This window comes from Synechococcus sp. MIT S9504, assembly GCF_047497135.1.
In the GTDB taxonomy this organism is placed as follows: Bacteria; Cyanobacteriota; Cyanobacteriia; order PCC-6307; family Cyanobiaceae; genus Synechococcus_C.
The window spans coordinates 2277103-2388470 of the sequence record NZ_CP138942.1; the positions used below are offsets into that span (position 1 = coordinate 2277103).

114 protein-coding genes, 3 tRNA genes and 4 pseudogenes are annotated in these 111368 nt (G+C 58.7%); 66 read left to right on the forward strand and 55 right to left on the reverse strand.

All coding sequences use genetic code 11. The features are described from left to right. Positions 1 to 160: 160 nt before the first annotated feature. Both SIB58_RS12700 and SIB58_RS12705 read right to left on the reverse strand, forming a co-directional pair. On the reverse strand, positions 161 to 1234 hold the full coding sequence (locus SIB58_RS12700) for a site-specific integrase (RefSeq protein WP_231856943.1): 1074 nt from the start codon (positions 1232 to 1234) through the stop codon (positions 161 to 163). Positions 1235 to 1412: 178 nt separating this feature from the next. After that, positions 1413 to 1643, reverse strand: a pseudogene (locus tag SIB58_RS12705) (DNA-3-methyladenine glycosylase); the annotation flags it as partial. A 176-nt stretch (positions 1644 to 1819) separates the two neighbouring features. On the opposite strand from SIB58_RS12705, the gene SIB58_RS12710 reads away from it, so the two are divergent. The 3 genes from SIB58_RS12710 to SIB58_RS12720 all read left to right on the forward strand — a co-directional run bounded on the left by SIB58_RS12710 (position 1820) and on the right by SIB58_RS12720 (position 2994). Further along, on the forward strand, positions 1820 to 2101 hold the full coding sequence (locus SIB58_RS12710) for a Nif11-like leader peptide family natural product precursor (protein ID WP_066904666.1): 282 nt from the start codon (positions 1820 to 1822) through the stop codon (positions 2099 to 2101). 185 nt (positions 2102 to 2286) lie between these two features. After that, positions 2287 to 2544, forward strand: coding sequence for a Nif11-like leader peptide family natural product precursor (locus SIB58_RS12715; protein ID WP_066904668.1), 258 nt, complete (start codon positions 2287 to 2289; stop codon positions 2542 to 2544). Between the two features lie 198 nt (positions 2545 to 2742). Continuing rightward, the gene (locus tag SIB58_RS12720) at positions 2743 to 2994 is read left to right on the forward strand and encodes a Nif11-like leader peptide family natural product precursor (protein ID WP_067326372.1); all 252 of its coding nucleotides are present in this window, start codon (positions 2743 to 2745) and stop codon (positions 2992 to 2994) included. Positions 2995 to 3512: 518 nt separating this feature from the next. Here SIB58_RS12720 and SIB58_RS12725 read toward each other — a convergent pair. Beyond that, positions 3513 to 3749: pseudogene (locus SIB58_RS12725) on the reverse strand (DNA-3-methyladenine glycosylase); the annotation flags it as partial. A gap of 45 nt (positions 3750 to 3794) precedes the next feature. Between SIB58_RS12725 and SIB58_RS12730 the strand changes: the two are divergent. Next, the gene (locus SIB58_RS12730) at positions 3795 to 4415 is read left to right on the forward strand and encodes a glycosyltransferase (protein WP_197461136.1); all 621 of its coding nucleotides are present in this window, start codon (positions 3795 to 3797) and stop codon (positions 4413 to 4415) included. Positions 4416 to 4782: 367 nt separating this feature from the next. On the opposite strand, the gene SIB58_RS12735 is transcribed toward SIB58_RS12730, so the two are convergent. Continuing rightward, on the reverse strand, positions 4783 to 5973 hold the full coding sequence (locus SIB58_RS12735) for a hypothetical protein (RefSeq protein WP_156486652.1): 1191 nt from the start codon (positions 5971 to 5973) through the stop codon (positions 4783 to 4785). Between the two features lie 1018 nt (positions 5974 to 6991). Between SIB58_RS12735 and SIB58_RS12740 the strand changes: the two are divergent. The 5 genes and pseudogenes from SIB58_RS12740 to gatC form a co-directional block, all read left to right on the forward strand. Continuing rightward, a pseudogene (locus SIB58_RS12740) lies at positions 6992 to 7543 on the forward strand (sulfotransferase family protein); the annotation flags it as partial. An 82-nt stretch (positions 7544 to 7625) separates the two neighbouring features. Continuing rightward, positions 7626 to 8402: a queuosine precursor transporter gene (locus tag SIB58_RS12745; RefSeq protein ID WP_074159259.1), complete on the forward strand. Its 777-nt coding sequence runs from the start codon at positions 7626 to 7628 to the stop codon at positions 8400 to 8402. A gap of 4 nt (positions 8403 to 8406) precedes the next feature. Then, complete coding sequence (locus SIB58_RS12750) at positions 8407 to 8550, forward strand: hypothetical protein (RefSeq protein WP_197461137.1); 144 nt, start codon at positions 8407 to 8409, stop codon at positions 8548 to 8550. Between the two features lie 44 nt (positions 8551 to 8594). Next, complete coding sequence (locus tag SIB58_RS12755) at positions 8595 to 9383, forward strand: creatininase family protein (RefSeq protein ID WP_066904683.1); 789 nt, start codon at positions 8595 to 8597, stop codon at positions 9381 to 9383. Then, the gene (gene gatC / locus SIB58_RS12760; RefSeq protein WP_066904685.1) at positions 9380 to 9673 is read left to right on the forward strand and encodes an Asp-tRNA(Asn)/Glu-tRNA(Gln) amidotransferase subunit GatC; all 294 of its coding nucleotides are present in this window, start codon (positions 9380 to 9382) and stop codon (positions 9671 to 9673) included. Before SIB58_RS12755 ends, gatC begins: the two co-directional genes overlap by 4 nt. A 1-nt stretch (position 9674) precedes the next feature. Here the strand turns inward: gatC and crtR are convergent, their stop codons facing one another. After that, positions 9675 to 10703: a beta-carotene hydroxylase gene (gene crtR, locus SIB58_RS12765; RefSeq protein ID WP_066904687.1), complete on the reverse strand. Its 1029-nt coding sequence runs from the start codon at positions 10701 to 10703 to the stop codon at positions 9675 to 9677. 54 nt (positions 10704 to 10757) lie between these two features. After that, a tRNA-Leu gene (locus tag SIB58_RS12770) sits at positions 10758 to 10839 on the reverse strand. A 54-nt stretch (positions 10840 to 10893) separates the two neighbouring features. Between SIB58_RS12770 and SIB58_RS12775 the strand changes: the two genes are divergently transcribed. Further along, the gene (locus SIB58_RS12775; protein WP_066904689.1) at positions 10894 to 11430 is read left to right on the forward strand and encodes a Ycf66 family protein; all 537 of its coding nucleotides are present in this window, start codon (positions 10894 to 10896) and stop codon (positions 11428 to 11430) included. A gap of 22 nt (positions 11431 to 11452) precedes the next feature. After that, on the forward strand, positions 11453 to 14377 hold the full coding sequence (gene ileS, locus SIB58_RS12780) for an isoleucine--tRNA ligase (RefSeq protein ID WP_066904691.1): 2925 nt from the start codon (positions 11453 to 11455) through the stop codon (positions 14375 to 14377). Here ileS and SIB58_RS12785 read toward each other — a convergent pair. Both SIB58_RS12785 and SIB58_RS12790 read right to left on the reverse strand, forming a co-directional pair. Beyond that, positions 14362 to 14655, reverse strand: coding sequence for a hypothetical protein (locus SIB58_RS12785; RefSeq protein WP_066904693.1), 294 nt, complete (start codon positions 14653 to 14655; stop codon positions 14362 to 14364). The two genes, ileS and SIB58_RS12785, sit on opposite strands and share 16 nt — an antisense overlap. Before the next feature lie 2 nt (positions 14656 to 14657). After that, positions 14658 to 15269: a DUF3177 family protein gene (locus SIB58_RS12790; RefSeq protein WP_066904695.1), complete on the reverse strand. Its 612-nt coding sequence runs from the start codon at positions 15267 to 15269 to the stop codon at positions 14658 to 14660. Positions 15270 to 15339: 70 nt separating this feature from the next. On the opposite strand from SIB58_RS12790, the gene SIB58_RS12795 reads away from it, so the two are divergent. The 4 genes from SIB58_RS12795 to SIB58_RS12810 are packed head-to-tail and all read left to right on the forward strand — an operon-like array spanning position 15340 to position 19635. Then, entirely contained in the window at positions 15340 to 16650 is a 1311-nt protein-coding gene (locus SIB58_RS12795; protein WP_066904697.1) for an FIST N-terminal domain-containing protein, read from the forward strand. After that, positions 16650 to 17357, forward strand: coding sequence for a tRNA (guanosine(46)-N7)-methyltransferase TrmB (gene trmB / locus SIB58_RS12800; RefSeq protein ID WP_066904699.1), 708 nt, complete (start codon positions 16650 to 16652; stop codon positions 17355 to 17357). Before SIB58_RS12795 ends, trmB begins: the two co-directional genes overlap by 1 nt. Then, entirely contained in the window at positions 17357 to 18655 is a 1299-nt protein-coding gene (locus SIB58_RS12805; protein ID WP_066904701.1) for an IctB family putative bicarbonate transporter, read from the forward strand. Before trmB ends, SIB58_RS12805 begins: the two co-directional genes overlap by 1 nt. After that, positions 18652 to 19635: a BadF/BadG/BcrA/BcrD ATPase family protein gene (locus SIB58_RS12810; RefSeq protein WP_231884167.1), complete on the forward strand. Its 984-nt coding sequence runs from the start codon at positions 18652 to 18654 to the stop codon at positions 19633 to 19635. Before SIB58_RS12805 ends, SIB58_RS12810 begins: the two co-directional genes overlap by 4 nt. Here the strand turns inward: SIB58_RS12810 and glmM are convergent. Continuing rightward, on the reverse strand, positions 19622 to 21010 hold the full coding sequence (gene glmM / locus SIB58_RS12815; protein ID WP_067326378.1) for a phosphoglucosamine mutase: 1389 nt from the start codon (positions 21008 to 21010) through the stop codon (positions 19622 to 19624). The two genes, SIB58_RS12810 and glmM, sit on opposite strands and share 14 nt — an antisense overlap. 86 nt (positions 21011 to 21096) lie before the next feature. Further along, positions 21097 to 21300 carry a hypothetical protein gene (locus SIB58_RS12820; protein WP_066904706.1) on the reverse strand — a complete coding sequence of 68 codons (204 nt, stop codon included), beginning with the start codon at positions 21298 to 21300 and terminating at the stop codon, positions 21097 to 21099. A 25-nt stretch (positions 21301 to 21325) separates the two neighbouring features. Here SIB58_RS12820 and SIB58_RS12825 point away from each other — a divergent pair, with 25 nt between their 5' ends. Continuing rightward, positions 21326 to 23407: a lytic transglycosylase domain-containing protein gene (locus SIB58_RS12825; protein WP_067326379.1), complete on the forward strand. Its 2082-nt coding sequence runs from the start codon at positions 21326 to 21328 to the stop codon at positions 23405 to 23407. Here the strand turns inward: SIB58_RS12825 and SIB58_RS12830 are convergent. Further along, a complete protein-coding gene (locus tag SIB58_RS12830) occupies positions 23369 to 23878 on the reverse strand; it encodes a hypothetical protein (protein ID WP_066904710.1) in 510 nt (169 codons plus the stop codon). The two genes, SIB58_RS12825 and SIB58_RS12830, sit on opposite strands and share 39 nt — an antisense overlap. Positions 23879 to 23998: 120 nt before the next feature. On the opposite strand from SIB58_RS12830, the gene SIB58_RS12835 reads away from it, so the two are divergent. Both SIB58_RS12835 and thyX read left to right on the forward strand, forming a co-directional pair. Further along, positions 23999 to 24544, forward strand: a complete 546-nt coding sequence (locus tag SIB58_RS12835) for a thioredoxin domain-containing protein (protein ID WP_066904712.1) — start codon at positions 23999 to 24001, stop codon at positions 24542 to 24544. A gap of 66 nt (positions 24545 to 24610) precedes the next feature. Further along, positions 24611 to 25336, forward strand: a complete 726-nt coding sequence (gene thyX, locus SIB58_RS12840; protein WP_066904714.1) for an FAD-dependent thymidylate synthase — start codon at positions 24611 to 24613, stop codon at positions 25334 to 25336. 30 nt (positions 25337 to 25366) lie between these two features. Here the strand turns inward: thyX and dcd are convergent, their stop codons facing one another. Continuing rightward, the gene (gene dcd / locus SIB58_RS12845) at positions 25367 to 25960 is read right to left on the reverse strand and encodes a dCTP deaminase (RefSeq protein WP_066904716.1); all 594 of its coding nucleotides are present in this window, start codon (positions 25958 to 25960) and stop codon (positions 25367 to 25369) included. After that, positions 25960 to 26568: a cob(I)yrinic acid a,c-diamide adenosyltransferase gene (locus SIB58_RS12850; RefSeq protein ID WP_066904719.1), complete on the reverse strand. Its 609-nt coding sequence runs from the start codon at positions 26566 to 26568 to the stop codon at positions 25960 to 25962. The genes dcd and SIB58_RS12850 overlap by 1 nt, the downstream gene beginning before the upstream one ends. 143 nt (positions 26569 to 26711) lie before the next feature. Here SIB58_RS12850 and rph point away from each other — a divergent pair, with 143 nt between their 5' ends. The 4 genes from rph (at position 26712) to SIB58_RS12870 (ending at position 29963) form a co-directional block, all read left to right on the forward strand. Next, entirely contained in the window at positions 26712 to 27449 is a 738-nt protein-coding gene (gene rph / locus SIB58_RS12855) for a ribonuclease PH (RefSeq protein ID WP_066904722.1), read from the forward strand. 75 nt (positions 27450 to 27524) lie between these two features. After that, the gene (ntcA, locus tag SIB58_RS12860; protein WP_066904724.1) at positions 27525 to 28259 is read left to right on the forward strand and encodes a global nitrogen regulator NtcA; all 735 of its coding nucleotides are present in this window, start codon (positions 27525 to 27527) and stop codon (positions 28257 to 28259) included. Between the two features lie 58 nt (positions 28260 to 28317). After that, positions 28318 to 29529: a DUF3084 domain-containing protein gene (locus SIB58_RS12865; protein WP_067326382.1), complete on the forward strand. Its 1212-nt coding sequence runs from the start codon at positions 28318 to 28320 to the stop codon at positions 29527 to 29529. After that, positions 29526 to 29963 (forward strand): resolvase, encoded by a 438-nt coding sequence (locus tag SIB58_RS12870; RefSeq protein WP_066904728.1) that lies wholly within the window; start codon positions 29526 to 29528, stop codon positions 29961 to 29963. Before SIB58_RS12865 ends, SIB58_RS12870 begins: the two co-directional genes overlap by 4 nt. On the opposite strand, the gene SIB58_RS12875 is transcribed toward SIB58_RS12870, so the two are convergent. From SIB58_RS12875 to psbH, 4 genes are read right to left on the reverse strand one after another with little or no spacing between them, the layout of a single operon-like run. After that, on the reverse strand, positions 29941 to 30198 hold the full coding sequence (locus SIB58_RS12875; RefSeq protein WP_066904730.1) for a DUF3146 family protein: 258 nt from the start codon (positions 30196 to 30198) through the stop codon (positions 29941 to 29943). The genes SIB58_RS12870 and SIB58_RS12875 overlap by 23 nt on opposite strands. Next, positions 30198 to 30827, reverse strand: a complete 630-nt coding sequence (gene pth, locus SIB58_RS12880; protein WP_066905025.1) for an aminoacyl-tRNA hydrolase — start codon at positions 30825 to 30827, stop codon at positions 30198 to 30200. The genes SIB58_RS12875 and pth overlap by 1 nt, the downstream gene beginning before the upstream one ends. 6 nt (positions 30828 to 30833) lie before the next feature. Further along, a complete protein-coding gene (locus tag SIB58_RS12885; RefSeq protein WP_066904732.1) occupies positions 30834 to 31073 on the reverse strand; it encodes a TatA/E family twin arginine-targeting protein translocase in 240 nt (79 codons plus the stop codon). Between the two features lie 22 nt (positions 31074 to 31095). Continuing rightward, entirely contained in the window at positions 31096 to 31296 is a 201-nt protein-coding gene (gene psbH / locus SIB58_RS12890; protein WP_066904734.1) for a photosystem II reaction center phosphoprotein PsbH, read from the reverse strand. A gap of 86 nt (positions 31297 to 31382) precedes the next feature. Between psbH and psbN the strand changes: the two genes are divergently transcribed. Further along, a complete protein-coding gene (gene psbN / locus SIB58_RS12895; RefSeq protein ID WP_066904736.1) occupies positions 31383 to 31523 on the forward strand; it encodes a photosystem II reaction center protein PsbN in 141 nt (46 codons plus the stop codon). On the opposite strand, the gene SIB58_RS12900 is transcribed toward psbN, so the two are convergent. Beyond that, positions 31511 to 34486 (reverse strand): alpha-mannosidase, encoded by a 2976-nt coding sequence (locus SIB58_RS12900; protein ID WP_082823359.1) that lies wholly within the window; start codon positions 34484 to 34486, stop codon positions 31511 to 31513. The genes psbN and SIB58_RS12900 overlap by 13 nt on opposite strands. 61 nt (positions 34487 to 34547) lie before the next feature. On the opposite strand from SIB58_RS12900, the gene SIB58_RS12905 reads away from it, so the two are divergent. Both SIB58_RS12905 and SIB58_RS12910 read left to right on the forward strand, forming a co-directional pair. Then, positions 34548 to 34667, forward strand: coding sequence for a photosystem II reaction center protein I (locus SIB58_RS12905; protein WP_006172424.1), 120 nt, complete (start codon positions 34548 to 34550; stop codon positions 34665 to 34667). Positions 34668 to 34779: 112 nt separating this feature from the next. Next, positions 34780 to 38055: a DUF3769 domain-containing protein gene (locus tag SIB58_RS12910; RefSeq protein WP_067326386.1), complete on the forward strand. Its 3276-nt coding sequence runs from the start codon at positions 34780 to 34782 to the stop codon at positions 38053 to 38055. Between the two features lie 12 nt (positions 38056 to 38067). Here SIB58_RS12910 and SIB58_RS12915 read toward each other — a convergent pair whose 3' ends face one another. The 7 genes from SIB58_RS12915 to SIB58_RS12945 form a co-directional block, all read right to left on the reverse strand. Then, a complete protein-coding gene (locus SIB58_RS12915) occupies positions 38068 to 38538 on the reverse strand; it encodes a pentapeptide repeat-containing protein (RefSeq protein ID WP_067326388.1) in 471 nt (156 codons plus the stop codon). A 79-nt stretch (positions 38539 to 38617) separates the two neighbouring features. After that, a complete protein-coding gene (locus tag SIB58_RS12920) occupies positions 38618 to 39232 on the reverse strand; it encodes a 3-isopropylmalate dehydratase small subunit (RefSeq protein ID WP_067326390.1) in 615 nt (204 codons plus the stop codon). 63 nt (positions 39233 to 39295) lie between these two features. After that, positions 39296 to 40699 carry a 3-isopropylmalate dehydratase large subunit gene (leuC, locus tag SIB58_RS12925; RefSeq protein ID WP_066904744.1) on the reverse strand — a complete coding sequence of 468 codons (1404 nt, stop codon included), beginning with the start codon at positions 40697 to 40699 and terminating at the stop codon, positions 39296 to 39298. A 43-nt stretch (positions 40700 to 40742) separates the two neighbouring features. Beyond that, on the reverse strand, positions 40743 to 42014 hold the full coding sequence (locus SIB58_RS12930; RefSeq protein ID WP_066904746.1) for a competence/damage-inducible protein A: 1272 nt from the start codon (positions 42012 to 42014) through the stop codon (positions 40743 to 40745). After that, positions 42007 to 43152, reverse strand: coding sequence for an MraY family glycosyltransferase (locus SIB58_RS12935; RefSeq protein WP_066904748.1), 1146 nt, complete (start codon positions 43150 to 43152; stop codon positions 42007 to 42009). The genes SIB58_RS12930 and SIB58_RS12935 overlap by 8 nt, the downstream gene beginning before the upstream one ends. Positions 43153 to 43242: 90 nt before the next feature. Then, on the reverse strand, positions 43243 to 44532 hold the full coding sequence (gene glyA, locus SIB58_RS12940) for a serine hydroxymethyltransferase (protein ID WP_067326472.1): 1290 nt from the start codon (positions 44530 to 44532) through the stop codon (positions 43243 to 43245). Between the two features lie 99 nt (positions 44533 to 44631). Then, positions 44632 to 44705 (reverse strand) — tRNA-Arg (locus SIB58_RS12945). Between the two features lie 92 nt (positions 44706 to 44797). Here SIB58_RS12945 and SIB58_RS12950 point away from each other — a divergent pair. Genes SIB58_RS12950 through SIB58_RS12960 form a run of 3 tightly spaced genes read left to right on the forward strand, consistent with a single transcriptional unit; the run spans position 44798 to position 45662 of the window. Beyond that, complete coding sequence (locus tag SIB58_RS12950; protein ID WP_066904750.1) at positions 44798 to 45052, forward strand: 2TM domain-containing protein; 255 nt, start codon at positions 44798 to 44800, stop codon at positions 45050 to 45052. A gap of 30 nt (positions 45053 to 45082) precedes the next feature. Then, entirely contained in the window at positions 45083 to 45373 is a 291-nt protein-coding gene (locus tag SIB58_RS12955; protein ID WP_066904752.1) for a DUF3181 family protein, read from the forward strand. A gap of 25 nt (positions 45374 to 45398) precedes the next feature. Further along, positions 45399 to 45662, forward strand: coding sequence for a cytochrome-c oxidase (locus tag SIB58_RS12960; RefSeq protein ID WP_066905031.1), 264 nt, complete (start codon positions 45399 to 45401; stop codon positions 45660 to 45662). Here the strand turns inward: SIB58_RS12960 and murJ are convergent. Continuing rightward, positions 45649 to 47256, reverse strand: a complete 1608-nt coding sequence (gene murJ / locus SIB58_RS12965) for a murein biosynthesis integral membrane protein MurJ (protein ID WP_067326475.1) — start codon at positions 47254 to 47256, stop codon at positions 45649 to 45651. The two genes, SIB58_RS12960 and murJ, sit on opposite strands and share 14 nt — an antisense overlap. Before the next feature lie 81 nt (positions 47257 to 47337). On the opposite strand from murJ, the gene sfsA reads away from it, so the two are divergent. The 8 genes from sfsA (at position 47338) to fldA (ending at position 54215) form a co-directional block, all read left to right on the forward strand. Continuing rightward, a complete protein-coding gene (sfsA, locus tag SIB58_RS12970; protein ID WP_067326392.1) occupies positions 47338 to 48102 on the forward strand; it encodes a DNA/RNA nuclease SfsA in 765 nt (254 codons plus the stop codon). A 95-nt stretch (positions 48103 to 48197) separates the two neighbouring features. Continuing rightward, positions 48198 to 49670: an ammonium transporter gene (locus SIB58_RS12975; RefSeq protein WP_067326395.1), complete on the forward strand. Its 1473-nt coding sequence runs from the start codon at positions 48198 to 48200 to the stop codon at positions 49668 to 49670. Between the two features lie 130 nt (positions 49671 to 49800). Then, on the forward strand, positions 49801 to 51000 hold the full coding sequence (locus SIB58_RS12980; protein WP_067326397.1) for a 4-hydroxy-3-methylbut-2-enyl diphosphate reductase: 1200 nt from the start codon (positions 49801 to 49803) through the stop codon (positions 50998 to 51000). 66 nt (positions 51001 to 51066) lie between these two features. Beyond that, complete coding sequence (locus SIB58_RS12985) at positions 51067 to 51690, forward strand: DUF1997 domain-containing protein (RefSeq protein ID WP_231884168.1); 624 nt, start codon at positions 51067 to 51069, stop codon at positions 51688 to 51690. A 306-nt stretch (positions 51691 to 51996) separates the two neighbouring features. Further along, positions 51997 to 52482: a hypothetical protein gene (locus SIB58_RS12990; RefSeq protein WP_067326400.1), complete on the forward strand. Its 486-nt coding sequence runs from the start codon at positions 51997 to 51999 to the stop codon at positions 52480 to 52482. 211 nt (positions 52483 to 52693) lie between these two features. Beyond that, a complete protein-coding gene (locus SIB58_RS12995; RefSeq protein WP_067326403.1) occupies positions 52694 to 53017 on the forward strand; it encodes a hypothetical protein in 324 nt (107 codons plus the stop codon). A 155-nt stretch (positions 53018 to 53172) separates the two neighbouring features. Continuing rightward, entirely contained in the window at positions 53173 to 53589 is a 417-nt protein-coding gene (locus tag SIB58_RS13000; RefSeq protein ID WP_066904760.1) for a hypothetical protein, read from the forward strand. Between the two features lie 62 nt (positions 53590 to 53651). Then, complete coding sequence (fldA, locus tag SIB58_RS13005; RefSeq protein WP_369818645.1) at positions 53652 to 54215, forward strand: flavodoxin FldA; 564 nt, start codon at positions 53652 to 53654, stop codon at positions 54213 to 54215. Positions 54216 to 55352: 1137 nt separating this feature from the next. Here fldA and SIB58_RS13010 read toward each other — a convergent pair. Further along, entirely contained in the window at positions 55353 to 55811 is a 459-nt protein-coding gene (locus tag SIB58_RS13010) for a DUF4079 domain-containing protein (protein WP_067326412.1), read from the reverse strand. Positions 55812 to 55893: 82 nt separating this feature from the next. After that, positions 55894 to 57477 (reverse strand): bifunctional phosphoribosylaminoimidazolecarboxamide formyltransferase/IMP cyclohydrolase, encoded by a 1584-nt coding sequence (purH, locus tag SIB58_RS13015; RefSeq protein ID WP_067326414.1) that lies wholly within the window; start codon positions 57475 to 57477, stop codon positions 55894 to 55896. 59 nt (positions 57478 to 57536) lie between these two features. Here purH and SIB58_RS13020 point away from each other — a divergent pair, with 59 nt between their 5' ends. After that, a complete protein-coding gene (locus tag SIB58_RS13020) occupies positions 57537 to 58142 on the forward strand; it encodes an alpha/beta hydrolase (protein WP_067326479.1) in 606 nt (201 codons plus the stop codon). Between the two features lie 28 nt (positions 58143 to 58170). On the opposite strand, the gene SIB58_RS13025 is transcribed toward SIB58_RS13020, so the two are convergent. Next, complete coding sequence (locus SIB58_RS13025) at positions 58171 to 58539, reverse strand: DUF3155 domain-containing protein (protein ID WP_066905043.1); 369 nt, start codon at positions 58537 to 58539, stop codon at positions 58171 to 58173. Between the two features lie 392 nt (positions 58540 to 58931). Between SIB58_RS13025 and SIB58_RS13030 the strand changes: the two genes are divergently transcribed. Further along, the gene (locus tag SIB58_RS13030; RefSeq protein WP_067326415.1) at positions 58932 to 60077 is read left to right on the forward strand and encodes a sensor histidine kinase; all 1146 of its coding nucleotides are present in this window, start codon (positions 58932 to 58934) and stop codon (positions 60075 to 60077) included. Here the strand turns inward: SIB58_RS13030 and SIB58_RS13035 are convergent. After that, positions 60025 to 60828: an adenosylcobinamide-GDP ribazoletransferase gene (locus tag SIB58_RS13035; protein ID WP_067326481.1), complete on the reverse strand. Its 804-nt coding sequence runs from the start codon at positions 60826 to 60828 to the stop codon at positions 60025 to 60027. The two genes, SIB58_RS13030 and SIB58_RS13035, sit on opposite strands and share 53 nt — an antisense overlap. Before the next feature lie 46 nt (positions 60829 to 60874). Between SIB58_RS13035 and tgt the strand changes: the two genes are divergently transcribed. Together tgt and SIB58_RS13045 are read left to right on the forward strand one after the other, a co-directional pair. Continuing rightward, positions 60875 to 61993 carry a tRNA guanosine(34) transglycosylase Tgt gene (gene tgt / locus SIB58_RS13040; protein ID WP_067326483.1) on the forward strand — a complete coding sequence of 373 codons (1119 nt, stop codon included), beginning with the start codon at positions 60875 to 60877 and terminating at the stop codon, positions 61991 to 61993. Positions 61994 to 62022: 29 nt separating this feature from the next. Continuing rightward, on the forward strand, positions 62023 to 62166 hold the full coding sequence (locus SIB58_RS13045) for a photosystem II reaction center protein K (RefSeq protein WP_066904771.1): 144 nt from the start codon (positions 62023 to 62025) through the stop codon (positions 62164 to 62166). 5 nt (positions 62167 to 62171) lie between these two features. Here the strand turns inward: SIB58_RS13045 and SIB58_RS13050 are convergent, their stop codons facing one another. Then, the gene (locus tag SIB58_RS13050; protein ID WP_067326416.1) at positions 62172 to 62918 is read right to left on the reverse strand and encodes a WecB/TagA/CpsF family glycosyltransferase; all 747 of its coding nucleotides are present in this window, start codon (positions 62916 to 62918) and stop codon (positions 62172 to 62174) included. Positions 62919 to 62967: 49 nt separating this feature from the next. On the opposite strand from SIB58_RS13050, the gene SIB58_RS13055 reads away from it, so the two are divergent. Then, the gene (locus tag SIB58_RS13055; protein ID WP_067326486.1) at positions 62968 to 66156 is read left to right on the forward strand and encodes a glycoside hydrolase family 15 protein; all 3189 of its coding nucleotides are present in this window, start codon (positions 62968 to 62970) and stop codon (positions 66154 to 66156) included. Positions 66157 to 66177: 21 nt separating this feature from the next. On the opposite strand, the gene SIB58_RS13060 is transcribed toward SIB58_RS13055, so the two are convergent. From SIB58_RS13060 to SIB58_RS13075, 4 genes are all read right to left on the reverse strand, one after another. Then, complete coding sequence (locus SIB58_RS13060; protein ID WP_066904775.1) at positions 66178 to 67182, reverse strand: Gfo/Idh/MocA family protein; 1005 nt, start codon at positions 67180 to 67182, stop codon at positions 66178 to 66180. Positions 67183 to 67237: 55 nt separating this feature from the next. Then, a complete protein-coding gene (locus SIB58_RS13065; protein ID WP_067326417.1) occupies positions 67238 to 68551 on the reverse strand; it encodes a hemolysin family protein in 1314 nt (437 codons plus the stop codon). Between the two features lie 13 nt (positions 68552 to 68564). After that, positions 68565 to 68637 (reverse strand) — tRNA-Ile (locus SIB58_RS13070). A gap of 14 nt (positions 68638 to 68651) precedes the next feature. Continuing rightward, positions 68652 to 69188 (reverse strand): occludin/ELL family protein, encoded by a 537-nt coding sequence (locus SIB58_RS13075; RefSeq protein ID WP_414494659.1) that lies wholly within the window; start codon positions 69186 to 69188, stop codon positions 68652 to 68654. Between the two features lie 45 nt (positions 69189 to 69233). Here SIB58_RS13075 and pyrE point away from each other — a divergent pair, with 45 nt between their 5' ends. Both pyrE and SIB58_RS13085 read left to right on the forward strand, forming a co-directional pair. Further along, positions 69234 to 69833 carry an orotate phosphoribosyltransferase gene (pyrE, locus tag SIB58_RS13080; protein ID WP_067326421.1) on the forward strand — a complete coding sequence of 200 codons (600 nt, stop codon included), beginning with the start codon at positions 69234 to 69236 and terminating at the stop codon, positions 69831 to 69833. Beyond that, a complete protein-coding gene (locus SIB58_RS13085; RefSeq protein ID WP_067326423.1) occupies positions 69833 to 70687 on the forward strand; it encodes a YgfZ/GcvT domain-containing protein in 855 nt (284 codons plus the stop codon). The genes pyrE and SIB58_RS13085 overlap by 1 nt, the downstream gene beginning before the upstream one ends. On the opposite strand, the gene SIB58_RS13090 is transcribed toward SIB58_RS13085, so the two are convergent. Beyond that, positions 70588 to 72153 (reverse strand): TM0106 family RecB-like putative nuclease, encoded by a 1566-nt coding sequence (locus SIB58_RS13090; protein ID WP_082823356.1) that lies wholly within the window; start codon positions 72151 to 72153, stop codon positions 70588 to 70590. The two genes, SIB58_RS13085 and SIB58_RS13090, sit on opposite strands and share 100 nt — an antisense overlap. Before the next feature lie 53 nt (positions 72154 to 72206). Between SIB58_RS13090 and SIB58_RS13095 the strand changes: the two genes are divergently transcribed. The 6 genes from SIB58_RS13095 to SIB58_RS13120 all read left to right on the forward strand — a co-directional run bounded on the left by SIB58_RS13095 (position 72207) and on the right by SIB58_RS13120 (position 79214). Continuing rightward, positions 72207 to 73670, forward strand: a complete 1464-nt coding sequence (locus SIB58_RS13095) for a phosphoglucomutase/phosphomannomutase family protein (RefSeq protein ID WP_067326489.1) — start codon at positions 72207 to 72209, stop codon at positions 73668 to 73670. 2 nt (positions 73671 to 73672) lie between these two features. Next, positions 73673 to 74260, forward strand: a complete 588-nt coding sequence (rdgB, locus tag SIB58_RS13100) for an RdgB/HAM1 family non-canonical purine NTP pyrophosphatase (RefSeq protein WP_066904786.1) — start codon at positions 73673 to 73675, stop codon at positions 74258 to 74260. Positions 74261 to 74337: 77 nt separating this feature from the next. Continuing rightward, the gene (locus tag SIB58_RS13105; protein ID WP_067326425.1) at positions 74338 to 75375 is read left to right on the forward strand and encodes an SAM-dependent methyltransferase; all 1038 of its coding nucleotides are present in this window, start codon (positions 74338 to 74340) and stop codon (positions 75373 to 75375) included. Further along, a complete protein-coding gene (locus tag SIB58_RS13110) occupies positions 75375 to 76430 on the forward strand; it encodes a Glu/Leu/Phe/Val dehydrogenase dimerization domain-containing protein (protein ID WP_067326427.1) in 1056 nt (351 codons plus the stop codon). Before SIB58_RS13105 ends, SIB58_RS13110 begins: the two co-directional genes overlap by 1 nt. Next, entirely contained in the window at positions 76427 to 77614 is a 1188-nt protein-coding gene (locus tag SIB58_RS13115; protein ID WP_067326430.1) for an FAD-dependent oxidoreductase, read from the forward strand. The genes SIB58_RS13110 and SIB58_RS13115 overlap by 4 nt, the downstream gene beginning before the upstream one ends. A gap of 25 nt (positions 77615 to 77639) precedes the next feature. Beyond that, entirely contained in the window at positions 77640 to 79214 is a 1575-nt protein-coding gene (locus SIB58_RS13120) for a BCCT family transporter (RefSeq protein WP_067326432.1), read from the forward strand. Here the strand turns inward: SIB58_RS13120 and SIB58_RS13125 are convergent. From SIB58_RS13125 to hisB, 4 genes are all read right to left on the reverse strand, one after another. After that, entirely contained in the window at positions 79129 to 80382 is a 1254-nt protein-coding gene (locus SIB58_RS13125; protein ID WP_067326435.1) for an MFS transporter, read from the reverse strand. The two genes, SIB58_RS13120 and SIB58_RS13125, sit on opposite strands and share 86 nt — an antisense overlap. A gap of 42 nt (positions 80383 to 80424) precedes the next feature. After that, the gene (locus tag SIB58_RS13130) at positions 80425 to 81135 is read right to left on the reverse strand and encodes an SIMPL domain-containing protein (protein WP_066904796.1); all 711 of its coding nucleotides are present in this window, start codon (positions 81133 to 81135) and stop codon (positions 80425 to 80427) included. Positions 81136 to 81246: 111 nt separating this feature from the next. Beyond that, complete coding sequence (locus SIB58_RS13135) at positions 81247 to 82734, reverse strand: carotenoid oxygenase family protein (protein WP_066905057.1); 1488 nt, start codon at positions 82732 to 82734, stop codon at positions 81247 to 81249. A 59-nt stretch (positions 82735 to 82793) separates the two neighbouring features. Next, positions 82794 to 83402: an imidazoleglycerol-phosphate dehydratase HisB gene (gene hisB, locus SIB58_RS13140; RefSeq protein ID WP_066905059.1), complete on the reverse strand. Its 609-nt coding sequence runs from the start codon at positions 83400 to 83402 to the stop codon at positions 82794 to 82796. A 58-nt stretch (positions 83403 to 83460) separates the two neighbouring features. Here hisB and SIB58_RS13145 point away from each other — a divergent pair, with 58 nt between their 5' ends. Beyond that, entirely contained in the window at positions 83461 to 84666 is a 1206-nt protein-coding gene (locus SIB58_RS13145) for an NAD(P)/FAD-dependent oxidoreductase (RefSeq protein ID WP_066904798.1), read from the forward strand. 33 nt (positions 84667 to 84699) lie between these two features. Here SIB58_RS13145 and fabI read toward each other — a convergent pair whose 3' ends face one another. Further along, positions 84700 to 85482 carry an enoyl-ACP reductase FabI gene (gene fabI, locus SIB58_RS13150; protein ID WP_066904800.1) on the reverse strand — a complete coding sequence of 261 codons (783 nt, stop codon included), beginning with the start codon at positions 85480 to 85482 and terminating at the stop codon, positions 84700 to 84702. A gap of 118 nt (positions 85483 to 85600) precedes the next feature. Between fabI and SIB58_RS13155 the strand changes: the two genes are divergently transcribed. Together SIB58_RS13155 and SIB58_RS13160 are read left to right on the forward strand one after the other, a co-directional pair. Next, entirely contained in the window at positions 85601 to 86542 is a 942-nt protein-coding gene (locus tag SIB58_RS13155; RefSeq protein WP_156486656.1) for an FAD-binding domain-containing protein, read from the forward strand. Positions 86543 to 86545: 3 nt separating this feature from the next. Continuing rightward, entirely contained in the window at positions 86546 to 86974 is a 429-nt protein-coding gene (locus tag SIB58_RS13160) for a hypothetical protein (protein WP_066904802.1), read from the forward strand. Here SIB58_RS13160 and SIB58_RS13165 read toward each other — a convergent pair. Further along, complete coding sequence (locus SIB58_RS13165) at positions 86932 to 87489, reverse strand: hypothetical protein (RefSeq protein WP_231856948.1); 558 nt, start codon at positions 87487 to 87489, stop codon at positions 86932 to 86934. The genes SIB58_RS13160 and SIB58_RS13165 overlap by 43 nt on opposite strands. A gap of 72 nt (positions 87490 to 87561) precedes the next feature. Between SIB58_RS13165 and SIB58_RS13170 the strand changes: the two genes are divergently transcribed. Together SIB58_RS13170 and SIB58_RS13175 are read left to right on the forward strand one after the other, a co-directional pair. Next, a complete protein-coding gene (locus tag SIB58_RS13170) occupies positions 87562 to 88179 on the forward strand; it encodes a thioredoxin family protein (RefSeq protein ID WP_066904804.1) in 618 nt (205 codons plus the stop codon). A 10-nt stretch (positions 88180 to 88189) separates the two neighbouring features. Next, positions 88190 to 89401 (forward strand): DegT/DnrJ/EryC1/StrS family aminotransferase, encoded by a 1212-nt coding sequence (locus tag SIB58_RS13175; protein ID WP_066904806.1) that lies wholly within the window; start codon positions 88190 to 88192, stop codon positions 89399 to 89401. 2 nt (positions 89402 to 89403) lie between these two features. Here SIB58_RS13175 and SIB58_RS13180 read toward each other — a convergent pair whose 3' ends face one another. Both SIB58_RS13180 and SIB58_RS13185 read right to left on the reverse strand, forming a co-directional pair. Continuing rightward, complete coding sequence (locus tag SIB58_RS13180; RefSeq protein WP_066904808.1) at positions 89404 to 90882, reverse strand: FAD-binding domain-containing protein; 1479 nt, start codon at positions 90880 to 90882, stop codon at positions 89404 to 89406. Positions 90883 to 90896: 14 nt separating this feature from the next. After that, positions 90897 to 91457, reverse strand: coding sequence for an NUDIX hydrolase (locus tag SIB58_RS13185; RefSeq protein WP_066904810.1), 561 nt, complete (start codon positions 91455 to 91457; stop codon positions 90897 to 90899). A 26-nt stretch (positions 91458 to 91483) separates the two neighbouring features. Between SIB58_RS13185 and SIB58_RS13190 the strand changes: the two genes are divergently transcribed. Continuing rightward, positions 91484 to 93259, forward strand: a complete 1776-nt coding sequence (locus tag SIB58_RS13190; protein ID WP_082823357.1) for an ABC transporter ATP-binding protein — start codon at positions 91484 to 91486, stop codon at positions 93257 to 93259. A gap of 1 nt (position 93260) precedes the next feature. Here SIB58_RS13190 and folK read toward each other — a convergent pair whose 3' ends face one another. Then, positions 93261 to 93770 (reverse strand): 2-amino-4-hydroxy-6-hydroxymethyldihydropteridine diphosphokinase, encoded by a 510-nt coding sequence (gene folK, locus SIB58_RS13195; protein ID WP_066904812.1) that lies wholly within the window; start codon positions 93768 to 93770, stop codon positions 93261 to 93263. Between the two features lie 21 nt (positions 93771 to 93791). Here folK and SIB58_RS13200 point away from each other — a divergent pair, with 21 nt between their 5' ends. Then, on the forward strand, positions 93792 to 95966 hold the full coding sequence (locus SIB58_RS13200; RefSeq protein WP_066905067.1) for a putative cobaltochelatase: 2175 nt from the start codon (positions 93792 to 93794) through the stop codon (positions 95964 to 95966). 10 nt (positions 95967 to 95976) lie between these two features. Here SIB58_RS13200 and SIB58_RS13205 read toward each other — a convergent pair whose 3' ends face one another. Next, on the reverse strand, positions 95977 to 96906 hold the full coding sequence (locus SIB58_RS13205; RefSeq protein WP_067326438.1) for an MlaD family protein: 930 nt from the start codon (positions 96904 to 96906) through the stop codon (positions 95977 to 95979). A 3-nt stretch (positions 96907 to 96909) separates the two neighbouring features. Beyond that, positions 96910 to 97653: an ABC transporter ATP-binding protein gene (locus tag SIB58_RS13210; RefSeq protein WP_067326495.1), complete on the reverse strand. Its 744-nt coding sequence runs from the start codon at positions 97651 to 97653 to the stop codon at positions 96910 to 96912. Between the two features lie 237 nt (positions 97654 to 97890). Here SIB58_RS13210 and SIB58_RS13215 point away from each other — a divergent pair, with 237 nt between their 5' ends. Continuing rightward, positions 97891 to 99252 carry a gluconeogenesis factor YvcK family protein gene (locus SIB58_RS13215; RefSeq protein WP_066905071.1) on the forward strand — a complete coding sequence of 454 codons (1362 nt, stop codon included), beginning with the start codon at positions 97891 to 97893 and terminating at the stop codon, positions 99250 to 99252. Between the two features lie 51 nt (positions 99253 to 99303). On the opposite strand, the gene SIB58_RS13220 is transcribed toward SIB58_RS13215, so the two are convergent. Genes SIB58_RS13220 through SIB58_RS13230 form a run of 3 tightly spaced genes read right to left on the reverse strand, consistent with a single transcriptional unit; the run spans position 99304 to position 101064 of the window. After that, positions 99304 to 99906 carry an NAD(P)H-quinone oxidoreductase subunit J gene (locus tag SIB58_RS13220; protein ID WP_074159253.1) on the reverse strand — a complete coding sequence of 201 codons (603 nt, stop codon included), beginning with the start codon at positions 99904 to 99906 and terminating at the stop codon, positions 99304 to 99306. Next, a complete protein-coding gene (gene nuoB / locus SIB58_RS13225) occupies positions 99903 to 100697 on the reverse strand; it encodes an NADH-quinone oxidoreductase subunit NuoB (RefSeq protein ID WP_197461138.1) in 795 nt (264 codons plus the stop codon). The genes SIB58_RS13220 and nuoB overlap by 4 nt, the downstream gene beginning before the upstream one ends. A 4-nt stretch (positions 100698 to 100701) precedes the next feature. Further along, positions 100702 to 101064: an NAD(P)H-quinone oxidoreductase subunit 3 gene (locus SIB58_RS13230; protein WP_067326441.1), complete on the reverse strand. Its 363-nt coding sequence runs from the start codon at positions 101062 to 101064 to the stop codon at positions 100702 to 100704. A gap of 101 nt (positions 101065 to 101165) precedes the next feature. Between SIB58_RS13230 and SIB58_RS13235 the strand changes: the two genes are divergently transcribed. The 9 genes from SIB58_RS13235 to SIB58_RS13275 all read left to right on the forward strand — a co-directional run bounded on the left by SIB58_RS13235 (position 101166) and on the right by SIB58_RS13275 (position 104891). Next, entirely contained in the window at positions 101166 to 101633 is a 468-nt protein-coding gene (locus SIB58_RS13235) for a rubredoxin (protein ID WP_231884171.1), read from the forward strand. A 78-nt stretch (positions 101634 to 101711) separates the two neighbouring features. Further along, entirely contained in the window at positions 101712 to 102722 is a 1011-nt protein-coding gene (locus tag SIB58_RS13240) for a photosynthesis system II assembly factor Ycf48 (RefSeq protein ID WP_066904820.1), read from the forward strand. Positions 102723 to 102827: 105 nt separating this feature from the next. After that, a complete protein-coding gene (gene psbE, locus SIB58_RS13245) occupies positions 102828 to 103079 on the forward strand; it encodes a cytochrome b559 subunit alpha (RefSeq protein WP_066904822.1) in 252 nt (83 codons plus the stop codon). Positions 103080 to 103088: 9 nt separating this feature from the next. Further along, complete coding sequence (psbF, locus tag SIB58_RS13250) at positions 103089 to 103226, forward strand: cytochrome b559 subunit beta (RefSeq protein ID WP_067326446.1); 138 nt, start codon at positions 103089 to 103091, stop codon at positions 103224 to 103226. A 20-nt stretch (positions 103227 to 103246) separates the two neighbouring features. After that, complete coding sequence (locus tag SIB58_RS13255; RefSeq protein ID WP_066904825.1) at positions 103247 to 103366, forward strand: photosystem II reaction center protein L; 120 nt, start codon at positions 103247 to 103249, stop codon at positions 103364 to 103366. A gap of 11 nt (positions 103367 to 103377) precedes the next feature. Then, positions 103378 to 103581, forward strand: a complete 204-nt coding sequence (locus SIB58_RS13260) for a photosystem II reaction center protein J (protein ID WP_066904826.1) — start codon at positions 103378 to 103380, stop codon at positions 103579 to 103581. A 187-nt stretch (positions 103582 to 103768) separates the two neighbouring features. Next, a complete protein-coding gene (locus SIB58_RS13265) occupies positions 103769 to 104239 on the forward strand; it encodes a hypothetical protein (protein WP_067326448.1) in 471 nt (156 codons plus the stop codon). Between the two features lie 83 nt (positions 104240 to 104322). After that, a complete protein-coding gene (locus SIB58_RS13270; protein WP_067326451.1) occupies positions 104323 to 104550 on the forward strand; it encodes a ribbon-helix-helix protein, CopG family in 228 nt (75 codons plus the stop codon). Continuing rightward, on the forward strand, positions 104547 to 104891 hold the full coding sequence (locus SIB58_RS13275; protein WP_231884172.1) for a type II toxin-antitoxin system PemK/MazF family toxin: 345 nt from the start codon (positions 104547 to 104549) through the stop codon (positions 104889 to 104891). The genes SIB58_RS13270 and SIB58_RS13275 overlap by 4 nt, the downstream gene beginning before the upstream one ends. Before the next feature lie 19 nt (positions 104892 to 104910). Here the strand turns inward: SIB58_RS13275 and SIB58_RS13280 are convergent, their stop codons facing one another. From SIB58_RS13280 to SIB58_RS13300, 5 genes and pseudogenes are all read right to left on the reverse strand, one after another. Continuing rightward, entirely contained in the window at positions 104911 to 105678 is a 768-nt protein-coding gene (locus tag SIB58_RS13280; RefSeq protein ID WP_067326454.1) for a YdcF family protein, read from the reverse strand. A gap of 30 nt (positions 105679 to 105708) precedes the next feature. Further along, positions 105709 to 106728 (reverse strand): annotated as a pseudogene (locus SIB58_RS13285) (NAD-dependent epimerase/dehydratase family protein). Then, complete coding sequence (locus SIB58_RS13290; protein ID WP_067326457.1) at positions 106725 to 108167, reverse strand: nucleotide sugar dehydrogenase; 1443 nt, start codon at positions 108165 to 108167, stop codon at positions 106725 to 106727. Before SIB58_RS13290 ends, SIB58_RS13285 begins: the two are co-directional and overlap by 4 nt. A 128-nt stretch (positions 108168 to 108295) precedes the next feature. Next, entirely contained in the window at positions 108296 to 110200 is a 1905-nt protein-coding gene (locus SIB58_RS13295; protein ID WP_067326460.1) for a polysaccharide biosynthesis protein, read from the reverse strand. Continuing rightward, on the reverse strand, positions 110197 to 111363 hold the full coding sequence (locus SIB58_RS13300) for a DegT/DnrJ/EryC1/StrS family aminotransferase (RefSeq protein ID WP_082823358.1): 1167 nt from the start codon (positions 111361 to 111363) through the stop codon (positions 110197 to 110199). Before SIB58_RS13300 ends, SIB58_RS13295 begins: the two co-directional genes overlap by 4 nt. Positions 111364 to 111368: the final 5 nt, after the last annotated feature.

Here is a 111368-nt window from a genome sequence, read left to right on the forward strand (position 1 = left end):
TCTCTCGCCGACGATTGACCAACACTCCAATCTCCGCAGGCAAAGACAACGAAAGCAATACATCACGCAGGCTTATTTTTATTACTATTTCCCCAGCACTTCAAGCACTGACGCACCCACTTTTATAGCTTTGAAATAAGCATCCTTTTTAGTTTTCTTTTCAAGCTATCTGCCAGCTCGGCATCTTCAATCTGCCTGTTGGTTTGGAATAAGTATCCAGCAGCATCTTGGTGGAATGACCTGCTGCCGCTGCCAAATCAGCAGGGGAGTTTCCCATCGCTAAAGCGTGAGACAGGAAGCTATGACGCTGGGCGTAAAGGCGGCGGGGCTTCAAGCCACAACGCTCAAGCGACCGCTTCCACACACGACCCACCAGGTGGTCGTAGATGTTCGTGTGGCTGGTAGGGGTTACAAACACCAGCCCATACGGGTCATCAATCCCCAGCAGCTCCATCTCAGCCTTGTGCTGCCTCAACACCTCCAGCACCTGGGGCATCAGCGGGACCACACGCTCCTTACCTGTCTTCGTCGTTGCCCAGCTGTGATGACCTGATGAATAGCCATCACGCCGCAAGCTCTTACAAACCAGCACCTCACCTTCTTCCCAGCGAATGCAATCCCAGGTCAATCCCCTGATTTCTGCATTGCGCATCCCTGTGCTGAGCCACAGCAGAAACAGCGGGTAATACCAGCTCTCATTGCTCTCCAAATCAGCAAGCACTGACTGGATTTCATCCACGCTCAACACATCGCTCTGGACTGAGCGCCGCTGCCACTTGAGCTTGTGAGAAAAGAGATGGCGATTGCCTCCACTGCACTGGCGGTAATGGGTCATCAACCCAGCAATCGTGCAGTCGCTCAATCCACGCTTCTCTCTCAACCAGCGCAGAAACTCCTCTGCTTCACTGCGATTGCGGATGGGTTTTCCATATCGCTCCAGCAGCTTATGGGCGTGGATTGCAGCAGCCTGGCGTTTGCTCTCTGCCCTCACCTTCAGCGCCTCCAGCAGTGCCACCTGCTTGCCACCTATCAGCGGTTGATATGCCATCAGGCTGCGGTCAAAGCTGCCCTGCTGGTAATCACTCCAAATCTGGGCGCTGATGGCGTGGGCTTTAGCAACTGCCACTGGGTCGCTCCAGCGTCCCAGGCGATTGATAAACGCATCCTTGCCATCAATCCGCACCCTCACCTGGAGCGTGCCGTTGTTGTTGCGGAGCGATGGCGGCTTGAGCAAGGTGCTGGATTGCTGCTGACACCAGGGCTACGGCTGCACCACTGATTTATCCATCAACCCCACCAGAGCTTGTAGCCCTACTTAGCCGTTGAGCATCTGCAATCAAGAACAATCACTCAAATCAGCTGCAGTGGCTTGAACCTTGGCTGACTGACCTAGAGCAAACTTTCAAAAATCAAGCCCAGCCTGAGCTGCTTGAGCTCACGGCTCGATTCACGCAGTGGTGGATGCCATAGCTCAGATACACATAAAACCGCCCTGGCTCGCCAAACAGGGTTTCGTTCTGCGGTGAGCGGCGCCGGTAGCCGTGACAGGCAGGTTCATCCTGTGAATACGACTCGGTTTCCACAATCACGCCCCAGAGCAAACCGCCATTGCTCTGGCGTTTCACCAACCTGCAGCCCACCATCTCAGGTCCAACAACTTCTGCAGGGCGGCAGAAGAAGGATTTGGGTAGAGCTGGGAAATCCTTGGCGATGCGCTGGGTGGCTATGGGCGTGGCTGGAGCGACAAACCTTCTTCACCCAAGTCTGACAACGCTGCTTGAAGAAGAGACAATGAAATCAACAAAGCCCTTTCTCTCAGATGTCAGAAGAGCAACTCAAAGCCTTCTTGGAAAAAGTCAAAGCTGACACCAGCCTGCAGGAAAAACTCAAAGCCGCAGCTGATGTTGATGCTGTTCTTGCGATTGCGAAAGAGGCTGGTTTTATGATTTCTGCTGAAGACTTGAAGAACGCTCAAGTCACAGAGCTTTCAGATGAGGAATTGGAGGGCGCAGCTGGAGGGGATTCTGGAGGGGATTACCTGTCTTATGCAGGCTGCGACACTGGGAGATGTGGCGCCTGTAGCTGGGGCTGCCCAGGGTAATAGGTGGGGGCATCTGCGGATAGCCTACACACCCGCGAAAGCCCCAAGGGGGTTTTTTATTGCTTCAATCACTCCAAAAAGACCATCAATCAGCCTCCAATACCTGGCACGATTGAGTGCGTTAAGTATTAGCTAAAGGCACTGCAGCGGACCATTGCTATAACCGTTAAAGACTCCTGAAACCTATGTCAGAAGAGCAACTCAAAGCCTTCTTAGAAAAGGTTAAATCCGATACCAGCCTTCAGGAGAAACTCAAAGCCGCAGCTGATTCAGGCGCAGTTCTTGCGATTGCGAAAGAAGCAGGTTTTAGTATTTCTGCTGAAGACCTAACTAAGGCTCAATCAGAGATGTCTGAAGAGGAGTTAGAGAACAACGCAGCTGGTGGGTTGGATGCTTTAAAACAATGTAATTTCACCGGAACTTGTTGGGATACGCTCTTATGACAATAAGACTATAAATAAACTTTTATACGATAATCTATCCATCAAAGCTCCTGCAGCGACAAGTGCTTTTTATTGCTTGTAAAGCCTGACTAACACCATCAATCAGCCTTCAATACCTGGCACAATTGAGCGCTGTTAATATTAGCCAAAGACACTGCAGCAGACCATTGCTATGACTGCTGAAAAGACCTCATACCCATGTCAGAAGAACAGCTCAAAGCATTTATTGAGAAGGTCCAGGGAGACGAAAGTTTGCAAGAGAAGCTAAAAGCAGCAGCTAATCCTGATGCTGTGGTTTCTATTGCGAAAGAGGCGGGATTTATGATTTCTGCTGACGACTTGAAGGAGGTATCTGAGATTTCTGAGGAGGAGTTAGAAGGCGCGGCTGGAGGTAGTGACACAAATTGGATAACGGAGGTAAGTAAGTGCCCTTGGTGGAGGAGGAGTTAGAAAGCGCGGCTGGAGGACGGAGAGAACACTGACAGACCCGAGTTGTTAAAAGCCTACTCATTGCAAAGCCCTAAGGGGTTTTTTATTGCTTCAATCAACCCAAACAGCCCACAAATCAGCCTTCAATACCTGGCACCGTTACCCACAAAATAGCCAAAGCGTTCACCCGCCCAGTCGCCTAATCCTTGCACACAAAAACGCAAGGCAGAGCAAATAACGCCTCCACATTCTTTAGCCCTACATTTACTCATATCTGCTCAACATAACTGCCAAACCCTTCGTTCCCTATCACCATCTTGGATGCAATTCGCTTTGCGAAGCCTCACCGCAAGCTGATGCAACTCCTATGGGATTTGATTGAGCCAAACATCAAATGCAAATGGGAGTTACTGCTGTCCTGGTGAGACCCGTCACTTCTTGCTTCTGCGACCACCTCTTGCCTCAACCAATCACTTCAGCATCCTTGAGCACCAATGGCACTTAGCTACTCGCTTGGCGTGATGGCGATACTTATGGCAAAAGCGCCCTGACTCGCCAAACAGCGACTCGGTTTGCGCTGAGCGGCGCCGGTAGCCGTGACAGACTGGTTCATGCTGTGAATACGCCTCGGTTTCCACAATCACGTCCCAAAGCAGGCTTCCATCGCTCTGGCGTTTCACCAACCTGCAGCCCTCCAAGTCAGGTCCCACCAGCTCGGCAGGGCGACAAAAGAACAGCAGAGGGACAGCGAGTAGACCCTTAGTGACTATGAGAATATCTACAAATTTATACTAAAATAATGAAAATTTCCTATGCGAGACGTGAGCAAGCTCATACATATAATCGCTGTAGCCTACAAAAGACTACCGGAACTACGAGTTTTCATACAATCTTGGATCAATCAAACAAATGACGACTGGCAACTAACCATCATTCATGACGGAGAAAGCCAAGAGTTCACAAACCTAATGAATGAAGCCAACTACATCCACCCCAACATAGAATTCTTCAGCACAGGCCAAAGACACAACGACTATGGTCACACCCTTAGAGACTTGGGACTGAAAAGATCAGAAGGCAAATATACGATTCTAACAAATGCAGACAATTACTTTATACCAAGAACTACAGAATACATTTCAACATTGGTCCAGAATTCGATTAACACCTCTGACGTGCCTGATATTATTTTATTTGACATGATCCACTCTCACACTAACCCTGGTACAAGGAAGCAGCCTGCTTACAATCTTTTTAAGACTGAATTCAAGCTGTACTGTATCGACGTGAGCTCTGCAGCTGTCAGAACAGAGCTCGCTAAAGCAGCAGGCTTCAGAGACAAAACTCACGATGGAGACCAGACTTATTTCAAAGATATCGCATCAAGAGCAACAAGCCTGAAAATTGCGAAGATCAATCGTGTTTTACTGATTCACAATTAACTCACAAAAACACGAACATTAAAGCATTAAGAAATCACCAATAAATTCCTATATCTCATTGGATTGTTTGTTTATATTGATAATCAATGCTTGCTAAAAACCCATTAAATCGTTGACCCTCTTTTTAGCCTTTACCAGCAGGCCTGACAAGCTCAGCCAACTCAATGAAGATATGCTAGATGATATAGATTATGATACATTTTCATAATGCTCGTCGATAAAGCCATGAGGCGCCAAGCCAATAATTTGAATATTAATTATACCAGTACTTAATTCCTGTGAAAGTAGGTGTTTCAGTACTCTTCAATCCCCCCATGACTCCACCAATTGCCCATCCATCACGACAACATAAGCAAAAAATTGGCAATCAATCAGAGAGGCACTGCTTGACATAAGCATATGATTTAATGGTGATATCTTTACCCAGCTCAAGACAAATCTTGTAATGACTAAGCACCGCTGCTTGCTGATATTTATGCTTACTAACCATCTTTTGCGAAAAATCAAATCGCCCCTGCATCATGTCAACTAACCTTGCATCTAACTTTTGACCAATAGGCAGATGTTGATGCACGGAACGAACATGCTTAGTAGCCGACATCGTTAGACCGAAAATATCAGCAAGCTGATCCAAGACCAACCAGTTTCTAGTTTCAGACATTACCTGAGACGGAAAAATTTCAAAGCAAAAACGGGGAGCAATTGCAGCTCGTTGCAAATTCATATCGAGACACAATCTAAAGGTTATATCGCTCACTTTAAGCAGACTCACAGCAGCAGAATTGACTTGATCCAAAAACTCTGCTGACACCTTGACGCAACATTCCACGCTCAGAGCCTTACGAATATCAATGGGGCTTTTTAAGCAACCAAATATAAGCTTAAGATCTTGCGAACGACCAACCATCACACCCAGATTAATGGGCTCTCCTAACACTTGAACGAGACTACTGATTAGACTTTTTAGGCCATAATGATGCTTAATCGACGATTCACTTTTGGCCCGCTGGATCTCACAGATAACATCAAAGGCTGAAGAAAATACAGGCTTAGCATGCTCCTGAATCTCATGACTCAATGAAATAAAAATACCTGCCACAGAGATTTGACCATTGCGCGCCTCACACTCAATAATATGATCACCTAGCAGTTGCAAAGTAGAAGTAGCATGATTGGCCAGCCGGCCAGAGATTGAATCGTTACCAGAAAAAACACTGCCACCAAAATCACCACTGCGACCAGATGGTTCTAAACAAATTTTTTCAATCTCAGACCACCATTCAGGCATGATGTTTTTCTGAATTTTTTCGCTCCATTCATGGCCAAAGAAAGATATATCAACAAATTCTGATTTGTCGTGATGGAACTCAAGCCCTATAATAATTTCATCTACTTTTGAATATTGATCGACGAATAACAGACAATTGCTGATGGGCAAGCATTGCGCTTGGATCAGCTGAAACATCTCCGGATAAGCAAAACTTGTCACTGCGCGCAGAACATATGAAATCTGTGCTTTAGAGGGGACAGCGTCTGGATTATCAGAGAGAACTTCCACGACTTAAACTGCTAAAGCTTTCTTTGATTCTATTGCCACTGCTTCTAAAGACTCGCTGTGGGAGATGTCCAAGCGAGATGATACAGCAACTAAATGCTTGCAACCTACAATGAATCTATAATCTGCTTCGATGTTTTTGAAGCTGAATAAAGCTGACCATCATCAATTCGAGCTCCAGGCGTACATTATGACCACCGCTCAAACCCAGAAGCCATTTCAACCTCGACAAGAATATATCGAAAATCGAAACAAAAGCATGAGAACATGCTTCGTTTGTGTGACAAGTCAAGGAGCTCCTATAGCTCGACAAGGAGTCAAAATCACATCATTTTATCAGTACAATTTGACCTTTCTAAATCGAAAACTCTTTGCCTGACCGCTATGCCATCTCAACATGTCTCAGCAGCGGGTGTCGAACAGTCATCACCGCAGCAGGCTGCAAGAGCGTGGTCCAGCAACCATTTCACTTCACACCGCAGATCGCTCTTGGGTCTTGCACCAGGAATTCCCTTCAGCAACCGCGTTCAACACGGAAGCATCTAACAGCCAACTCTTTCAGCAGCAATCAGCTTTGCTGCAACTCCCACCAATGCTCGACGCCTAGAAGGCGAACGCTTTTCAGGCCAATGGTGACATCACTCATCTGGTGCTGGCAGAGCTGTTCCTAGGGACGCTTACGATCCTCAACGTTCCTGCACTGAAAGGCTTTCTTGCACTAAAAACTGCGACTCCTGATCGATTGTTATGGCAACAGGGTTAATCTAGGAATACGCCCCTGTCTTCAAATTCACGCCCAAGAGCTCATGAGCGTTTAACGAGCCGACAGCCCAGCAGATCAGGTCCCAGCACCTCTGCAGGGTGGCATAAGAAAGTCCTTGGGAGAGCGTGAGAATCCGTAGGAATAGGCTTGGTGGCTATCCGATGTGACTCGACGCCACTCGAGTCAGTCTTAGCAACAAATCCCAACATCAAAGATCTTGGAGAGTCCTAAGCATTTGCCCAAGACCTTGCTAATGAACAAGCGGAGAACAACTTGCCAACCGAACGATCTAAACTAGCCAATGCTTACACAAAAGCAGCAAATGAACCACTGAAAAATTTCACTCATAGCGTCGACAAAAATCTCTACAATTTCAGATTTGCGGAAGCAATCAATCGTTCAATGCCCGCCGCAAAAATCATCTACTGTCGCAGAAAACCCCTCTACAATGTACTTTCCGTGCTTAGAAGCAACCTGAGCGCCGGGAATAATTACACCGCAGAGCCGGCAGATGCGGCCAATTCCATAATACATCAACAAAAATCACTCTCCCCGTTAAAGGAAAATGCCGGCAATCAAATTTTCACTTTTGACTACGACAACTTCACAAACAGCCCGGAGAACCAAGCTAGAGAGTTAATTAATTGGATTGGCCTGCAATGGAATGATCATTATCTACATCCAGAGCAAAGCGGTAGGAGTATCAATACCGCGAGCGTCATTCAGGCTCGTCGACCCATCAGCAATAGGTCTGTTGGCGGCTGGAACAATTACAAAGAGCTTTTGAAGCCGGCAGAAGCCGTTTTATGAGAAAGCGGGCTTTTCAACATCTAAAAAAAACAGTGAGAGAGATGAATAACCGCCAGCCTGAAACCATCGAGAAGCGTCAATGATGAATCCCGAGCTGCAGCAACGGCGAGAGTTCTGCTTTCTAATCCTTGCAGGCCTCTTCCTGGGAACGCTGGGCATGCTCAACATCCTGGGCCTGACCCGTTTTCTCGAGCTGGGTCACATCGGCTCATGGCCAGTCGTGGTGGCCGTTGGCGCCCTGCCCTACCCGATCACTTTTCTCTGTACAGACCTGATCAGCGAGCTCTGGGGGGAAAAGAGAGCAGCTCAGGTTGTTTGGGTTGGACTGCTGCTCAACGGCTGGGTCGTGCTGATCCTCTGGCTGGGCGGAGTGTTACCAGGCGTGGACGGAGCACCCGATGCCACCTTCTTCGAAATCCAACGCCTGGCCTTTGGCTCAGTGATCGCCTCCATGGCCGCCTACCTCACGGCCCAGTTCGTGGATGTGCGGATGTTCCATTTCTGGAAAAGGGTGAGCAATGGCAAGGCTCTCTGGCTGCGCAACAACGGCTCCACGCTGGTGAGCCAGCTGGTGGACACGAGCGCTGTCGTGCTGATCAGCCATTACGCCTCTGGCGTGTTGCCTGTGCGGCCCGGTGAACCCGTGGCTCCGCAACTGATCTCGTTCATCGCCAGCGGCTATCTGTTCAAATCCTTCGCTGCACTGGCGGACACGCTTCCTTTCATCTGGATCACCGGTTGGCTGAGACACTGGCTGGAGATCCCCAGCAGCGGCAGTGAGATCGGCGGCGATGACGATCCCTGCATGCAAGTGATGACAAGCATCGATCCCCTGTCAGGCTTGGAGAAACGGATCTAAAGCCATGGATGCTGCACTCTCCGGCTTCAACCTGGGCACCGTGCTGTTGTTCAGCAGCGGTCTGTTTGTGGCCGCCACCCTGTTCTTCGGAACTCAGGGCGGGTACTACAACACTGATCAGTACGACGGCAACGGCACAGCTCACTAAGGACACCTAGCAAGATCGATCATCAAGCCCACGCCACGCTCGGCATGCCTTCCATCCTCCCCGGCCCGGCCGCCAGCAAAGACGCCATTCGCCTGGCTCTACAGAGCTGGCCCGACGTTGATCAGTACCTGCAGAGTTGCAAGGGAATCATCGTGCCCCTTGGATCCACGGAGCAACACGGCCCGACAGGCGCTATCGGCACCGATGCCCTGACCGCCGAAGCAGTGGCACTCGAGCTGGGACAGCTGAGCGGTGTATTGGTCACACCCGTGCAGGCTTTCGGCATGGCCGAACACCATCTTGGATTTGCGGGCACCATGAGCCTGCAGCCCGCGACCTTGATGGCCGTGATGCACGACCTCGTGATGTCACTGGCCACCCACGGCTTCGAGCGAATCCTGGTGGTAAATGGTCACGGCGGCAACATCGCCACGACCAAAGCTGCCTTTGCCCAGGCCTATGGCACCGCCGCAAGCCGCGGCCTGGAGGTTGCCCCACGTTTGCGCTGCAGGCTGGCGAACTGGTTCATGGCGGGTCCTGTGATGAGGCGCGCCCATGAGCTCTATGGCAATCGTGAGGGCCAGCACGCCACCCCCAGCGAGATTGCCGTCACCCTGCATCTCCATGACAGCCTGATCAACAAGCAGAGATCGCTTCCGGAACCGGCGCCCTGCGGATCGATTCATGGACCAGCGGACTTCCGGCGCCGCTACCCGGACGGACGCATGGGTTCAGACCCCTTTCTGGCAAGGCCCGAACATGGCCATGAGCTTTTGAACACAGCCGCGATGGCGTTGCGCGAGGATCTTGAAACTTTTCTCGCCGCTGCATGAGCAAGATCACTGCCGACGACGTACGCAAGGTGGCCCATCTGGCCCGCCTCGATCTGCCCGAGGAGAAAATTACGACCTACACAGGTCAGCTCGAGCGCATTCTCGATTATGTGGATCAGCTCCAGGGCGTGAACACGGAAGGTGTTCCTCCTACAACCCGTGCAGTGGAGGTGGTGAATGCCACCAGAGAAGACAAAGTGGAACCCACCAAGGTGCGCGAGGAACTCCTGGAACAGGCGCCTCTCAGAGAAGGAGATTTTTTCCGAGTACCCAAAATACTGGCTGAATGATTCAGCGAGAGGAATGACGCTTTTGCTCGGTTTTGATCGCAATTTGATTGACAAATCCAAGCCATGAACGCCTCAATCGACGCAACGGCATGAACCTAGCCACGCGACGCATTTTTCCCCTGCGGCGTTTATGGCTGCGAACACCGACAAGAATGTCATAGAGGAAGTTATACCCATCACGGCGAGTTTCAAAAATTCCCAGACGTTGTGGTGACCCTTTGGAATCCAGCAAAGGCTTTGTGGCTTCATAAGCAGGCTTGTAATCAAACCAGGGAATTGATGGCCAGAGATGATGAATAAGGTGGTAGTTCTGACCCATGATCAACCAGTTCATCAACCTGCCTGGATAGATCCTGGAGTTTTTCCAGCGATTACGGGACGTAAAAGGTCGGTGGGGAAGGTAATCAAAAAAGAGCCCCAAAGTCACGCCCACCATCAGAGCTGGAGCAAACCAGCAATTGAAGATGAAAGGGAGGAATTGAAACTTGGCAGCAGCGAGAACAATCACCAGAAACACACTGCGCTCAAGCCCCCACTGCATCAATTCCCAGCGCTTCCACAACCTGCGCTGAAAGAAAAACCACTCGTGATAGAAGAATCTCGGAGCGATCAGCCAAAGAGGTCCAAAGGTGCTCACGATGTGATCCGGATCATTACTTGGATCGTTCACATGGGCGTGATGCTCCAGATGAACCCTCGTGAACACAGGAAAACTGAACCCGAGCAAGAGTGCTGATCCATGACCCATGGCCTGATTGATCCAGGGAACCGGATGGGCAGATTTGTGGCAGGCGTCATGGATGACGGTGCCTTCCAGGTGCAAAGCCAGAAAACCTGTGCTCAAGAGCACTGGCAGGGGCCATCCAGCTGAAAACCAGCCCCAGATGGTCAGTGCGGCCAGCACATAACCACCGATGAACAACCCCAGAGTGAGGTTCAAAGCTGCAGGTGGTGCCAGGAATTCCCTCGGAACAGAGCGCAGGCGCTTCTCGGTGCCTTGCGTTGCAGGTTTTGTGAGAGCCTGTGTCATCAGCGAGTGGAGATTGGCTGACCGCAGAGAGTTGAACCAAATTAGGGAAACGGATGCCCACCGGGGGACTTGAACCCCCACGACCGAAGCCACTGGTACCTAAAACCAGCGCGTCTACCAATTCCGCCAGATGGGCAGGTTGCAACTCTAGGCAGAGAACCAGAATGCACTCAGACACGCGGACGCCTTGATGCTGGCCACAATCGCCGGAGACCTCTGCCTGTTGCTGGGCCTGGCGGTACTGCTGCTGCCATTGCTCGCCACTGAGCTGAGCCGGCCCAGGGATGGGGTTTGGGGGGGCGTTGTGCTGTTACTCGGCTTGGTTCTGGTCACCAGCAGTGACCGTCTGCGCGGCGCACCGATGCTCGCCGTCATCTGCAGCGCATTGCTCATCAGTCGGCTGGGAGCAGAAGTGGCCCAATCACGCTGGCAACATCTCAGCCAGGAGGAGCAGAAGCGCCTCCGCTCAAAAGAACGTTGGGCAACAAGCGTGCAACAACTCGGAACTTCGTTCACCACCCTGCTAAGCAATATCGGTTCAGCTTTCGGCAGCCTGAAACCCGAACCACCCGCTGCCAATCGTGAAGAGGGCAGCAACCGCAGCGGCAAACGCTGGGTTCGTCCAGAGGACTCCAACCAGCAAGACACCCCGGAGCAAACTCTTTCAGCAGCCATGGAGAAGCCCAAGAATGTAAGCACACCCAAGTCGGTCAGCGAGGACGGATAATTTCGTCTGCAGCTGCCCTACCGTGAGCAAGGAGACGCGCGACGCGAATGCCGAAGGACGTCCCTCCTACAAGGACACGCTCAACCTGCTGCAGACCAGCTTCGGCATGCGTGCCAATGCGGTGAAGCGGGAACCGGAGCTGCAGGCGTTCTGGGCAGAACAAGGCATCGACCTGAAGCTCGGCCTCCACAACCCTGGGGCGGTCTTCACGCTGCACGACGGACCGCCCTACGCCAACGGCCCCCTGCATATGGGCCATGCCTTGAACAAGGTTCTCAAGGATGTGATCAACAAATATCAGATCCTGCGAGGACGCAAGGTTCGGTACATCCCTGGATGGGACTGCCATGGCCTGCCGATCGAGCTGAAGGTGCTGCAGTCGATGGATTCCGACCAGCGCCAAGCACTCACCCCGCTCAAGCTGCGCAAAAAGGCTGCCGCCTACGCCCGCAAGCAGGTTGAAAGTCAGATGAAAGGGTTTCAACGCTGGGGCATCTGGGCCGACTGGCAACAGCCCTACCTCACTCTTCAGAAGGACTACGAAGCCGCACAGATCAGAGTCTTTGGGGACATGGTCCTCAAAGGGCACATCTACCGGGGCCTCAAGCCGGTGCACTGGAGCCCCAGTTCACGGACAGCTCTGGCTGAGGCCGAGCTTGAGTATCCCGATGGCCACACCAGCCCCAGCGTTTACGTGGCCTTCCCAGCGGTTGAACTGCCCTCGGCCCTGCGCGACGCCCTGAAAGCAGAGGGGATCGCCTTGCCAGGCGATGCCGATGCCCTCGGCCAGGCTCTTCAGGTGGCGATCTGGACCACAACCCCTTGGACTCTGCCGGCCAACCTTGCGGTCTCGGTGAACGAACGGCTGGACTACGCCCTGGCCGACGATGGCAACGGGCGACTGCTTTTGGTTGCCGTCGACCTGATCGACTCCCTCGCCAAAACGCTCGAGCTACCACTCGTCCGCAAAGCAACGGTCAAAGGAGCGCTGCTCGCTGGACTGACCTATCGCCATCCTTTGCTGGACCGCACCAGTCCCATTGTGATTGGCGGCGAATACATCACCACGGAATCAGGCACCGGCCTGGTGCACACCGCTCCCGGACATGGTGTCGACGACTTTCACACGGGCCAGAAAAACGGATTGCCGGTGCTCTGCCCTGTCGACGAGGCAGGAAACCTCACCGAGGAGGCGGGACCCTTCGCCGGCCTCAACGTCCTGAAGGACGCCAACCCGGCAATCATCGATGCGCTTGAGACGGCCAGTGCACTGCTCAAGCAGGAGGCTTACGGGCACCGCTACCCCTATGACTGGCGCACGAAAAAGCCCACGATCTTCCGTGCCACTGAACAATGGTTCGCCTCCGTCGACGGCTTCCGCCAGCAGGCCCTCAGTGCCATTGATCAAGTCGAGTGGACTCCCGCTTCAGGGCGCAACCGCATCGAAGCGATGGTGAAGGAACGCGGCGACTGGTGCATCTCACGTCAGCGCACCTGGGGTGTGCCGATCCCAGTCTTCTACAACCGCCGTGGAGGCGAAGTGCTGCTCAACGCCGAAACACTGGCTCACATCGAAGCTCTGATCGGCGAACACGGTGCAGACGTGTGGTGGGAAAAGGACGAAGCCGATCTGCTGCCACCCACCTATGCCGATCAGGCTGACCAGTGGCGCAAGGGCACCGACACCATGGACGTGTGGTTCGACTCCGGCTCCAGCTGGGCTGCCGTCTCCAGCCAGAAAGAGACCCTCAGCTACCCCGCCGACCTCTACCTGGAGGGCTCAGACCAACATCGCGGCTGGTTCCAGAGCTCACTGCTCACATCGGTGGCAGTCAATGGCCATGCCCCTTACCAACGGGTGCTCACTCACGGTTTCGCCCTGGATGAGAAGGGTCGCAAGATGAGCAAATCGCTGGGCAACGTTGTCGACCCGATGGTGATCATCGAGGGCGGCAAGAATCAGAAGCAGGAGCCTGCCTACGGCGCTGATGTGCTGCGCTTGTGGGTGAGCTCGGTTGACTACTCCGCTGATGTGCCGATTGGTGCCGGCATCCTGCGTCAGCTCGCTGATGTCTATCGGAAGGTTCGCAACACCAGCCGCTACCTGCTTGGCAACCTCCACGACTTCAACCCAGCCAGTGACACCGTTGCCGTGGCAGAGCTGCCACTGCTGGACCGCTGGATGCTGCAGCGCACTGCGGAGGTGATGGATGAAATCACGGAAGCCTTCGAGAGCTATGAGTTCTTCCGCTTCTTTCAGTTGCTGCAGAACTTCTGCGTCACCGATCTGTCGAACTTCTATCTCGACATCGCCAAAGACAGGCTCTATGTGAGTGCGCCCTCCGACCGGCGACGGCGAAGCTGCCAGACCGTGATGTCTCTGATCATCGAACGCCTGGCCGGTCTGATTGCTCCTGTGCTTTGTCACATGGCCGAGGACATCTGGCAGAACCTGCCCTACCAGGTGGAGGAGACATCGATTTTCAACCGCGGCTGGCCGACCGTTCCGCCCGAGTGGCGCGATCCCAGCCTCAGTGAACCCATTCAGCGATTGCGCGAGCTGCGAGCTGCGGTGAACAGAGTTCTTGAAGACTGCCGTAGCCGACAGGAACTAGGGGCATCGCTGGAGGCAGCCGTCAGGATCGAAACCCGAAAGCCCGAGCTGGAATCAGCCCTCAACTGGTTGAACGAGAGCGGCGACGCGGAGGCTGATGGCCTGCGCGACTGGCTGCTGGTCTCACAACTGCAATTAGGAGGAGAGCCCTGGGCCGAACTCCTGGCCAACCAGACCGATGACACCGCGATCATTGAGGTGAGCAGAGCTCGTGGGATCAAATGCGAACGCTGCTGGCACTACGAAGGCGATGTCGGACAGAACAGCCAGCATCCGGCACTCTGCGGGCGCTGTTGCAGTGTTCTGAATCGACGTGATCACCAGCTGGCCTGAGCCAGCAGGTCGTCCGGTTTCAGAGGGCCGACAAGACGTGTTTCGCCGGCGGGATCCAGAGGGCCCTGAAGCAGTTCCGCCCAGTCCAGGCGGGTTCCCTCGGGGATCACCGAGGCGTCTGGATCGAAGGCTGTTGGATGGGTCGTGCTGCTGCTGAAGCCACGAAAGATCAACAGTTCAAACGGCTCATCCAGCACAAATCCGTGCAACCTCACCACCCGATCAGGGCTCAGACGCGTGCGCTCTTCCAGCCCCTGAACCAGAGCGATGGAGTCCATGGTCAGAAATCCCCTGCAACCCTTCCCTGCTTGGGAAGGCGCACCAGAGCCCACTGCAGCAGACCCACGACGTAAGCCACCAGCGCCACGTATCCGATGAACGCGGCAACGGCCATCGTCCACTCACCGCCGAAAACGAAGTCAAACACCCGCTCTGCGACCCGATGCAGCCCCTGGGGCGCTTCCAGCCACACCCGACAGGCTGCACCCGCCAGCTGACGGGTGCAGCCCAGTGCCGAACCGGACATCACGGCTGCAAACACAGCGAAGACCGTGAGGGACCATCGCCAGACCCGCACCGTGAACGGCAGCGCACGACCCGGAGGGCTGTCGGCCAGCTCCTCATTGAGGTCAACCCAGAACCACAGAGATGCAGCCATCAGAAGAGGAGCGAGGAATGCCGTGAGATAGCCGATCGGCCGTTGATCAGTGAGCAACAGCACGCTGATGGCCAGCAGGCTCGCCACTTTCCAGTAAATCCCGAGCAGCCTCACAAGGGCAGGGTCACGTCGCAGCCCCGACCAGATCAGAAGCACCAGCGGAATACCGAGAGCAATCGTTGCCCCCAGGCGATAGGTCAGCCACACCAGGGAGCGTGTTGTGAAGTCGGACACCGGCCAGGGACATCAGAGGGCCATTATCACGGTCATCCAGCAGGACGAAAGGATTGGTAAGGTCCAAACCATGGTTCCGTTCAATCCTCTCGACTGGTTCCGGAGCCGCGGGCTGCAGGCCCGATGCCGACATGCCCTCTCCGGCAAGCCTTCTCTTGAGGACGCTGCTCGGGAAGTGACCAGTGCTCTGGGCTCGAATGAGGCCGATCTGGCGTTGGTCTTTATCTCGAGTCACTTCGCGAGCGACTTGACCCGCCTGCTCCCCCTGCTGCAACAACGCCTCAACGCCAAACACTGGCTGGGTTGTCTGGGAGGTGGTGTGGTTGGCACCACCACCTCAGGGGAAGCCCATGAGCTGGAACGCACTCCAGCACTCAGCATCAGTCTCCTCAACCTTCCAGGGGCTGAACTGAGCAGCTTCAGTCTCGACAGCAGCCAGCTTCCAGATCTTGATGGAGCCGCCAAGAACTGGCAGGACTGGGTGGGGGTGAACCCTGCTCAGAGCCGTTCGATGTTGCTGCTGCTGGATCCGGGATGCGATGCCATCAACGATCTTGTGAGCGGACTGGATTACGCCTACCCCGGCATCGCCAAGGTCGGAGGCATCGCCGTTCCTCACAACGCTGATCATGGCTCCCTGCTCTACGGAAATCAGGTCGTCGGGGGAGCAGTGGGGCTCAGCATTGGCGGAACCTGGAGCCTGGATCCAGTGGTCGCCCAGGGATGTCGACCGATCGGACCGGTCTTCGCCATCGAACAGGCTCAACGCAACGTTCTGCTCGAACTGAGTGACGGTGACCGCCGCGCCAGTCCTGTGGCCTGCCTGCAGCGTGTGCTCGCTGATCTCAGCGCCGAGGACAGAGAACTGGTACAGCACTCACTGTTTCTTGGTGTGGAGCGAGAGGAATTGATTGCCGATGCCATGCTGGCTGGGCTGAATCAGGGTGGCGTATCTGCCGACCGCCCCGAAAGAGCCTTCCTGGTGCGCAATCTGATCGGCGTTGATCCCCGCAACGGCGCTGTAGCGGTTGCCGATCGCGTCCGTGCTGGACAAAACGTGCAGTTCCAGCTGCGGGAAGCGCAGGCCTCAAGAGTGGAAGCCCGCCAGCTGTTGCAGACCCGGCGTGATCAAAGCAGCGACGCAGCACCGCTGATGGGAGTCCTGTTCGCCTGTCTGGGCCGGGGCAATGGCCTGTTCGGAAGCCCCGATGGCGATGTAACCATCGCTCGCGAGGTCTTTCCGCAACTTCCGATTACCGGCAGCTTCTGCAACGGCGAGATCGGACCGCTCGGGGGTGCCACCCATCTGCATGGCTACACCGCCTGCTGGGGTCTTTTGCGCTGCGATCCTCCCGAAACTGAGGCTGCGAAGCGGTCCTGATGCGGCAGCACGTCAATCCCCTCAGCCGCTTCTTTCAGCTGCCTCTGGAGCTGCCCGGTCCCGATCAACTTTTCGACTCAGCACATCGCCCCATCCATCTGGATATCGGCTGCGCCCGAGGCATCTGTCTTCTGGAGCTGTCAGCACTGAAACCCGACTGGAATCATCTCGGTGTGGAAATCAGGCGTCCGCTTGTGCTGGCAGCCCAGCGTGACCGCGACAGACTCAAGCGCCACAATCTTCATTACCTCTTCTGCAACGCCAACATCAGCCTGGAGGGCTGGCTTGCGGAGCTCTCCACGGATCAGCTGCAGCTGGTGAGCATCCAGTTTCCGGATCCCTGGTTCAAGCGTCGCCACCGCAAACGCCGGGTGATGCAGCCCTCGCTTCTGCTGGCAATCGCGGCGGCGCTCAGCCCCAGTCGCGAACTGTTTCTGCAAAGCGATGTCCTGGAGGTGGTGGAGCCGATGGTGACCCTTGTGGAACTGAGCGGTTGCTTCGAGCGTCCCAGCGAAGACAGCCGTCCCTGGCGAGCTGACAATCCCCTGCCGGTGCCGACGGAACGCGAGCGCTACGTGGATGAGCAGGGCCTGCCCGCCTACAGGGTGCTGTACCGCCGCAACAAACAGCCCTTACCGGAGCGGGAAGAACTGGAGATCGCCTGGCAACGGGTCGATAATCCGGCTGATGTTCCTCTCAATCACTGATGGCTGAGGCTTCGGCGCCAACCCCATGGTTGCTGCGCTGGCAAGGGCTCCTGCCCGGTTCCGCGGCACAGCAGAAGCGACTTGGCGACCTGGCGGGGATTGTCCTGATCCTGCTGATGGCTGGACTGCCGGTGCTCACGCGAACAGGCCTGGGCCTGATCGTGCTGGCCTGCGGAGCCCTTTGGCTGCTCTGGTCACTCACGCGCACTCCCGCTCGCATTGGCGCGATCAGTGGCTGGCTGCTGCTGTTCCTGGCCGTGGCAGTGCTGGCCAGCGGTGTTTCACCCGTACCGAACGCCGCCGCCAAAGGACTCCTGAAACTCGTCAGCTATCTCGGGGTGTATGCACTGATGCGCCAGTTGCTGAGTGTCAGGCCTGAATGGTGGGACCGTTTGGTCGCGGCCTTGCTGGGCGGATCTCTGCTAAGCAGCTTGCTGGCATTACGTCAGCTTTACGCTCCAACAGAAGAGCTCGCTCGTTGGGCCGATCCCAACTCGGTGGCGGAGGGCACCATCCGCATTTACGGGCCACTGGGCAACCCCAACCTGCTGGCGGGGTATCTCGTTCCCATCCTGCCCATTGCCATCGTGGCGATGATCCGATGGCGTGGCTGGGGATCCAGGCTCTACGCCGCAACCGCACTGATTCTTGGCTGTGCTTCAACGCTGTTCAGCTACAGCCGCGGAGGCTGGCTGGGCATGGTGGCCTCGGTCGGTGCACTGCTGCTACTGCTGCTGCTTCGCTATATCCGCCACTGGCCAGCGTTCTGGCGGAGGCTGCTGCCCCTGGCGCTGCTTGTGGTGACAGGGCTGGTGCTCGCCATTGCTGCCACTCAGCTGGAACCAATCCGCACCAGAGTCGCCAGCCTGCTGGCAGGTCGAGGCGACAGTTCCAACAATTTCCGCATCAACGTCTGGCTGGCAGCCATCGACATGATTCAGGACCGTCCCTGGCTGGGCATCGGCCCAGGGAATGCAGCGTTCAACAGCGTTTATCCCCTCTACCAACAACCGAAGTTCAACGCCCTCAGCGCCTATTCAGTACCGCTTGAAATCCTTGTTGAAACAGGCATTCCTGGCCTGCTCGCCTGCCTTGGGCTCGGGGTTGCCAGCATCCGCAATGGCTTGCGTGCACTGACCGCAGACTCAGAACTTGCTCTTCCCTGCCTGGGCTGCCTGGCGGCCATTGCCGGATTGCTGATGCAGGGTGCAGCCGACACGATCTTCTTCCGCCCGGAAGTGCAGATCAGCGGCTGGTTCTGTCTCGCCACCCTGAGCCAGATGGGCCGAAACTCTTGAACAAGCCCCTGCCCATCCTGGCTGGATTTGATGCCGGTCAAACCAAGTGCCGCTGCCGGCTCAGTGTCTGGGAAAACGGCAAGCTGAAGAGAGTCGCTGACGGCTCAGGGCCTGGAGTCAGTCATCTGGATGCCGATGACGGCGAACAGCGCTTTCGCTCTGCCATCCGCTCCAGCCTCAACAGTGCCCGACTCAACTGGACACAGCGATTGGGACTGCATCCCGACGAGGCAGAACCAATCACTGCTGCGGCTATCGGAGCAAGCGGCGTCGAGGTTGGGACGCCTCTGCAGGCGAGGGGCGGAGCGCTTCTTGCTTCAGAGCTGCAGCTGCCCGAAGCTCGCTGTCTGGCCACCGGCGACGAACGCACCGCCTTGCGGGGCGCATTCCCCGATCAGGCGGGCATCGTTCTGATCAGCGGCACCGGAATGATTGTGGTTGGTCGGGATGCCAATGGCCGCGAGCATCGCTGCGGGGGCTGGGGCTGGCGTCTGGATGGCGCGGGATCTGCCTTCGACATTGGCCACCATGCACTTCAACTAAGCGTGAAGATGGCCGACGGCCGTGCTGCTGATGGGCCCCTGCGCCAACGGCTCTGGAATGCGCTCAGCTGTCACAGCTGCGCCGACCTCAAATCTCTCGTGGTGAGCCCTCTCCATAAGGTCGCCGACCAGGCGAAGCTGGCACCGCTGGTCGACGAGGCAGCCGCACAAGGAGATGCAGCCGCTCGGACAATCCTGCAGCAGTCGGCCTCTGCTCTCGCTCAGGCAGTCGCGGTCACTGCTCAGGCACTCGATCTGAAGAGGCCATCACTGGGCGCCCGCGGGGGAGCACTGGAGCATCTGGCGGAGTTCCGTCTACTCGTCAACCAAGCAATCTTCGAGCTGCTGCCGGAGAGCAACTGGCAGTCAGCATCGGGGGATGCCTGTGATGGTGCGCTGGCCTGCGCGCTGGAACGTTCCGCCCTTAAGCCACATTGAGATGGCGGTCGGCAGCCTCAGCCAAGCGACCGGTCCAGAGTTCCACCACATCCGCTTCTGCCGCCTCCACCATCACCCGCAACAGAGGTTCGGTGCCGCTTGCGCGCACCAGCACCCTGCCGTCGTCGGCCATGGAACGTTCTGCTTCGTCGACCAGCTCTCGCAGAGGGGCGCACTCGGCCCAACCCTTGCGCCGCGCCAGGTCTGTCACCCGTACATTGACCAGCTTCTGGGGGTAGGCCTGGAAGCTGCGGTCAAGCCAGTCCTCCAGAGTCATCTGCTGGCCATGGCAGAGAGTGGCGAGCTGAAGCGCCGTGAGAACCCCATCACCGGCGAGTCCATGGGCGGAGGAAAGGATGTGTCCGGACTGTTCACCTCCGAGAGCTGCACCACTGCTCACCATGGCCGCGTGCACATGCTGGTCTCCTACAGGAGTCCGCTCCAGCTGACCACCTCTTGCCTGCCAGGCACGCTCAAATCCAAGGTTGGACATGACCGTGGCGACAAGGCGCTGATCAGGCAGAGCACCGCTGTCCTGAAGCACAGACCCCCAGAGATAGAGCACGTGGTCACCATCAACCACGCGGCCACGACCATCGACCGCAAGCATCCGGTCGGCATCACCATCGAAGGCGAAGCCCATGGCCGCGCCACGATCGATCACGGCCTCACGCAGAGGGCCGAGATGGGTGGATCCACAACCCACGTTGATGCGTTCGCCGTCGGCGACTCCGTGCAGCACGGTGAGGTCGGCCCCAAGTGAGCGGAAGACCTCTGCACCGCAGGCGGTTGCTGAACCCCAGCACAGATCGAGCACGATCGGCACGCCATCCAGACGCTGATGCTGAACGCTGCTCAGCAGACTGTCTCGATAGTGCTCCAGCAATTCAGCACGGTGGCTTGCCGCACCACAGGCGCTCATCGACCCAGCAGCATCAGTTTCTCCACGCAGACCTGATTCGATGCGGCGTTGCAACGCAGAACCCAGCTTGCTGCCGTCAGGCCCGAACACCTTGATGCCGTTGTCTTCAGGCGGGTTGTGACTTGCGGAAACCATCAGTCCACCCGCTGCCTGCAAGCGACGGATGAGGCCTGGAACCGCCGGAGTGGGGCAAAGGCCAAGCGTCCAGACCTCGCGACCTGCCGCCGTGAGGCCTGCAGTGAGAGCTGACACCACCATCGAACCGCTGCAGCGGGAATCCATCCCGATCAGGACAGGACCATCCGGTGGCAAAACGCGTCCACACCAGAAACCCACCTGCAATGCCAAAGCAGGAGTGATCGCCGATCCGACGCGCCCCCGCAAACCATCCGTCCCGAAACTGACCTCGGGGGACTGGAGTGAACCAAGCGGATGGGCAGCGGAAGAGGCCATGAGGTCTCATTTGTGGACTGAACCTTAAGAGCCTTGAGACAACCGATCTCTGAACCAGTGACAGGGCCTCAGCCGCACGATGCCAATCAGTTCCATCGCTGAGGCACAAGCAGCAGTGCTGCCAGCTCCAGCAGAGCCCACAAACCCACCAGCAGCACGACCCAGCCAGGCAGCCACTGCAACGGCCAAAGCCAGCGCAGGCCCCACACCACAAAAGCCAGCCCTAAGGCCACAACCAGGCGCAAGCGTTGGCGCTGGCCAGGCCGGGGTTGCCGACGCTGAGCAACCATCCAGTTCGATCCTGCTGGGCACAGAATGCCAGCAGTTTCCAGCCATGGCTTGAACGCTCGAGAGACCCGCGGACCGCTGCTTCTCGGCTGCACCACGCTTCTGACTGTTCTGGCGATCCTGGGGGGTCGCGCCATGTTGCGCAGTCAGCACAGTCCGATCACGCCGGAGTGGAGCGATGCACAACTCTGGAGGCACTACCGCTGGTCCGCGAACCCTGAGCAGCGACGAGAAGCGGCCTTGATGCTGGGCAGCCGCAGCAGTGATTCTCCGCAAAGGCGCAGGCACCTGCTGACCGGACAAGGCTGGGGGCCAGCCCCATTGGCCGCCGTCGCCCTCAAACAACAAGCTCTGGCAGCAAAGTCGCTGGGCCGCAACCAAGAGGAGCGTCAGCACTGGCGCGATCTGCTCCGACGTTTTCCCACTTCGCTGGCCAGTGCCGATGCCCGCTATCACCTTGCTGATCGCCAGCCACAACTGAAGGCGGAGCTGCTCAGACTTCAACCCGCCCATCCCGCTGCTCTGGCGGCCGCCGCCGAACTGCCGGACGACGCCGACCAGGCTTTGGTCCAGGCCAATGCCCTTCATCTGGCGCGCTGGGGAGCCAGCTGGCCAGGAGCGAGGCGACTGCTTCGCCAGGCCTGTGGCGACATCACAGGCCAGGGACTTGAGCAGCAGCAGCGTCTGCAACTCGCCGCGGCCCTGGCTGAACTTGGTGATGGCCGATCCGCTGAACTTTGTCTGCAGGGAACGCCTCTGGCACCGTCGCAGGCGCTGACGATCGGGCGCACACTGTTGCGAGCCGACAAGGAACAGCAACAGCGCGGCGAAGCGATGTTGTTGCAGCTGGCCAAGGATCATCCGGACAGCCAGGAAGCACTGGAGTCAGCAGCGTTGCTGAGCGAGCCCTTGCGTCCGAAACAGGCCTTGATCGACGCCTTGCCTGAATCCCTCCAGAAACGGTCAGCTGATGTGGCCGCCGCACGGGTCCGTCTGGCAGGGGGCGAGGGAGGGCTGGTCGTGCTCAAACGTTGGCCAGGCCATCCAGCCAGCTGGCAACTGCAGTGGGACCTGGCTCGTGACGCACTCCTGACCGGTCAATGGGAACTGGCACGGTCATGGTTGGCTGCGATCCCAGCTGAACAGCTGCCTGACCCCCTGCGTGCTCGCCAGCAGTTCTGGCTGGGGATGAGCATGGACAAACTCGGAGACAACAACGCTGCCAGACAGATCTGGCAGACCCTGACGCGTCAGCAGCCGCCCGGTTACTACACCTGGCGAGCTCAGGCCAGGCTTGGTTCCGGAAACCTGCCGGCTCTCTCAGGCGACAAGGTGATCAGTGCCACAGAGACTGTCCGCCTGAACTCTGACCAGACCTGGAGCCCTCTCAACAGCGGCAGCCCGTTGATTGATCAGCTCTGGCGCCTTGGCATGAATCAGGAGGCCTGGGAGACCTGGCGCAGCGATGCAGGCAACGCCGATCCATCGCCGCAACAGCTCCTGCTGGAAGGGCGACTTCGACTGGGGGTGAATGACCACTGGACCGGTCTGAGCCGGCTGTGGCGGGCCAGCCTGCGACTGGTGTCCCCGGACTGCAACACACGTCAGCTGCTGCACAACAGCCTTCATCCCCGACCGTTGCTACCCCTGTTCCTGGCAGCTTCAAAGCAGGAGAAGGTGCGATTGGAACTGCTGCTGGCCATCGCCCGCCAGGAATCACGATTCTCCCCCGGCGTGGCTTCACCCGTTGGCGCCGTGGGGCTCCTGCAGCTGATGCCAGCCACTGCCGCGGAACTGGCAGGAGAAGAGCTCAGCAGCGACGATCTACGCGAACCAGAGCGCAATGCGATTCTCGGAGCCCGCTATCTGGCCGATCTGCTGGACCTTTGGCAGGGCAACCCATGGCTGACAGTGGCCAGCTACAACGCAGGACCGGGGGCAGCAGAATCATGGGTGAGCGCTGAACTGGACAAAGACCCTGAGCTGTGGGTCGAACGCATCCCATACCCTGAAACCCGTCTCTACACCAAGAAAGTGCTCGGCAATCTCTGGGCCTATCTGAACAACAGCTCAGGCAACGATCGCGGCACTGATCGCTGCACCGAATGAAGCCGGGGGGTTGGGCAGATCTTGCCCGATCCAGATGCCGGCGATCACGATCACCGCAAGCCAGAACGCCATCAGCTGCGGAGGGGGAACCACCTTGATACGGCTCAGGTCAAGGCGCGCCAGCAGGGTGGCGGACCCCAGAATCAGCACATCGGACAACAGGCTCAGGCTGAGAACGTAGAGGCCAACGGTGATCAACAGCGTGAGAGTGACCACCAAGCTGAGGACGCGACTCGATGCCATCAGCATGGAAAGCTGACGAAGCAGCAGATCGGGCATCGTGCAAATCACCACCACCACCACGGCCTGGATCATCTCGAGAGCCCAGAACGTGCTCACCGAAATCGAATGGGCCTCAGCCAGCCAGGCCTCCTGGATCGCCCAGTGATGGCCGAGGAACAGCGACACCACGAACAGAACGATCAGCAGCGGGGCCCGAAGCGGCAGCAAGAGGAAACGCAAGACGGGCATCGGCTTGGGGCAGATTCGCGGCGGACAAGCGTCGATCAACGACGCGATCATCTGCGGTCAGACGCTAGCAACAGCAAGCGGTTTGTCCTGTCAGAGTGGTTTCATTGATGTCAGTCCGGGATGAGCGACAGCGCTCCAAACTCCAGTCTCACCACACTTCAGAAAGTTCTGCTGCTGGTTTCAGCCCTGGTCTTGGCTGTCGGCCTTTTCTTGGTACGCAACGGCGGTTCGATCGAATCGCCGCTTGATCAGCTCGCCAGACGTTCACTCTCTCCGGAAGTGGCTCTCAGCAACGGTCGGCCCACGATCCTTGAGTTCTATGCCGACTGGTGCGAGGTCTGCCGGGAGATGGCTCCAGCGATGCTTGAGGTTGAGCAACGCCACAATGCCGATCTGGATGTGGTTCTCGTCAACATCGACAATCCGCGCTGGCTTGACCTGACCGATCGCTACGACGTCACCGGAATTCCTCAGCTGAACCTGTTCTCTCCGGACGGCACAATGCGAGGTCGCTCGCTCGGAGGCCGCAGTGAAACCGAGCTGGATTCGATCGCCAATGCCTTGATTGAGGGCAGCCCACTTCCAGCACTGGCCGGGGTGGGCAGCACCAGTCCTCTTCCGGAGGCCGCCTCGGCGGATTCCACCGGTCCACGAAGTCACTCATAACCCCGGTCAATGCTGACCGGGGAGGCGATGATCGACCGACACCCGTACCCGAAACCTCAAAACCTCATGGATTCCCGCTTCCGGGTCGAACTGATCGCCGCCACGCCCAATCCCCAGCAGAGCGTGTATGCCGGCATGCACCAGGACTACAGCGAGGGATTCGTGGTGATGGAACGCGACCAGTGGCCGAACGAAACGCGAGCTGGGGAAATCTGCATCAAACGACTGCTGGGTGGCATGAAAGGCCATTACGGCCCACTGGAACATGCCCAGATCGTGCTGAACGTGGGCTGGTTTCCTCACTCGGTGATGCAGCAGGCGCGAACGCACCGGGTGGGAGTGAGCTTCGATGTTCAATCGATGCGTTACACAGGCGAGCGCATCTGCCGTGCGGCTGATGGGGAACTGGATCTTGAGGAGGTGTTCTATCTGCGGCCGGTGGGTGAGTATCGAGACCGGCTGGGCAAGAAATACACCTACGTCCAGGAACAGAGACTGATCGATCTGAAACTTTGCCAACAGGCAGCGGAGCGCTATCGCGATCTGTTACGCGAAGGCTTTTCCGAAGAGCATGCCCGAGGCATCCTGCCGTTTGACTACAGACAGCATTTTGTTGTCAGTTTCAGTCTGCGAGCCTTCCTTCACTTCCTTGATCTGCGTTCCAAACTTGACGCGCAACAGGAAATCAGAGAGCTCTGTGACTTGATGTGGCCCCATCTCCAGAGCTGGGCACCTGAGTTCGCTGACTGGTACGAGAAAAACCGCCTGCACAAGGCGCGATTGGCGCCCTGACCGAGAGGCGAGATCCATGTCTTGTCGGCCTTAAACCTTGGCCAGTGTCACCTTTTCAGGTTGATGCTGGTATTTGCCCTGGCGATCGCTGTAGGTGGTGTCACAGGGATCGCCTTCGAAAAACAGCAGTTGGCAGATGCCTTCATTGGCATAGATGCGGCAGTCAGCTCCTGAACTGTTGCTGAATTCAAGCGTGAGATGCCCCTCCCAGCTGGCTTCAGCCGGTGTGGTGTTCACGATGATTCCCAGACGCGCATAAGTGCTTTTGCCCAGGCAGATCACGGTGATGTTCGGCGGGACCTTCATCTTTTCCAGAGCCACACCCAAGCCATAAGAATGGGCTGGAAGAATGAAGTAGTCACCATCGTCATCATGGTGAAGCTCTGTGGGTTCAAGATTTCCAGGATTGAACCGTTTGGGGTTCATCACTGTTCCAGGAACATGCTTGAAAATCAGAAATTCCCGAGGCGATAAACGCAGGTCGTAGCCGTAGGAGGAACATCCAAAGCTGAGAACAGGTGCAAGCTTCTGTTCAGGGTCCAGATGGCGAATCAAGCCTCTCTGAAACGGTTCGAGCATGCCTGCGGCAGCTTGTTCCGTGATCCAACGGTCGTTCTTGAGCATCAGAAACCCCTACGCAGTTCCGTCACTTGATCGGCCAGGCCCATGAGAGATTCCGGGATCGACGGTCCTGTGATGATCACATCCATAGAACCAGGGCGTGCATCCAGGCTGTCACGCACCTCAGATTCGTTCAGATAGCCCAGTGCAATAGCCAAACCGAGTTCATCCAGCACCAATTGATCGAGATCACCACTGGCGAGGTGGCGGCGACAGATCTGCCAGACCGCCTGCACAGCATCCACAGTCGTGGGTTCAGTTGAGCTGGCCGGATCTGAAAGACATCCCATCACTGCAGGCCTCATCCAGACCATGCGATCGCAGAGCGTGATCGCCGCATCAGGCCCCTGTGCGACTCCACCCTTGAGGAACTGCATCACTGCGACACGGCTGCCAAGCCCAGCGGATCGCAGTGCCTGACTGAGCACTGTGCCGAAACTGCCTCGATACGGGGCGGTATGCACCTGCAACTGCCCCTCAGGAGCCACCAGATGCAGTGGCTGATGAGGCTGAAGCGAGGGCAGGGGATGCAGGCCGGCACGGTTCAGAGCCCGTTGATCGGCACCGCTCTGCTCGCGGGAGCGATGGCTTGGGCTCAGGCTGGCTGTCATCTCGGTCGCTTCCGTCGTAACTGGAATCGAATCGACCCAGCGGAACTCGAATCTAGCGGCGAAAATGCAAATCACAATCCCTTTGACACCATCCCTGGTGTCTCTAGGCCAACTGGCAGGCTCAAGATCCCGAACCTTTCCCCATGAGCGAACCCCAGCGCAACGTTGGTCGCCAAGATGGCCGCCAACCCGCCGACCTCAGGGCCTTCTCTGTCGACTGGGATCCCATGGGTTTCGCTCTGAGCTCCGTCATCGTTCGCACCGGACGTACCACCGTGCTCTGCAGCGTCTGCCAGGAAGACGGTGTCCCTCGCTGGCGACGTGATCAGGGCCTGGGGTGGCTCAGCGCTGAATACCGACTGCTGCCGGGATCCACTCCTGATCGTCAGCGCAGGGAACTGATGAAACTGTCAGGACGAACCCAGGAGATCCAACGCCTGATCGGCCGCAGCCTTCGCGCCGCAATCGACATGGGGGCTTTGGGTGAGAACACACTGCTGATCGACTGCGATGTGATTCAGGCGGATGCGGGAACCCGGACAGCGGCCATCACCGGCGCATGGCTCGCCCTGCAGAAGGCCTGCGAACGGCTGCTTGCACAAGGCCGCATCAGCACCAATCCGGTCATCAACCAAGTGGCAGCGGTCTCTGTGGGCCTGATCGAGGGGCATCCTCTGCTTGATCTGGACTACAGCGAAGACAGCCGGGCCGATGTGGATCTCAATGTGGTGATGAACAACGCCGGCGATCTGCTGGAGCTGCAAGGCACTGCCGAGGGTGCACCATTCAGTCGCCGGCAGCTCAACAGCCTTCTGGACCTTGCCGAACCAGGGCTCCAGCAACTCATGGCCGCACAGCTGAATGCACTCCATGGGGACTGAGCCAGAAGAACCGTGTGCGTTGCTACAGGGTGACGGCGCATCGCTCCTTAACTTCCCCGCATTGATGCGTTGGTCATGGCCGAAGTGATGCGCGGCTTCAGTCGGACTGCTCCCCAACCTGGGCGATCCACAGAGACAAGCCTGACCAATGCGCCCAACCCCGCCAGCCGAACCCTGCTGGAAGTGATCCGTGATCTGGATGGTGCCAGCACCGAAATGGTGGAGCGGAACAAGACAATCTTTTTCCCTGGCGACCCCGCCGAACGCGTCTATCTGATCCGACGAGGGGCTGTACGTCTGTCGAGGGTGTACGAGTCGGGGGAAGAGATCACCGTTGCCCTGCTGAGGGAAAACAGCCTGTTCGGAGTGCTCTCACTGCTCACCGGGCATCGCTCCGATCGGTTTTATCACTCCGTGGCATTCACCAGAGTGGAGATGGTGACAGCACCAGCGAGCTCCGTGCGCCAGGCGATCGAAGCGGACACCAGCGTGGGATTGCTGTTACTGCAGGGTCTCTCCAGCAGAATTCTGCAGACCGAGACCATGATCGAAACACTCACACACCGGGATATGTCCTCCCGTCTGGTGAGTTTTCTGCTTGTTCTCTGCAGGGACTTCGGCATGCCTGGGTCCCAGGGCATCACCATTGATCTGCGTCTTTCTCACCAGGCCATCGCTGAAGCGATCGGATCCACCCGTGTCACGATCACGCGACTGCTTGGCGATCTACGCAATTCAGGCCTGGTCGAAATTGACCGCAAGAAAATCACCGTTCTCGATCCGATTGCACTGGCCAAACGTTTCAGTTAACCCCTCGACAGGTGAAGATGGGCAGCACCTCAGCGGCATGCCGCATGTTTGACCGTCCGTGACCGGCTGGCTTCTGCTGCTGTCCCTGTTGATCCTCGGGGGGGTGCTCTCCACCCTTGGTGATCGACTGGGTTCAAGGGTCGGCAAGGCCCGGCTGAGCCTTTTTGGTCTTCGCCCACGTCAAACCGCGGTGGTGATCACAGTGCTGACGGGGAGCCTGATCAGCGCCCTGTCGCTGGGGTTGATGCTGCTGGTGAGCCGTCAGCTGCGGGTTGGACTGTTTGAACTCAACGACCTGGAAGCACGCCTGCGCAGCAGTCGCTCAGATCTGAAAGGAAGCCGCAAGGCTCAACGCAAGGCCCGTCAACAACTCGAGGAGGCTCGCGCCGATGAAATCAAAGCCAGGAAGATCCTGGCTGATGCAGAGGCCCGGGCCGGTGAGCTGCGCAGCACACTTCAACCGCTGCAGGAACAGACGCGCCGACTTGAAGCTGAACGACAGAGACTCAGCCAGGACGTGCGCAACCGCGATGCGGAAATCCAGCGCACGGATGATGAACTTCAGGCGGTGCGCGAACGCATCAGCTCCGGTGAAGCGGAGCTCCAGCAACTGGAGGAGAACCTGCTGGCACTGCGGCGTGGAGATGTGGCCATCAGCAGTGGTCAGCCACTGGCCACCGTCACACTCAAGCTGGATCGTCCTGATCAAGCCCGGCAAGTGATTGACCAGGTGCTGCGGGAAGCCAATCTGCAGGCCTTTCAGAAAGTTCTGCCAGGACAGGCACCTGATCGCCAGATCATCCTCGTGCCCCGCCAGGACATTGAAAGACTGGAAAAAGCCATCCGAAAACCTGGCACCTGGGTGGTGCTGCTGCGCTCAGCGGCCAATGTGCTGCGTGGTGAGCGAGTGGTTTACGCCTTCCCAGATGTACGTCCCAATGTGGCCATCACCATTGAGGGAGAAGTTCTGGCCAAAACCACTCTTGCCAGCCAGGACACCAACCCGGAAGCGGTGCGAAACCGCATCAACCTGCTGTTGGCATCCACCCTGGCAGAGGTACGCCGACGGGGGTCGCTCAGCCAGGGACTTCAATTTGATGCCAACGGCGTCAACACGCTTGCCCGGGAGCTGACCGAACGCAGTGGTGGACTGGTTGAACTCGAAGCGGTGGCCGTGCGGCGCAGTGAAACCGCCGATCCCATTGCCATCGAGCTGCGTCCGAGCCGCCAGCTGCGCCCAAGATCGACGCTCCAGGACGACACTCCATGAGCTGGATCGTCTCGGTTGACCCTGGACGCAACAAGTGCGGCCTTGTCCTGGTCGATTGCGGCAATAACTGCGTCATCGAAGGGCGAGTGGTTGCAACTGAGGATGTACTGGACACTCTTCAGTGCTGGAAGCAGATCGCACCCATTGAAGGCATGGTGCTGGGAAATGGCACAGCCAGCGACAGCTTGAGAGAGCAGCTGCCTGAAGATCTTCCCGTCAAGCTGGTGGATGAGCGCGGCACCACCCTTCAGGCACGCAAGCGGTACTGGCAGCTGTGGCCCCCCAAGGGATGGCGGCGATTGATCCCCCGAGGCCTGCTACTACCACCCACCGAACTGGATGCCCTTGCAGCCCTGGTGATTCTTGAATCCGAGCTCGGTCGCGAGATCCTCTGGCCTGGACCAGCCCCACTCAGAAACGGGCTCGCACCGTAAAGCTGTAGTCACCGCCGGCTTCAAGCCTGTAGTCGGATTTCACAAGGAACCGAAGCAACGCGTCCTGAATCAGCGCTCTGCCCAGGGAGGGCTCCACGCTCAGCTCACCCCGGTCAAACAACCAGTGAAAGGTCCAGGTGAAGCCACCCGCCTGAACCTCTCCCTGCAGACATTTGTCTCTGAAGCTGTGCTGGTGCACCCGGAGATGAGCTGTGGTGACAGGCAGGGGCGCCATCAGGCCGGTTCGCCATCAGCAGCAGGAGCCAGATTCACTGCATTAATGGCATTCCCAGCCCGATCCAGGCCTTGTCGCTGAATGTGATCGAGGCCTGACAACACTTCGCGCAGCACGTCCTGGAGCAGAGGTTCCTCAGCACGGTTGAACTGACCGAGAACATGGGAGACCGTGCGGGCACGACGTTCCTCGGGATTGCGGCCAGGAGCGCCGATGCCAATGCGAAGGCGGGCGAACTCCTGTGTGCCGAGGTGCTGAATGGTGCTCTTCAGACCGTTATGTCCACCAGCACCTCCCTGCGCGCGCAGGCGCAGCCGTCCGAGCGGCAGATCCATGTCATCGACGAGCACGATCAACTGGTGAATCCCTAGATCAAACCAATCCAGTGCTGCACGGATCGAACGCCCGCTGTCGTTCATATACGTCTGTGGCATCAGCAGCCTGAGTCGATCACAACCTGAACCGACATCAGCGAGATCACCCTGAAGCTTGGACATCGGCTTAAAACGCCCACCTTCACGGTTTGTGAGCAGTTCAAGAGCCATGAACCCGACGTTGTGGCGGGTCGATGCATATTTTTCACCGGGATTGCCAAGTCCGACCACCAGACGGAGGTCTCCACGCTGGATCACCGGTCAGTCCTCAGAACCCTTGGATGATGATGCTGAATCCGTTGGTGAGGAGGATGGAAGTTCCTCTGGATCTGCCATCGCCTTGCTGATTTCCCGTTCGAACTCCTTCGAAGCCGTCTGAAATCCTTTCAGGGTCTTGCCAAGCGTCCGGCCAAATTCAGGCAGACGCTTTGGGCCGAACACCAGAAGCGCGACAGCTCCGATGACGGCCATCTCAGGGAGTCCGATGCCGAAGATGTTCATGGAAGGGGATGAGCGGGCCGAATCAGGCGCCGCCGTTCCAGTTCACGTTGATTCCCTCGAGGATCAGAGACTGGTTGTAGAGCTGAAGAATCACCAGCAGGAAAACCAGAAACAGCACCATGAAGATGCCCATGACAGGAGTCGTTCCCCAGCCGGGGACAACCTTGCCGTACTCGGAATTGAGTGGACGGAGCAGATCGCCCAAACGAGTGCGTTGTGCCATAGCGGCCCTGAGGTCTCGGGTGAAGTTCAGTTCCGATACTGTAAGGGTCCCGACCCGTAACAGGGTCGATCCTGTCGCGAGATTTGATGGAAAGCTCCTCCCCGGCGCTGTCGGTGTCGATTGCCGTGCTTACGGCTTTGTTTGGGCTCACCGGTTTTGGCGTTTACACAGCCTTCGGGCCACCGTCGAAGCGCCTGGATGATCCCTTTGATGATCATGACGACTGAGGGGCCAAGCGAAGCTCTTGCAGTGCCCCTGGAGAGATCACTGTTGAGTGCTGTTGATCCTGAACCCACCAGCCCTCGTCACCGGGCGACCAGTTCACCCTTGCGCTGCCTGGGTTGAGCAGCTGGAGCAGAACAGCGCCTTTGATAGCCCCAGCAGACTGATCCACTCGTATGGAGACCGGCACCAATGTCTCGGGCAGTGCCGGAAAACCCTTCCAACGACGACACAGTTCGATCGGACCCAACCACCCGGGTTCACGGAATTGAATGGCTGCCTGTGTGAGGCCATCCCGATACCAGCCCCGAGACACTGGCATCAGGGCGAGGCGATGACGATGCAATCGCTGATCAGCAGATGGATCAGGCCAGGTCGGCCCGCGCAACAGGGACACTCCCAGATGATTCGGTCCGGCATCAACACCCTGAGGACCGTCGAGCAGGACGCCAAGCCCACCACCCGAGGCTGCTTCCTCACTCGCCAACCAGGAGATCACAGGCAGCTCCCAACGGGCGTGTTCCCAGGGCGTCAAGGCAACAGCGGGTCGTTCGATCACACCGCCGCTGGTGTCCGCCGCCCAGCGAACAGCTGGTCTGACCAGGGGACAGACCATGCGAAGCAGTTCATGGGTCTGCCGCCAGTCGATGGTCAATTGCAGTTCAACGGCGGGGCTATCAGCTCGCAGCAGCACATCCAGACGCATCGCACTGCTCTCGATTGAGCTGCGCAGCACGATCCTGGCCACCAGAGGACCCTGCTCCACCAGCTCCACCTGCCATTCCGCAGCCATCGGCAGTTGGTGCTGCGGGTAATCCGCGGCCAGATCCCAGGCATCCCAGAACTCACCGTGGTCGCGGTAGCGCCTGAACTGCAGTGGCGCCGAGAGCTGATCAACACCCTGCTGATCCTGCAGTCGGGTCAATCCCCTGTGATCCAGCTCAATCATCAGTAGACCGTTGCAAAGGCGCCAGCTCTGCTCAGCAATGAGCTGGACCCTCACCGGATTCCGCACAGCAGCAGCTGTGGCAACCGCTTGGGGGTCTGAATAACACTCCAGAGGCAAGGCCGTAATCCCCTTTGCCTGCGGCAACTGCACCCACAGATCCCCGCCCGGAGCCGCCTGTGATGGCAGGTTCTTGCCCTCACAACACCAGCCGCCGCGCGGCAGACGAACCAGGGGAGACCAGCGCTGCAGAGGCTGAAGGCCGCACCAGGCCCAGCGTTGACAGCTTTGTTCAGGCCTTGAGTCATCCGAGGATGCACGACTGAACAACTGATGGAGACCGGCAGTCCGGGCCATTGCTGCACGACGGCGCGCACCTCGCCATTGATGCTCCGCCTGATCAAACACCTCGGGAATGGATGTTCCAGGGAGGATGTCGTGAAACTGCTGGAACAGCAGTATCTGCCAGTCTCGGCGCTGCCTGGGTTCAGCCCCCAGAGCCTCCACCACATCCGCCTCCCGCAACAACCTCTCCAGGGTGCGGTTGTGTCGTTTCTGATCCGGGCGTGATGTGGCACAGCCCCGATGCAGCTCCAAGTACAGCTCATCCCTCCACACGGGTAACGATGGCCTGAGCGGCTCAAGCTGCTTCAGGTACTCGCGAACCGTGCCTGCTCTGTGTGGGGCGGTCTGAGGATGGTCTTGCCAGAGCTTCATCTCTTCCAGCATTTCCCTGGTCGGGCCACCGCCGTGATCACCAACCCCTGGCAACCACAGCGCCTGATCCACCCCTGTCTTGACCAGGAAACGCTGCTGTTCCTGCTGCATGGCCAGAGGATCGGCATCCGTGCCGATGCCTGGCAACATCAAGGCCAGCAACTCAGCGCCACCGCGGCCTTGCCAGCGAAAAAGACGGTGCGGGAAAACGTTGGTGGCATTCCAGGCCAGTTTGTGCGTGCAGAACCAGCGAACGCCGGTGGCGTGTGCAACGGCCGGCAGCCCGGACGCAAATCCAAAACTGTCCGGCAACCAGGCCAGGTCATGTCGCCACTCAGGGAACTGCCTCTGACTGGTCTCCTGACCCAGTGCAAATTGCCGCCAGAGAGAGGCCGTGCTGACAAGAACACAGTCGGTCTCAACCCAGGGACCGTTGATGGGCTCCCAACGTCCCAGACGACTGGCCTTCTGGATGCGTGCAAACAGCGCAGGGCGGTGACGCTCCACCCACTCGTACAGGGCCGGGGTGGAATGGGCGAAATGCAGCTCCGGGAAGAGCTCCATCAGATGCAAAGCGGACCGAAAAGTGCGTTCCGCCGCCTGCCAGGTGTCAGCAACAGGCCACAACCAGGCCAGGTCCAGATGGGCATGACCCACCCAGTGCAGTCCACCGCTGGCACGAGCCTGCCCTGCGAGGTATTGATCAACCAGGGCCAGCGCCTTGTTGGAGAGGGGATCGCAATCAAGCCACATCTCGGGCAGCGACTCTGTCTTGATGCCCGTGAGTTCAAGGGCCTGGGGAAGCAGACACCCCTGGGGATCAAGAGCGGGCAGCGCGGGCTCCCGGACCAGATCGCTTCTGATCAGTGCGCCATCGTCATGACAAGGACTGCGCAGCTCCAGAAGCAACTTCAGCTCTGTCCCATGCCTCCAGTGAGCCGGCAGCTTCCAGCGGCAACGGGTGTCAAACAAGTCCCCTTCATGCACGAGAACCCCATCCACCCAGAGCCGCACCTGGTCTGCCCACCAGCTGAGCACAAGCCGTTCAAGGCTGTCTTCACAGTGTTGCCAGTGCTCCGGCCAGGTCATGGTCTGCTCGATTCGCAACCAGACGCCCCCTCTTGGCCAGATCAACAGTCCGCGCTGCGCCCAGTCAGGTCGATGCTGTGCCCCCCAGGGCTCTTCAAGGACGGAATGTCTGTGGAAATCGCCGCACCGATGCCAAAAAGGGAGCCGATCAAGGCGGCTGCGACTTCGAAACGTTTCAATCCACGCCAATCGCCGGGGCTGTAGAGGGGGCTGCATCGTGATCTCACAACCTTGACCCATAAGATGATGGCGCTATCCCAGACGCCGGTCGGTCTCCATGCTCGCCCTCAAGATTTCCGTTTACTCGGTCGTCTTCTTTTTTATCGGGATCTTCGTCTTTGGATTTTTGGCGAGTGACCCGAGCCGCACCCCGAGTCGCAAGGACCTGGAAGATTGAGTGCAGACGTGATCTGAACGGAAACCGTTCAGGGGTCACGACAAGCACTGGTCATTCCAGGACAGATGCGGAGGATGCTCGTGTGAGGATCACCGGCCACTCCTGAGCGGATTTGCCGGCTTCCCGATCTCCCATCACGATCACGGGACTTCTGGCTCTTGCTGCAGTCCTTGGCGGTCCAGCACGATCCGAAGGCATTGAAGACCTGATCGACTTCGGAGTGATTCCCCCCGAAGGTGTGGAACAGTTCGCTGACGATGATGGCGTTATTGAGGCGTTGCCGACCGAGGCTGAGCGAGCCAAGGCAGAGCAAACCGATGCAGAGCAAACCGATGCAGAGCAAAGCGAGGTTGCAGAGCCTGATTCAGTTGTTCAGCCTCCCCCTGAATTACGCCTCAGGGCCGACCGCCAGACCTACGACGCCAGGCGTCAGCTGTTCGTAGCTGAAGGCAATGTCAGTGCTGAGATTAATGGCGGAGTGCTGCAGGCGGATCGCCTCGAGTTCGACACGAACTTCAACAGCCTGTTCGCTCGCGGCAGTGTGCTTTATCGCAAAGGTGCTCAGTATTTTCAGGCCAGCAGCCTGCGATACAGCCTGATCCAGGGCAGCGGTTCGATGGAGGACGTTTATGGCGTTCTCGATCTGGATACCGCTGCTGTGGAGTTCAACCCACTGGCAAGCAGCCCAACAGCACCGCCTCCCAACACACCGTCATCGATTGAGGTCCCTGCTGAGGATCCAAGCCAAACCAGGCTGCTGCCTGTCATTGAAAGCACTGGCCTGGGATTCCCGTCAGCCATCGACATCGACCTGGAGTCATTCACGGCCAATCGCATCAGCCCTCAGGGAGATGATGAGAGCTTCTGGACCTTTGAGCAGCCGCTTCCCAGCGAAGAATGGCTGGTTCCGAACACCAGCAAGCCAGAAGCAGAGGCCGACATGGGCATGGCTTGCCCACCGGCCATCCCACCCATCCCCGACTGGCATCCGCACCCCTGGGCGATCACCGCCTGGGGCGGACAGATGATCGATTCCAACTTCGGAGACACCTTCCTGTTCAACGGAAGGATGCGTCCTGAGTATCTGCTGGGAGTCAGCATGCAGAAACGCATCTGGCGAGCAGGACCACTGCAACTGGAGCTCGAAGCTGATCTGTTTGCCCACCAGGCCTATGAACAGCAAGGGGGCCCGTTCAATCAGACCATTCCCAACGCCAATACCCCGGCCCAGACCTTCGGCGAAGGCATCCTCGGCATTGGTGCGCGCCTGTGGGTGCAACCCTGGCTCAGCCTCGGCTTCGTCGAAGGCATCAGCTACAACTCTGCGGTCAGCAATTACGAGCGCACCTACCGCGAAAATTACGCGAATCTGCTCAACTATCTCGCTTTCGAACTGGAAGCAGCGGTGTCTCCGGAGCTTTCCATGGTGGGCCGCATTCACCATCGATCTGGAGCCTTCGGGGCCTACAGCGGCGTGAAGGAGGGCAGCAACGCTTATCTGATTGGACTGCGCTACCGATGGGGGCAGGCTCAACCTGAGCCACTGGCTCCCGAAGCACCCCCACCGCTGGGTTGTCCTGATTCCGACCGCGCAGCAAGGAGCCAGTCACAGAGCCTGAGCGCACAGCTCGAAGACATCACCCTGGGGAATCCTTTGCATGAGGCAGAGGTCAACTCCGCCGCTGCAGATGTCGCACAGCCTTCAGCCCAGACCGAAAACTCGAATCTCTCGCCAGCGGAACAGGAGAAACGTCGCAGCGCGGCCATCGCAGCCATCGATCAACGGATCAGCAGTATTCAGCTGCAACAGCGGCTGGTGATCGAACAAAGCCAGGGTGGCGGTGACAACTTGCGCAACAGCGAAGTGCTGGCCGCCAATCGCTACGGCGGGGTGAAGCCCTCCCAACTCAAAAAACTGGGGAAAAGTGAGCTGATCACAGGCGAAATCAGCCGTTGGCGCATCCAGGCGGCCCAAGTGGAGTTCACCCCCGAGGGATGGACGGCCAACCGCATGAGCTTCACCAATGATCCCTACACACCGGCGCAGACGCGCATTGATGCGGAGGATGTGGTGGCCACGGAACAAGAGAACGGAGACATCCTGATCAAGAGTCAACGCAACCGCCTGATCGTTGAAGAGCGGTTGCCCATTCCTGTCTCCAGAACGCAGAGAATTCAGAAACAGGAAGAGGTTGTGAACCGCTGGGTGTTGGGCATCGACAACGACGATCGCAGTGGTTTCTTTGTTGGCCGCGAGCTTGAATCCATCGAACTGGCGGACAACATCAGCCTCGATCTACAACCTCAGTTCCTGCTGCAGCGAGCTATTGACGGCGGCAACAAAAGCTACGTGGCGCCGGGCACATCCATCGACAGCTCAAAGGTCAGACAGGGCAATGCCTTCGGGGACCTGTTTGGCCTCGAGGCCGAACTCAGTGGGGAGCTGCTGGGCCTGAACGTCAAGGCTGAAGCCGACATCAGCACGTTCAGTCCAAGCAATTTCATGAATGGCAGCCGTTTCTGGGGCAATGTGAATCGCTTCATCAAGCTGCCCTTGCTTGGCGAAGTGGAAACCCGTTTCTTCGGTGCCTATCGCTACCGCACCTGGAACGGCTCACTCGGCGAGACCGACGTGTACAGCGCTTACGGCGCCTTTGCTGAGCAGAGAGGCGACTGGCGATGGGGCAAGCTCTCAAACAACTACATCTGGCGCTTTGGCCTCGGCAATTACCAGGCGGAGAGCTTCACGAGCACCAACCTCATCGACACCACACGCGCCAATTTCTACGGTTCGCTGAACAGCAGCTATCCACTCTGGCGCGGCAAACCTGCTGCACTCACACCCGAAGCGGCCTATCGCTACTCGCCGGTAGCCATCGTGCCCGGCCTCACACTGCGCACCAATATCAACACTTCTCTTGCTGCTTTCGGTAATGGGAAGAATCAGAGCACCCTCAGCCTCACCGGGGGACCAACCCTCACGCTGGGCACATTCAGCAAGCCTTTTCTTGACTACACCCAACTGTCCATCGCCGGTGGCGGCACCCTCAAAGACGGAGACAGTCCGTTTGAATTTGACCAAGCGGTGGACCTCGCAACTCTCGGCATCGGCATCACTCAGCAGCTTGCTGGGCCCTTGCTTCTGAATGCAGGCATTGGCGTGAACATTGATCCCAACTCCGAGTTCTACGGCAATGTGATCAATTCCAACATCGAGCTGCGCTGGCAGCGCCGCAGCTATGACCTTGGTTTCTACTTCAACCCCTATGAAGGCATCGGCGGTTTCCGCTTCCGCCTGAATGACTTCAATTTCACAGGGACTGGACAGCCCTTCATCCCCTACACACCACGCAATCTGCCCAACGAACTTGAACGTCGACCATTCTGAACAGAACCCGCCCTAGTCCGGTCCACCCCCATAAATCAGATGGCTGCCGGTCAGGTCTGCACCTGCAAAACGCATTCCATCGGTGCGAACATCCGGCGCATAGGCATTGATCACAACAGCTCCACGGAGATCAGCACGGCGCAGATCGGTTCCCGAGAGATCCGCGTTACTCAGTTGCGCTCCCTGCAGATCCGCGCCATCGAGACGGGCTCCACTAAGGTCTGCTCCTTCAAGGTTGGCTTCACGCAGATCGGCATTTCGGAGGTCGGCATCACGAAGGTCGGCGCCGATCAGGTGGGCACCCTGCAATCGAGCCGAGCGCAGATCACAGCCGGAACAGACACCACTGTTCAGCAATCGCTCCCTGGCAGATCCATGGGGCTGTACAAGCAATGACTGCAAAGGTTCAGCATTGGCAGCTACGGGGGTCAGTGCGCTGACCAGAAGGAGAGCAGCTAGCGGAACAGGTCTGAACTGATTCATGGCAGCAGTGCCTCTGTCTCAGTGTTAGACAATCTGGTCGCTATTTGCCGTGGTTCATTCATAGGCATGGACCACCAGCTCAGAAACCATGCAAATAAGGGAGTGCTGCCATCGTGCGGGTCAGCTCCGCATCTCTGGCCACGAGCTGCCCTGTGGCATCCCACTGGCCGGTACGAAGCATGTCCAAAGCACCTGAAGCCAGAGCAATGGTCTGTGAGGTTGATCCATCACTGAAGGTGAGCGCCTGGAGATCAAGCGTCCATTCAGCGGTGGGATCCGCCGCTACCGCATCCTGAAGAGCATGGATCTGATCAGCTGTGGCCGTGGCACAGGGAATTCCCAGGGCGAGGCAATTGCCATGAAAGATCTCGGCGTAACTGACCCCCAGAACGGCACGGATCCCCCAGCGCATCAGTGCCTGCGGCGCATGTTCACGACTTGAACCACAGCCGAAATTGTCATTTACAACCAGGATCGACGCTCCCTGATGCTCCGCCTGGTCAAAGGGGTGTGCACCGGCAAGTTCCTTGCGGTCATCGGCAAAGGCCTGTTCCCCCAGAGCTTCAAAGCTCACACATTTAAGAAAGCGGGCTGGGATGATCCGGTCGGTATCGATGTCATCACCCCGCAGCACAAGTCCACGACCCGACACACGACCGATCGGGCCCTGAGGGAAGGCAATGGTCTCAGTCATCACAGAACAATCAGCGTGGGGAGAAAGAATCAACAGCGGGATGGAACTGAATGCAGTGCGGTCTTAGCTCAGCTGACGCACATCGCTCACCCGTCCGGCGATGGCAGCTGCAGCAACCATGGCCGGACTCATCAACAAAGTCCGGCCACTGGCGGAACCCTGACGACCCTTGAAATTTCGGTTGCTTGAACTGGCACTGATCTGGCTGCCTTCAAGACGGTCCGGGTTCATCGCCAGACACATCGAACAGCCAGGCTCACGCCACTCAAAACCAGCGTCGCGAAACACCTGATCAAGGCCTTCCTTGATCGCGGCACGAGCCACCTGTTCCGAACCGGGAACCACAAAAGCCTTGATGCCTTCGGCGACATGCCGACCGCGAGCCACAGCCGCCGCGGCCTGAAGATCACTGAGACGACCATTGGTGCAACTGCCGATGAAACAGACATCAACAGGCACTCCTTCAATGGGCTGACCAGGAGCCAGATCCATGTAGCGATAGGCCTCTTCTGCGATCGGACGATCAGCCGGGTCGAGCTGCTCTGAGATCGGCACACGTTCATCAACACCAATGCCCTGTCCAGGCGTGATGCCCCAGGTCACCGTGGGAGCAATAGCAGCAGCATCGAAGCGAATTTCATCATCGAAACTCGCATCGGGATCGGAGGCGAGGGAACTCCACCAGGCGACGGCACGGTCCCAGATCTCCGCTGATGGAGCCTCGGCGCGACCCTGCAGATAGTCGAAGGTGATCTGATCCGGATTGACGTAACCGCAGCGCGCACCTCCCTCAATCGCCATGTTGCAGAGAGTCATGCGCTCTTCCATCGACAGAACCTCAATCGCAGGTCCTGCGAATTCATAGGCGTAACCCACCCCGCCCTTCACACCCAGGGTGCGAATCACATGCAGGATCAGATCCTTGGCGAAAACGCCATCAGCGAGTCGGTTCTCAACCCAGATACGACGCACCTTGAGCTTGCTCATGGCCAGGCTCTGGCTGGCGAGCACATCACGCACCTGACTTGTGCCGATGCCGAAGGCGATGGCGCCAAAAGCTCCATGCGTGGAGGTGTGGGAATCGCCGCATGCAACTGTCATCCCCGGCTGGGTCAAGCCAAGTTCCGGCGCGATCACATGCACGATTCCCTGGCGACCGCTACCCAGGCCGTTGAGGGTGATGCCATGTCGGGCGCAATTGCGCTCGAGCGTGCTCAGCATCTCCTCAGCCAACGGATCGGAGAAGGGGCGTTCCTGACTGATGGTCGGAACAATGTGATCCACCGTGGCGACGGTTCGTTCAGGACAGCGCACCGGCAGTCCCTTGTCATCCAGGGCTGCAAACGCCTGAGGACTGGTGACCTCGTGAATCAGATGCAGACCGATGAACAGCTGCGTGGCACCTCCGGGAAGATCCGCGACGCAATGCAGATCCCAAACCTTGTCGTAGAGGGTTCCGCTGCTCATCCGATGTCAGCCGTCAACAGCCAACACTAATCGCCGACATCCATTACCCAGCCTCCATCAGACGCAACCGCAATCGATTGAGAGCCTCTCCGACGCTCACGGTCCGGACCCAGTTCCTTCCGCGCGTTTCACCCAGACGGATGGGCTGACTGAAACAACCATCGGGACCAGCGACGGCGATGTGCACCAACCCAACAGGCTTCTCATCTGTGCCACCCCCTGGGCCGGCAATACCGGTGATCGCCATCGACCAGTCGCTCCCCGTGACGCGACGCGCCCCCTCCGCCATGGCTTGAGCCACAGGATCACTGACCGCCCCGAACTGCTCAAGAAGCTCCGCTGAAACACCTAGCAAATGCTGTTTGACGGCATTGGAGTAGGCGATCACTCCGCCCAGCAGAACATCGGAGGATCCTGGGATCGCCGTGAGTTCAGCCCCCAGCCCACCGCCGGTGCAGGATTCAGCGACCGCAAGCGTTTGTTTCCGCATGCGCAGCTGTTCGAGAACCACACAAGCCAGCGACTGCTCATCACAGCCAAAACAGAGCTTGCCGGTGCGCTGACGCAGCTCAGCTTCTGTGGAATCCAGCAGCCTCAGAGCCTCAACTTCGGCTGCGGCATGGGCCGTGATACGCAGTTTGACCTCACCACGACCGGCATAGGGAGCCACCGTGGGATTGGTCTGGTCCAGCAGATCATGGAGCTGCTCAGCAAGGCTGGACTCACCGATGCCCCAAAAACGCATCAATCGACTGCTGAACACTCCTTTGGACAGCCCGGATTGTTCAAACCACGGCACTGCAGTGGCTTGCCACATCGCCCTCATCTCGCTGGGCACCCCTGGGAAGGTGAGCACAGTGAATCCCTCCACCGGGGACCAGATCATTCCTGGAGCCGTTCCAGTGGCGTTGGGGAGAAGGGTTGCACCAAGCGGCAATAAAGCCTGCCGGCGTGTCTCGGGTCCAGCCTGCCGGCCGCGACTGCGGGCTTTGGCAGTGATGTCGTCCCAGACCTCAGGGCGCTCCTCCAACGCTGTGGAGAACGCAGCGGCAATCGCTTCGGTGGTGAGGTCGTCGGGCGTCGGCCCCAGGCCTCCGGTGGTGATCAGTACCCGTGAACGGCGGGAGATGGCCTGCACCTCAGCGATCAAACGTTCACGGTTGTCCCCCACAACGGTTTGTCGGTAATGAGGCAATCCAAGCGTTGCCAGTTGCTCTGCAAGCCAGCGTGCATTGCCGTTAACAATGTTGCCGAGCAGCAGCTCGGTTCCGATGCAGAGAATCTCCACCCCAGAGGGAGGGGATGCTTCAGCCACGGGAATCCGAACAGCACGACTGGGCGCACTTTTCCTGAGGTTCCTGCTCAGACGCCTCAAGTGCAATGTCACTGTGGCGATGACGCTGCATCACCATCACGGTTCCCACGAGAATCGCTGTGGCCAATGCCAGCCAGAGGAAACGCATTTCCACATTGGCCACCACCATGGCGATCGACGCCAACCACTGGGTGAAGACGTAAATCAGCAGGACGGTTCTGCGATGACTGAATCCTGCACGCAGCAAACGATGGTGCAGATGGCGACGGTCTGGATAAAAAGGTGAACGGCCGGAGCGCAAGCGCCCCATGATCACCGCTGACATGTCTGCCAGAGGAAGGGAAAGAATCAGCAGCGGCAATAGCAGGCTGACCGTTGTGAGTCCCTTGGCAGGCCCAACGATGCTGATCGCCGCGAGACTGAATCCCAGGAAATAGGAGCCTCCATCGCCCATGAAAATACGGGCCGGATTGAAGTTGTGTCTGAGGAATCCAAGACAGCATCCAGCCAGAGATGCTGCCAGGAAAGCTGCTGCCACCTGATGCAGGGAGAAGCTGACTGACACCAGGCCGATCGCAGCGATACCGGCGACGCCGGCAGCCAAACCGTCGAGTCCATCCAGCCAGTTGATCGCATTGGTGATGCCGACAAGCCAGATCACAGTGGCAAGAAGACTGATCACATCAGGCAGGATGACGGCTTCGGCGCTGCTGGAGAGCCAGGGCAGGTCAATCGCACCGATTTGAACACCCTGTGACCAGACCACCACAGCCACAGCGACCTGCCCAGCCAGACGAGGCCATGGAGACAAGGAAAAGAGATCGTCGGCAAGGCCGATCACGAAAAAGCACAGTGATCCAGCCAGGGTTGTCCAGATGAGCTGATCACGGGCCGGGGTCAGCATGCCAAACCCCCCGAATAACCAGGTCAAACCAAGCGCAAGGCAGAATCCGAGCACCATGGCGATGCCGCCGAGACGAACCATCGGAACGCTGTGCTGCTTGCGTTCGTCGGGGGTATCAGTAAAGCCGTGCCTGAGTCCGAGCCGCCTCACCATTGGCGCAATCGCTGTAGTGATCAACGTCGACGAGACGAAGATCCCGACAGCAACTGCGAGGGGAGTACTCGCGAGAGTCAAACAGAACTCCGGAGGTGGCGACCCTGAAGGGGACGAAACAACAGGATCCTAGGCAGACCTCTGTGCAGGATCCAGTGGACCTTGGTCCAGTCAGGCAAGCGCCGGCTCCGCAGCCGTGGCGTAGAGGGGAAAACGGCTGCAAAGGCTGGCAACTCTCTCCAGGCAACGGGCCTGGACGGCGTCGTCCTCAGGGTTAAGCAAGCGGTCAGCAATCACATCCGCCACTTCACGGAAGGCTGCGGCATCAAAGCCCCGTGTGGTGAGAGCTGCAGTACCGAGACGCAAGCCGCTGGTGACGAAGGGCGATTCGGGGTCAAAGGGAACGGTGTTCTTGTTGGCGGTGATGTGCACATCACTCACGAGCAGATCCGCCACCTTTCCGGTCATGCCGATCCCCCTCAGATCGAGGAGAACCACATGGTTCTCGGTGCCACCGCTCACCACATCGATGCCCCGCTCGATCAGGCGCTCCGCCAGGGCGGAAGCATTGGTCACCACCTGCTGGCTGTAGGTCTTGAACGAGGGCAGTAGCGCTTCTCCAAAGGCGACCGCCTTGGCAGCGATGACATGCTCCAAAGGACCGCCCTGACTACCGGGAAACACGGCTTTGTCGAATTTTTTGGCAAACTCCGCATCGCGGCAGAGGATCAGGCCGCCACGGGGACCGCGCAATGTTTTATGTGTGGTGGTGGTCACGACATCGCAGTGAGGGACAGGGCTTGGATGAACACCAGCAGCCACAAGTCCAGCGATGTGAGCCATATCTGCAAGCAGGTAGGCACCCACCTCATCAGCGATCGCGCGGAAAGCTGCGAAATCGATGATGCGGGGATAAGCGGAGTACCCACACACAATCAGCTTCGGCTTCTGCTCGAGCGCCAATGCCCGGATCGCCTCCATATCAAGGCGCTGGGTTTGCTCGTCAACGCCGTACTGAACCACGTTGAACCACTTGCCGCTGACGTTGACGGGAGAGCCGTGGGTGAGATGGCCTCCATGGGATAGGTCAAGACCCATAATCGTGTCGCCGGGCTGAAGCAGCGCCAGGAACACGGCAAAGTTCGCCTGAGCACCGCTGTGAGGCTGAACATTGGCCCAGGCTGCACCGAACAGCTGCTTGGCACGTTCGATCGCGAGCTCTTCAATCGCATCGACATGCTCACAACCGCCGTAATAGCGCTTGCTCGGCAACCCTTCGGCGTACTTGTTGGTCAGCACAGAACCCTGAGCTTCCATCACCGCCCTGGACGCGAAATTCTCGGAGGCAATCAGCTCCAGATGAGTCTCCTGGCGCTTCTGCTCCTGATCAATCAGACCGGCAATGGCCGGGTCGGAGGATGCCAGAGAGGCATTGATCGGGGCCGAAGCGAAATCCGCCATGCGTCGAAATATTGCTTTGCCCGAATCGTAAGCAACGAGCCCTGCCGTGACGCGGAAGGACGCGAGCAAAAAAAAACTGCCCTGAGGCAGTTTCGCAAGCGCGCCTGGAGAGATTCGAACTCCCGACCCTCTGATCCGTAGTCAGATGCTCTAATCCGCTGAGCTACAAGCGCTGGCGTCACACCATCTGACCCCAAGAAGGTGCCGTTCGTCAACTGGCGCACATCCGCGCGCCAGAATCGTTGCACTGCAACGACACTTCCCAATGCCCATCCGCTGGTATGGCACCGGTGACAACACGGATCCCAGGTACCGGCACTTCAGCCGGATTGTGAATTTCACACTGCATGCTGGGGCTTTCGCTGCAGTGAACAGCGGTCTTTGGTTTATCCAGTCGATAAGACACCCATGGAATCACCTGGATTTCTTCACTGAAATCTGGTTTGCCGCCCTGTTGATCCACCTCACAGTTGTGTTGAAGCAACGCCCGATTGAGGACGCGGACAGCCGTGAATCCTGACGGCACGATGGTTCAAGACACCCTCTCGCCATGACTCTTGATGCGGCTGACCTGAAAGACCTCACTGCAGCACTGAGTGACAGGCTGTATCTCCAGGTTGCTGGCTGGCATCTTTACCTCGGTGATGCCGGTCTGGCGGAGACTCTCGCCATTGAATGCAGTGCTCTGCTGGACCAGGGGCCAGCCGTCTGCGCTCGACGCGCACTGGAAGCCGTGCAGGTCCCCATCGGCGCTGGGAGCAGTCGACTGCCGCTTTCACGCTTGTTGCCGTCCTCTCAACTTTCCGAGTTGGAGCAGATTCTCGAGGACCACTGCCGATAAGGTTGCTGACCTTCAGGGAGTGCGCGTGCTCATCATCGAGGTCACCAATGCTCGCGACGTGGTGCGTCAACGCCTCGGGCGCCTGGGTGAGCGGCTGATCGGCAAGGTGGTCGATCCCGAAGCACAGGTGGAAAAAGCCCTGATTCAGGAAATCGACACGGCTTTCCGCGAATTTGGAATCGAAGCCAGAATCCTCTCCGTGCAAGGACCTCAGCTGGTGGGGCGCCAGCACCTTGAGCTGCCGATCCAGGTCCGTGAAGAGCGCGAGGTTCGGCTCAACGACGCCTGAAACGCCTGGCGATACCTGCAGTGATCTCACTGACCTCTGGGACGGCGAAGGCCTGAGCGCAAAGCACAAACACCAATAATCCCAACGCACCAGAAAGCCCCACCTGGAAGAGTCGCCCAACGAAGTCCTCACTCCAGGCGACGCCAACACTGAGCGCCCAGGCCGCCAGTCCTGCTGCAGCCGCAGCAAGGGTGAGCTTCAGGGCATCGAGTCCCCAGTCACGCAGTGGCAGTCCCCCCAGTCGCTTCTGCAGAGCCAGCAGCAGAGCAAGGCAGGTGAGCAGATTGATCAGAACTGTCGCCAGAACCAGTCCGGGGGCCCCAAGGTTGATTGGGAACTGTGGTCCCCAAGGGGAAGGACCGCCCACCAGTGCCCAGTCAAAGATCACATTGAGGCCGATCCCCGCCATCGAGAGGCGGAAAGGGGTTGTGCCATCACCAAGGGCATAAAAAACACGCACAAGAACATCCCGGCCCAGATAAGCGGGCATACCGATCCCATAGGCCATCAAAAGACCCGTCACGAGCTGCACAGCTTGTTGATCAAACGCTCCGCGCTGATAAACAAGGGCGACGATCGGTGTCGACAACGCCAGAAACAAGGCTCCCAGCGGCAGCATCGAAGCGGTCGACAGCATCAGACCCTGCCGGATCCTGGCGATCAGCGGCAGCCGGTCCGCAGGAGCAGTGAGCCGGGAGAACGTTGGCAGCAAAGGCACCAGCAGAGCATTGGAGATCAATCCCAATGGCGTCTGCACCAACAGATTCGAATAGCTCAGGCCGGCCGCAGCACCGAGGATGCCTGAAGCAAAGAACATGTCGGTGAACACATTGATCTGGAGCATTCCCGACGACAGAGTCGCGGGGCCCATGACCCGCCAGACCTCACGGACTCCGGGATGACTCCAGTCCAAGGACAAACGAAACCGCGCCATCCCCTGGCGGGCCAGGGCAGGAAGCTGCAGCAGCCACTGCAACAGAGCCCCAACAAGCGTGGAGAGCGCCAGGACCACACCCCCCCAGAGGGCATTGATGGGCAGAGCGATCTCAGCACCGAGCTGCCACCACAACAAGCCCACCCCGAGCACGAGCGCCACGCTCGACATCAGCGGTGAGATTGCAGGTATCCAGAACTCATCTGCGGCATTCAGCGATCCGAAGCCAAGCCCGATCAGACCTGCCAACAGCGCCATGGGAGCCATCACCTGCAACTGCGCCACCGCAATGCGGTGCAGCTCTGGAGTCAGACCAGGACCCACCAAGGTGATCAACGGATCAGCGGCAAGCACTAAAGCCACTGTCACGACAAGCAGCAAGGCACTCACGGTGGTGTTGAGCGTGACCAGGATGTGAGCTCCTTCCTCACGGGGGCGGCGGCTGAGCACGCTGACCATGGCGCTGTGAAACGGACCGTTGATTCCTCCCAGCAGAATCAGCAGGAAGCCCGGAAGGATGTAGGCGTAGTTGTAAGCGTCGTAGGCCGCGCCCACCCCGAATGCCGCAGCGATCACCAGCTGACGGATCAGGCCTCCGGCTTTGCTGAGCAAGGTGCCATAGGTGACCACCAGAGCAATGCGCTTGAGAGATCTCCCCATCGATGCCCGCTCAACCGTGCCATCACTGGAAGAGATCTTCGGTCCATCGCCAGGCACCATGGCGCCAGCAAGCCCGCCTCCATGACCGGCACCCCTCTACTTGAGTTCACCCCTCTGACAGAAGGCGTGCTGATCAAGCGCTACAAACGCTTTCTCGCTGATGTGGAACTCAAGGACGGTTCGGTGGTGACGGCTCACTGTGCCAACACAGGACCGATGACCGGTGTGCTCCACCCCGGAGGTCGGGTGAGGATGCGCTACGCCCCTTCCCCCAAACGCAAACTGGCCTGGACCTGGGAACAGGCGGAAGTGCCGAGTGCTGATGGAACCTCCTGTTGGGTCGGTATCAATACAGCTCTCCCCAATCGGCTGATCAGAGCAGCCATTGAGGCCGGTTATCTCAATGACGCGCTGGGACCCATCGCTGGGATCCGTGCTGAGGTGCCCTACGGCGAGAACCGCCGCAGCCGCATTGATCTACTGCTCACTCCGGGAGAGAGAGCCCCTGACCAACGCCCGATCTACCTGGAAGTGAAAAACACCACCTGGTGCGACGGGCCGATGGCTCTATTCCCAGACACAGTGACCGAACGAGGACAGAAACACCTGCAGGAGCTGATGGGCGTGCTGCCTGATTCACGTAGCGTTCTGGTGCCCTGCCTCAGCCGCCCAGATGTGTCGTGCTTCGCCCCTGGAGACAGCGCGGATCCGCGCTACGGCGAGCTGTTCCGCGATGCCTTAAAAGCAGGCGTTGAAGTGGTGCCCTGTGCCTTCAGCTTCCAGATCGACCGAATCCTCTGGGAGGGCCAACGGCCAGTCAAGCCAAGCCAATCAGCAATTCGGTAGCAACGGCGACTCGGAAAGTGTTCATTATTGAGCAATTTGTTGCCGAGTGATGGTCTGTTACGAGATCGTCCAACTTGCAGTTTCGCTTTCTTTCCATGACAACTGCTCTGCATCCGCCATCGCGGCGGCGCAAAGCGCGCCTCCAAGAGGCAAGCCTGATCGAAGGCCCAATGCTTCTCCTTCAGAGCATTCGGGGCTTCAAATCCAACCGAGCGATGCTGTGGTTGGCCTGTGCACCCTTAGCCCTCTTTGGCTTAGGTGTTTTCAACCTTTCTGCCCATGCGCAGGAGCTGCCTGAACTCAATGCAGCTTTCCTTGCGAACAATCTCTGGCTTCTGGTCGCGACCATCCTGGTGATCTTCATGAATGCCGGCTTCGCCATGGTCGAAGCAGGGATGTGTCGTCAGAAAAATGCCGTCAATATCCTTGCAAAAAACCTGTTTGTCTTCGCTCTGGCAGTGACGGCTTATTGGTTCATTGGTTATTCGCTGATGTATGGCGGATCCGTCATTGATGGCTGGTTTTACTTCAAAGGTCTGTTCTTTGACCCTGCAGTCACCGCTGAGACCATCAGCGAAGGAGGCCTTGTCCCCACCGTCGACTTCCTCTTCCAGGCAGCCTTTGCTGGTACAGCTGCAACCATCGTTTCCGGACTGGTCGCCGAGCGAGTCAAGTTTGGTGAGTTCGTCGTTTTCTCCCTGATTCTGACTGCGTTCATCTATCCGATTTCTGGAAGCTGGGAATGGAATGGTGGTTGGCTGAACAACGTTGGAAACAAAGAATTCATTGATTTCGCAGGCTCCTCCATTGTTCACTCCGTTGGTGCCTGGGCCGGCCTGGTTGGAGCCATGCTGCTCGGACCCAGAATCGGCAAATACGTGAACGGTCGCACTCAGGCTGTTCCTGGCCACAACTTGGCCATTGCCACCCTCGGAGCTCTAATCCTCTGGATCGGCTGGTACGGCTTCAACCCTGGCTCCCAGCTGGCGATGGACCAATGGGTTCCCTATGTGGCCGTAACGACAACGCTCGCAGCAGCTGGTGGAGCCATTGGAGCAACGGTCATCTCCACGATGACGTCCGGCAAACCAGATCTGACGATGATCATTAACGGCATTCTTGCCGGTCTTGTCAGCATCACCGCTGGCTGCGGCAATCTCACCCTGGTGGGTTCCTGGGTTGCTGGCCTGATCGGAGGAGTGATTGTTGTCTTCTCCGTTGCAGCACTTGACGCAGCGGGAATCGACGATCCTGTCGGCGCCTTCTCAGTCCACGGCGTTTGCGGGGTCTGGGGAACACTGGTGATCGGTCTCTGGGGTTTTGACATCCAGGGCGACGGATCTCCTCTGGGCCTGTTTGTTGGAGGTGGCATCGAACAACTCGGCATTCAGGCCCTTGGATGCGCGGCTTACGCCATCTGGGCTCTGGTGACCTGCTGGATCGCCTGGAGCGTGATTGGTGCCCTGTTCGGCGGCATCCGCGTCACCGAAGAAGAGGAAATCAATGGCCTCGACATCGGTGAACACGGCATGGAGGCTTATCCCGATTTCGCCTCTGCCGGCAACTGAAGTTCCTCAAGGGACATGGAACCCCGGTCCACTGGGACTGGGGTTTTTTCTTGGTTTGGTCAGCACAGTTGATCGGCAAGAGACAGCTTCCTCCCACAGCCCATAGAGTCATCCCACTGTTGCAGCGGCCATGGATACCCACGCCTTCAAGCGCTCTCTTCACAATTCCGACCGCTACAACCGTCGTGGCTTCGGACGTGCTGATGAGGTGGCTGGAAGTCTGGAGCAGGCCTACCAGAGCAGCCTGATTGGATCCATCCGTGAAAACGGGTATCAACTCAGCCATGGACGCCTGAACGTTCGACTCGCTGAGGCCTTCGGTTTCTGCTGGGGAGTGGAGCGGGCCGTTGCGATGGCTTATGAGACTCGCAAGCACTATCCAAGTGAGCGGTTATGGATTACCAATGAGATCATCCATAACCCTTCTGTGAATGATCATCTGCGCAAGATGAATGTCCATTTCATCCCTGTGGATAAGGGGGTGAAGGATTTCTCAGGTGTGGAATATGGTGATGTGGTGATTCTTCCTGCCTTCGGTGCCACCGTGCAGGAAATGCAATTACTCAATGATCGTGGCTGCCACATTGTTGACACCACATGTCCCTGGGTGTCCAAAGTTTGGAACACAGTGGAAAAGCACAAAAAGCATGTTTTTACATCGATTATTCACGGCAAGGTGAAACATGAAGAAACCCTTGCCACCAGTTCCTTTGCAGGAACGTATCTTGTACTGCTTGATCTAGAGGAAGCTCAGTTCGTCGCTGATTACATCCTCGGCAACGGTGACAGGGAGAGCTTTATGGCCCGTTTTGCCAATGCCTGCTCCCCAGGCTTCGACCCGGACCGCGATCTGGAGCGTGTCGGTGTCGCTAATCAGACCACCATGCTTAAAAGCGAAACAGAAGAGATCGGCCGGCTGTTTGAACGCACGATGCTGAGCAAGTTCGGACCCATGCAATTGAACGAACATTTTTTAGCCTTTAACACCATCTGCGACGCAACCCAGGAGAGACAGGACGCGATGTTCTCCCTCGTTGACGAACCGCTTGATCTCATGGTCGTGATCGGTGGGTACAACTCCTCCAACACCACCCACCTGCAGGAAATTGCCATTAGTCGTGGCATTCGTTCTTTCCATATCGACACGCCAGAGCGGATCAGTGAGGACAACAGCATCGAGCACAAACCCCTTGGCGAGGATTTAACGCGTGATACAAAATTTTTGCCGAGTGGACCGATCACGGTTGGCATCACATCCGGAGCTTCAACCCCAGATCGCGTGGTGGAGCACGTGATCCAACGCATGATTGCCATCAGCGACGCAGATTGATCGCCGCGAAGCTTTACATTGATTCATCACAGCTATTCCCCTGATCGGGGCTCGTCCGTCCTGATCTTGTCGAGACCATCCGACGAAGCTCTGCGTCATCACGAAGACGTGGACCCACAGGTGCGTTGCTATCGCAGCCACTTCAGTGACCGCATGGAAATGCGGGCGGATCCCGACACAATTGCAACGTATCTCGATCAACACCAGGGTTGGTTCCGCAGGTGTGCGTCGCCCATGGAGGTTGAAGCTCTCGATCCCCAGGCTTACGCGCTGACCCTCGGACGCTTTGGGAATTTCGGCTTCGAAGTGGAGCCGACCATCGGCCTGCGACTGCTGCCTCGCCAAGCAAAGACCTACGCGATCGAAACAGTTACCCTTCCAGATCACGATTCCGCACTGTCCAAGCTGTATGACGTTGATTTCCAGGCCAATCTGAGCCTGGTGGACTTCCCTGAGAACACCATGGAGCATGATCAGACCTGGGTCAGCTGGACGCTTGATCTAACGGTCTGGATTGCACTTCCCCGAGTGATCACCATGCTCCCCAATGGCCTCGTTCAATCCAGTGGCGACCACCTGCTGCGCCAGATCGTGCGCCAGATTTCGCGCAGACTGACCTGGAAAGTTCAGGAGGATTTCCACGCAACGCATGCACTGGCTTGCCCTCCCAGACGGAGGGCCGCTTTCTGACATTGGCGCGAAAATCTGAATCAGGCTCAGGCAAAGCCGCTCAGCCAATGTTTACCGGCTACTTGAAACGTGAGACAAAAGCCTGTCACAGCAAAACAAAGACTTAACGCTATTAATCCCAAAAACCTGGTCAATCTGCGTCGTAAAGGAACAGAACTGAACACAGACTGAGCCGATAAGGCCCTCAAACAGCGATCTCAACAACGGCTCGATCGACATTGCAAAGCATTAGCGCAGTCCATCAGATTTGTTGCAAACTGTGGCAATGGTCATATGTTATCTTTTTTACTTCTCGGCCGATCAGCAATGGCATTGTCAGGGTTTGAGATTGCCGTAGGAGGCATCGCTTCGATTCCAGTGCTGGGCGGCTTGGTTTTTCTCGGATACAAGGCTTTCGGCGAGAAAAATCTTGACACATCCAAGCTGAAACCCAAAAAACCAGCAGCCGCTGACAAAAAAGCCGCTCCTGCTGCTGACAAGAAAGCTACTCCTGCCGCCGCCAAGAAAGCCCCTCCAGCCGCTGACAAAAAAGCCGCTCCTGCTGCTGACAAGAAAGCTGCTCCTGCCGCCACCAAGAAAGCCCCTCCAGCCGCTGACAAAAAGGCCGCTCCTGCTGCTGACAAGAAAGCTGCTCCTGCCGCCACCAAGAAAGCCCCTCCAGCCGCTGACAAAAAGGCCGCTCCTGCCGCCGACAAGAAAGCTGCTCCCGAAGCTGACAAAAAAGCCGCTCCTGCCGCCGAAAAGAAAGCTGCTCCCGAAGCTGCCAAAAAAGCTGCTTCCACTGACAGCTAAACGCTCTTAGATCAGTCCATCTCAATTAAAAATCAGTGCATCAAGACAAAGACTTGATGCACTTTTGAGTGCATCTAAACAAATACCCAACCCTCTACCAACGACACAATTTCCCGCGAGATAACTGTGATCATTGGACCGCACAGCAGACAAAAAAGATGCATGAATCAATGCATCGGCGACTAAAGTCAAAGAACAATGATTAACAATCATGGCTGACTGGTGTGAGCAGCTCCTGAAGCTGAATTTCCAAAAAGAGAAAAAAGATGACGGCTCGATCTCCTACACGCTTATTCCTGGACATCGGCGAGACTATTATTGGACAAAAATCACAGTAAAGCAGGTCGGTTCACCTACGCCTGACGCATGGCAAGTGACCTGCGCAAGATCAGAGATTCGAATCGGCCTATGGAAAATTCATAATACAACTGAAGATATTAGCGTCGTTGTTCACACAAGTGCTCAGAAGATGATCGAGGACATCAATTACCAAAAAAGGCTGAAACCAAGCTTTTTGTCAAAAATCAGCAACTGATCTGATCCCATTCGAACTTTAATTGATCCACAACATCTTGATTATCTCCCTTCTTTCAACTTGTCACAAGCCAACGCTTAACTGGATCCCGATCAGCTCTTACGTAGGTCTTGATCAACTTAGGTCAGACACAACGAACTGATGCATGACGATCAATGAACATCGCAAAATCCAACCCGAGGCCAACTCTCAATCCAGATGAGATCGATCAAGCCATCAACCAGGCTGATCTGAGCGAAATTGAAAGCGAAATCATTGAATACATACGATATATCGGGGTTTTCAATGAACTCAGCTTGAAAAAGGCATTGTCCATGCCATCCAAACCGCCTGCTTTATACCGATTGTGCAAGGCATGCGAAAAGATTGGCCACCAACTCCCTGATCAGTTCAAAACGATGATGAGTTGGTCCGAAGAGCAAAGCGATGACAACATCGCTTGGCAAGGGAATTTTATTTGCGCAATCGCATATACATGCGACGGAACTAAATTACAACCCGAAAACAAAACTTCGCTTTACCATACTTTTGCAGTCCATAAAGAATTATTCAACGGACTAGAAGTTGATTGAATCGCCAATACCGCAACAGGATTTAGCTGTATAGTAAGTGACAATACATTGTTAAATACTATTTGATCAATGCCTCAGGGCGAGAAAAAATAGTGTTGATAGGTTTCTCTATGAAATTTACGATTGTCTTTGCATCAGCGACCGGTCACACGGAAGACATCGCTGAGAGGCTCGACCAGCTCCTTCCCGATTCTGAACTCAAAGAGCTCAGTGATTTTCAGGACATCAAGGATATGGAAGCCTGTGAGGCACTGATCTGCTGCACTCCCACGTGGAATACCGGGTCAGACGTCAAAAGGTCAGGAACAGTCTGGGATGAGCACATTGAGCAGATCCCAACTCTCAATTGCTCAGGAAAGCCTGTGGCCATCGTTGGCCTTGGAGATTCAGCAGCTTTCAGTAAATTTTTCTGTGATGCAATGGAAGAGCTCTACACAGCCTTTCAGAAAGCGGGTGGCAATTTGATTGGACATGTGTCAGGCGAAGACTACATTTTCGATGATTCAAAAAGCATGATCAACGGCATGTTTTGCGGGCTTCCGATTGACGAAGACAATGAGTCTGAAAAGACGCAAGGTCGCCTGGAAGCCTGGTGCAAAACAATCTTAGAAGAGTCACAGCAATAATAATTTATTCGTCGCTTAAAAAAAACAGACTGCAACTCATATCAGCCAGTTAAGGGCAAAGAACTAACCTTAATTAATGATCGAAACGAATGACGATTAATCAATTTGTTTGCTCTGTAAGGACATGCAATTCACTGGAAGTCCGGCAATGATGCTCACCAACACAGGGGTCATAACCATGGCAACGATCAGCAGTCCTATCGGTTGCGGAGTTGACTCGCGCGTCGCTTGAAGCAAAGCCAGTACGCAACTGCTCACATACAACAGCGCTATCAAAAAAGGCTTCAGCACCTGAACATTGTTGCAATTGCAGAAAATTCTATGACAGCCAGGACAGAGTGCGAGCAGCTGCCCATTCCACCCCCTCCAGGAAAAACTGCCAGGCGCGGCTGAATTGTGCAACTCATTCGACTTCGAGGGCAGAAGCAGAAGTTAACTTTGATAAAGCCACCAGAACGACACTTAGCCCGCAATCAAAAGAGCTTTCAACCAAAACACTTTGCAGAGATTGAAGCAACAGATTACTCCTTTGGTTACAAATATTGGGCCGATTTTTAGCGAAGCACAGGCGAAGATTGATTAGCTTATATCGACCGATGGTTGAACCGAACTGGGATTATTTCATCCATGCTCCACTGGACCAAGGGACCATTCGGTTTGAAACGAAAACCGAGAGAGCTCTGCACGCCAGAGTTGTTGCAGCAGAAGCCAACTGGATGCAATACAAAACCTGCGAGCAACTCAGCGCTTACTGGTCTGCCAAGCGGGATCTCGCTGCGTTTCGAGAAGGGCGGGAACAAGCAAAACAGAAATGAGCGTGCTCAGCAGAAGTGTTCAGGGCAATTATCAAAATTCTCAACCTGCTGACCACGGAATAACCTCAGCCGGAGATGCAGCATAAAAGACTTAGCCGAATATCATAAGTTACATTTTTCAGTTATTGTACAATTGAATTGGTTGTTTTCAAAAGACTCAATGTATCAAGACTTCACAGCGGTCGCGATATTGCTGCTAACAGCAATTCCCGTTTTAGCGGTCGCAGCAACCGTATTTTTCTACGTTAGAAGCAATGACAGAAAAACTCCTCTAACAAGGGAAGATTTTTATCGTTGATACAACGAAAATTTCTCAATTGCTTCAGCGATTGATCCAGATTCTGTTCATAATTTGCATCCCACTGATTGCTTGCCATAGAAATAATGTAAGCATTCCCATATTCAGGCCCACGTGGGCTTTTCGTGCCAGAAGGTTTCCACGCTGCATCAAGGGTGAAAGGGATGAAGCCGCAGCGATCATTCCGGTCATCAGCAGACCAACCAATAAGTGCGGACCAACGAACAGCTTGCCGTTATTGAGATAGGTCACCGCCATACCACCAAGCGTTCCAAACACCATGACGGCCATCAAAGCGCTGCCCCAGAGGTAGTGTCTCTGAGCGAATTTTCCTGGGATCAACGCCTTGCGCTGCTCAGAGGTCCCGGTACGCACTTTCTTGGCCTTGATGCCGAGGTACATGGAGTAACCACCCGCAGCCAGCAACAGCCACATCATCAGCGGATGAAGGAAGTTGAGACCAAAAGACAGGGCTGGTGGCATCAAAAATCACACGATTGAAGCGAAGGCTAAAACTGCAGCCTTCAGGTCGTGGACTCCTGGGGCCCGCTTGCCGCTCAGACCATCAGTGCAGGAAGTGACGGCGTCCTGTCAGAAGCATGGACAAGCCAAGTTCATTACAGGCCTGGATGGAATCCCGATCACGCTTGCTGCCGCCTGGATGGATCACAGCCGTAATTCCATGATCGGCCGCAAGGCGGACCGTATCGTCGAAAGGGAAAAAACCATCACTGGCCAGCACAGCTCCACGGCTGCGATCACCAGCGGCCTCCAGGGCGATATGGGCTGAACCCACCCTGTTCATCTGGCCGGCTCCAACACCGAGGCTCTGGCCTTCCCTCGCGACGACGATCGCATTGGAGCGAACGTGGCGCACTATCTGCCAGGCGAAACAGAGATCCTCGCGTTCGCTCGCGGTGGGAACTCGCTCGGTTGCCACGGTCCAATCATCCGGCGTCACGAGCTGATCATCAAGATCCTGCACGAGAACTCCGCCAAGAATGCTGCGCACGTGGTCCTGACCGGCGGCGTCAATCGAGTCCGGAGACAGTTCAAGCAAGCGCAAATTGGATTTGGCAGCGAGGATCTCCCGCGCTTCGGGTGCAAACCCTGGTGCAACGACACACTCCAGGAAGAGGCTCGTGAGTTCACGGGCAGCCGTTCCATCAACACAACCGTTCAAGGCCACGATGCCACCAAAGGCGCTGACGCGATCCGCATCCAAAGCTCGACTCAGTGCGGCAGCAGTGCCATCACCGATCGCAACTCCGCAGGGGTTGGTGTGTTTGACCACAACCGCTGCAGCGCGGCTGGCGGGGTGGCTGCCGCTGGTGCCGTAGCCAAATTCTCGGACCGTTGCCAGAGCAGCCTCCAGATCCAACAAGTTGTTCGTGCTGAGCTCTTTGCCTTGCAACTGAATGGCTCCGCCCCAGCCTGCCTTTGCGGCGCTGTACCAACTGGCGTGTTGATGGGGATTTTCTCCATATCGCAAGCGTTGACGCAACGGCAAGGCCTCGAGCCAGGGGAGATCTGCTGCCGTTGGATCAGCCGTGCTCACCTCTGGTCTCGCCTGCATCCAGCGGGTGATCGCAGCGTCGTAAGCCGCAGTATGCGCGAAAGCTTCCACGGCAAGCTGACGTCGCACTGCATCCGTCAGAGCTCCCCCTGACGCATCCAGCGCAGCCAAGAAACGGTCGTACTGATTCGGAGCAGTCAGCACTGCGACGTGCGCGTGGTTCTTGGCTGCGGATCGCACCATCGTCGGACCGCCGATGTCGATGTTCTCGATTGCGGTGTCCCAGCTCACCGAGGGGTCAGCAACCGTTTCCCGAAACGGATACAGATTGACGACAACAACATCAATCGGTGCGATCTCCTGAGCGATCAGATCAGCTTCATGGCTGGCATCGCCACGCCTGGCGAGGATGCCGCCGTGAATACGGGGGTGCAGCGTCTTCACACGTCCGCCGAGAATCTCCGGCGCGCCGGTGTGATCCGCCACAGGAGTGACAGGCAGACCAGCCTGCTTGAGGACCTTGGCTGTTCCACCGCTGGAGAGCAACCGGTAGCCATAGCGGTGGTGCAAAGCCTCAGCGAGAGGCACCAGTCCGCGCTTATCGGAAACGCTCAGCAGCGCAGTGGGAGCCATGGCAGCAGGACAGGAAGGAGACCTTGGGCCAACCTACGCAGCAGCAGGTCAAGCAGCTGATGCCTGATTCAGTGATTCATGCCGGTCTGGGACCGGGGCGCATACGCCTGGTGCTTCTGCATGGCTGGGGGGCTGATGCAGAGGATTTGCTACCCCTCGGCGATGGTCTGGCGGCAGCAGCACCAGTTCCTGCGGAATGCATCGGACTTCAAGCACCCGAACCTCACCCAGGCGGTCAGGGGCGCCAGTGGTATGGACTGTTCCCGTCTGACTGGCAGGCCGTGCCATCAGCCACGCAACAGTTGCGCCATCGCATTGAGGAACTCGACCTGGAGACCATTCCGCTCTCTAAGACAGTCCTGATCGGTTTCTCCCAGGGAGGAGCCATGGCCCTGCATGTGGGTTGCGACCTGCCACTTGCTGGAGTGATCAGCTGCAGTGGCTATCCCCATCCGGGGTGGAAACCTCCATCGACCCGACCACCAGTGTTGCTGCTACACGGTCGGAATGACGATGTCGTGCCGGCTGCGGCAGCAGAAAAGCTGTTTGAACTCCTGAGGCCAGGGTCCAATGAATGCAGCCTCAAAATCTTTGCCGGTGGACACACGATTCCACTGGAAGCTCAGCAGGCCATGGCTGAATCGATCGTGTCCTGGCTGCAATAGCCCAGCCAGGACGTCACTACGCCTGAATTCAAACGAAGGCGTATTCGTACTCTTCCATCTCTTCCCAGTCGTCGGAGGAAAGCTCCAGGCCTTCAAAGATCACCTCTTCGCCAACGCGGTCGACGATGGTGCGCAGCGATGGGAAGAGAAAGTGATTTTCCTCCGCATACTGAGCACTGAAAAGGCCCTTTTCACCCCAGAAGAAACGGTCGGTGGTGTGCTCATTGCGCCGCACGTTCAGCAACGCTGGAGGAACAAGACAGCCTTCAGCAATGAAGCGGCGGGCCGCTGTCACGGGCTTGTGTTCACCGGTTTCCAGATGGAACGTGGGCACGTGGGCCAGAACACGCTGACCGGCAAGACGGCGGCGGCTAATCCGCTTGCGCTTCTTAGACATAAATTTGCCTCCCGCAGACGGGAGCTGAGAGGTGGACTGAAGGGAGCTGTTGGGCTGAGCCGTTGGTTGAGCAATGCCCTGATGGATCCGCAAGGGAAGCATTCAGGTCATCAGCGTTCGGACTGCGGAAATCCGGAGAAGGCCGGCTCGCAAATAAGACACACTCCATTGCTCACAACGACGAATGTCGACGTCAACAGGGGATTCATCAACCTCTGCTGTAACCTTGGTGGCACGGAAAGTGCAACCTCAATCGGAGCAACGAAGGAGCAAGGCCTCCCAGGGGCCGTGCTGTCGGTCGCATCTCCGATCTTAAGACTTTTTCCCAATTTGGCAAGCAGTCCAGATGCTGTACCGCACGACCGTCTGTATTCCGTGATGCAGTTCGGCTGATGCAACTGTCCGATCGGTTCCTCGAGCTAGCGCAGCAGCAGCTGCAGTCTTTGGCGGTCGATACGGCCATGGCCCGTCTTGCCCTGTACGTCACCGACCGAGACCAGGGCTCGACCCCCACCCTGACTCTCGTGGCTCAGTGGCCGGTCGATTCAGCCCTGCCACCCGCCATCTCCGAAGATCCCAGCCTGCGCAGCGTGGCCCAGGAACGTCGCTGGTATCCCTTGCGACATGAGAGCCTGTTGCTAGGCGTGCTCCGTGCCGAGCAACGACCCCTGCCAGGCAGGCCCGTCGAACATGACCCTCGCCTTCAGATCTGCGCGGAAACGCTCGCTTGCATTCTCGGTCTTGAACAGGATCGGCAAAAGCTTCATCACCAACTGGACGAGCAACGCCAGCAGCTGAATTTGGTGGTGCACCAGCTGCGCAATCCCCTCACAGCTCTGCGCACCTACGCCCAACTGCTGCTGCGTCGCATCGGCCCCGAAGATCAGCAGCGCTCATTGGTGGAAAGCCTGATTCAGGAACAGGATCAGCTGGATCGTTATCTCCAATCTCTCGACCGAATCGGCCGGGGCGACCTCAGGCTCGAGGCGGATGCTTCCACACCTCTGCTGCTGCCACCGGTTCCCGTGGATGCTCCAGACCTGACCGTGGCAGATCTGCTCCATCCTCTGATCCAGAGGGCTTCTGCAACAGCGACCCTGCAGAACAGGCCTTGGCATGGCCCTGACCATTGGACTGCCTGGACCCAGGCCGCTCGCCCAGCCGCCGATGCAGTGATGGCTGAAATCGTGGCCAACCTGCTGGAAAACGCCTTCCGCTACAGCCCGCCAGGATGCGCACTTGGCCTGAAGCTTCTGAACCATGCAATCTGCGTCTGGGACGCAGGCCCCAGCATTCCCGCCACGGAGCATCAGCGCATTTTCCAGCAAGGAGAGCGTGGCAGCAGCAGCATCGATCGCCCAGGCTCCGGCCTGGGTCTGTCCCTGGCCCGTCGCCTGGCTGAAAACCGCGGCGGCTCTCTGAACCTTCACACCGAACCCAAAGCCCTGGATCCGGATTTGCCCGCGCAAGGCAATGCCTTTCTGCTCAAGCTGCCGGCAACAGAACGGGAGCTAGCAACGCAAAAGCCAGAAGAGTGAGCGTTTCGCAGATCATCAAAGTGGCGCCATAACTGTCGCCGCTGTGGCCCCCCAGACGCCTGCCCAGCCACTCAGCCGGAAGCAGAGCTGCCAAGGTCCCAAGCAAAGCGACGCCGATCCAAACAATCAGCAGACGGGGCTGTAAACCCCACAGCAGCAGCCCTATGGCAAGCAACAACAACAGGGTTGGGCTGCCTTCACTCCAACCACACCAGTTGCGGCGATGGAACGCCGCAGTACCCCTGTCCTGTGCGCGCAGATAACCGAAGCGCCCCATGGCCCATAGCGGCGAGACCCTCGCGAAGATCGCTGAAAACACCAGGGCAGCCGGGGCGAACCCAGCCAGCTGGACCAGAGCTGAAAACTGGAGCAGCAGCACGATGAACGCCGCCTGAACACCACTGGCCCCGACACGACTGTCATCCATCGCCTCAAGACAACGACTGCTGCCTGCAGCGAGACCGTCGGCCGTGTCCATCAGTCCATCCAGATGGAGCCCACCTGTCAGCCAGAGGCCAAGAGCCAATACGACAGGTGCCGTCGCCACAGGTGGCCAGTTCAGAGCACTCAGCAGGAACCAGAGAGCTGCCATCAACCCGCCGATCACCGCTCCGATCCAGGGGGCAAAGCGAGCAATGCGCTCGAAACGGGGTGCAGGCCACGGCCAGCCGGGCAGCACCGAATAGAACACCCAGGCACCGGCCAGATCACGCAACCAAGGGGGAGAGACAGACCGCAGAGCAGCGCAGATCACGGAGTTCACTCACCGTAGGGTCAGAGGTCGGGCGGAGATGCGCGTGTTCGACTTCAAGATCAGCGCTCACTGTTGCCGCACGGATGCACGCTGCGGAGCGTTCTCAACCCCTCATGGAGTTGTTGACACGCCGCGGTTCATGCCGGTAGGGACCCTGGCCACAGTGAAAGGGGTCAGTGCGGATCAGTTGGCAACCACCGGGGCCCAGATGGTTCTGTCCAACACCTACCACCTGCATCTGCAACCCGGCGAGACGGTCGTGGAGGCCGCAGGCGGACTGCATCGGTTCATGGGCTGGAACGGACCAATGCTCACCGATTCCGGTGGATTTCAGGTTTTCAGCCTCGGCGATCTCAATCGCATCGATGACCAGGGAGTGGATTTCCGCAACCCACGCAACGGCAGTCGCATCCTGCTCACCCCGGAGCGGTCGATGGAGATCCAGATGGCACTGGGGGCGGATGTGGCCATGGCCTTCGATCAATGCCCTCCCTATCCGGCAACGGAGAACGATGTGAAGGAGGCCAGTCGTCGAACCCATGCCTGGCTGGAGCGCTGTGTGAATGCCCATCAGAGGACCGATCAGGCTCTGTTCGGCATTGTGCAGGGAGGCTGCTTCCCACACCTTCGTGACGCCAGCGCCCGCGCGGTCGCCAGCTTCGATCTGCCGGGAATCGCTATTGGTGGGGTCAGCGTGGGCGAACCCGTGGAAGACATGCACCGGATCGTGCGCCAGGTCACTCCACTGCTTCCGGACGATCGCCCCCGTTATCTGATGGGAATCGGCACCCTGAGGGAAATGAGCGTTGCCGTGGCCAACGGCATCGATCTGTTCGATTGTGTGCTGCCAACGCGGCTTGGCCGGCACGGCACAGCCCTTGTGGGTGGTGAGCGCTGGAATCTGCGCAACGCCCGGTTCCGTCATGACCACACGCCGCTGGACACGACCTGTCCGTGCCAGGCCTGCCGGCAGCACAGCCGCTCCTATCTGCACCATCTGATCCGCAGTGATGAGCTGTTGGGGCTGACCCTGCTCAGCATGCACAACCTCACCCACCTGATCCGCTTCACCACCGCCATGGGGCAGGCGATCAAGGACGGCTGTTTTTCAGAGGATTTCGCTCCTTGGGAAGAGGACTCTCCGGCTCATCACACGTGGTAGCGTCCGCACACTGACCGTGTTCCGCCGGGATGGCTGCTTTCTCCCTCGATCTACTGGCTCAACTTCCAGAGGCTTATCAGGCGTTCGGTCCGCTGATCGACATCCTCCCGATCATTCCTCTGTTTTTCCTGTTGCTGGCCTTCGTCTGGCAGGCATCCGTCGGTTTCCGCTGAAGCGCTCAGCCCTGCCGCTTCCCGCTGCGCAGCACCGCCCAAGCAAATTGGGGCAAAGCGAGATAGCGCCTCCAGCGGCTTGGGTCCTGGCACAGCCTGTAAAGCCACTCCAGCCGCAAACGACTGGTCCAGCCTGGGGCACGTTGTTTCAAACCTGACCAGACATCAAAGCTGCCGCCAACTCCCATCCATAGACCGGGGAGATGATCGCGCATTCTCTGGATCCAAATCTCCTGGAGGGGCACCCCAAGCGCCACAAGAACCAGATCGGGCCTGAGTTGCCGCAACCTGGTTTCAAGCTCCGGCCAGGCACTGGCCTCCTGATATCCGTGTTCTGCAAAAACCAGCTGCAGCGCTGGACTCTGGTGAGCCAGTCGGTCAGACAACCTGTCCATCACTTCAGGCGACGCCCCGACAAGTGCGATGCGCCAACCATGGGCTTCTGCATACTTGAGTAACGACCAGGCAAGTTCGATTCCTGGACTGCGTCGCACCTTGATGCCCTGGCGCGCAAGAGCCCAGACCACACCGGCACCGTCAGGAACCACCAGATCAGCAGCTCGGATCACAGCACCCAGGTCGGTGTTGCGGCGAGCGAGCATCGTCATCTCAGCATTCAGCGTGACGATCTGACCTCCCCCCTCTGCATGCAGGCCGATGGCTGCGGAAGTCACATCTCGGCAGGCATCAACGGGAATGTCGAGAACTTGGCAACGACGTTGATCGCGCGGACCCGTTGTCAGTGCTTCCATCCGCGTGTCCGCTGCACGAGAGAATCTAGATCCGGTCGCGTTAGCCACCATGGTTCTGTCGCACCAGACCCGTGAAAAGGATCAACTGCGTGCGCAGCGGCTGACGCAGCTCGACCGCTCCATCGAGCGCGTGGTGCTGCAGCGACAGAACCCGATCAGTGGGCTGCTGCCTGCCAGCACGGCCCATACCGTGCATGGCAATTACGGTGACGCCTGGGTTCGCGACTGCATTTATTCGATCCAGTGCGTCTGGGGTCTGGCGATCGCCCACCGGCGCCAAAAGGGCAGCTGTCAACGCTGCTGGGAGCTCGAACAGCGCGTGATCGACCTGATGCGGGGATTGCTGAACGCCATGATGCGTCAGGCCGTAAAAGTGGAGCGCTTTAAAAGCAGCCTCGATCCACTGGATGCTTTGCATGCGAAGTACGACAGTGCCAGCGGATCCCCAGTCGTTCCTGATGATGGATGGGGTCATCTGCAGCTGGATGCCACATCACTGTTTCTGTTGCAGCTGGCCCAGCTGAGCTGCAGCGGCCTGGCTGTCATCCATAACAGACACGAAGCATCCTTCGTCCAGAACCTGGTCTATTACGTGGCCAGGGCCTACCGCGTCGCCGATTACGGCATCTGGGAGCGTGGCGACAAGGGCAATCACGGCCTGCCCGAAAGAAATGCCAGTTCGATCGGTATGGCCAAGGCCGCACTGGAGGCACTGGACGGGGTTGATCTCTGCGCTTCTCACGGAGATGGAAGCATGCAGGTGCTGATTCCACACGGTGCTGTGGTGCGTCTGCGGCGAGCCCTAACGGGGTTGCTGCCGCGTGAGTCAGCAAGCAAAGAAGTCGACAGCGCCTGCCTCTCAGTGATCGGCTACCCCGCCTGGGCGGTGGAGGATCGAGCGCTGGTGGAGCGCACCAACAGGCGGATCAGGCGCGAGCTGGGAGGTCCCTACGGCTACAAGCGCTTTCGCAGGGATGGGCATCAGACGGTGGTGGAGGACATCACCCGGCTGCATTACGAGCGTGAAGAGCTGGCCACCTTTGAAGGAATCGAATCGGAATGGCCGCTGTTCCTCGCCTATGAATTGGTCACCGCCTGTTTCGAGCAGCGCTGGGACGAGGCCAACCTCTGGCATGAACGTCTGCAGGCACTGCAGGTGGAACGCGATGGTGAACGACTGTTCCCAGAGCTGTACCTCGTGCCCGCTGAGCAGCTGGAGCTGGAACGGCGTGCACCTGGAAGTCAGCGACGCATCGCCAACGAGAACGTGCCGTTGCTCTGGACCCAGAGCCTCGCCTGGATTGGAGAGATGCTCCTGGACGGACTGATCAAGGCGGAGGATCTTGACCCCTGCGGAAGGCGACTACCTGCCTCGCTGGGAGCGGAGACAGTGATGGTTTCGCTGGTTCCCGAGGATGCCGCCGTCGCGCGCAAACTGGAGAAACTGGGGTTGCCGATCAGCAATCCTGAGTTTGCTGAGCTAACGGTGCTGCCATCTGAAGCTCTGCGAGAACGGTTTGGAAAGATTGGTGCCGACGCCGCCCTTGGTCTCAGCGGCCACCCACCACTTCGACCGGAAACAGCGGTCACGGCGCGTCTCTATCGCCAGGGCAGACAACAACTGGCTTTTCTGCCTGCAGTGCTGGAGGAGGGCACGTTCTTTCTCAGCCATGACCCGAGACAGCTGGTCGAAAGCATCGTTAACGAGCTGCATCTGCTCCAACGGCACTGGCAGGGGCAGGGTGCTCCGCTGCTGCTGATCCCCGTACAGGCCGCTCTGCTTGAGCGACACGAAACGCTTCTGCTGGAACTCACCCAACGCCTGCAGAGCGGCAGCATCGAAGACATTGCTGTGGATTTCGCTGATCTCGGGACCCTGGCCAGCAAAGCCCAGTGGTTAACGCTGCCGAATGAAAGCGAGGGCAGCAGACAACCAGAGAAGGCCGAACAAGCAGCTGAACTGCTGCAGGCCTCCACCGATCTGAGCGACCTCACAGCTGCCCAGGAGCAGGAACTGGATGACATTCCCCTGGAAGAGCTGCGCCAGAGGCTGTGGAGCAGCCATTCGCTGCGGGAACAAGCGGAGGTCCTGGAGCTGTTAACGCAACAACTCGGTCAGCAGGCCATCCTCAGCGGACCCAAGGGAACTCCGGTTGAGCTGGCCACTCTGCTGCAGGAGATCTACCGACGCGGTCTCAGCCAGGAGGACTGGAATGTGGCCAGGCGCTGCGCCGGCGCCATGGGACTGATTCATCCTCAACTGGAGGATGCACTCACGGACCTGCTGAGCCGTCAGAAGCAGGTTGTGATCGGCCGGAACTACAGCAGCGACTCGCGACTGACCAGTCCTGTCTCCAGCCAGTCGATCGCAGCACTGATTGAGCGCACCTGCGGCAGTGACGGTCGTGAACGGATGCTTCAGCAGGAGTTACTGCTGGCCCTGGACGGGATCGCCAGGCGCGAACCGAGCATGATCAGAGGCTCTCTGACCTTCCAGCTCGGGCAGCTGCTATTGCTGCTGACCTCAGAGCTGGCCGCCGAGCAACGGTGCGGTCAGGACGAAGCCTTCGAAGCCCTGTGCGATGAACCGCCTCATCGCATCAGCTTGCGCCTGCGCACAGTGCTGGCCGACGTCGACCATGCCAGAGCGGCCCTGCAACGTCGGGAACTGTTGCATCTGAGCGGCAAGGTGCAGTGGAACATCCCCGAACCCCTGGATGAGAGCCCCAGCGGTAGCGACTGGCTGCAGCACCGGATCCGCCTGGGCTCACTGCAGCAGGTGCCCAAAGAGTTCTACGCAGGGATCTGGTCACTGCTCCACCACTGCCGTGGGCTGGTGATCGGCGACAAACTGGAGCGCCGCAACCGCCTGACTAGCGCCCTGCTTCGGGAGAAAACCCCAGGCGAACGCAACTTCGCCATTCAGGTGGAGCATCTGCTCAGTCGGATTAGAGCTCCTGAATACCGTCAGCTCTGCACCGAAAGCCTGCTCTCACTGATGGCCTTTGCAACGGCCAATCCCGAGATGCGCTTTGACGACGACATCGCCCTTGATGTGGTCATCGGCCACGCCGTGAGGGTGGGCTGGAGAAATCGCCATCCGGAGCAGAACAGCAGCGACTATTCCCAGCACAAAGCAGCTGCCTGGGCTCAGTTCTACCAGTCGTCTCCAGCCGAATGCCGGCATTGGCAGATTGAAGCCCTTAGAGAGCTCGCCGATCAGGAAGGACTGCGCTGATCAGGAAGGCGATGATTCAGATCAGATCGGAGTCTCGATCGCAACACCCACACCAGGCTGCTCCACGGCCTGTTCAATCAGATCAGCCAAACGCAAGGCCCTCGAAGCTTGCTGCCCGTCCACTGCAGGAGTTTCGCGACCTCGTACACACTGCAGGAAGTGTTCGAGCTCGGCATACAGGGGCTCGATCGAGGTGGTGCTCACCTCCTCGATGAAGCCGTCGTTGCGATAAAGCAACTCTCCGTGATCCGCGGAGTACCACTCATGAGCCCTGCGATGAATGTGCAGGTTGTGATTAAGGAAGTCGGTCTCAACAAGGCTGGCCCTGCAGTGGGCACTGAGCGTCCGGATCTTGCGATGACTCATCTTGCTGGCCGTGAGACTGGCCACCACGCCGTTTTCAAATCCGAGCGTGGCGTTGACGTAATCGATCGGCCCGTCCGAGCTGCGACCACCTGCTGCCGCCAGTTGCACCACCGAAGAACTGGCCAGCTCGAGCACCAGATCCAGATCGTGAATCATCAGATCGAGCACCACAGACACATCGTTGGCTCGATCAGCGTGGGGACTGTGACGCCGGGCTTCGAGGACCACCACCTCTTCATTGGCCACCACCTTGGTGAGCTCACGGAAAGCGGGATTGAAGCGTTCGATGTGACCCACCTGAAGCAAGCGGCCCACTCGGCTGGCAGCATCAATCAGGGCAGCAGCCTCCTCCTGACTGGCTGCGATCGGCTTCTCGATCAGCACGTGTGAACCAGCCTCCAGGCAAGCCAGGCCTACGGAGTGATGGAGCAAGGTCGGCACTGCAACGCAGACCGCCTCCACCTCCTGAAGCAGGGTGCGGTAATCGGAGAACCAGCGACAGCCGAACTGCTCGGTGGCCAGTGCTCCCCGCTGCGCGTCCGGGTCGGCAACACCAACCAAATCCGCGTCCTTGAGCAGGCTGAGCACACGCGCGTGATGCCAGCCCATATTGCCAATCCCGATGACGCCGACCTTCACCGGAACCATGGCGTCGGTCATCAGTGGGACTGCGCGAACCGGCTGATTATCGGTGATCAGTGCAATCGGGGGTGAATCACACCAATCCCTGTTCTTGATTGATGGAGTCGACCGGTGAATCCGGCTCTTCAATGAGAACCAGAAGCACCCGCACGATGCGGGGACCAGCCATGGCAACGATCTCGAACTGGATGTTGTGATGGCGCAATGCCTCGCCTGGTGAAGGGATGTGCTGAAGCCGTTCCAGCAGGAACCCAGCCAAGGTGTGATGGTCACTGGCTTCGGGAAGATCCAGCTGAAGCTGACGATTCAGCTCGACAATCTCCAGATCTCCGGCCACCAGCCATGTTCCTGGCTGATCCTCCATCGGCACCAGGTCCGGTTCATCTGTTTCATCGTCAGGTTCATCGCCAACGATTTCTCCGGTGAGGTCTGCTGCGGTGACGAGACCCTCCGTTCCGCCATGTTCATCGACCACCAGCAGCAGGGGATTACCTGAACGGATGATGGCGAGCAGATCGGCCAGGTTGCTGGTCTCCGGCACCGTCTGCGCAGGCATCAGGTAGGGCTCCAGCCAGGAGTCTTCGCGCAGCTCTCCGCGGGCGATGGGCTCGGCGAGACGCCTCAGATCAAGGACTCCCCGAACATCATCGAGCGATTGACCGATCACGGGAAAGCGGGCGTGACGCGTGCGATGAACCGCCTCCATCAACTCTGCGAAACGGACCTCAACAGGAAGGGTGACCATGCCTGAACGCGGCACCATCACCTCACGAACCTGGGTGTCGCGCAATGCGAACACACCCTCAAGGATGTTGCGTTCATCGGGTTTGAGACCCGTCACAGCGCCGCTCTCGATCAAAGTCTCCAGCTCGCCTGCCGTGAGAGCCGGAACAGGGGCATCCCAGCGCTGGGTGAGCCCTGCAACGCGCAGCAACAGCGAAGCCAGGCTGTCGAGAGCCGACAGCAGCGGACTCAGCACCCGGATCGCTCCCTCGAGAACAGGCCCAAGTTGCAGGGCTGCAAACTCGGGACGGCTCAGCACCCAGGCGCGTGGCAAAAGGCCTGCAATCAGGGTGGCCAGCACGACCAGCAGCAAAAACCAGGCGAGATCCCACCAGCGGCCTGCAGGCATCTCCAGTGGCCACCAGCGCTGACCAAATCCACGACCGATCCAGCCGAGGGCCACCAGCGACAGGGAAGCCCCGAACTGTGTCATCAGCAGAGCGATGCGCAGATGCCGCTGAAGTCTCTGCACAGACTGGGCACCGGGGCGGCCCTCCTCAGTGAGAGCCTGAACCTGACTGGGCCTCAGCCGGAGCAGCGCCACCTCAGCTGCTGAAAACAGAGCCGGCAGAACCAGCAGCGCGATCAGCAGCAGAGTGCGCATTGGAACAAAACAATGGGGGTCGCGGGGATCGAACCCGCCTTAGGCGAATTATGAGTTCGCTGCATTCACCAGATTGCTAGACCCCCCTTGATCCGTGGATTTACCACAGTGCACGGACCGGAGAAAAGACTTCCAGCTCCTGAACGCCATCAGGAACGGGGGAGGCCATGTCCTCAGCGATGCTGCCACTGAAGCCGTTGGGAATATCAACGGTGCGCCAGGGGATCGGATCACTCTGATTCTCAAGCAACATCCGGTAGGTGTTCTCAACGGCCGAGCCATCCCAGACAATCGTTTGATCAGGGAAACCAAAGCCCATCCAGCGCTCGCCATCGGGACCAGCCACAGCGAATCCATAGATGTCGGCGAGCTGATGCCGGATATTCACACCGCTGGCGTAGGGGGCTGTCCAGGTGTAGAAGCGCTCCTCCATCAGCGCTGCGGTGCTTTGCACCCTGGCGCAACGGGTCACTTCAACCGGTGAAGCCGGCTCACCTCCTTCGATGAGCAGGACCGATGGGGCCTCCAGCGTGGTGGTGCAGACCACCGGTCGAGCCACTGCAGCAGCCTGCAACGAACTCAGTGAAAGAAGCAGAAGCAATGATCTCAATCGCAGCCTGTCCAAGGGAAGAGGCACCACTGCGCGCAAACTAGGCAGAGGATCCGCGAAGCACCAGCCCCCATGCCCGTCAATTCCGAGCCGTTTTTGGATCGCCAGGTCCTGCTGGACCGACTGGCCCTAGAGGCTTACCGGCACGGGCAGTTCACTCTCGCATCGGGTCGCAGCAGCGAACACTATGTGAACTGCAAACCGGTGGCCCTCAGTGGCAGCGGCCTTGCTTTGCTCAGTCCAGCCATGCTGGCTCTGGTGGACAAGGAAGCCATGGCCGTGGGTGGCCTCACGCTTGGGGCAGATCCCTTGGTCAGCGGGGTTGCCATGGCAGCGGCGCAACAGGGCCGTGATCTGAATGCGCTGATTGTGCGCAAACAGGCCAAAGGCCATGGCACCGGTGCCTGGTTGGAGGGCCCACTGCCTGAGGCGGGTGCCCTGGTGACGGTGCTGGAAGACGTCGTCACGACCGGTGGCTCCTCCATCCAGGCTGTCAACCAGCTGAAGGAAGCCGGATACCGCGTTCGGCGCGTGGTCACCATCGTCGATCGTGAGGAAGGTGGCCAGGAGGCCATGGATGAGGCAGGCCTGCAACTGGTCAGCCTGTTTCGACTCAGCGAAGTCGCGGCCAAAGCCAGGGAGCTTGCACAGAGCAGGGAGCCTGAACAGTGATGAACAGCCATCAGGACGCAGCGGAATTGATCTGGGATGGACGATTTCCTCTCATCCGCCTTGAGGGAAGCGGCTGCGGCAGTTTTCTGCATGGCCAGACCAGCGCAAAGGTCGACGGCTGCGCCCCCGGCGATCTGATCCAGGCCTGTTGGCTTAATGCCACTGGCCGCGTGCAGGCCTTGCTTGAAATTCGTCTGGATTCCGCAGGCGCCGATGTCCTCGTGCTCAACGGAGACAGCGACAGCGTCGCCGGCGGGTTTGATCGGGTGATCTTTCCTGCAGACCAGGTGCGACTGGGAGAACAGCGTCAGCAGCGCCGGCTGCAACGCCTGGAAGCGGGCAAGGCACCCGACCTGAACCAGGTGATCTGGCTCAGTGAAAGCAGCGAGCCGCCGAGCTCCTGGGCAGATCTTTCACCCTGCAGCGCCACAGAACTGGAGTGCTGGCGGAACAAGCAGGGCTGGCCCCTGGGAGAACAGGAGCTCACTGGCGACACCAATCCCTTTGAACTGGGTTTATCCGATTGGGTCGAGCTGAACAAAGGCTGTTATCTCGGCCAGGAAACCGTGGCCAAGCTGGCGTCCCGCGGTGGTGTGAAACAGCAGCTGCGTTGCTGGCACAGCACCTCTGACACAAAAAATGTCCTGCAAAGCGGCGATCAGCTCAAGCTGAATGACTCCCGTGCAGGGATCATCACCAGCGTGTCCACAGACCATGCAACGGGGGGCAGTTTCGGCCTCGCCCTGGTCAGACGTCAGGCGCTCGAAGCGGAAACACTGCAAGCAGGAAGCAGTGATGTGGAGGTCTCCATCGCACGACCCAGTGCCTTCTGCGACCCACCCGCCCGAGGTTGAGAGCGGCTGTCGGCTGCCAGCATCCATGCCGCCACCGTCCAGGTGGCCATACAGTCATCACGGTTGTAAGCGAAGATCCAGCGCAGAGCCTGGACATGCCCCCGGTCCAGTGGTCCGGTCCCGCGCCACTGCCTCCACCAGAGCAGAGCCCTTGCACCATCGACACCAGCCTGACTCCAACTGAATCCAAGCCAGTTGGCCACTGTCTTCAACCCATAGCTGTTGAGAGGAAGTCGCCAGTGAATGCGCAGGCGAGCATGCACATCGACAAGCCTGCAGCGCAGGGCATGCCGATCCCCATCACTGACGCCCTGACGTTGGGCCATCTTGCACAGAGCCAGCGACTCCGTCTCGCCGAAGTGGAGCACCGGCCAGCCCTCATAACGGTTCAGGAATCGCCTGATGCGTTGCCAGCAACGGCCTTCTCCATGTTCCTGGAGCATCAGCAAAGGGTGATAACTCGCCCGCTCAACAGCCCAGCGGCCGTCGGGATCCCGAGGCAGACAGACAAATCCATGCAGAAAGTCATCACGGGCATCCGGGTCTGATTCGATGTCATAGATCAACACCCCAGGCGCCTTGATCAGTTCCGGCAGCGCCGGTGAATCGGCCAGAGTCTCCGCTTGTCCATCCCGCTGGGCTCGGGCCTGAGCCACGAGTGGAGCCGCCACGGCGCCGTGCTGGTCTCCAAATCGCTGCAGCTGCTCGGCCAGACGATGCGGGTCGGCATCGGCAAGTGCATGCAAACCATCAATCCCGAGCTCGAGAAGCATCTCCCGACGCTTGGCGCCGATACCACTGACCTCACTGAGATGCCCAATCCGACGTGCCTCGGCATTGCACACGGCTCGCCAGCTGCACAACGAGCACTTGCGCCGGTCAGACGCGAGCGGGGGTGCCTCGGTCCGCTCCAGATCTGCCGCCAGTTTGCGCAATGCCTCATCCAGCTGACGCTGCAGGTTTTCACCGAGAGCAACCTTGTCCTTCTCGAGGTAACGGCCTGCTCCCGCCAGAGCCAGGCCATCGATCACAGGAGCCTGCTGAAGTTGTGCGAGCAGACGGGCTGACAACGCCAGCTGAAGTCGATGCTCCCGGGTGAGTCGTCGCCCCTGTCGGGCCAACACAGGCCGGTAAACATAATCTCCCCAGCGACTGCTGCCCGGCTGACGCTGCAGCAGAGCGGGATGCGCCTCAATGCTGTAACCCTCTGCGGTCTGTCCGCGCAGTCTCAGTCCCACCACACCGACTTCACCCCGCTCACAGGCGGCGAGCCCGTGTCCAGGCTTGTGGGGCAGCAACGCAACAAAACTGCGTTGCTGATCATCAAGCTGGAGAGTGCGATGGGCGGTGTAAACCCTCTTGCCCTGATCACCATGGCGATCGAGCCAGGCCCGGCGCCGGCAGCGGGACCAGCTGCGCAGCAGTCGGTCGGTGAGTGGCTTGTCAGCAGAAGGGGTGTCACCCATGGTCTGAGGTTAAGGCGGCCAACTGCTAAATCCAGATGGACTACAGGCATGCCATGGCGTCGGCTCCCCTCCCTCTGAGCGCAGCTCCGATCCGTTTCGGCACCGACGGATGGCGGGGAATCCTAGGGGTGGACATCACCATGGAGCGGCTGCTGCCGGTGGCAGCAGCCGCAGCACAGGAACTTGCCCATCAAGCATCGGATCCGCTCAACAGCAAAACCGTGGTAATCGGCTACGACCGCCGTTTCCTGGCACCGGAGCTTGCTGAGGCGATTGCTTCCTCGGTGCGCGGAGTTGGCTTGGAACCACTGCTCACAAGCACTCCTGTTCCCACACCGGCATGCAGCTGGACGGTGGTGCAGCGCCGGGCGCTGGGAGCCCTTGTGATCACGGCCAGCCACAACCCGCCCGAATGGCTGGGTTTGAAGATCAAGGGACCGTTCGGCGGATCGGTGGATGGCACGTTCACTGCCGCGGTGGAACGGCGCTTGGCCGCAGGCGGCATCAGCGTGCCGGTTGCAGGGGAGCCAACTCGCTTTGACGCCCGCAGCGAACACCTTGAGGGGCTGCGAACCAAGCTGAATCTGGACGCCATCAGCTCTGGGCTGAAGGCCATGGGGCTGCAGGTGATCGTGGACCCGATGCATGGCTCTGCGGCAGGTTGTGTGTCTGATCTGCTCGGGTCGGATGCCGAAGGTCTTGTCTCTGAGATCCGCAGCCAGCGTGATCCTCTCTTCGGCGGCTGCCCTCCGGAACCTCTCGCCTCTCACCTTCAGGATCTAATTGCGGCGGTTCAATCCTCCAGTCGCAACGGGCAGCCTGCAGTGGGCCTTGTTTTCGATGGTGATGGCGACCGCATTGCAGCCGTGGATGAGCACGGTTGCTTCTGCAGCACCCAGCAACTGATGCCTCTGCTGATCGATCACCTCGCCGGAGCAAGGCAGTTACCGGGAAGCGTGGTCAAGACCGTCAGCGGTTCGGACCTGATGCGCCTGGTGGCCGAAGACCTGGGCAGGGAAGTGCTTGAACTTCCTGTGGGCTTCAAATACATCGCCGCAGAGATGCTGGCGGGTGATGTGCTGATCGGCGGAGAGGAGTCTGGAGGTGTCGGCTTCGGCATGCACCTGCCTGAACGTGATGCGCTGTTCGCGGCCATGCTCGTGCTGGAGGCCCTTGTTCAGGGCGGGATGCCGCTGGGAGCGCGGATGCAGTCTCTGCGTCAGCGCTGCGGTGGCTCCAGTCATTACGACCGGCTCGATCTGCGCCTGGCCGATATGGAGTCCCGACGACGCCTGGAGCATCTGCTGGCAACCCAGCCTCCAGAAGAAGTGGCAGGACAGACGGTGGCAGAGGTGATCACAACGGACGGTGTGAAACTGAGACTTGGCCCCAGCCACTGGTTGATGTTGCGCTTCTCCGGCACTGAACCCCTGCTCCGGTTGTACTGCGAAGCACCCGACAGCGATCGTGTGGCAGCCGTGCTCGCCTGGGCCCGCCGCTTCGCTGAGAGCGCTTGAGCATGGACAGGCAAACACTGGTGATCGCCAGCGGCAACCAGGGCAAGGTGCGGGAATTTGAAGGTCTGCTGAGCGGACTTCCGCTGAAAGTGAAAGCCCAGCCTGAAGGGTTGGAGGTGGAAGAAACCGGTCATACCTTCACCGCCAACGCCCGTATCAAAGCCGTTGCCGTGGCGGCCAAGACCGGGGAATGGGCTCTCGCGGACGATTCAGGGCTGAGTGTGGATGCTCTTGATGGAGCTCCAGGCGTTCACTCCGCCCGCTATGCCCCGAGCGATCCGGAACGGATCGCTCGACTTCTGCAGGCGCTTAAGCCTGAAGACAATCGCAATGCCCGCTTCTGTGCAGCTCTCTGTGTGGCGGCTCCTGACGGCACGGTGCTGCTCGAGGTGGAGGGCCATTGCAAGGGATGGATTACCCGATCACCGAGGGGAGATCAGGGCTTCGGTTACGACCCGATTTTTGAAGTTGAAGGCACACAGAAAACCTTCGCCGAAATGTCTCTGCAGGAAAAAAAATCCCATGGCCACCGTGGTCGGGCTTTCGCACTTCTGGAACCAGGCTTGCAACAACTGCTTTCTCAGCAGTGAGACCCAGGAATGCACTGATTGTGACGAGGTGCTGACAAACAGCTCCTGTACGGTGTGATCTGTCGCTGACGAGGTCAATGGCCATCGCCATGACCACCGGTTACAGCGCACAGACTGAAGGCGCTCTGCTTTGCATCGAAGCCGCCTCGGACTGGGCCCTGACTTGTGTTGACCAACTGGCTGCTGCTGACAGCTATGTCCTGATCGATTACGGCGCCGCCGATGGAGGCACTGCAGTAGGTCTGTGGCACCAGGTGCTGGACCGCCTGCATGCCAACCAGCCCCAGGCCCACCTGACCCTGATCGGCAACGATCTGCCCAGCAATGACAACGTTGCCCTGGCCGAAAATCTGGCACTGCAGATTGCGCGCGCTCCCAAACCCACCGTTCTGGTGAGTGCCCGCAGCTTCTACGAGCCATCCGTAGGTCCCAACACGGTGAGTTTTGGCTTTTCCGCCACCGCCATGCACTGGCTGAGTGAGTCGCCAGGTCCCCTGAATACCCATACCCACGTGCTGGCATCCGGCGATGCCGATGCTCTGCAACGCTTCACGGCACAGGCGCTCAAGGACTGGACTGCCGTTCTGGAATTACGCAGCAAAGAGCTCAAGGTCGGTGGTCGCCTGTTGACGGTGAACCTGTCCCGGGATGAAGAGGGTCGCTACCTCGGCCATAACGGAGGCGAAACCCGCAATGTGCACGACCAGCTGCATCAGATCTGGAAGAGCCTCGCCGACGAAGGTGTGATCTCCGAGGAGCAGTACCGCAAGGGGACGGTGCTGAACTTCTACAAATCACCCGATGAGTTCATGGCGCCGCTGAAAGATCAGAGCTCAGCGCCTTACCGCAATGGTCTGCGTCTGGTGGATGAGCGCACCGTTTACGTCAAGTGCCCCTACCGCCGCCGCTGGGAGGAGAACGGCGACACGGCAGCCTTCGCAGCTGGACTGATGGCCACGATCCGCAGTTGGAGCCGTCACAGCTTCGCCAGCGCTGCTGGTGATGCAGCGGCCGATGAGGTGTACCGCCGCCTGGAGCAACGCATTGCGGAAGCCCCCTCTGAGTGGAGTCTGGATTACGTGGAGCACCACCAAATGATGGAGAAAGTGGACTGATGACAACAACAACCCGACCCGCGCCGGACGTCTCGGTGCTAGCTGAACATGTCTCCGACCATCTGTCGGTGTTCGTGGTCGCCGAGAACACGGATGCACGCCGTCCGGCCAACGGCGGCCTGCGTCTGCTCAATTACCCCAGCGATGAGGCCTGCATTGCTGATGGTCAGCGACTGGCAGGGCTGATGACCCACAAACACGACCTCTACGGCACTGGTTTTGCCGGCGGCAAGATCGTGGCGCGCGCCGCCGAACCGGAGGCGGTGAAGGACGAACTGATCAGCATCACCGCCGGGCTTCTGGAGTCTCTCGACGGAGCCATGATCACCGGCTGTGATCTCAATACCAGCCTGGAGGATATGGAGCGCCTGACCGAACTCACGCCCCATGTGCTGGCAGCCGTCGGCAGCCCTGTTGATGCCAGCGCAGCAACGGCTCATGGCACTCTCGGCGCCGTCGAAGCGGTGCTCGAATCATCGCTGGCTGACGCGACACCGGGTCGGGCACTGGTTCATGGATGTGGCGCCGTCGGCGGCACCGTGGCCCGCGCCCTTGTTCAACACGGCTGGACCGTGTTCACCGTGGATCTCAGTTGCGAACGTGCAGGCTTCCCTGGTGCCACTCCTCTGCCTCAGGAGTGTCCCTGGTGGGAGCTGAAGCTGGATCTGCTGCTCCCCTGCTCGATCTCAGGTCTGATCAATGCTGAAATCGCCTCGGCCCTGAGGGTCAAATCCGTGGTCCCAGCGGCCAATGCTCCCTTCCAGAGCACTCAGCTCGCCGACGACCTGCGTCGCCGCGGCATCCGTGTGCTGCCGGATCCATTGGTCAATGCGGGCGCCGTGATTGCTGACTCGATCGAGCGCTTCTCACCCGACGCCTGGAAGGGTGCAGGTGCGGAGGATGTCTACGCCTTCGTGCGCAGCGAGGTGCGCCAGCGCGCGACTGACTTCCTGAATCAGCGCGATCAGGGCCTCTCCGTTGGAGCAGCTCTCGTGGAAGTCACCGCCGAACGGGAGACCGATCCCATCGGCCTCAGCTTCGGGGATGTGGCATGAGCTCAGCTTCTCTTCCAGCCAAAGCCGCAGTGGTGATTGTCGGCGGTGGCATGGCCGGTCTCAGCTGTGCGGCGTCCCTGGCCCGTCGCGGGATCACCGACGTGCTGTTGCTCGAGGCCAAAACCCTGGCGCATGCCAAAGCCAGCAGCTTTGGCGAAACCAGGATGTTCCGGGAGATGTATTCCGATCCCGTTCTCTGCCGTCTGGCGCAGGAGGCGAACAGGCTCTGGCGTGAGGAAGAGATCCACGCAGGAGAACAGCTGCGCGAAACCCATGGACTGCTCTTTTACGGCGAAAGCTGGGACGAGGAGACCATCGAAGGCTCGATTCCAGGAGCCCGCCGGGTCATGGACGAGCAGGGCATTCCCTATGAAGCCCTCAATGCCGAACAGATCTCAGCCCGTTTTCCTCTGAAGCCGAAGAGCGATTTCACCGGACTGTTCGAGCCCACCGCTGGTGCGGTGCGCAGCGACAAAGTGGTTGCCCACTGGATCCGCACGGCCCGCAACGCCGGACATCAATTGATCGAGCACTGCCCGGTGGCCAACCTGGATGCCGACGGTGGTGGCGTGACGCTTGAGGGTGGACATCACATCGCCGCCGAACAACTGGTCGTGGCTTGTGGCATCTGGAGCCAACTGATGCTGGCTCCACTGGGTCTCGCGCCGAAACTCGAGGTATGGCCGATGCTCTGGGCTCACTACACCGTGGACCCTGCGTTGGCGGATCGTTATCCGCAATGGTTCTGCTTCCAGAAGGAACGCGGCGATGACGGAGGTCTTTATTACGGCTTCCCGGTGCTCAGCCACACCCACGACGGCCGGCCGCGAATCAAGGCGGGAATCGACTGGGCGCCTAAAGAGCTGCGTGTCGCAGAACCGAATGCCATGGCCACAGAGCCACCAGCAAGGCTGGTCGAACTGCTCGATACGTTTCTGTTCAACGACGTTGAAGGCGTCCAGGAACGGGTCGAAACGGTGATCAGTCCCTACTCGATGGCCAGTGATGTGAATTTCGTTTTGGATCGTCTGAGCCCCAAGCTGAGCCTGTTTGCCGGCGGCTCAGGCCAAGCCTTCAAATTCGCGCCTCTGATCGGCGACTCGCTGGCACGCCTGGCCAGCGGGGACGCCCCTGCCATGGATCTTTCCTGCTGGAGTCACCAGCGCGAAGCCGTCAGCATCTGAAGCCCCTCTCGCGAAGACATCTCCCTTGCCCGACCCATCAACCCTCCAGGACGGCGCGACTGAAACCAATCCATGGTGGCGACGCAGACCGCTGTTGATCGGCGCAGGGCCACTGCTGGTTTTTCTTGTGGTGGCAGCCATTGACCTCAAACTGGCGGAGCAGTTCACCAGCTCAGGCAAAGCCATTGTCAGCAACGCTCTCGGCGGTCTGTGGCAGTGGATGGTGCTGCTGCTGTTTGTGATTGCCATCGTGCTGGCGCTCAGCCCGATCGGGAGCTTGCGCCTTGGAGGAGCTGATGCCAAACCAAGCCTGAAATTCTTCGACTGGTGCGCTGTGCTGATCTGCACGCTGCTGGCCGGTGGGGGGGTGTTCTGGTCCGCCGCTGAACCGTTGTTCCACTTCCGGACTCCAGCGCCGTACTTCGCCGGAGTGGAGGGATCGACAGCCGCCGCCGTGGATCCCTCTCTGGCCGTGAGCTTCCTGCACTGGGGATTTCTGGCCTGGGCCTTGGTGGCAACAACGGTGACCATCACCCTCTCCATCCAGGAGCAACGAGGGGAGCCTTTGCGACCACGCACACTGCTGGTGGGAATCCTCCCCAGCGGCTGGGTGGAGGGTCCTCTAGGAGATCTCGCTGACGGCCTTTCCGTGGTGGCGGCCATTGCAGGCACCGTGGGGCCACTCGGCTTCCTCTCACTCCAGCTCAGTAACGCCGCGGGAATGCTGCCGGGTTTCAGCGACAGCGCCGGACTGCAATCTCTGGTGGTGGTCTTGCTCACAGCAGTATTTGCCACCTCAACCGTGAGTGGAATTCAACGCGGCATCAAGTGGCTCTCTGAACTGAACGTTTGGCTGACCCTTGGGCTTGCTGCAGCTCTGCTGTTGCTGGGCCCGGGGATCTGGCTGATTCAGCATTTCTTGAGCGCATTCGGGCTCTACCTCATCAACCTGCCGGGCATGGCCCTGGCAGCCAACAGCAGCCCGGGCAACTGGGTGAATGGCTGGACGGTGTTCTATTGGGGCTGGTTCCTCGGCTACGCACCGCTGATGGGTCTGTTCACAGCAGGCGTCAGCCGCGGCCGCACTCTGCGCGAACTGGTCTTGGCGGTAGCCATCCTCTGCCCGATCGTGACCAACATCTGGTTCACATTGCTCGGCGGCTCCGGCATGCAGCTGGAGCTCGCCAACCCCGGCTCGATCAGCGGCCCGCTCACAGCCAGCGGGGAGTCGGGCGCACTGCTGGCGATTCTCGGCCAGCTTCCCCTGTCATGGCTGCTGATTCCTGTCGGCCTCGTGCTGGTGGTGCTGTTCATGGCCACCAGTGCCGACTCGATGAGTTATGCCGCAGCCATGGTGGTGAGTGCTCAGAGCACACCACCGGCCCTGCTGCGTTTGTTCTGGGCACTGATGATCGGCAGCCTCACGCTGGTGTTGCTGCGCATCGGCACCAGCCTGGGCGACAACACCTCGATCAACGCTCTGCAGGCCTTCATTGTGATCACGGCCGTGCCTGTCACCCCTCTGGTTCTGCTGAGTCTCTGGACTGCACCACGCCTGGCCTGGAAGCAATGGCGTCAGCGGCAGCCTGCTCAGGGCTGAAACTGATCCAGCTGGCCATCGCCAAACCAAACAGCGCCAGTGCTCCGTAGATCAGAAGCACCAGCGACAGGTCTCCTGGAGGAGAGGCCTGAAGAATCAACCCCGACACGATCGTCATCAATCCGCCCATCACCGTTCCGGAAGTGTTGACGATCGACACCGTCAGTGCCGTTTGCCCTGAAGGTGCAGCGGCTTCCGCGATCGGGAACGCCAACACCGACGTACCGATGCCGACACCGAAGCTGAAGGCGGGCAGCAGCAGCACCCCACGCGGCAACGAGGGCACGATCAACAGCAGCAGCGAAAGCAAGGTGATCACAGTGCCGATCAGCAACAAGCGTCCACGCTGCTGAGGGCGTCCGCCGAGAGCCCCACTGCTGACCATCCCCACCACCAGGCCGATCGACATGATCAGGGTGAGACTCTCCATCAGTGAACTGGACCAGCCCCTCAGACTGGAGAGCAGGCCGTACTGTGCCATCCCGAACACAAAGCCAAGTCCCCACGCATAAAGCAGACAGCACTGAATCAGGCGATTCACTCCAGCCCTGGTCCAACGCTGCAGGCGAACCTCCTGCTCTGCTGCCGGCGCCATGGCGGGCGAGCGACGGCTGGCCCCAAGCAGAAGCATCGGCAACGCCACCATCAAAGCCAGTGAAAGGCCCTGGAGCAGCACCAGTTCCCGCCAACCGGAGCGACCCAGCAACAGGGGCACCACGGCCGCCAGGGCGGCACCGATTCCCAGCAAACCATCGGTGAATCCCATGGCCAAGGCGAAGCGATCTGCTGGCAGGCTGCGCCGCGCCAGCAACGCGGATGCCGGAAAAGCCACAGCGCAGGCCATGCCGGTGCCGATGCGAGACAACAGCAGCCCCTGCAGGCTGTCGCTGCTGGCAAAAACCAGACTGCAACATGCTGCAGCCAACGCAGCCAGCAGCAGCCAGAGCTCGACCTTGCCCCGGTCAATCAGGCGACCAACGGGCACCTGCACCAGGCCGTAAGGCAACAAAAAGCTGCCGGCCACCAGAGCCACTCCCGCCGAGTGCAGACGCAGATCCGATCCCAGGGAACCCTGGAAATACTGAAAGCTGGTTTCCACCCAGACCAGCCAGACCACGAACAGAAGACTCGTGACCCAGAGCAGCCGATCGCTGCGTCTCCCCTCCATGACTCTCTGCCGCCAGCTGATGATCAGTGTGGGGGAATGAGCTCAGTTGAGGCAGTAATCCAGCGCAAGACTGAGGCTGGCTGTGGGCAGCGGCGCTTCCTCAGGCCTGAACCGTGGCGCCGCACTGACCGCCATCGCGGCAGGGCGAACCGAGGCATGACTGCGCTGATCGATGCGCAGCAGCGCCACCCTGCGAAGCCCGAGGGATGCTGCCGTCTGCTCGGCCTGCCTGCGACCGCGCTCAAGAGCCCTCTCAAGCAGTTGGTGCTGCAAACGATCCTGCCCCTCGGCAGATGGCAGGGAGGTCATGCCCTGGAGACGGACACCCGGCAAACGGCCGGCGCGCTGAATCAAGGGGTCGTAGTTGCTGCGACCAACCGTTCCGGTGATGGTTGTTGAAGACCGATAGCCCCTTGATGGCTGAGAACCGGGCATGGCATAGGTGTTGGGTGCCGGAATCACAAGCCGCCCATCAACAAGGGTCTCCAACTCCTCGCGCAGCCTGACCTGACGCTGATTGAGTTGTTCCAGTGCGGCTGCGGTCGTCGAGCCCTCTGCCTCGAGGCGCAAATTGAAACGGAAACGATCCGTACGGCTTTCACCGCTCTCCTGCAGATTCAGCTGAAGAAGGGTGCCACGGCAAACAGGACCCTGAATCTCAGCTTTGGCCGCTGGCGGCAGCAGCGAGACGGCTGGAGCGAGCAAAACTGCTGCTGCCAAAGAGATCACGGGGGGATTCAGCTCAGAAGGCATCACAGGCGAGACAGCGAATGGAACCTGAGTCGCTGTCTAAGTCATGCGGAGCTTGGAAAGATTTCATAACCATGACCGGCGCTGCTTCAGACACCACCGAGTCCGACTGAGTCAGCAGGCATCAACCCAGCTGCCGTGCAGGCCATGGGGTATCGCCAACGGCAGCTCGAACACCGCCAGTTCGCGCAGATCAGCCGCGTCAAGAATCACAAGATCAGAACCTTCCCGATCACCGTTCCACACCAGTTCCAGCACCCAGCCATCGTCTTCAGCGCTTGCCCCATGCCTGGGAACCATCAGTGGCTCACTCACAAAGCCGTGGGGCACGGCACTCCAGATCTGGCGCTCACCGCTGACCAGATCAAGCTTTTTGACCACCTGAAGCGGATCATTACCCTGCTCGCGCGCTGCGGCTGCCATCCAGGCGAAGCGACAGGGAAGGCCTTCCTTCACAGGATTCACCATCGCAAATTCACAGCAGCGTTCACTCAGACGCGTGGTCTGCACCGTGGCGCTCTCCAAGTTGATGCGGCACTGCTCGAGCAGCCCCTCGGGGATCAGATCGAAGTCAACCGCTGCAAAGTCGACATCGGGACCGATCGATGGGAAATCGCTGTAGTAAATGCTCTCCACCACCACATCACCCTCCTGTTCCCAGGCGTTGAGGTGATGAAACACAAAGCCCTCGGGTGCATCCACAATCCGCGGGGATTGGCCTGCAAAGGCACCGCTGTCCCGTGGAATCAGCCAGAACTTGGCCTGGCCATTCTGCTTGGATTGCAGGCACTGGGCCGCACCCTTTCTGCCAAGCACGAAAGGAAGCGGGTTGAAATCGATCGCGTTCTGGAGAAACACAGCCCAGTTGGGTGTGATGGCGAAATCGTGCAGGAAGGCGAAGCCGTTGAAGCTGTCACGGCGGTCGCTGAGAAGATCTCCTGCCTTGATCCCGGCGGCGGAGTCATCTTCCGTGGCGAATTCCATCAAACGGATGGTGCTGCGTGGCCCGGTGTTGACCCCGAAGGTGACCATGCGCGGGCGACCGTGATGTCCGGGATCGAAGCGAGGATGGGCACTGAAGGCCTCACCTTTCTTCAGAACACCGCCCAGCAGGCTGATGCCGTGGGTCTCGAGGGTTCGGGGATCGAGCGCATGGGGTTCGGCTGCTTCCCAGAGTGCGAGCAACTGGTCGCCAAGCTGAACAACGCCAGTGTTGGCGATGTTTTTCAACCTCAGATCAAAGGCATTGGCCAGCGGACCTCCGGGCTTCTGACTTCCGAAAACCCCTCGATACAGCACCTTGCCTGCCGCTTCTTCGGCCTGCCAGCCAGCAGTACGCACAAAACGATTGGTGAGCGAAACACCCTCAGCCTTGAACTGAATCGCGGTGATCATGCCGTCACCATCAAAGGGATGGTGGACGCGCTGGCCGTTACGCTCCAGCAGCCCAGGGCCATTGCGATAGAGAGTTCCCAGCAGCTCTGATGGCACGCTGCCCCTCACCGGCTGAAGCGCAACATCAGTGAGCTCCTGCTCCACATTGCGGAAGGCGCTGGCCCATTCCGACCGGTTGAAACGTTCAGCAGCGGGAGCGACGGTCACGGGGAACAACAGCAGCGATCTCCATCTTCTCGTAACGGACTGTGAAGCGCGGCGAAGACTCAGGTCGCCCCTGCCTGCTCAAGCACACCCTTGCTGCTGGGAACCGCACCTGCACGCCGCGGGTCGATCTCCGTTGCCATACGCAAGGCCCGGGCAAAGGCCTTGAAACAGGCTTCAACGATGTGATGGGAATTGGTTCCATCCAGCTGACGGATATGGAGGGTGAGCCCGCTGTTGTTGACCACCGCCACAAAGAATTCCTTGACCAGCTCGGTGTCGTAGCGACCGATCTTCTGATTTGGAATGCTGAGGCTGTAGGAGAGATGTGGGCGGCCGGAACAATCCAGCACGACCTGCACCAGCGCTTCATCCAATGGAGCGACGAAGTGACCGAAACGCACGATGCCGCGCCGATCACCCAGGGCCTGCGCCAGAGCCTGTCCGACGGCAATGCCCACGTCTTCATTGGAGTGGTGATCATCAATGTGGGTATCACCCACCGCATTGATCTCAAGATCAATCAAGCCATGGCTGCTGATCTGATGGAGCATGTGGTCCAGGAAGGGCACGCCGGTGCTGGCCTGACACTTGCCACTGCCGTCAAGATCAAGGCACACCTTGACATCGGTTTCACCGGTCACTCGATGGATCTCGCCTTGTCGCGTCATCCCATTGCTTTCAGTGACTTCATCGTGCCGCACGAGCAAGCAATCAGAAACCACAACCATGCAATTCCCCGACCTTGACACCGACGTGAAGAAGAGCAGTGCGCCATTCAAACGAAGGGTTCAGGTTCTGATCGTGGGTCTCGGCCCCGCAGGCACAGCCTGCGGAATGGGGCTAGCGAAAAGTGGTCTTGAAGTGCTGGCGATTGATCGTGCCCACTTCCCGAGAGACAAGATCTGCGGTGATGCCCTGACAGGCGATGCACTCCGTTTCCTGAGAGAGAACAACATCCCCTCCAGGATCATCCAGAGATCTGTCAGCGAGACACGCAAACCCAGCTATGCGGAGCTGACGCCCACCCTCGCTGAAGCCAGTGGCTACTCACTTGAGGGCACTGGCCTGCGCACGAGGGAAGCGTCTTTTCACAGCATTCGCCGCATCGACCTCGACAACTGGCTGGTTGAGTGCTGCACGAGAGCTGGATTGCCCATGGAATTCGGTTGGCAGGTGCAATCGCTCCACCGTCACTCAAGCTCTGATCCCTGGTGCGTCTCAGGCACAATTCGCAGCCGCGAGGGTCAGGTGCAAGGGAAATTCGAAATCACCGCCGAGGTGGTGGTGGGGTGTGATGGGGTTTCCTCAGTTGTGCAGAACCTGACGCGTGAACAACACGCTGCGCGACCGATTGCATTGGCGAGCCGAAGATATTCCAGGCGCGACGAAGTTGACACTCCGGACGTTTCACTGATGGATTATCAGTGGCCTCGGAACCCCTCCTACGCCTGGCGGTTTTCAGTGAATGGCGGAACCAACGCTGGCATCTACTGGTGTCATCACCGCGACATTCCACCACTCAGCGGTCGCGATCTCCTGGCGCTCACCCGTCAGCATGCTCCCAGAGGTGACGCCATCAGAACCTGGGGAATTCCGGTTTTAACCGACGATCCCCTGCCCCAATCCCCGTTGGGGATTCTGCTCACGGGTGATGCGGCCTCACTGGTCGACCCCATGATCGGGCATGGGATCGACCGCGCCATTCACAGCGGAGAGCTGGCCGGCCAGATCCTGAGCAAAGGATTTCAAACCGGCTGCACTGTTGAAACGATCACACGCACCTATGAGAACAACCTTGAAAGTCGGCGGGTTGAGTGGCAAAGAAGCTTCAAGGAAATGGACAACATGATCGGGGGAATCGATCGCACCGTCGAGCAGTTCGTCAGAGGTCTGCTCAGATCAGTGATGTTGCCTTCAACAACCCAGCCCTGAATTCGTCGGACCCAATCTCACAGCACAACTGAATCACATGCCATTGATGCAATACCCCGCATCCACATAGATGGTTTGGCCGGAAATACCACTGGACAGCTCACTGAGCAGGAACGCAGCAGTGTTGCCCACTTCCGTCTGGGTGACGGTGCGGCGCAGCGGTGCCTTTTCCTCCACGTTGTGAATCATGTCGAGGATGCCACCGATGGCCGAGCTCGCCAGCGTGCGGATCGGGCCTGCACTGATGGCATTCACCCGAACCTGCTTGTCGGGACCGAGCTCGGCGGAGAGATAGCGAACGGACGCTTCCAGAGCGGCCTTGGCCACACCCATCACGTTGTAGTTGGGAATCGCGCGTTCAGCGCCCAGGTAAGTGAGCGTGACCACCCCGGCTTTCTCACTGAACAACGGCTTGGCATGACGACACAGTGGAGCCAGGGAATAAGCACTGATCTCGAGAGCTCGGGCAAAACCCTCAGAGGTTGTGGCGCTGTAATCACCGATCAGTTCCTCCTTGCCCGCAAAAGCAAGGCAATGCACCAATCCATCCAGCACGCCCCACTTCTGCTTGATCTCTGCGAAGACCGTTTCCATTTGAACGGCATCCTGAACATTCAGAGGCAGGAACAACGAAGGTTCAAGTGGAGCGGTGAGCTCACGAACCTTGGTCTCAAATCGACCTTTCTCGTCGGGGAGATAGGTGATGCCCAATTCAGCACCCGCCGCTTTGAGCTGCTGGGCGATGCCCCAGGCAATCGATCGATTGTTGGCGATGCCGGTGACGAGGATCTTCTTGCCCGTGAGATCGAGAAGCATCGGACCGGTCTTGGCTGAACTGTTGGGGGATTCTCCACCATCCCCGACCCGAACTCCCAGCAGCGGTCGCGTTTGAGCCCCTGGATCGACAGGATGACACTCAGAAATTCCCTGTTCGGTGCCCCCGCAACCCAGCCCAACATCGCTGTCATGGTCTGAACGGCCTGGAGACTTGCCCAGGGATCTCCCGGACCGCGGTGCGCTCGAACGCCTGCTGGAAGAGGAGTTCCCGGAGGCGGGCGGAGCGCTCAGCCCACTGCGCGGAGGTCGAGACGCTGCGGAACAAACGCTGCGTCGTATCGACCCACGGCGCTACACCAAAAGTCGCAATCACCTCAGAGGTGCGGTCACGGGTTTATCGCCTTACATCCGCCACGGTGTGCTCAGCCTCGCCGAGGTGAGGGATGCCGTGTTCCAGCGCATTCGCAGCCGGGATGAGGGAAGCAAGCTGATCAATGAGCTGGGATGGCGCGACTTCTGGCAGCGGATGTGGCGGGATCTTGGTGATGGCATCCACGACAGCCAGGAAGAGCTGAAAACAGGGCACGATCCCGCCTCCTACGCCAGGGAGCTCCCTGAGGACATCCGCCAGGGAACAACAGGTCTGGCCTGCATGGACGGATTCCAGAGCGAGCTCATCACCCGTGGCTGGCTGCACAACCACGCCCGCATGTGGCTGGCTGCTTACGTGGTGCATTGGCGCAAGGTGCACTGGAAGGCCGGCGCGGACTGGTTTCTGGAGCATCTGCTGGATGGAGACCCCTCCAGCAACCATCTGAGTTGGCAATGGGTGGCCAGCAGCTTCAGCCACAAGCCCTATTTCTTCAACAAAGGCAATCTGGAGCGGTTCAGTGATGGACAGTTCTGCAGGACCTGCTCCAGCAGCGAGCGCTGCCCCTTCGAGGGCAGTTATGAGCAACTGGAAGATCAGCTGTTCGCCAACCAGGGCGCCATTCGAGACGTTCCCCCCAGACGCAACCGCAACCACCGGCAACGCTCAGGCCGAAAACAGAGCCTGAACGGAAACAGTCATGCGGCCATGGCCCGACCAAAGCGATAAGCCATGACTCTTCAACGACCAGTGATCTGGGTGCACGAGGAAGCACTCGGCGCCAACAACCCAGCGCTGCTTGAGCGGCCGGATCACCCCGCCATTTTTGTCTTTGACACCCGATGGATCCGAGAAGCCTGCATCAGCCGCAAACGACTCGGCTTCCTCTACGAAAGCGCCCTGGATCTACCCATCACACTGCGCAAGGGTGATGTGGACAAGGAAGTGATCGCCTTCGCTGAACATCACCATGCCGATGGCGTCCTGAGCAGCGTGCCCGTCGATCCCCGCCTGGAACGCATCGCTGCCTCGATCGAATCGCACTGCCCGCTGGAACTGCTGGAGCCGGAACCATTCGTGGACATGCCGCGGCCCCCGCGACTGGGACGCTTCAGTCGCTACTGGCGCGATGCCGAACCGGTGGTCTGGGAACGCTTCTGAGCTTCATCGAGCAACTGGTTCTCAAGCCGCTTCTCTTCAGCGGGATCTGATAGCAGATCCCGCTGCTCATAAGCCGGCAGCTGGACAGGCATCAGCTCCGACGCATCGGTTGGCGGGGGAGTCCAACGCCAGCGAGCCTGGGGAGCCCGCTGCTGGCAAAGAGCCTTCAACTGCGCCTGCAAAGCCTGGAGAACATCGCTGCGACGGACGACAGCGAAGAATTCCTCACGCGGTGCGAGGCCTGCACTGAAGGGTGCTGAGCCGTTGCCGTTGAAGAGACGTGCAGCATCGGGGAACCAACGCGGCGCGCACTCCGCTGGATCGTCCGTGTTGGTTTCCAGGAAGAGGTGGAGACCGTAGCCATCGGGCTGACTCACCACAGCGAGCCCGTCATGGGGCATCCGCCGCTGCAGCGGGAAAACTTTCCAGCTGGGTTCCTGCGCTGCCGAACAGGCCGCCAGCACCAGAACAACAGTTATGACTGAGATCCGACCTGCCTGGGCACGCCTGAGCACGCGTTCTCTGCACCGGAAGGCCGGAGTCTGAACCAGGATGAAGAACGGTGCACCATTTGTTGCTCGTTCGCCATGGCTCTCACTCCCTCAACCATGCTGCCCCTTGGCGAAGCGTTACCTGACTTCAAGTTGCCCGTGGTGAGCGGAAGCTTGAGGGATGCCGCTGCCGCAGCAACTCTCAGCAACAGCGCGCTACCGAGACAACCGCTGCTGTTGATGCTGATCTGTGCGCACTGCCCATTTGTGAAGCATGTGGAACCCGAGCTGAGCAGGCTCGCAGAGCACTACGGCCCAGCCGTGACCTTGGTGGCCGTTTCCAGCAACAGCCTCACCACCCATCCACAGGATGGTCCCGAGGGCCTGCGCCATCAGGCCAAGCGGCGGCAGTGGAGTTTCCCCTATCTCCTGGATGAGCAGCAAAACCTGGCCAAAGCCCTCAAGGGTGCCTGCACGCCCGAGTTTTATCTGTTCAGCCCCGATGATGCAGGCCTTCAGACCCTTCGCTATCGCGGCCAGCTCGACGGCAGCCGCCCAGGCAACGATGTGCCAGCGGATGGTCGCGATCTGCGCAGGGCACTGGATGCGGTCCTCAACGGTCAACCTGTCAACGGAGAACAGCACCCTTCCGTGGGCTGCAATATCAAGTGGCATCCCGGACAAGAGCCACCGTGGTTCAGGGCACCGGCTTAAGGTGCCCCCCATGCAGGTTCCTCCCTTCAGCCTCAGTCAGCAGCTCGCCGAACTGGGGCCGGAACTCGATGAAGCCGCGCTGCGTGTGTTGCGCAGCGGGCAGTACATCGGCGGCAGCGAAATCAAAACCTTTGAAACTCGCTTCGCAGCGGTGGTCGGCACGGCCCAGGCCGTTGGTTGCAACAGCGGCACCGATGCCCTGATCCTGGCGTTGAGAGCCCTCGGCATCGGGACCGGTGATGAGGTGATCACAGCCTCCTTCAGCTTCTTTGCCACAGCAGAAGCCATCAGCGCTGTGGGTGCCACCCCCGTTTTCGTGGATGTGGATCCACTCACCTACCTGATCGATCTCGATCAGATCACTGCTGCGATCACTCCCGCGACCAAAGCCCTGATCCCGGTGCATTTGTTCGGTCGCCCCGTGGACATGACGCGGTTGATGGCGATCGCCAAAGATCACAACCTTTGCGTTGTTGAAGACTGTGCTCAGGCAACAGGTGCGAGCTGGAACGGGCGACCAGTCGGCAGCTGGGGGGATACGGGCTGCTTCAGCTTTTTTCCCACCAAAAACCTGGGAGCGGCCGGTGATGCTGGCGCAGTGACCTGCCACGACGCAGCTCTTGCTCAACGCATGCGCGAACTGGCCGTGCACGGCATGCCCCGCCGTTACCTGCACACAGAGCTCGGATACAACAGCCGGCTTGATGCGATGCAAGCCGCAGTGCTCAACGTGAAACTGCCCCGGCTGCACCAATGGGTGGAGCGCCGCCGGGAGATCGCCCAGCGCTACCGCAAGGGTCTGCAAGATGTGCCAGGCCTACTACTCCCTGATGCATCGACAGGCGATGGTCACGGCTGGAATCAGTTTGTGGTGCGTGTCACGGTCTGCCCCACTGACATCTCCTCCAGTGGCAGTCATCGCCCCAGTGAGTTCGGGCTACCCAGCAGTCATTGCCGCGACTGGCTGAAACAGAGCCTGCAGGAGCGTGGAGTGAACACGATCATCTACTACCCCATTCCCATTCACTGCCAACCGGCTTATGCCGATCAGCAACAAGACACCCGTCTACCAGTGACCGAGCAGCTCTGCAGCGAAGTGCTGAGTTTGCCGATCTTCCCGGAGCTCTCCAGCGAACAGCAGGAACAGGTGATTTCCGTGCTGCGTTCGCTGCTGATCCAGAACGCCCCATTGGATTCACAGACCTGCACTGTGGCGGCCTGAGCTCAGGATCGGATCGTGGCGTAGAGACCCTTGAAGTGGGCCTGTTGTTTCTTGTGATCGATCAAAAGCTCGGGATATCCGCGTCGCTCCAGCGCGCCAATCTCGCCGCTCAGCAGATCCTTGGTGTTCACATGGCGCAGCTCAGGTAACCAGTAACGGATGTAATCACCCTCGGCGTCGAACTTTGAGGCCTGAGTCGCGGGATTAAAAATCCGCAGGGGCTTGGGATCCATGCCGCTGCTGGCACTCCACTGCCAGCCGCCATTGTTGGCCGCAAGATCGCCATCAACCTCCAGCTCCATGAAGGCCCTCTCGCCCCAGCGCCAGTCGCAGATCAGGTCTTTGACCAGAAACGAGGCGACGATCATGCGACAGCGGTTGTGCATCCAACCGCTCTGATTGAGCTGGCGCATCGCTGCATCGATGATCGGCATCCCGGTTTGGCCCTCTCTCCAGAAGGCAAACCAGTCTTCGTTGTTCTCCCAGGGGAAGCGTCGCCATTGCTCGCGGTAAGGGCCATCAGCCAGTTCGGGGAAATGGAACAACGCCTGCTGATAAAACTCACGCCAGCCCAGCTCCTGCTCCCACACCGTGATGGCATGCTGCTGTTCATCACTGCGCACCATCTGCTTGGCGCTCTGGGCAGCACACCAGGCCTGCCTGGGACTGATCGTGCCGACACTCAGAGCCGCACTCAACGAAGAGGTCCCCTGCTGACCGGGGAAATTACGGTCAGGCTCGTAGCCAAGCAGGGGCCCATCAGCGAAGGTCGCCAACTGATCCGCCGCCGCAGCTTCTCCCGGCCTGCAAGGACACAGGTCCGTGCCGGTGAATCCATGACTGCTGCGCAGACGCTCAAGCTCGGCCTGTCCCTGGGAACAGAGGCGAGCAAGATCTCCCTCAGTGGCGTTGATCTGCTGGAGCTGGGACTGGGTCAGATCCTGCAGGCCTTGCGGAGCTTCTGCGGTGCGTGGAGCGAGCCGTTCGACCTGACCACGCCAGTTGCGCAGGAAAGGTCCATACACCCGATAGGGATCACCTCCACCGGTTTTCAGTAACTCCGGCGCCACCAACAGCTGGTCCCAGTCCACAAGCAGCTTGCGCCCGTCGGTCTGCAGAGCCTTGGCCACCCGACGGTCACGCTCACGGGCATAGGGCTCCACATCGCGACTCCACACCACGGTGGGCGCGTCCAGCAGAGCCGCCAGCTGCGGCAGCAGCAGGACTGGATCACCGGCCAGCACCAACAGGCGACTACCAGCCTGCAGCCAGCGCTGTTGCAGTTCGACCAGGCTCTCCACCAGAAACCACAAGCGGGCCGGCGCCATCGGCGGCAGCTGGGGTAGCGGAGTGATCAGAGCCGGATCGAGCACATAAACACCGGTCACAGCCGGGCTGAGTGCTACGGCCGCCTGAAGGCCTGAGTTGTCCGTCAGGCGCAGATCGCGGCGGTGCCAGAACAGCGTGCGAGAGGTGCTCATCTTGGATCGAACATTCAGAAACCGAGCAGCTGCTTGGCCCTATACCAGGCGGTGACGCTTTTGCCATCCAACCACTCCTCGCCAGAGCTCAAGCGAGCATCCAGTTCAGCGGGACTCATCTGCAGAACCTCCAGATCCTCGTCGTCGTCACCTGCCGGGGGATTGTCCAGCGCTGTGAGATCCCTGGCCAGGAAGCAATGGATCACCTCATCGGAATATCCAGGACAAGGCAGCATTGGACCGAGTGCATCCCAGCGGGCTGCGCTGTAGCCCGCCTCTTCACCCAGCTCCCGCTTCATCGATTCCAGGGGATCTTCACCTTGCTCAAGCGTGCCGGCCGGGAACTCCAGCAGCCTGGCCTGAACAGCAAAGCGGTACTGACGCAGCACCACCACCTGTCCCTCGTCGGTGATCGGGACAGCCAGGGCAGCTCCCGGATGCTTGATGATGCCGAAGCTGCCCTCCACCCCCATGGGCAACCGGATGCGGTTGCGCTCGAAGCGCACCTTGCGCGCATCCAGGGCATCGATGGTCTCCAGCAGCACGTAGGGCTCTGGAGCCGGCAGCGGGGCCATGGCTTCTCAGGACGATCGGCACCAGCATGGCGGGTGAGCGTCAGGATCGACGGAGGACTGTCCCCTCTTTCGGCATCGCGCTCACTGGTCAAGCCTTGAAGTCTTCGCCACCCAAAGTGCTCCCCCGGCGGCAGCAGCTGCAGCTCCTGAAGGCCTTGGCGCGGGAGGCGGGCTGGCGACAACTCAGCCTGCAGACCTTGCTGAGCGTGGTCAGCAGCCTGCTGGACATCGCCGGACTTGGGTTGGCCGTGAGCCTTTTGCTGAGCTCGGGAACAGATTTCGCTACATCACCGACTTGGCTGAGAGAGCTGCCACTGTCGTCCAGCCTGGTGCTGCTGGTGGGCCTCATCCTTGCTCGAGGTCTGATCCAGGCTCGAGTGGCTGTCAGCAGGGAATGGCTGCGCTCAGGCTTCACCGACCGGCTTCGGCAACACTTGCTGCATGAGGTGTTCTCCGCCTCATCCCGGCAACTGGATCAACTCGGCCGTGGTGATCTGCTGGCACTGCTGATGGCCGACATCACTCGCTCGGCCATGAGCCTGGATCAGGCCTTGCGCATGGTTCAGGCGCTGCTGGCGATGCTGGTTTACCTCATCAGCGTGCTGGTGGTGGGGCGCACTGCAGCCTGGCCGCTGCTGCTGGCGCTGGCGGCCACTGCGAGCGCAGCACTGCTCAAGCGATCCGGCAGTTGGGGACTGGGCCGGATCCAGAGCCGCCTGAATGCAGCCCTGCAGCGAACAGTGGGGGATGGCCTGCATGGACTCAATGCCTTGCGTGCCGCTGCCGCTGAAGTCTGGCTGCTGAATCGCTTTGCACGGGAGACCGCCAAAGGCCGCTGGCTGCTCAGGGAACGCGTGCGCAGACGCGCGGGCTACAACGCCTGGCGCGACACGCTGGTGGTGGCCATTGCTGGCCTCTGGATGCTGATCCAGGGGGAAGCACTCACGGCTGAGGTGCTGGCCACAACGTTGGTGCTGGCCTACCGAGCCGGTACATCCCTGAGCGCTGTGGTGCAGGCCCGACGCCTGTGCCTCGGCAGCCTGCCTGGATACGAGGCGCTGCGTGAGCGCCGCCAACAACTGCGGGCTGACCCCTTACTGACCTTTGGGACAGCACTCAGCGAACGCTCTCTGCAAAGACTCGAACTGGAGCACTGGAGCCGACTTCACTGGCAAAGCACAGATCCTGGCGGAGCTGCGCCGACATCCATCAGCCTTCAACCCAACCGACTGGTCGCGATCACTGGGGCTTCAGGCTGCGGCAAGACCAAGCTTCTGGATCGCATCAGCGGACTGCATGACGAAGAGAAGAGCTTCTGGACAATCCACGGCCAAAACACAACTTTTCAGCTGAACGGGCTGGCCGCTGCTCAGCAGTTGCGTGGACTGATGGCCTGCGCACCCCAACATGCCGCTCTGTTTGAAGCCAGCCTGCGTGACAACCTGCTGCTTGGCGCCGATCTTGCCGACCAAACCATTAAGGAATGGCTGCATCGCCTGGGACTGGAGCACCTATTGGACAGACAGGAAGGCCTGGATACCCCTATGTCACTTGCCCAGACACCCTTCTCCGGCGGTGAGATCCATCGCCTCGGGTTGTTAAGAGCCTGGCTTCGGAGCCGACCGGTGGAAGTTCTGGATGAGCCCACGGCATTTCTTGATGCCAGCGCCAGCCAGCGGGTTCGGGAGGTGATTCTTGAACGGTCCAGGGAGCGACTGGTTTTGTTCAGCAGCCACGATCCGGATCTGCTCAAGCAGGCTGACGTAGTGATCGAACTGACCTCTTCAGAGTTGAAGGTCTGATTCAGGGACGCCAATCAACAGATCGCTGCATGGCTGCCAGCAAGGGCTCAAGCACAAATTGACGCAGGTGCAGCCTTGGGTGAGGCAAGACAAGGCACGGATGGTCCAGTCGCCATTCCCCCCAGAAGAGCAGGTCCAGATCGAGGCTGCGAGGACCCCATTGCAGCTCCTTGTTTCGATTACGACCGAAACGCCGCTCAAGCTGATGCAGCTGCGTGAGCAACTCCAACGCCGCAGCCTCGGCGGCGGGGCGCTGCACTCCTTCGAACAGCACCACGGCATTGCAGTACATCGGCTGCCCTGAAGGCCCGCCCACTGCAGCCGTCTCAAACAGTGGCGACCAGGAGCAGCGCAGCTCTCCGGCAACAGCCCTGGCCCAGTGGATCACAAGCTGCTCCAGTTGAGGACGGACCGTGATCAGAGTCTGACGAGGCTCACCCGCGCAACTCGGCAGGTTCGCCCCAAGGGCGATGGCAAGCGAATGAGCCTGATCAGCGAGACTGGGGCTCACGCGCAGGGCCGGCAAACATTCATGGTTTCAGGTGGAGGGGTCGCCAGCGGTATGGCCAGCACAGCTGCTCAGGAACAGGCAAGCCGTGCCTTCCCTTTGGCAGCCATCACAGGCCATGGAACGCTGAAACTGTCGCTGATGCTGGCAGCGGTGGACCCCGCTCTGGGAGGCGTGATCATCGCCGGGGGCAGAGGCACCGGCAAGTCGGTGCTGGCAAGAGGCCTGCATGCCCTGCTGCCACCGATCGAGGTGCTGGATCAGGAGAGCGCGGATCTCCCTGCCGGACCGGGGCTCAACCTCGACCCAACCAGGCCCGAGGAATGGGATGCCAGCTGGCGCGAGCGGCTGAGCCAGGATCCACCCTCCAAGGTGATTCCCGCTCCCTTTGTGCAGGTGCCCCTTGGCATCACCGAAGACCGACTGGTCGGTGCCGTGGACGTGGCCGCATCCCTGGCCAGCGGCAGCCCTGTGTTCCAGCCGGGGTTGCTGGCAGAAGCTCACCGGGGAGTGCTGTACGTCGATGAGCTCAACCTGCTCGATGACGGCATCATCAATCTGTTGCTTGCAGTGGTGGGCGCCGGTGAAAACCAGGTGGAGCGGGAAGGCCTCAGCCTCAGCCACCCCTGCAGGCCGTTGCTGATCGCCACTTACAACCCCGAGGAGGGCAACGTCCGCGACCACCTGCTCGACCGCTTTGCGATCGCCCTCTCTGCCAATCAGCTGGTGAGCACGGAGGAGCGCGTGGAAATCACCAATGCGGTGTTGAGCCACGGCCAGTGCAGCCGCAGCTTTGCCGAGCGCTGGAAAGAGGAGACTGATGCCCTGGCCACCCAGCTGCTGCTGGCCCGTCAGTGGCTGCCGGACGTGCGCATCAGTGGTGAGCAGGTCGAGTACCTCGTCACCGAAGCGATCCGCGGAGGCGTAGAGGGGCACCGATCCGAGCTCTACGCCGTGCGCGTCGCCAGGGCCCATGCAGCCCTCAGCGGTCGTGAACAGGTCGAAGCGGAAGACCTGCAGGTGGCTGTGGCCCTGGTGATCGCACCACGTGCGTCACAACTGCCGCCGCCGGATCAGCAGATGGAGCCACCACCGCCGCCGGAACCCCCTCAAGACCAGAACCCACCACCACCGGAGGCAGGCGAGCAGAACCCGGAGAACCAACCCCCGCCGCCGGAAGGCTCTGATCAAGATCAGAACGACCCGCCCGAGCAGGACTCCAGCGACAACGAAAAAGAGGAAAACAGCGAAGACGACAACAGCGACGATGACGAGTCGGATCAGGACGAGGCACCGCCCTCGGTCCCCGAGGAATTCATGCTCGATCCAGAGGCGGTGTCCATCGATCCCGACCTGCTGCTGTTCAATGCTGCCAAGAGCAAGAGCGGCAGCAGCGGCAGTCGTTCGGTCGTGCTCAGCGACAGCCGCGGCCGCTATGTCAAACCGATGCTGCCCAGGGGCCCAGTACGACGCATCGCCGTGGATGCCACGCTGCGCGCTGCGGCGCCTTATCAGAAGGCAAGGCGCGAACGCCAGCCCGGACGCAGTGTGATTGTTGAGGAATCTGATCTGCGCGCCAAGCTGCTGCAGCGCCAGGCCGGAGCCCTGGTGATCTTTCTGGTGGATGCCAGCGGCTCCATGGCCCTCAACCGCATGCAGAGCGCCAAGGGTGCCGTGATTCGGCTGCTCACCGAGGCCTACGAAAACCGCGACGAAGTGGCGTTGATCCCCTTCCGCGGCGATCAGGCCGAGGTGCTGCTGCCTCCCACGCGCTCGATCACCGCTGCGCGCCGGCGCCTGGAATCCATGCCCTGCGGCGGAGGGTCACCACTGGCCCATGGACTGACCCAGGCAGCCCGGGTTGGCGCCAATGCCCTGGCTACAGGCGATCTGGGCCAGGTTGTGGTCGTGGCCATTACCGATGGACGAGGCAACGTGCCGCTGAGCACATCCCTGGGCCAGCCGGAACTGGAAGGCGAAGAAAAGCCAGACCTCAAACAGGAAGTGCTGGATGTGGCGACGCGCTACCGCATGCTGGGCATCAAGCTGCTGGTGATCGACACCGAGCGCAAATTCATCGGCAGTGGCATGGGCAAAGACCTGGCCGAAGCCGCAGGGGGCAAATATGTTCAGCTGCCGAAAGCCAGCGATCAGGCGATCGCGGCCATTGCCATGGATGCCATCAATGCAGTGACCTGACTTTGCAGCACTAATTCGATGTACCGGTCTGCGCGGGATAGACCTCCTCAAACAAAGTCCCGAGCCCGATCATCACGCTGCGCAGGCTCTTCATGAAACGGGGATCATCGGTGAGCTGTTCGATATCACCGCCGACCTGATCGATGCGAGCCGTGAGATCACGGGCATTGGTCACCGTCTGCTTGAGATCGCTCACTGTTTCAGGGTTGTCGATCGCGCCTGCCAAATTGTTGATATGGGCAGCAGCATCGGCAGCCTCAGCCGTTGCCTTGTTCAGATTTTCAATGGTGGGCTTGGCTCTGGCCACTTCAGCGCGCAGCTGGTGGACCAGCGTGTCGACATTTTCAGCCGCCACATCAGCCGTGTTCAGAAACTTCGAAGCGTCCTTACTGGTGATCCCGAACTGCTTGGTGGACTCCACCAGTTCGGGGATCAGGTTCGATTTCTGAGCCTCATTGAGCAGCTGCTCAAGGGTGGCTGTCACGGTGGAAAGACTCGCCGCTGACTCGCCAGGAACGGTTGCACCATCGCAAAGGATTCCGCTGTTGCGACAACGGCCTGATTTCGGCGTGGGCGCATTTTTTGGTAGCGGCGAGCCTGTTGTGACCAGTTCAACCTGTGAATCGCCCCCCAGAAGTGATGACGAAGAGACGGAAGCCTTCACAGGCAACGGCAGCTTGAGATCGTCGGCATGGATCTCCAACATGGCCTTCACCGCCATCGGAGTGACTTTGACGGATCGGACCGTTCCCACCATGATTCCGCGAAACGTGACGGGTGAGCGGGCCGCCAGTCCTCCGGCATTGGCGAAGTCTGCAGTCACAGTCCAGGTCTCCGACCCAAGACGCACTCCTCTGAGCCACAGCATGGTGCCGGCAAATCCTGCGATCGCTCCGACGATCGAAAAGCCAACCAGGGCTTCGCGGACACTACGGCGCATGGCTCATTGGTCGGAGGGCTGCATCGGTCCGCGCAGGTTACCCGTCCTGAACTGAACGACGTAGGGGTTGTCGGTGGAGCGATACTCATCGACGCTGCCGTCCCACTGAAAACGGCCTCCGTAGAGCATCACGATGCGTTCCGCTGAACGTTCGATCGTGCTTTGCACATGACTCACCACGACCGAGCAGCCTCGGGCCACGGTGGTGGTCTTCACGATCAGATCCTCGATGCGGGTTGAGGCAACCGGATCAAGCCCTGCCGTCGGCTCGTCATAAAGCAACAGTGGCATCGCCCCCTCTTCGCGGTCGGGATCGTCAATCAGAGCCCTGGCGAAGCTCACCCGTTTCTGCATGCCGCCACTGAGCTGGCCGGGATATTTATCAGCCACATCATTCAGGCCAACGGCCTCAAGACACTGCTGAACCCGCTCACGAATCTGAGGAGCTTTCAGTCGGCCGAGGCGCATCAACAGAAAGCCGACGTTTTCTTCAACAGTGAGTGAGGCCAGCAATGCAGGGTTCTGAAACACCAGTCGCACGTCCGGCGGACGGCGCTGATCAAGGCGGAGGTAATCCTGCGGTTCACCAAACAGGCGCAGTTCACCGGCAGTGGGCAACTGCAGACCAGCCAACAACCGCAGGACCGTGGACTTCCCCGCCCCTGAAGGCCCAACCACGGCAATACGCTCACCCGGCTGCATGGACAGCTTCACATTGTCGAGCACCGGCTTGGCCCCCCACTGCATGGTGAGGTCACGCATCTCCACCACAGGCGTCTGGGTTGCTGGAGATGTCGGGTCCAGCCTGGTCGGCACGGGGCTTTTGCGCGTGAGAGGCCCATCTTGCCTTGTTTGCAGCGAAGGGGATGGCCATCAAGAACAACTTCCGTACAGTTCTCTCATCGCAAGGGAAGCGACGACCCCGGCCCCGGATTGCACTTGACCAGCCCCAGCCACCGCGGACGCCGTCAACGCATCCGGGCCATGCAGGCCGCACGGCAGCGTGATCTGATGATGCGCTCCCGCCGAGCGGTGCGCTGGCTTCAGCCAGGTCTGGTGGTGAAGCGCTGGCTGCTCACCTCAGGGATTGGACTGATGCTGGCGCTGCTCGGCGCTGCCGTCTGGGCCGATTTACAGCCGATCTACTGGATGCTCTGGGCCATCCAGGAATCATTGAGCTGGATCACCCGAGTCCTGCCCAGGGGGATTACCGGTCCGTTGGTGCTGCTCGTGGGCATCGGTCTGCTGCTCTGGGGGCAGAGCCGCAGCTTCGGCTCCATCCAGCAGGCCCTGGCTCCTGAAAAAGACACCGTTCTGGTGGATGCACTGCGCGCCAAAAGCCGCCTCAACCGTGGCCCGAACATCGTGGCCATCGGCGGCGGCACCGGACTTTCCACGCTGCTGAGTGGGCTCAAGCGCTACAGCAGCCACATCACGGCCATCGTCACCGTGGCTGACGACGGCGGCAGCAGCGGCGTGCTGCGGCGAGAGCTTGGCGTACAGCCACCCGGCGACATCCGCAACTGTCTGGCCGCCTTATCCACCGAAGAACCACTGCTGACGCGTCTGTTTCAGTACCGCTTCTCCGCCGGAGGAGGCCTTGAGGGTCACAGCTTCGGCAATCTCTTCCTTTCGGCGCTCACCGCCATCACCGGCAGCCTGGAAACGGCGATCACCGCCTCAAGCCGAGTGCTGGCGGTGCAAGGCCAGGTGGTGCCTGCCACGAATGTGGATGTACGGCTGTGGGCGGAACTGGAGGACGGTCGCCGCATCGAAGGGGAATCGGCGATCGGAAAGGCACCGAGCCCGATCGTTCGCCTGGGGTGCCTGCCGGAACGACCCCCAGCACTGCCGAGAGCTTTGGAAGCCATTGCCCAGGCGGATCTGATTCTGCTGGGCCCAGGAAGCCTCTACACCTCACTGCTGCCCAATCTGCTGGTTCCTGAACTGGTGAGTGCCATTCAGCGCAGCCGTGCACCCAGGCTCTACATCTGCAATCTGATGACGCAGCCCGGTGAAACTGACGGACTGGATGTGAGCGGACATCTGAGGGCCATCGAAGCGCAACTGGCCTCACTGGGCATCAACCATCGACTCTTTGACGCCGTGCTCGCTCAGGAACCCATCGCAGACTCACCCCTGATCAAGCATTACCGCTCACGCGGCGCTGAGCCGGTGACCTGCAATCGCCGCGAGCTGGAGACCGAGGGGTACGACGTAATGGAAGCACCACTGCAAGGCAGCAGGCCAACCGCAACCCTGCGTCATGATCCACGCAGTCTGGCGCTGGGAGTGATGCGCTTTTACAGAAAGCACAAAACCGATAAAACTTCAATAGCGAGCTGATTCAACGCGCCCAAATCTCAAGGACTCAAAAAGCAAAATGTTTTTTCGATATCAATATGCGTCCTGCATTTCATAAAAGTCAGGCTGCACATAGTCCTTACGCAAAGGCCAACCGGTCCAGTCCTCAGGCATCAGCAAGCGCTTGGGATGGGGGTGACCTTCAAACGTGATTCCGAACATGTCGAATGTTTCGCGCTCTTGCCAATCAGCCCCGCGAAACAGGCCGTAAAGACTGGGAATACTCGGCTCTCCCTCTCTGGGGAGAAACACTTTCAGGCGCACTTCGCGTAACTGATCCACAAGACCGTCGGCAACCTCTGCCATGGCAATGAAGTGATAGAAGCTGACGAGTTGCTGGCCGGGCCCTTCGTCATAACCGCCCTGGCACTGCAGATGATCAAATCCATGGCTCTTGAGTGCCGCTGCAATCACGGGGAGGAACAATCCCTCAACACCGATCTGCTCAACCCCGACATGGTCAGGATCTAGAACCACGTGTTCAAAGCCTTGCTCACTCAGCCATTGACTGACGGGCCCTGGTTCGGGGCCTGTTGCCACTGGAGCATCCTTCTTAGCCTCCTTTTCAGGTTTTGGATTGTTCTCAGCTTCGGGGAGCTTCTCGGGCTTGGTGTCCTTCTCAGGGGTGGCGCTCATGACTCTTCGGGGATCGTGACGGTCTCGGCTTCGACCCTCTCGGGTTGGGCAGTCTCTAGGGCGGGCATCGGCAAACCGGCACCTGGCTTGAGAGCGGCGACCTGTGTTTCAGCACGCAGGTAAGCGCCGGTGACGATCGGCTCAACAGGAGTCATCGCATGCTCCACCGTGCAGTAGCGATGGGTTTGCATCAACAGACGGCGATCGGCCACGGATTCATTGGCTACTTTTTTGCGCAGCTTGATCACAGCATCAAAAATCGCCTCAGGCCTTGGCGGACAGCCGGGAAGATAAAGGTCAACCGGAATCAGCTTGTCCACACCACGAACAGCGGTGGTCGAGTCTGCACTGAACATGCCACCGGTGATGGTGCAAGCACCCATGGCAATCACATATTTGGGTTCGGGCATCTGCTCATACAGACGCACCAATGCAGGCGCCATTTTCATGGTGACTGTGCCAGCAACCAGCAAAAGGTCTGCCTGGCGAGGTGAACTTCGTGGCACAAGACCAAAGCGGTCGAAATCGAAACGCGAGCCCAGCAAGGCAGCGAATTCGATGAAACAGCACGCTGTTCCGTAGAGAAGTGGCCAGAGACTGCTCAATCGGGCCCAGTTGTGCAGATCATCAAGACTGGTGAGAATGATGTTTTCACTGAGGTCCTGAGTAACCGTCGGCACCCCATCAGCAGCACCAGCCACTGGCCCACAACTGGATTCCCTCAGGTCGCGAACGGCCTGGATTGAGGGGGCTTCCCCGGTTATTGCAGCTCGTTCAATGGATGAGGTCATGGGATCAGCTCCACTCCAGGGCGCCCTTACGCCAGGCATAGGCCAAAGCCACCACGAGGATGGCAATGAACACCAACGCTTCTATGAAAGCCAAAATACCTAGTCGGTGGAATGCCACGGCCCAGGGGTAGAGAAAAACCGTCTCCACATCGAAGATCACGAAGACCAGCGCAAACATGTAGTAGCGGATGTTGAACTGGATCCAAGCCCCACCGATCGGCTCCATGCCCGATTCATAGGTGAGCTCGCGCTCACCGACCTGACTGCGCGGGGACACAAGGTTGTTGGTCACCAAAGCCAGCACAGGCACAGCTCCGGCGATCAACAGAAAGCCCAGGAAGGCGTCATAGCCCGGGAGCACAAACATCTGGGCAGCACCAATGTGCGATTCAGTCTGGCATTTACAGCCTCTGGCTGACGTTTGGCCGGGTAACGCAGATAGAGTGTCAACCCTTCGGTCAGTCAGCGGTGAGCGACGAAATACAGGCACCGCAGGACCCTGCGAGTGAGAGCATGACTGACGACGAGCAGACAAGCTCAGAAGCGGATCCCTCTGAGGAGATCTCAGCTGAGGCCAAGGTTCGCGCCCCAGAGAAAACTCTGGCGGAACAAGCCAGTGATCCACTCACGCACCGCTTCGAGTGCAGAAGCTGCGGATTCGTTTACGACCCTGAAGAAGGCGTCAAAAAATTGCGTATCGAAACAGGCACTCCATTTCAACAGTTGGATGCTTTCACGTTTCGCTGTCCCGTCTGCCGCAGCAAAGTTGGCGCCTTCCGCGACATCGGCCCGCGCTCCAAGGCCAGCGGTTTTGAAGAAAATCTCGATTTCGGACTGGGTGTCAACCGCTTGACTCCAGGCCAGAAGAATGTGCTGATCTTTGGCAGTTTGGCTCTTGGATTTGCGTTCTTCCTCTCGTTGTATTCCCTGCGTTAAGCGCTGATTCATCTGCGCAGATGGTTTCGCGCTGAATCACCCGCATTGCTCCAAGCCTGCCTTCATTCTCAATCCGGCATGAATTCCCTGATCAAATCCCTGGCCCAGTTAGCACTTGTGGTCTGCATCGGCTTCGGTCTTGGTGGTTGCGTCACCACCAAAGTTCCAACAGCGACCGCCAGCCCCTGGCAGGTGATTGATCTCAACACCCAGGCCAATCCGCTGGACATTGCTTTCACCAGCGCCGACCATGGCTTCCTGGTGGGCAGCAATCGCCTGATTCTTGAGAGCAACGATGGTGGCGCGAGCTGGAACGAACGCAGTCTGGATCTGCCGGAGGAAGAGAATTTCCGCCTGATCAGCATCGCTTTTGATGGTGATGACGGCTGGATCGCCGGTCAGCCCGGCCTGCTGATGCACACCACCGACGGTGGACAGAACTGGACGCGACTGTTCCTGGACACCAAGCTGCCAGGAGAGCCTTATCTGATCACTGCCCTTGGCCCCAACAGCGCCGAACTGGCCACCAACGTGGGGGCTGTCTACCGAACCAGCGACGGTGGTGGCAGCTGGGATGCTGAAGTCAGCGATGCAGCCGGTGCAACACGTGACCTGCGCCGAAGCCCTGATGGTGCCTACGTGAGCGTGAGCAGCCTTGGCAACTTCTATGCCACCTGGGACCCCGGACAACCTGTCTGGCAGGTTCACCAACGGGTCAGCAGCCAACGTCTTCAGAGCATCGGCTACCAGCCTGATGGCCGGCTCTGGATGGTGGCTCGCGGTGCTCAGATTCGCTTCAACGAGGACGCCTCTGACAACGAAAACTGGAGCAAGCCAATCATCCCCATCACCAATGGTTATGGGTATCTGGACATGGCCTGGTCTGATGACGGCGCGATCTGGGCCAGCGGTGGCAACGGCACCCTTCTCGTCAGCCGAGACGAAGGCAACAGCTGGGAGCGCGATCCTGAAAGCGTGCAGGCTCCAACCAATTTCACGCGCTTCATCTTTGACGACACGGATCGCCAACAGCATGCGTTCCTGCTGGGTGAAAGGGGTCTGATGCTGCGTTGGTCGGCGCTGACTTGAATCGTTTCCCCCTCCGACCAACAACTCTTCGTAACCAACCAGAAGGCTCGTGCGCGGACATGAGCCCTATGCACTTAGGATCTCCCAAGTCAGAGGATCTTTTTCATGGCTGGAGGCTCTACGGGTGAACGCCCGTTTTTCGAGATCATCACCAGCATCCGTTACTGGGTGATCCACGCCATCACGCTACCTTCCATTTTCCTTGCAGGCTTCCTGTTTGTGTCGACAGGTCTTGCCTACGACGCCTTTGGAACTCCCCGACCGGATGCTTACTTCCAGGTCAATGAAGGCAAAGCACCCGTTCTCAGCCAGCGATTCGAAGGCAAATCCGACCTCGATGTCCGCCTGAACAAGTAATCCCCATCCATGACCCAATCTCCAACCACCTCTAAGCCTCGCGTTTATCCGATCTTCACGGTCCGTTGGCTTGCACTCCACACTCTGGGTGTGCCAACCGTCTTTTTCTTGGGTGCTCTGGCAGCCATGCAGTTCATCCGTCGTTGATTCAATAGATCTGACTCATCATGGAGCGCAACAAAAATCCCAACACCTTGCCTGTTGAACTCAACAGAACCAGTCTCTATCTAGGATTGCTGTTCGTGTTCGTCACCGGCATTTTGTTCTCCAGCTACTTCTTCAACTGAGGTTTTAAATCATGAAGCCTAAGAATGCAGGCAATTTGCCAGACGGACGTATTCCTGACCGTCTACCCGACGGTTCTCCCGCCGTCAAATGGCGCTCACGCTGGACTGAGGGAGCTCTGCCTCTCTGGCTAGTCGCAACAGCAGGCGGAATGGCTGCAATTTTTGTTGTTGGACTGTTCTTTTACGGTTCTTATACTGGTGTCGGTTCCGCCTGACTAGTACGGCATCAGCATCAGAAGCAAATCTTCCGGGCTTCTACTCGGTTTTTTTGTGGTGATTTTGCGGATCCATCCCAGCAATCACTTAATCCAATCAGTTTCGATCCCGACTATGCAGTCCATGCATCAGCAGCAGACGAAGGCCACCTCGTCAGCATACGGTTGAAAGGACCGCCAGTCACTAATGGTTCTTCTTGACCAGAAGCAAGCCGATTCCAGGGTTTCCAGTTCAACCAAGCGCAATCGCCGCACCAAGAAGCGGCAACTGTTCTGCCCAGCGCATCCTGAGCAGCTCATCGAAGGCAACGGCAGGAAGTACTACCTGCACCTGCTGCAGCCGGAACAACTTCAGCAGCGAGGCATTTCAGCGAAACGCGCCCAGCTGATCATCAACGCCTATCCAGTGCTGGTGCTCAGTAATGAGTGGCTGGAAGAGTTGTATTGCCCCAAGTGCGGAAGTTTGCACTGGTGCCATGTGATCAAGCACGATCGAGTTCATCACACAGTGCGATGGGCTCCAAGGGAACTATGGGAACAGGTGGCCCATGTGGATCCTGTCGTGGCCAATCCCACAGCGAGCGAGTATTCGCGCAGAGAATCTAGTCGGCACCGCCGGAAACGGGTGGACGGTAAACGCTATTACGACCGCTGCTAAATAAACGACAACTTGGTCGAATGACTATTGACCCAACACCTAACCGCTAGGCTGTTAAACAGATTGTTTAACACTTTCTTGTCATGGCGATTGGAATACGGCTGGAGCCAGAGCTCGAACAGCAGCTGGATCGCCTAGCGCACAATTTGGGCAAAACTCGCAGCGCTTGCGTGAGGGAGGCCATTGCCCATTATTTATCCCGCTTTGACGGAGACGAGGAGGCCAAGCGGCAATCCAACTTGATATCGGCCAGCAGCATTACTCAGCAGTGGTCGGAACCACTCCCCGACTGGGACGACTGGACAGCATGAGTTCTCTGCAAATTCAAAGAGGTCATGTCATCACTGTGGCCAGCCCTGGTGCGTATTCCGGCAAACCTAGACCAGCAGTTGTTGTGCAAGCAAATCGTTGGCTCAGCAGCCATCCCAGCGTCACGCTGTGTCCACTCACCAGCACCCTGATCGAAGCCCCTTTGGTGCGCATCATGGTTGAACCCAGCGCCATGAATGGCCTGCACAAACGATCCCAGCTGATGGTGGACAAGCTTTTCACGGTTCCAATCGGCGACATCGGCAGCTCGATTGGCTGCCTGGAGACAAACGTGATGGACGAGCTGAAGCTGGCTCTCAGAGACTGGCTAGGTCTCCATTGATGACGCTCGCCGCGAAGCGCTACCAGGCTCGATAAACCAGTCTCCCAAGCAACTCACGCAAAGCCCGGGAGCTGCCATAAAGGGCCCCAGCGGTCGGAAACCACTGGGTGGGATCACGCCAAATCGGCCCTGCCCATTGGCCACGGGCCTGGAAATCCACCGGGAATGGAACCACCTTCAGACCCTGACGCTCGAACAAGTGTTGTGCTCTGCGCATATGAAAGGCACTGGTGACCAGAAGAACGCGTGGGGGCATGGTTGAACGATCAGAGTCCTGCAACAGCTGACGAATCGCAGCGGCTTCCTGGGCTGTGTTCACGACAGGCTTCGTGCTCTGCATAGCCGCAGCAGGGACACCCAGCTGCTGAGCTTCTTCTAGGTAACGCTGCCCCTCAGGTGGCTGGCCGGGGCGAAACGGACTGGCACCGCCGGTAAATAGCAAGCGCGGTGCTTTGCCCTGCCGATACAGATCAAGCCCAGCTAGGAATCGATCCGGGTCACGCCACTCGCTGATCTTCTCAGCGCCGGGAGCCGGGTGACGCCCACCACTCAGCACAACGATCGCATCAGCAGATGCTGCATCGGCTGCAGGTTGACGTTGCCAGGGGGCCTCCAACAAGCGCCAGAGCCTCTGGCTCACCAAGCCCAGAGAAAACAGCCAAAGCAACACGACAGCCATGATTACCGGCCAGCGCCATCGACCGATCAAGCCCACCAGTAGCAGGATCAGACTGAGGCCAAGAGGCAGCAGAGCCAGGGGCAGGATTTTGCTCAGCCAGTAGGCCATAGAAAACGTTCAGCCCAGTGGGGATCACACTCAGACGTCGTAAAACCCCCGGTACCAACGGGCAAATCGATCGACACCTTCTTCAATCGGCGTGCTCGGACGGAACCCAACCCAATCCTCGAGAGCATGGGTATCCGCAGCAGTGGCCACCATATCGCCAGGCTGCATGGGATGGAAATCCCTGATCGCTTCTTTGCCCATCGCCGGCTCCATCACTTCAATAAACCGCAAGAGCTCGGAGGGCTGACTATTGCCGATATTGAACACACGATCAGGAGCTGCAGCCGTAGCCGGATCGGGCTGAAGCGGATCGAAATCGGGATTGGCGGTGTGTGGCTTGTCGCAGCAACGCAGGACCCCTTCGACGATGTCGTCGATGTAAGTGAAATCACATTGCATCTTGCCGTGGTTGAACACCTTGATCGGATCACCAGCCAGAATTGCCTTGGCAAGCAGCATCGGCGCCATATCTGGCCGGCCCAGGGGCCATACACGGTGAAAAACCGCAATCCGGTTGCCGATAGGTCATACGTGTGACTATGGGTGTGAGCCATCAGCTCATTAGCCTTCTTGCTGACGGCGTACGAACTCACCGAATGATTGACGGGCTGCTGTTCGTGGAATGGCAAATTGCGATTGCCGCCCTACACCGAACTGCTGGAGACGTAAACCAGATTGTCCACGCCATGATGGCGACAACCTTCAAGAATGTGGCCAAAACCCAACAGGTTGCTCTGGATGTAGGACGCTGGGTTTACCAGTGAATAGCGAACACCAGCCTGCGCAGCCAGGTTCACCACCAGCCTTGGTTGTTCTGCAGCAAACAGAGCCATCAACGCTTCGCCATCCTCCAGGGATAGCTGTTCAAATCGCCAGGCATCTGCAGGAGCTTTCCTCAATCCGGGCAAGGCGGGCACATTTGAGCTGGGGGTCGTAGTAGCTGTTGAGGTTGTCGATGCCGACAACCCGTTCTCCCCGTTCCAACAAACGCAGGCTGAGGGCAGCACCGATGAATCCAGCAGCACCGGTGACCAGAACAGTGCGTGTCATGGCTGCCCCTCTCCTACACGCCAGAGGTTCAGACCAGCAGCATGTACTTCAGTCGGCGTGACCACCGATCGGGCATCAAACACCCAGGCGGGCTGACGCATCAATGGCGCCAGTGCCGACCAATCGAGTTCTCGATATTGAGCCCACTCCGTGAGGATGAGTACGGCATCCGCTCCCTGCAACGCCAAGGAGATGTCGTCACTGGGCCACCAGGTGCCCTCTCCGCTGAGTGCCGCACGAGTCGGACCTAATTCCGCATCCGGTGCAGTGCTGGCCGGCAAGTTCAGATCACGGGCAATCTGCTCCGGATCCACCTTAGGGTCGTGGATGGCGAGCTGAACGCCCTCTTCCAGCAGGTCTTTGGCAATACGGATGGCCGGGGCTTCGCGAGTGTCGTTGGTGTCGGCCTTGAATGCGAAACCAAACATGGCCAGACGCTTTCCAGTGACGGTGCCGAATAGTTTCTGCACCACAGTGCGAGCAATGCGGTGCTGCTGCCAACTGTTCACCTGCACCACCGATTCCCAGTAATTGGCCACTTCGGGAAGCCCGAAATGCCTGCAGAGGTAGACAAGGTTGAGGATGTCTTTCTGGAAGCAGCTGCCACCGAAACCTGGGCCGGCCTGAAGAAATTTGGAACCAATGCGGCTGTCGCTGCCGATCGCCCGGGCCACCTCACGCACATCAGCGCCAGTGGCTTCACAGAGGGCAGCAACAGAATTGATTGAGCTGATCCTCTGGGCAAGAAATGCATTTGCCGTGAGCTTGGAGAGCTCGCTGCTCCAGAGGTTGGTACGTAGAATGCGCTCCTGAGGAACCCATTGGCCATAGACCGATGCCAAAGCATCGATAGCCTCAGGATCTTCGCCGCCGATCAGCACTCGATCCGGCGATTCAAGATCGGGGATCGCAGTGCCTTCCGCCAGAAACTCAGGATTGGACAGCACTGCGAAGGTGGCCTTTGAGCCATCAGAGGATTGTTCGGCAGCAGAAAGAATGGCCTTCACAGCCTCAGCGGTGCGCACCGGCAGCGTGCTCTTCTCCACAACAATCGTGTGACCCATCGCCGATTTGGCCACCTGACGAGCACAGGCTTCGACCCAGCGCAGATCGCTGGCCTGACCAGCTCCCAATCCCTTGGTTTTTGTGGGTGTGTTGACGGAAATGAAGACCATGTCTGCTGCGGCAATTGCCTCACTGACACCAGTCGAGAAAAACAGGTTGCGGCCGCGGGCACGCCGAACCACATCATCAAGGCCTGGCTCGTATACAGGCAACTTGCTCAGGTCACCATCGTTCCAGGCATCGATGCGAGTTTGATTGATATCAACAACCGTGACCTGTACTTCAGGGCATTGGTCGGCGATGACCGCCATGGTCGGGCCACCCACGTAACCAGCACCGATGCAACAAATAGAGCGAATTGAAGCAACTTGCATTCAATGGAGGGGATAAGCCGTCAAACGCTGGAAGGTTATCGCTGATTCTCATAAGCGAAACGGCCTTAAGTGGTGGTCTGCGGGATGGCCAGAACAGTGGCAAGTCCTAACCAGAGAGAGTTTGAAAGTCAATCAGACACTTCACCCCGCTTCCACTCAGGCACCAACTCCGCCAGCAACGACAGCGCAGCTTCGACATCATGTGAGGCTATAGCTGCCTCAAGCGCATCCAATCGAATCCACAGCAGTTCAGGCGGCAGGGATCGTTCCTGGGCACGGAAAATCAGGGGGTGTTGGGTTGGTTCAGATTCGGCATCGATCAGCAATTCTTCGTAGAGCTTCTCGCCGGGGCGAAGACCGGTGCAAACAATTTCAATTTCGCCGTTGGGATTGCGCACATTGCGAAGTGACAAACCGCTAAGCCGCACCATCTGCTCTGCCAGGGCTTTAATTCGCACCGGTTCGCCCATATCCAGCAAGAAAACATCACCGCCCCTGGCGAGGGTGGAGGCCTGAAGCACCAGTTCGGCTGCCTCAGGGATCGTCATGAAATAGCGGATGATTTCTGGATGGGTGAGTGTGATCGGACCACCAGCTGCAATCTGTTTGCGAAACAGAGGAACCACCGATCCTGATGACCCCAGCACGTTGCCGAAGCGCACCATCGCCATGTTGGTGCGGGGCTGGCCAGCAGCCAAGGCGCTTTGCGACAACTCAACAGCTGAAGCCTGCACTACCAGCTCAGCCAGGCGTTTGCTGGCACCCATCACATTGGTGGGACGCACAGCTTTATCTGTGGAGATCAGCACCAGTTCGCGCACGCCCGCCGCGACGGCGGCCTGGCAGACCACCCGAGTTGACCCGACGTTATTGGCAAGGCCCGCAAGCGGGTTCGCCTCCACCAAAGGCACGTGTTTATAGGCAGCGGCATGAAACACGGTCTGCACGCCATGGACTGCAAAAAGCCTTTTCACCAACGCCGGGTAGGCGGCGCTACCAAGCACTGGCAGCAGCTCCACCGAAGCGGGCAACTGCTGGCGCAGCTCCTGCTCAATCGCATAGAGAGACGGTTCACTGCTCTCAAGCAAGATCAAGACTCTGGGGCACAGCTGCAGAATCTGTCGGCAAAGCTCCGAACCGATCGAACCTCCGGCGCCAGTGACGCACACCACCGCATCGCGGAGACCAGGACCGAGCAGCTCTGGCAGTGGGGGCACCTGATCGCGGCCAAGCAGGTCTTCAATGGCTACGGGCCGGAGCGCATCGATGCGAGCCAGACCGGAGGTGAGGTCATCAACGGAAGGGATTTGCAGCACCGGGATCGCCTGGCGCTGCAAATCAGCCACGATGCGGCGGCGTTCGCTACGCGGCATTGAGGGGATTGCCAGCAACACTTGATCGAGCTGATCCTGGATCTCATTCAGCACCTGGGGCGGCTGGATCGGAATGCCGTTGATCGTGCGCCGCCAGAGAACCGGAGAGTCGTCGAGAAACGTGATGATCTGGTGGTTACCTGCAAGATTCAGCGCTGCAGCGAGCTGTGCTCCTGCCTCACCAGCGCCATAAATAGCGACACGCACCATCTGCTGGTTGTGCGACACCGAGCGGAGCGAAAGGAGAAGATCACGCAAAGCAAAGCGAATTGCACCGGTGAAGCCGGTGAGCAGCAACCAGAGCAGGATCCAGCTGCTGCGAGGCGGCATAGGTAAACGGAGCATCACACCGGTGCATGCCAACAGCAGCATCAGCAATCCGTTGCGGCCGGCAAGGCGGTAGAGAGCACGACTGCCGACATAGCGCGTGAGGCCCTTGTATTGCCCAGTAAATGCATAGAGCGGCAGACCGATCAGGAGCACTGCAGGCAACATCCACAAGCCTGAAGCCTGAAAACTGGGATGGAACGGCTGAGCCAGCCGCAGCCAGAAGCTGAGCCACACCGCCAAAGGAAGTAACAGAGTGTCAATTGATATCAGCAGCAGCCGACGGGCAAGAGGAGGCAACCGAACGGCCTGGCGCAGTGAAAAAAGATTCATCGACAAGCCCGCAACACCACAGACCTCACAGCCTCGACATAGCCAGCCATCTGCTCTGTAGAGATGGTGGGATGCACTAGGAACATCAGGCTGGTCTCGCCCAGCTCACGAGCGACAGGTAGACGCTTAGCTGGAAACAGGCCAGCCTCTTGGAAGCACTTCTCCAAATAAATCTCACTACAACTGCCTGAAAGAGCGGGATAGCCGAGGTCTGTAATCTCGCCAAGGATGCGATCTCGGCTCCAACCTTCGGCCAGCGCGTCTGGCTTCACGAAGGCATAGAACTTGTACCAGGCGTGGTTGATGCCCTCCGGAGGCATGGGTACACGCACGGCGGAGCAATCGGCTAGAGCTTCTGCGAGCAGCAGAGCATTGCGGGTGCGAGCGGCGGTCCACTCAGGCAGGCGTTGGAGCTGGATACGGCCGATAGCGCTCTGCAGTTCGGTGAGGCGAAAGTTGGAGCCAAAGCGCTCATGCAGCCAGCGAAATCCGGGGAGATGTTCGCGGCCGAAGACCGCCTCATGGGTTTTTCCATGGTCTTTGAAGGCCCACATCAGATCCCAGAGATCAGCGCGATTAGTGGTGACGATCCCACCTTCTCCGCCAGTGGAAATAATTTTCTCCTGGCAGAAGCTCCAAGCGGCCACATCACCAAAGCTGCCGACGGATTGGCCGTGGATTCGAGCGCCATGAGCCTGAGCGCAGTCTTCGATCACGGCGATGCCGTGGTCGCGGGCCAGATCGAGGATCGCGGGCATGTCAGCAGGCCAACCGCCAAGGTGCACCACAGAGATGGCCTTGGTAAAAGGAGTGATCAGCGGCGCGATCGTGTCGGCAGTGATGGCTCCGGAGTCGGCATCGACATCGGCGAAGACTGGCTTGGCACCGAGCAACACACCGCTGGAGGCAGTAGCGATGAACGTGCGAGGTGTAGTAATTAGTTCATCACCGGAGCCGAGGTTAACCGCCAGATAGGCCGCAGAAAGGGCCAGGGAACCATTGGCCATAGCAATCGCGCGTGAAGTACCGCACCAAGTTGCGAACTCCTGCTCAAAGTTGCGAGTGACCTGACCTGTCCAGGCGTTCACCTTGCCGGAGGCGAGCACTTGGCTTGCAGCGTCGATCTGATCGGCGTCGAAGTGGGGCCAGGGAGCAAGGGTCACGAGAA

Bases quoted from the DNA above. Each gene is read 5' to 3' on its own strand.
- SIB58_RS12825 (WP_067326379.1), top strand. From the start codon at position 21,326: ATGCCAGCAGTTTCCAGCCATGGCTTGAACGCTCGAGAGACCCGCGGA.
- SIB58_RS12805 (WP_066904701.1), top strand. From the start codon at position 17,357: ATGGCTGAGGCTTCGGCGCCAACCCCATGGTTGCTGCGCTGGCAAGGG.
- purH (WP_067326414.1), bottom strand. From the start codon at position 57,477: ATGGCTCCCACTGCGCTGCTGAGCGTTTCCGATAAGCGCGGACTGGTG.
- SIB58_RS12975 (WP_067326395.1), top strand. From the start codon at position 48,198: ATGACAACTGCTCTGCATCCGCCATCGCGGCGGCGCAAAGCGCGCCTC.
- SIB58_RS13175 (WP_066904806.1), top strand. From the start codon at position 88,190: ATGCAGGTTCCTCCCTTCAGCCTCAGTCAGCAGCTCGCCGAACTGGGG.
- SIB58_RS12715 (WP_066904668.1), top strand. From the start codon at position 2,287: ATGTCAGAAGAGCAACTCAAAGCCTTCTTAGAAAAGGTTAAATCCGAT.
- SIB58_RS13260 (WP_066904826.1), top strand. From the start codon at position 103,378: ATGAAGCCTAAGAATGCAGGCAATTTGCCAGACGGACGTATTCCTGAC.
- SIB58_RS13255 (WP_066904825.1), top strand. From the start codon at position 103,247: ATGGAGCGCAACAAAAATCCCAACACCTTGCCTGTTGAACTCAACAGA.
- psbH (WP_066904734.1), bottom strand. From the start codon at position 31,296: ATGGCACAACGCACTCGTTTGGGCGATCTGCTCCGTCCACTCAATTCC.
- SIB58_RS12830 (WP_066904710.1), bottom strand. From the start codon at position 23,878: ATGCCCGTCTTGCGTTTCCTCTTGCTGCCGCTTCGGGCCCCGCTGCTG.
- glyA (WP_067326472.1), bottom strand. From the start codon at position 44,532: ATGGCGGATTTCGCTTCGGCCCCGATCAATGCCTCTCTGGCATCCTCC.
- leuC (WP_066904744.1), bottom strand. From the start codon at position 40,699: ATGAGCAGCGGAACCCTCTACGACAAGGTTTGGGATCTGCATTGCGTC.
- SIB58_RS13275 (WP_231884172.1), top strand. From the start codon at position 104,547: ATGAGTTCTCTGCAAATTCAAAGAGGTCATGTCATCACTGTGGCCAGC.
- SIB58_RS13110 (WP_067326427.1), top strand. From the start codon at position 75,375: ATGACAACAACAACCCGACCCGCGCCGGACGTCTCGGTGCTAGCTGAA.
- SIB58_RS13290 (WP_067326457.1), bottom strand. From the start codon at position 108,167: ATGCAAGTTGCTTCAATTCGCTCTATTTGTTGCATCGGTGCTGGTTAC.
- SIB58_RS12875 (WP_066904730.1), bottom strand. From the start codon at position 30,198: ATGGCGCCCCTGCCTGTCACCACAGCTCATCTCCGGGTGCACCAGCAC.
- SIB58_RS13200 (WP_066905067.1), top strand. From the start codon at position 93,792: ATGGTTTCAGGTGGAGGGGTCGCCAGCGGTATGGCCAGCACAGCTGCT.
- SIB58_RS12885 (WP_066904732.1), bottom strand. From the start codon at position 31,073: ATGAACATCTTCGGCATCGGACTCCCTGAGATGGCCGTCATCGGAGCT.
- SIB58_RS12955 (WP_066904752.1), top strand. From the start codon at position 45,083: ATGACTCTTGATGCGGCTGACCTGAAAGACCTCACTGCAGCACTGAGT.
- SIB58_RS13130 (WP_066904796.1), bottom strand. From the start codon at position 81,135: ATGCCTTCTGAGCTGAATCCCCCCGTGATCTCTTTGGCAGCAGCAGTT.
- SIB58_RS12900 (WP_082823359.1), bottom strand. From the start codon at position 34,486: ATGCAGCCCCCTCTACAGCCCCGGCGATTGGCGTGGATTGAAACGTTT.
- SIB58_RS12980 (WP_067326397.1), top strand. From the start codon at position 49,801: ATGGATACCCACGCCTTCAAGCGCTCTCTTCACAATTCCGACCGCTAC.
- SIB58_RS12775 (WP_066904689.1), top strand. From the start codon at position 10,894: ATGCTGGCCACAATCGCCGGAGACCTCTGCCTGTTGCTGGGCCTGGCG.
- SIB58_RS13215 (WP_066905071.1), top strand. From the start codon at position 97,891: ATGCAGGCCGCACGGCAGCGTGATCTGATGATGCGCTCCCGCCGAGCG.
- SIB58_RS13050 (WP_067326416.1), bottom strand. From the start codon at position 62,918: ATGGAAGCACTGACAACGGGTCCGCGCGATCAACGTCGTTGCCAAGTT.
- SIB58_RS13090 (WP_082823356.1), bottom strand. From the start codon at position 72,153: ATGGGTGACACCCCTTCTGCTGACAAGCCACTCACCGACCGACTGCTG.
- SIB58_RS13210 (WP_067326495.1), bottom strand. From the start codon at position 97,653: ATGCAGTGGGGGGCCAAGCCGGTGCTCGACAATGTGAAGCTGTCCATG.
- thyX (WP_066904714.1), top strand. From the start codon at position 24,611: ATGGATTCCCGCTTCCGGGTCGAACTGATCGCCGCCACGCCCAATCCC.
- trmB (WP_066904699.1), top strand. From the start codon at position 16,650: ATGCGGCAGCACGTCAATCCCCTCAGCCGCTTCTTTCAGCTGCCTCTG.
- SIB58_RS13170 (WP_066904804.1), top strand. From the start codon at position 87,562: ATGGCTCTCACTCCCTCAACCATGCTGCCCCTTGGCGAAGCGTTACCT.
- SIB58_RS13280 (WP_067326454.1), bottom strand. From the start codon at position 105,678: ATGGCCTACTGGCTGAGCAAAATCCTGCCCCTGGCTCTGCTGCCTCTT.
- nuoB (WP_197461138.1), bottom strand. From the start codon at position 100,697: ATGACCTCATCCATTGAACGAGCTGCAATAACCGGGGAAGCCCCCTCA.
- SIB58_RS12750 (WP_197461137.1), top strand. From the start codon at position 8,407: ATGGATGCTGCACTCTCCGGCTTCAACCTGGGCACCGTGCTGTTGTTC.
- SIB58_RS13160 (WP_066904802.1), top strand. From the start codon at position 86,546: ATGACTCTTCAACGACCAGTGATCTGGGTGCACGAGGAAGCACTCGGC.
- SIB58_RS12995 (WP_067326403.1), top strand. From the start codon at position 52,694: ATGGCTGACTGGTGTGAGCAGCTCCTGAAGCTGAATTTCCAAAAAGAG.
- SIB58_RS12755 (WP_066904683.1), top strand. From the start codon at position 8,595: ATGCCTTCCATCCTCCCCGGCCCGGCCGCCAGCAAAGACGCCATTCGC.
- rdgB (WP_066904786.1), top strand. From the start codon at position 73,673: ATGGACAGGCAAACACTGGTGATCGCCAGCGGCAACCAGGGCAAGGTG.
- psbN (WP_066904736.1), top strand. From the start codon at position 31,383: ATGGAAAGCTCCTCCCCGGCGCTGTCGGTGTCGATTGCCGTGCTTACG.
- SIB58_RS13030 (WP_067326415.1), top strand. From the start codon at position 58,932: ATGCAACTGTCCGATCGGTTCCTCGAGCTAGCGCAGCAGCAGCTGCAG.
- fabI (WP_066904800.1), bottom strand. From the start codon at position 85,482: ATGCTTCTCGATCTCACGGGCAAGAAGATCCTCGTCACCGGCATCGCC.
- SIB58_RS13220 (WP_074159253.1), bottom strand. From the start codon at position 99,906: ATGAGCGCCACCCCTGAGAAGGACACCAAGCCCGAGAAGCTCCCCGAA.
- SIB58_RS13085 (WP_067326423.1), top strand. From the start codon at position 69,833: ATGAACAGCCATCAGGACGCAGCGGAATTGATCTGGGATGGACGATTT.
- SIB58_RS13185 (WP_066904810.1), bottom strand. From the start codon at position 91,457: ATGGCCCCGCTGCCGGCTCCAGAGCCCTACGTGCTGCTGGAGACCATC.
- SIB58_RS12990 (WP_067326400.1), top strand. From the start codon at position 51,997: ATGGCATTGTCAGGGTTTGAGATTGCCGTAGGAGGCATCGCTTCGATT.
- SIB58_RS13105 (WP_067326425.1), top strand. From the start codon at position 74,338: ATGGCCATCGCCATGACCACCGGTTACAGCGCACAGACTGAAGGCGCT.
- rph (WP_066904722.1), top strand. From the start codon at position 26,712: ATGAGCGAACCCCAGCGCAACGTTGGTCGCCAAGATGGCCGCCAACCC.
- SIB58_RS12905 (WP_006172424.1), top strand. From the start codon at position 34,548: ATGCTCGCCCTCAAGATTTCCGTTTACTCGGTCGTCTTCTTTTTTATC.
- SIB58_RS13230 (WP_067326441.1), bottom strand. From the start codon at position 101,064: ATGTTTGTGCTCCCGGGCTATGACGCCTTCCTGGGCTTTCTGTTGATC.
- SIB58_RS12820 (WP_066904706.1), bottom strand. From the start codon at position 21,300: ATGGTTGCTCAGCGTCGGCAACCCCGGCCTGGCCAGCGCCAACGCTTG.
- murJ (WP_067326475.1), bottom strand. From the start codon at position 47,256: ATGGGGAGATCTCTCAAGCGCATTGCTCTGGTGGTCACCTATGGCACC.
- sfsA (WP_067326392.1), top strand. From the start codon at position 47,338: ATGACCGGCACCCCTCTACTTGAGTTCACCCCTCTGACAGAAGGCGTG.
- crtR (WP_066904687.1), bottom strand. From the start codon at position 10,703: ATGACACAGGCTCTCACAAAACCTGCAACGCAAGGCACCGAGAAGCGC.
- SIB58_RS12835 (WP_066904712.1), top strand. From the start codon at position 23,999: ATGAGCGACAGCGCTCCAAACTCCAGTCTCACCACACTTCAGAAAGTT.
- SIB58_RS13060 (WP_066904775.1), bottom strand. From the start codon at position 67,182: ATGACCGACGCCATGGTTCCGGTGAAGGTCGGCGTCATCGGGATTGGC.
- SIB58_RS13295 (WP_067326460.1), bottom strand. From the start codon at position 110,200: ATGAATCTTTTTTCACTGCGCCAGGCCGTTCGGTTGCCTCCTCTTGCC.
- SIB58_RS13055 (WP_067326486.1), top strand. From the start codon at position 62,968: ATGGTTCTGTCGCACCAGACCCGTGAAAAGGATCAACTGCGTGCGCAG.
- gatC (WP_066904685.1), top strand. From the start codon at position 9,380: ATGAGCAAGATCACTGCCGACGACGTACGCAAGGTGGCCCATCTGGCC.
- SIB58_RS13095 (WP_067326489.1), top strand. From the start codon at position 72,207: ATGGCGTCGGCTCCCCTCCCTCTGAGCGCAGCTCCGATCCGTTTCGGC.
- SIB58_RS13270 (WP_067326451.1), top strand. From the start codon at position 104,323: ATGGCGATTGGAATACGGCTGGAGCCAGAGCTCGAACAGCAGCTGGAT.
- SIB58_RS12720 (WP_067326372.1), top strand. From the start codon at position 2,743: ATGTCAGAAGAACAGCTCAAAGCATTTATTGAGAAGGTCCAGGGAGAC.
- ntcA (WP_066904724.1), top strand. From the start codon at position 27,525: ATGGCCGAAGTGATGCGCGGCTTCAGTCGGACTGCTCCCCAACCTGGG.
- SIB58_RS13145 (WP_066904798.1), top strand. From the start codon at position 83,461: ATGCAATTCCCCGACCTTGACACCGACGTGAAGAAGAGCAGTGCGCCA.
- SIB58_RS12710 (WP_066904666.1), top strand. From the start codon at position 1,820: ATGTCAGAAGAGCAACTCAAAGCCTTCTTGGAAAAAGTCAAAGCTGAC.
- SIB58_RS12950 (WP_066904750.1), top strand. From the start codon at position 44,798: ATGCCCATCCGCTGGTATGGCACCGGTGACAACACGGATCCCAGGTAC.
- SIB58_RS13010 (WP_067326412.1), bottom strand. From the start codon at position 55,811: ATGCCACCAGCCCTGTCTTTTGGTCTCAACTTCCTTCATCCGCTGATG.
- SIB58_RS13000 (WP_066904760.1), top strand. From the start codon at position 53,173: ATGAACATCGCAAAATCCAACCCGAGGCCAACTCTCAATCCAGATGAG.
- SIB58_RS13025 (WP_066905043.1), bottom strand. From the start codon at position 58,539: ATGTCTAAGAAGCGCAAGCGGATTAGCCGCCGCCGTCTTGCCGGTCAG.
- SIB58_RS12915 (WP_067326388.1), bottom strand. From the start codon at position 38,538: ATGAATCAGTTCAGACCTGTTCCGCTAGCTGCTCTCCTTCTGGTCAGC.
- dcd (WP_066904716.1), bottom strand. From the start codon at position 25,960: ATGCTCAAGAACGACCGTTGGATCACGGAACAAGCTGCCGCAGGCATG.
- SIB58_RS12745 (WP_074159259.1), top strand. From the start codon at position 7,626: ATGAATCCCGAGCTGCAGCAACGGCGAGAGTTCTGCTTTCTAATCCTT.
- SIB58_RS13180 (WP_066904808.1), bottom strand. From the start codon at position 90,882: ATGAGCACCTCTCGCACGCTGTTCTGGCACCGCCGCGATCTGCGCCTG.
- SIB58_RS12850 (WP_066904719.1), bottom strand. From the start codon at position 26,568: ATGACAGCCAGCCTGAGCCCAAGCCATCGCTCCCGCGAGCAGAGCGGT.
- SIB58_RS13190 (WP_082823357.1), top strand. From the start codon at position 91,484: ATGGCGGGTGAGCGTCAGGATCGACGGAGGACTGTCCCCTCTTTCGGC.
- SIB58_RS13045 (WP_066904771.1), top strand. From the start codon at position 62,023: ATGGCTGCTTTCTCCCTCGATCTACTGGCTCAACTTCCAGAGGCTTAT.
- pyrE (WP_067326421.1), top strand. From the start codon at position 69,234: ATGCCCGTCAATTCCGAGCCGTTTTTGGATCGCCAGGTCCTGCTGGAC.
- SIB58_RS13065 (WP_067326417.1), bottom strand. From the start codon at position 68,551: ATGCGCACTCTGCTGCTGATCGCGCTGCTGGTTCTGCCGGCTCTGTTT.
- SIB58_RS13240 (WP_066904820.1), top strand. From the start codon at position 101,712: ATGAATTCCCTGATCAAATCCCTGGCCCAGTTAGCACTTGTGGTCTGC.
- SIB58_RS12785 (WP_066904693.1), bottom strand. From the start codon at position 14,655: ATGGACTCCATCGCTCTGGTTCAGGGGCTGGAAGAGCGCACGCGTCTG.
- glmM (WP_067326378.1), bottom strand. From the start codon at position 21,010: ATGGCCTCTTCCGCTGCCCATCCGCTTGGTTCACTCCAGTCCCCCGAG.
- SIB58_RS12870 (WP_066904728.1), top strand. From the start codon at position 29,526: ATGAGCTGGATCGTCTCGGTTGACCCTGGACGCAACAAGTGCGGCCTT.
- SIB58_RS13125 (WP_067326435.1), bottom strand. From the start codon at position 80,382: ATGGAGGGGAGACGCAGCGATCGGCTGCTCTGGGTCACGAGTCTTCTG.
- SIB58_RS13205 (WP_067326438.1), bottom strand. From the start codon at position 96,906: ATGCGCCGTAGTGTCCGCGAAGCCCTGGTTGGCTTTTCGATCGTCGGA.
- SIB58_RS13020 (WP_067326479.1), top strand. From the start codon at position 57,537: ATGCCTGATTCAGTGATTCATGCCGGTCTGGGACCGGGGCGCATACGC.
- SIB58_RS12795 (WP_066904697.1), top strand. From the start codon at position 15,340: ATGGTTCCGTTCAATCCTCTCGACTGGTTCCGGAGCCGCGGGCTGCAG.
- SIB58_RS13115 (WP_067326430.1), top strand. From the start codon at position 76,427: ATGAGCTCAGCTTCTCTTCCAGCCAAAGCCGCAGTGGTGATTGTCGGC.
- hisB (WP_066905059.1), bottom strand. From the start codon at position 83,402: ATGACGCGACAAGGCGAGATCCATCGAGTGACCGGTGAAACCGATGTC.
- psbF (WP_067326446.1), top strand. From the start codon at position 103,089: ATGACCCAATCTCCAACCACCTCTAAGCCTCGCGTTTATCCGATCTTC.
- SIB58_RS13265 (WP_067326448.1), top strand. From the start codon at position 103,769: ATGGTTCTTCTTGACCAGAAGCAAGCCGATTCCAGGGTTTCCAGTTCA.
- psbE (WP_066904822.1), top strand. From the start codon at position 102,828: ATGGCTGGAGGCTCTACGGGTGAACGCCCGTTTTTCGAGATCATCACC.
- SIB58_RS12920 (WP_067326390.1), bottom strand. From the start codon at position 39,232: ATGACTGAGACCATTGCCTTCCCTCAGGGCCCGATCGGTCGTGTGTCG.